The organism is Paraburkholderia sp. BR10141, from assembly GCF_056155635.1.
Genome location: NZ_JBMIQH010000012.1, coordinates 56261 through 171603 on the forward strand (window position 1 = coordinate 56261; position 115343 = coordinate 171603).

Consider the following 115343-nt stretch of genomic DNA (forward strand, 5'->3'; position numbering starts at 1 on the left):
CAGGCGTTCGATCATACGCGCGCCGGGCTTCCTGCAGAAGTCACGCATCGCTCAGTCCACGCTCAGCCCGCGATCAGCTTCAGCCCCGCCGGCAGCGCCTCGCCGAACACCCGGCCTGTGTCGGCCGTATCGAGCGCGACGACTTCGCGCACCATCGTGACCCACGTGGGCGGCGCGTTCGCCGACTCCATCCGACGCACCACGGTCTCGCGCAGCCCGGGGGGCAGGTCGCGCGAACGGTCGCCCGTCATGCGCGCGATTTGCGCGGCGGCGAACATCGCCGGTTCGATCTTCTTCCAGTCGAGCGCGAGAATCGCATCGAGCCAAAGCGCTGCGGTGTGCGGCGGCACCACGCCGTGCGCGCTGCCGTAGAACGGCTGGCGCGCGCCGATGCGGCCCACGGCCCACCACGTCTGATGATTCTCGGTAGGCTTCTGGAGCCGCTGCAACAGCCGCTCGCCGATCTCGATCTTGCGCTCGGCCGCAATCTGCTCGAGCGACGCATAGAGCCGGATCATGTCCGGCACGCCCAGCTTCGCGGCGTCGAAGGGCAGCTTGTGGCGCTTCGCGCCGGCCGCCTCTTCGAGGTACGTCATCGCCGCCAGCACCTCGTCCTGCTGCGCCTCGTTCAGGCCGCCCGCCGCGCGCCGCCAGAGCGTCCACCACTCCGACCACACCTGGCCTTCGCCTACGAACTGGATGCCGTCGTCGAAGAGCGACCAGAGCTGCTCGACGCGCCATTCGTCCAGCGGATAGCCGAAGCCCGGACGCAGACAGAAGCCGGCGAGATTGAGCCACAGGCGTTCGTGATCGGCGGAGCGCCGCCGCTTGCCCGCGCGTTCCCAGAGCGCGCCGAACAGCTCGCGCAGCAGCGGTCCGTCCCAGTTCTGGCGCGGCCCGAGCCGCTCCTCGAGATGCGCGCGCAAGCGCTTCACTTCCTTCGGGTCGACCTTGGCGGAACGCGCGCCGAACACGCGCTCGATCGCCTCGATCGCTTCGTCGAGGCCCGCATGGCGCGACTCGCCGCTTGCCGCGCCTGCACCGCCCTCGTGCTCCGCGCGGCGCAGCGCAAATTCGAGCAGCCAGCGCTGCGAGGCGTCATCGGTGGCGATGCAGTGCATCTCCAGGGTGCCGATTTCGGTGAGCGCGGTCGTGAGCTTGACGGGGCGCTCGCGTGCCGTCTTTGCATTGCCGCCCGCGGGCACCACGGTTGCGAGCGGCGGCAGGCGCACGAAGTCGGCCGCCGCGAGGTCGGCCAGCTCGCCGGGTTGCCACGCGGTGTCGGCCACCGTCGATGCAAGGTGGAACTGCACCGGCTGGCCCAGTTGCAATGCGAACGTGCGGTCGTCCAGATGCAGCTCGTGGCCTTCCTCCGTGCCGCGTGGCAGGACGCACACGCCACGCGGAGCGGCATCGGCTCCCGCGCCTTCGTCGAGCACGAGAAAGTAGCTGCGCGGCGAGCCGCCGCCGATACGCGGCGCGTTGCCTGCCCTCGCAAGCGCATAGGCGACCGCGCCGCGCGCAACGGCCACGTCGGGCTGATCGTTCTGCAGCACGTTGAGCGGCTCGCCGCGCCACGTGCGGAGCGTATCGGCCAGACGCTGCGCGAGCGAGCGAGCGCGGAACACGCCGCCGTTGAGCAGCAGCGCGTCGGGCATGGGCAGCGCGGCTTCCGGTTCACCGGCAGCGCCAGACAAACCCAGCGCCTCGCGCGACTGCGCCGCGAAGCGCTGCAAGAACGCAGCGATATGACGCGTGATGCCGGGATCGGCGGCATAGGGCAAGCCGAACTCGACGATCGCCGCGCGCGAGCGGCGCGGCAGGTCGCCGGCCGTGCCCATGGGGAAGAAGCCGTCCACCACGATCTGCGCGACTTCCTCGCGGCCAAGCTGCGTGGTGCGCGCGCCGCCCACGAGACGCGCGCCGGCACCGAGCAGCGTGATCGGCACGGACTCGGGCGCGCTCGTGTCGAGCAACTGCTCCTTCGCGACGCGGCAGCGTTCCACGAGCTGCGAAAGGCTCGCCGCGCTCAACCGCGTTTGCGCGTTCGCGAGCCGGCTTTCGGCCAGATGCGCGAGCGCGAGATCCATGTTGTCGCCGCCGAGCATCAGATGATTGCCCACGCCAATGCGCGTGAGCTGCGGCTCGCCGCCCTCGAACTGCACCTTGATGAGCGTGAGGTCGGTCGTGCCGCCGCCCACGTCGCACACGAGCACGAGGCGCGACGCGCCCAGCTCCGCATCGAGCGTCGCGCGATGGTGATACAGCCAGTCGTAGAACGCGGCCTGCGGTTCTTCGAGCAGACGCAGCGCGGGCAATTGCGCCATGCGCGCCGCTTCGAGCGTGAGCGCGCGCGCGCCGTCGTCGAACGAGGCGGGCACGGTGAGCACCACGTCCTGATCTTCGAGCGGCGCATGCGGGAAACGATGGTTCCACGCGGCGCGCACGTGCGCGAGATAGCTCGCGCTCGCGGTCACCGGCGAAACCTTGGCGACGTCGTCGGGCGCGCCCCACGGCAGGATCGGCGCGAGGCGGTCCACCGCGGCGTGCGAGAGCCAGCTTTTCGCGCTCGCTACGAGCCGGCCGGGCACCTGCGCGCCGAGTGTGCGCGCGAGGCGGCCGATGACGGCGTCGTCGCCGGGCGTCGGTGCGCGCCACGGCAAACGCAGATCGCCTGCCGCAAGCTCGCCTGCCGCCGGGTGATAGCGCGCGGAAGGCAGCATCTTTTCCGCGCCCACTTCCCCGAGGCCGGTGAGCTGCTCGACGTCGAACACGCGGATGGCGTCGCCGCCCGCCTCCACGTACGCCACGACCGTATTGCTCGTCCCCAGGTCGATGCCGACGACGTATTGCTTCATCGTGCTCAGTCGCCCGCTCCGCCACGCACGTCGAACTCGACCTTCCAGCGCTCGTTCGTGCCGCTCGGCATGGCTTCGAGCTCCAGCGTGCCCGCCTCCGTCACGCGCGCGTGCAGCTTCACGGGCACGACTTCGCCGGGCGTGCGGCCTTCGGTCGGCAGCGTGGCCTGGATTTCCTCCAGCTCCTGCAATTCTTCGGGCGACCAGTAGTCGAGCATCGTACCGACCTGATCCAGGCGCCGCACCGAAGAGCCGAAGAAACGGAAGTGCACCGGCTCGCCCACGACGAGGCCGAACTCCTGCGGCGGCAGCGCCGCCTCGGTGCCCTCTTCCATGCCGAACGGCGCGACGCAGAGCGCCGACACCGGCGGCTCGAGCCCCGGCACCGCCGGCATGGCAGATTCGACGGCGACGTAATACGCGCGCGCCGTGCCGCCGCGAATGCGCACGCCCTTGCCGCGCTTCACGTAGCCGTAATAGGCCGCGCCGCGCGCCACCGCGAGGTCGAGATCGGCACCGCCGAGCAGACGCGCGGGGGCAGCACCCTCGGCCGCGAGCCAGCCGTTGAGGATATCGAGCACGCGTTGCGAGAGCAGCGCCGACTTGAACACGCCGCCGTTGAACAGGACCGCCGTGGGGTGCAGGAAGGTCGCGCCTGTGGGCGGCGCGCCAAAGCCTTCGAGTTCAGCGAGCGCCTGCACCTGGCGGCCGAGGAAGGCCGCGAGATGGCGCGTGACGCCCGCGTCCTGCGCATACGGCAGGCCAAGCTGCGTGAGACCCACGCGCGTGCGCACGGCGGGACGCGCGGCGGCGTCCACCTGCGGGAAGAAGCCTTCGAGAATGATCTGCGTGAGTTCGGCGCGCGTGAGTTCCGTGCGGATCGAACCGCCGATCAGCTTCGAACCGCGGCTCGGCACGACGATTGGCACCGTATCGACAGAGGCGTCGCTCAGCAGCGTTTCCTTGGCCGAGCGGCACGCATAGGTCAGCGCGCGCAGCTGCCACGGATCGGCCTGCGTGCCCTGGGACGCGAGCTTGCGCGCGACGACGTGCGCGAGTGCGAGGTCCATGTTGTCGCCGCCGAGCAGAATGTGCTCGCCCACGGCCACGCGGTGCAGTTCGAGATTGCCTTCGCGCTCGACCACGGCGATCAGCGAAAGGTCGGTCGTGCCGCCGCCCACGTCCACGACGAGGATGATGTCGCCGACCTTCACTTCCTTGCGCCACGCGCCGCCGCTTTTCTGGATCCAGCTATAGAGCGCCGCCTGGGGCTCTTCCAGCAGCGTCATGTTGGCGTAGCCCGCCGCTTGCGCCGCCTCGGCCGTCAGCTCGCGCGCGGCAGGGTCGAACGAGGCGGGAATCGTGACAGTGATCTCCTGCTCGCCGAACGGCGCCTCCGGATGTGCGTGATCCCAGGCCTCGCGCAGGTGCGTGAGATAGCGCACCGAGCTTTCGAGCGGCGACACGCGCGTGACTTCGGGCGGCGCGTCGTTGGGCAGAATGGCCGCGCGGCGATCCACGCCGGGGTGGCACAACCAGCTCTTCGCGCTCGAGACGAGGCGGATCGGCGTGCCCGCGCCACGGCTGCGCGCGAGCTCGCCAACGGCGTACTCGCGCGTAGTGGTCCACGGCAGCGTGAGGTCGCCCGGCGTCAGCTCGCCCGCATGCGGCAAGTAGAGAAACGAAGGCAGCAGATCGGGCGATTCCAGCGTGCCCGGCGCCGTCAGCTGGGTCACGTTCAGCACGCCCTGCTGGGTCTTTTCGCCATCGCTGGCGCTGAGGTCGACGTAGGACAGCGCGCAATGCGTTGTGCCCAGGTCGACGCCAATCGAATAACGCGGATCGCTCACAGCTCCACCTCCGCCGGCGCGATGATGCGCGCGTCATGCGTCTTGACGAGTTGCGGCAGCTTGACCTCCTCGACGCGCCAGCCGCGATGCGTGAGGCTGCCGCTGAACGGCGCCTCCCCCACCACGTTACCGGTGAGCCGCACGGCGGCGGCGTCGAAGCCGGCCGGCAGCGTCACGCGCGAGCCTTCGGACTCGCTGCGCACCGGGCGGATCGAAAAGTGGTCGCGCAGCGTGGCGCGGCAGCCTTCGTGGACGATGCGGGCGGCGGCGCCGATATCCGCATCGGCATAACCGGCAATGTCTTCCTCGACGAAATCGACGAAGCGCGCGTTGCGCTGGAGCAGGCCGAGCAACTGGAGCGCGGCGTCGGGCGTAGCTTCCTTGATGACGGTGGGTGCAGGTGCGGGCGCGGGGGCCGGCTTCGCGACCGGAGCCGCGGCAGGCGCAGGCGCAGCGGCGGCGGCCGCGAACCCGCCTTCGCGCAGACGGCGCACGTTGGCGGCGAGCTCGCCGTCGCCAAGGATCGCGAAGAACGATCCCAGCGCGACCGAAAGGCGGCCGAAGAAAGACAGATTCGATTCGGGCATGTAGACGACTCCAATATCGCTTGAGGGCTCGCAGACAAGGCGAGCCGACCTGCCGGGCTCGCAACGAGGCCCGATCGATGCCTGGAAGGAGGCGGCCGGCAGGGGAAACTCGAGCCCGGCTCGGGCTCAAAACCCGTATTTTGCCTTGTCGCGGGCGTAAGCCGGTCAAAATGCGGATTTGGCGAGGGAATGGCGGGCCCGGCGGCGGGCGCCGGGCGGGCGGCGCGGCTCAACCTGGGCGGTCAGCGGTTCAGCGCTGCGGCCCTAAAAAAGCGAGACAAGGCGGATGAAATGGTGCGCGAACTGGACGACAAGCGGCGGGGCAAGCGCTCAGGCCTACCCCGTTGCCGTGATTCGCACTCGAGCCCCGGCGCTTTCAGGGGAAGATGGGCGTCGTCGCTTCCGCGCCTTCCACATCGGCGCGCGGAACGTGCTGGGCGATGTTCGCCTCGATCTCCGCTTCGCGCGAGCCGGGCACATCGGCCATGACCAGCAGTTGGCCGTCCTCGATCGGCCTATTAAAACGCGCGAGCCGGGTATTCGGTTCGTCCACGCCGATCATGCCGGCCACCCACGCGCCGAATATCATTCCCGCGAGGGTCAGCGCGACGACGACCCCGCCCGTGATATCGAAATTCGCGGGCGGAAACATCAGCGCGACGAGACCGACGACGGCGCCGGTCGCCGCGCCGAACATCACGCCGCGCTCCAGCGCATGCACGACGTCGCTGCGCTGCAGCAGCGAGGCCTCGGGCAAGCGCTCGAGCCCCACACTATGATTGGCGAGCACATGGATATGACGCCACGTGATGCGCGCGCGCAGCAGATCGTCGACGATCGCCTGCGCCGTGGTGGTGTCGGGAGCGAGGAAATAGAGGCGTCTCATGATGGCCCTCCTTCGGTCATGCGGCGAGCCGCTTGCAACCGGCTCGCTGCCACATGACCACGATGCGATTCCGATCATCCTACGCCTGAGTTTCCGTCAGCGCGACAGCCTGCCACGCGTTTGCGCCACAACCCAGGCGCGTCGAGCCGCCTAGATCTCGACGCGTGCACCGACCTCGATCACACGATTGGCTGGAAGCTTGAAGAACGCGGCGATATTCCCGACGTTGTGCAGCATCACCGCGAAAAGGCGCTCACGCCAGAGCGACATGCCATGGCCGCGCTTCGGCACCACCACGGCGCGGCTGAGGAACCACGACGTCTCGTCGAGATCGAACGTCAAATCCGCGGACTTGTAGGCGGCGAGCGTGCATGGCAAGTCCACCTCGTCCTTGAATCCGTAATTGATGACGACGCAGTAGCAGCCCGGACATAGCAGTTCGACCATCACGCGCTCGCTCTCGGCCACCCATGGCACGTCCTTCGTTTTCACGCTCAGGAATACTACGCGTTCGTGCAACACCCGGTTGTGCCGCAAGTTGTTGACGAGCGCGTGCGGTACCGCGTCGGCGTTCGGCGTGAGGAAGATCGCCGTGCCGCCCACGCGCACCGGCGAGTTCTCGAGCAGCGTCGCGAGATAAGGCTTGAGGGGCTTCTTGCCGGCGCGCACGCGCGCCTCGGCCGCCATCATTTCCCAGCCCTTGCCCCAGGTCGCCATGACCGTGAACATCAGTGCGCCGATCACGAGCGGGAACCAGCCGCCGTCCACGATCTTGAGCAGGTTGGCCGAGAAGAACATGGCGTCGATCACGAAGAAGAACGCCGTGGCGAACACGCACAGCAGCCAGTTGTAGTGCCACGCGTAACGCACGACGAAGAACGTGAGGAATGTCGTGATAAGCATGGTGCCTGTCACGGCGATGCCGTAAGCGGAGCCGAGCGCCGTCGACGAACGGAAGCCCACCACCGCCGCGACCACGGCGACGAGCAGGATCCAGTTGATGCCGGGCACGTAGATCTGCCCGATTTCGCGCTCCGAGGTGTGCACGATATTCATGCGCGGCAGGAAGGAGAGTTGCATGGCCTGCATCGCCATGGAATAGGTGCCCGAAATCACGGCCTGCGAAGCGATGACGGTGGCGACAGTCGCAAGCACGATCATCGGCACGATCGACCATTGCGGGAAAAGCCGGTAGAACGGGTTTTGCACGGCGCCTGGGTTGGCCAGCAGCAGCGCGCCCTGCCCGAGGTAATTGAGCGCGAGCGCGGGAAACACCAGGCCGAACCACGTGAGGCGAATAGGCTGCTTGCCGAAGTGGCCCATGTCGGCATAGAGCGCTTCGGCGCCCGTGAGCGAGAGCACGACCGCGCCTAGCGCGACAAAGGCGAGCCAGCGGTGATGCAGGCAAAACGCGATGCCTTCGCGCGGATCGAGCGCGAACAGCACGGCCGGCGCGGAGGCGATGTTGGCCACACCCGCCGCAGCGATCACGATGAACCACAGCACCATCACCGGACCGAACACGGCGCCGATGCCACCCGTGCCGTGCTTTTGCGTGACGAACAGCACGATGATCGCCGTAAGCGTCACCGGAATCACGTAGGTCTTGAGCCCGGGCTCGGCCACTTCGAGGCCTTCTACGGCGCTCAGCACCGAGATGGCCGGCGTGATCACGCTGTCACCGAAGAAGAGCGCCGCGCCCATCACGCCGATCACGAGCAGCGTGGCACGCAGATGCGGCCGTGACGCCACCGAGGAAGCCGCGAGTGCGAGCAGCGCCATGATGCCGCCCTCGCCGTGATTGTTCGCGCGCAGGATGAGCGCGACGTACTTGAGCGAAACGACGATCATGAGCGACCAGAAAATCAGCGAGACGATACCTACGATGTTGAAAGCATTGACGGCAAGGCCGTTGCCGGGATCGAACACGGTGGCGAGCGTGTAGAGCGGGCTCGTGCCGATGTCGCCGTAGACCACGCCGAGCGCGGCCAGCGCGAGCGCGGGAAGCGCCGGACGATGCGGGCCGGAGTCGCCAAGGTGCCCGTGCGCCGCGGATGCGGATTGTCCCATGTCTCCCTCCTGATGCTGCCGCATGCGGGCCCGGGGGCCGCGCGGCCTTGTCGCTTCGTGTTGGCGAGGCTGCCTCGTCGGGCGCGTTAGTCGAAGTATAGGAACTTGGCGCGAAAATGCGCTTTGCGTGGCGCACAAGGGCAACAGCGCCCTGCGAGGCGCCGCGTCTTCGCAAAACTGTCATAGTCGAGCGTATTTTCCTGAACATTCGCCCGATCAATCGTGCCGCCTGTTACGCGTATAAAGAAAAGGAGTTGCGCAATGCGAACCCGCCTCACGTTCCTCTGCGCCGCGCTGGCGCTCGCTGCCTGTGCATCGCAGCCACGTCCAGGGCAACAGAACACCGGAACGCTTTCTGCGCAACCCGCGGCCTTCGCACAAGCGGGCGCCACGGCACACGGACGTCCGGTGAAAGTCATGATTGTGACGATGTTCGCACCCGAAGCGAAGACATGGCTCGAGCGCCTCGGTCCCTGGGAGTCCGTGACAATCGCGGGCCTCTCGCCCGACTATCCCGCTGTGCAATGCAATGCCGACGATGTCTGCGTGATGACGACCGGCATGGGCCATGCGAATGCCGCCGCTTCGATGATGGCCCTCGCCTTCGCGCCGCAGTTCGACCTGCGCAAGACCTACTTTCTCGTCGCGGGCATTGCGGGTGTGAACCCCGGGCACGGCACGATCGGCTCGGCGGCCTGGTCGGACTGGCTCGTCGATTTCGGCCTGCAGTGGGAGATCGACGGCGACGGCCGCCCGCGCGGCTGGCGCACCGGCTATCTCGGCATCAATACGAAAGGCCCTGACGACAAGCCCGCGCTCGATTACCGCACCGAAGTGTTCCACTTGAATCCGAGGCTCACCTCGGCCGCCTGGGCGATGTCGCGCAACGTGACGCTCGCCGATAGCGCGCAGGCCCAGGCCGCGCGCGCGAAATATGCTTACGCTCCCGCGAACCGGCCGCCTACGGTGATCCGCTGCGATTCGGTCGCCGACGATACCTGGTGGTCGGGCAAGGCGCTCGGCGCGAGGGCGAGCGAATTCACGCGCCAGTTGACGGGCGGCCAAGGCGTTTACTGCATGACGCAGCAGGAGGACAACGCCACGTTCGAAGCACTGAGCCGCGCGGCGCGTGCGCAACGCGTGGACCTCGATCGCGTGGCCGTGCTGCGCGCGGGCTCGGACTTCGATCGTCCGTATGCAGGAGAATCGAACGCGGCGAATCTGCTTAACTATGCGAGCCAGGGCGGCTTCGCCATCGCGTTGGAAAATCTCTATCGCGCGGGACATCCTCTCGTTCAGACCATCGTCGCGCACTGGAGCGCATGGCAGGATGGCATTCCTGCAAATACGTCCGCAGCGCCGCCGCGCTAGCCACAACCACGCGCTGCCCCGCTTTGCCTCGTTACGCCGAAGCATCCTTGTGAGGAATACAGACGATCAATGCGTGTCGCTATCCGGCATGCATCGCCAATTCGCAAAGCAATTACAGCGCACGATCGTTCATACGCATTGCGCATCGGAATGCGGGATTTCCGCTACTGAAATCCTCCTTTGACCGGATAGCTTTATCGCGGCATCTATGCCAGATTAGGTTTCACTCCTTTCGAGCGCAGCGCAGGGGTCGCAAAGCGATGCGCCATGATTCCACGGGGGACAGCATGCACGGTTACCTCCCTCACCTTCATGCCGCCACGCACATCATGTTTGCGAGCGTACACGCGTGTGTGCCTTCGCGAGCGCGCGCGTCATGAATGCCGCCAGCATCGTCGTGCTTGGCGCGGGGCCAGCGGGCGCAGCCGTTGCGCGTGCGCTCGCGGGGCTCGATTATCGCGTGGAGGTGGTAAGCGACTGGCGCCGCTTCGACGCGGCCGAAGCCTTGTCGGCACGTGCAATCGAAGCGCTGCGCCGTGCGGGCCTGCATCGCGCAGCCAGTTGCGGCGAAGGACCGTGCGTGCGCACCACGCTCTGGAACGGCGCGTTGCAAACGCTCGACGCAGAATTTCTCGTGGACCGGCGCGTATTCGATGCGGCCCTGCGCGAGGACCTGTGCAGCGCGGGCGTGGACGTGATCGAGGCGAATGTGCGCTCGCTGCATTCCTCATCGGCGGGTCACGATCTCATGATCGAAACCGCCGACGGACCGCTCACGCTACGCGCGGACTTTCTGGTCGAAGCGCGCGGGCGCCTCGCGCCGCTATTGCGCGACGCCACGCGCGGCCCGCAAACCGTGAGCCTGCTGAACGTATGGAAGGGCCGCGGGGGCGCATCAGCCACTGCGGTGGAAAGCCTGCCTGGCGGATGGGCATGGATGGCGCGCCTGGGCGACGGCCGCTGCTACTGGCAATTGACGCTGGACGTCACGAACCCCGAACTGCCGCAGCGCGATGAACTGCTCACGTTTTGCGAGCGCATGCGGCATTCGCCGCTTGCCAGCGACTTCTTCGCGGGCGACGCCGCGACCGACGCGCGCCTCTACGCGCGCAGCAGCACTGCCACGCTGTGCGGCCGTACTGGCGGGCACAACTGGCTGCGCGTGGGCGATGCAGCCATGGCCGTCGATCCGCTCGCGGGCAACGGCGTGTTCCAGTCGCTGACCTCCGCGTTGCAGGCGCCCGCGGTGATCCATACGCTACTCGCACGGCCCGAGCGTGCGCCGCTCGCGCTGCGCTTTCATCAGCAGCGCATCGAGCAGTTGTTCATGCGCTTCGCGCGCACCGGGCGCGATGTCTACGCGCTCGAACAGCGGTGGACTACGCAGCCATTCTGGCAAACGCGTGGGGCATGGCCTGACGACCGTCCCGCGCATGTGAGCGCGGATTTCAACGAGTTGAATGTGGGGCGTGCGCCCGTGATTGATGGCGGCATGATTGCCGAAGCGGATGTGGTCGCTAGTCCGGATCAGCCGCTGGGGATCTGGCATCTTTGCGATGCTGCGCTGGCGCCGGTGGTTGAGGCGTTGCGGCGGGAGCCCGCTGAGCAGGTGCTCAAGTCGCTCGATGCCGACCAGGCCAGGATGATTCGGCATTGGCTTGCCATGCAGGATTATCCTTAGCCTTTTGGTTTTTTCGCCTTTTTCTGTTTTGGCCTTTCCTTGTTTTCACGTCGGCATGCCGCGAAAACAAGAAAAGGCCAAAGCACTCAGAGCACAACAAAAAACTCCATCGCACTCCTGCGCAAGTCACACGCGCGCACGACCCGTTCGGGCTCGATACAGAACGCATCGAGGCGTGGCGCGACGCGTGAAGCCGCTGGGGCACGCCAGGGGCACGTAACGGACAATCAGGGACCGGGCATCGCACTATTAAGTTTCGGCGTAAAATGCGCGTTCGCCGCGATGTCCGGTGTAGAAGCCTCACGCCAGCGATGCACGTCGATCTACTTACCATCTACTTCCTCCTGATCGGGACCCTGCTAGCCAGTTCCCTGATGACGCTCTGGGAGCATCGTACGCATCCCGCGCGCAGCAAGGCATTGCGGGTCCTGGCCGGGGGCTACGCGACCCTCGCAGCCGGCTGCGCCGCGGTGCTCGTGCGCGCCAATTTGCCAGGGGTTTGGGGCGCCGCTCTGAGCAACCTCGTCATGATGGCCGGCTATCTGCTGGTCCTGCATGGCGTCGCGACGCTGAACGGGCGGCACTACCGGGCGGCCTCGTTCGCCCTGCTCGCGTTGATCGCACTGACATGGGCCACATGGGGCGCACGGCATCCGCAGGCCATGTGGTACTACGCGAGCGCGTTTCCTATTGCACTGGTGAGCGCCATGACCTCGCGCGAGCTGCTGCGCGGCGACGGCATGAAAGGGGGCCAATCGCGCCACGTCGCGACGTTCGTCACCGGAGTCCACGCACTCTTTTACCTGTTCAGGACGTTTGTCCTGCCGTTGCTGGGCAACCGCTATGGGGACGGCTTCGTCGCGCTCGTCAGCAAGATCACGATGTATGAAGGCGTGCTCTATTCGATCATTCTGCCCATGGCCCTGATCAAGCTGGTACGCGAAGAAACGCATGGGCAGTTGTTGCGCGAGTCTCAAACGGACTACCTGACCCGCCTTGGCAACCGCCGCTGCTTCTTCGAAGAAGGCGAGCGCGTGATGAACGAGATCGGGACGCGTCAGCCCGGGGCGCGTCAGCCGGTTTCGCTGCTTGCCTTCGATCTCGACCACTTCAAGACCATCAACGATCGCTACGGCCACAAGACCGGCGACGAAGTCCTCAAGACGTTCGCGGACATTGCCCGCAGCGCCGTAGGACCCGAGGCGATCCTCGCGCGCATAGGCGGTGAAGAGTTCGCCGCCCTGCTGCCAGGCCATGACCGCGTGCGCGCCAAAGCGGTGGGCGAAGCGATCGCCAGGCGTTTCGCTCAAACACCCATGAACAAGGTCGATGGCATCGCCATACGCGCCACGGTGAGCATCGGCCTGGCGCAACATGGTCAGGAAGCGTCCACGCTCTCCGAGCTGCTGGCCGCCGCCGACGCCGCGCTCTACAGCGCGAAGGCGCTGGGCGGCAACCGGCTCGAAATGCTGGCTCTGTAACGCCTCACGCGCCTTCCAGTCAGCTATTTGTAGGCTGCGCGCATTGTTTTTGCTAGCCCATTTAGGCCCGCCCTATCCGGTCGCGGGTGCAATCGCGTCAAGCGGTAAGGGGGCACAATGGCAACGATCGATACCCGGATCCGGGTGGCAATTTCCGCCGGACTGATTTACCTGCTCGCGGCTTGCGGCGGCGGTGGCGGAGGAGGCGGTGGCGGCTCGAACCCCGGCACGAGCACGCCGGCTGGCGGCGTCAAGCTGCAAGTCGTCTCGTTCGGCGACAGTCTTTCCGACGTCGGGACCTACGCGCCGCTTGCGAGCGCCGCAGGCGGCGGGCGGTTCACGACCAACCCCGGTCAGGTCTGGTCCCAGGACGTCGCGCAATATTATGGGGACACCCTGAACGCCGCATACACAGTCGGCCTCGATCACAAGCTGAGCGCGCAAGGCGGCTTCGGCTACGCAGAGGGCGGCTCGACGGTCGCCACGCCGGCCAACCAGTACGACTTCCTCTCGGACGTGATCGGCAACATCGAAATGCCGGTCAATCAGCAGGTGTCGAGCTATATCTCCGCTCACGGCACCTTCAACTCCGGTCAGCTCGTGCTGGTCTGGGCAGGCGCGAACGACGTGCTGCGCGCCGGCAACCCGCCGACAGCCAATACCGTCGTGCAGACTGCCGCCACGACGCTCGCACAAGTCGTCGGGCAGATCGTGCAGGCCGGCGCCACACATGTCGTGGTGATCAACGTGCCGAACGTCGGCCTCTCGCCCAAGGGCATCACCTCGACCGACGGCGGCGCGAACCTGACCCAGCTATCGCAGCTCTTCAACTCGACATTGAACAGCGCGTTGCAGACGGATGGCCTGCAAGGCAAGGTCATCGAAATCGATTCCTACACCTGGATCACGCAGCTCGTCGCGAACTTCCAGACGAACGGGTTTACCGTGTCCAACACGGCCCAGGCGTGCGACCCTTCGAAAACGCCGGACAACACCTCGCTGCTCTGCTCGCCCGTCACCTACGTCTCGGCCCATGCGGACCAAACCTATATGTTCGCCGACGACCTTCACCCGACCACGCACACGCATTCGCTGTTCGCGCAGTACGTCGAGCAGCAGATCGCGGCGAGCGGTCTGGGGCATTGAGCGCTGGATTCAAGCGACCGCGCCGGGCATGAGCGCGGCCGCTTGCGTAGTCCCGTAGCAGCACGCCTTCGGGGCGGCGGCTCAATACCGTATCGAGCAGGCGCTCTTCGTTCGACGCGCTATAGTCGCTCAACGCGAGCAGCACTTCATAACCCGCACGCGCCTGGCGGCGCGATCCTGGGGGAAGTGCGGAGGGGACAAGAGCGCCCCGCCCCGATTGTCGCCCTCAGTTGAACGCAGCATCGCGCTCCAGCCACTTTATCCCCACCCGCGCCGACCGCATACTTGGTCGCGTAGCCTCCACCGACCCGTCAACGCCATGCTAAACAGGGACGCCATTCGCTCCGGCGCGTTTCTCGAGAGTTTCAGCCATCTGCCGCCGGAAATTCTCTGGACGCAAGCCCAGATCGCCCAGTCGCTCGCCGAAACGATGGCGAAGCGCCCCGCCGGCGAAGAGGTCTGGGTGTTCGGCTACGGTTCGCTCATGTGGAATCCGCTCTCGCACTTCGACCGGCGCGCGCACGCCACGCTGCACGGCTGGCGCAGGAGCTTTTGCATCCGCCTGTTCGGCGGGCGCGGCACGCCGCAGTGCCCCGGCCGCATGCTCGCGCTGGAGCGCGGCGGCCATACCCAAGGCGTGGTGCTGCGGCTCGATGCGGCCACGCTCGACGAAGAGTTGCACATCCTCTGGACCCGCGAGATGCTGACGGGCGCCTACACGCCCGCCTGGACCTCGGTGACGCTCGCGACGGGCGAGACGCGGCACGCCCTCGCCTTCGTGGCGAACACCTGCCCGCGACAATACGAGGCTGATTCGAGCCCCGCGACTGCCGCGCGTGCGATAGCCCAAGCGCATGGGCCGCTCGGCAGCAACGCGGAATATGTGTTCCAGCTCAGGCGGGCGCTCGCGGACTGCGCAATGACGGACGCCTACATCGAGGAAGTGGCGCAAGCCCTCGAACGTTTCGAAACGACGTCTTAAGCGAGCCGCACGAGACCGGTCACCATCTGAACCACGCCAAACGCGGCAATCGCCACGGCGGAAAAAAGGGAGATGCCCCGCGTGAACGCGAGCGGCAGCTTCGTACGCAACGCGGACGTCAGGCCGCTCAGGAACAGCCACCACACGGCCGAGCCCGCGAACACGCCCGTCACCATAGTCGCCATCAGCGCCATCGAAAACCCTCCCGGCGCCCCCTGCTCGCCTGGCATGGGCGGTAATGGCCCGAGCGAGGCAAACGCGGCAATGAACGAAAAAATGGTCAGTGGGTTCGAGAGCGTCAGTGCAAACGTCGTGAGGAAATCCCGCGCGACAGGGCTGCGCTGCGTCTCCTGTACGGCGGCCGGCGCGGTCGACGACGCGCGTGCGATGGTCCACGCCATCCACACCAGAAATGCCCCGCCCGCCGCCTTCAAGACCACCGTCAGCATCGGCAGCGCCGTGACGATACCGGCCACGCCGAGCGCGCCGAGCAAGCCATAAAACGCATCGGCGCACGCAGCGCCAATGCCGGTTGCGAAGCCGGAGTAAAAACCGCGGCTCAGGCTGCGCTGGATGCACAGCATGCCGATGGCCCCGACCGGTGCGGCGATGCAAAACCCCATCGCCACGGCTTTGACGAACAACATGTCCCCTCTCTCCGCAATGCGTGTTCTATAGGGGACTATCGTAGACCGCGAAGAGTATCCGCAGAAGCCGGGATTTAAGGGAAAATCGGCCTTTCACCTTAAACATTTCGCCATGATGGACGATCTGGACTGGAAAGTACTGGCGCTGCTGCAGGATAACGGCCGCATGACCTACACCGAGCTTGCGCGCCAGGTGCATCTCTCGGTGCCTGCGGTCACGGAGCGCGTGAGACGTCTCGAAGAGGCCGGCGTGATCGAAGGCTACACGGCGCGCGTGAATCCGGCCGCCGCCGGCTATCCGATCTCGGCCCTGATCGGCATCACGGTGCCCCAATCCGCGAAAGCGAAGTTTCTCAAGCTGCTCGGCACGATTGCCGAGGTGCTCGAATGCCATCACGTGACCGGTGCGGACTCCTATGTCATTCGCCTCGTCGCGACGAGCGTGGCCGACCTGGAGCGCCTGATCCAGCGCATCAATCTCTACGGCGAGACGCGCACGTCCATCGTCATGTCCACGCCGCTCGCCGCACGTGCGCTCGCGAAGCCTCAAGTGAGCACGGCCGGGTCGCGCGGCAAGGCCTAGCCGCGACGACCCTGGTCCTCAGAGGGAGCGCTCGATCGCCTGCCCCAGCAACTCCACGCCGAGATCGATCTCCTGCTCGCTCACGGTCAGCGGCGGTGCAATGCGAAACACGCCGCCCATGCCCGGCAACTGCACGATGTTCATGCTGAGCCCGAGCTTCATGCACTCGCGCGTGATTTTCGCGCCAAGGCCGTCGGCGGGCTCCTTCGTGCGGCGGTCCTTGACGATCTCGAGGCCGAGCAGCAGCCCGCGCCCCCGAATGTCGCCGATGCATTCGAAGCGCTCCATCAGATCCAGCAGCCCGCGCCTCAAACGGCCGCCCATGATATTTGCGCGCGCAACGAGTCCGTCGCGCGCCACGACGTCCAGCACCCGCAGGCCGACCGCAGCAGGAAGCGGATCGGACACATGCGTCGTGTAGAACAGGAAGCCCCGTTCGTGCGCGGCTTCCTCGATCTGCGCGGACGTGACCACGGCCGCGAGCGGCAACCCGGCGCCGAGTGTTTTCGATAGCGTGAGAATGTCGGGCGTCACGCCGTCGTGCTCGCACGCGAACATCGTGCCGGTGCGCCCGACGCCCGTTTGCGCCTCGTCCAGAATCAGCAGCATGCCGCGCTCTTCGCATTTGCGCTTGAGTGCGGCCATATAGCCGGGCGGCAGTTCGATGATGCCGCCCGAACTCAGGATCGGCTCCGCGATGAAGGCCGCGAGATTGCCGCTCGACTGGCGGTCGATGAGATCGAACGCGTAGTCGAGTTCCGCGAGGTAATCGTATTGCCCGTTGCGCTCGAAGCGCGGCCGGTACGTGAACGGCGCGGGAATCGCATAGGAGCCCACCGCTGCGGGGCCGACGCCCTTGCGCCCTGCGCTATAGGTGGCCGAAGCCGCGCCGCCCGTCATGCCGTGCCACGACTGCGCAAAGCCCACGATTTCGAATTTGCCCGTGACGAGCTTCGCCATGCGGATGGCGGCCTCGTTCGACTCCGCGCCGGTGCTCAGCAGCAGCGCCCGGTCGAGCCCGTCGGGCGTGACGTCGGCGAGACGCGTGGCCAGTTCGACCACGGGCCGCGAGAGCATGCCGCTGAACAGGTGGTCCAGCCTGCTCGCGTATTCGTTGATGACCGAGACGATTTCCGGGTGGCTGTGACCGAGCACCGCGCTCATCTGTCCCGAAGTGAAGTCGAGAATCGGCCGGTCGTCCGCGTCGTAGACGAAGCTGCCCTGGGCGCGCTCGATGATCATCGGCTCGAACGTGCCGCCATAGCGGATCAGATGCTGTCTCGCGTTGCGCCAAAACTGTTCGTCGTCGTTCCTGGACACGGGCTTCTCCTCGTCGGGTAGCGGGTTTTGCGGGTTTTCCTTGCAGTCTAGGCGGCGCTCTGGTTTTATTGAATCGAATAGTTCTTATGCAAGCTAGAAGAGGGTCTAATATCGTGAGCCGACCGCTGGAAATCGATCTGCTGCGTTCGTTCGCGGTTATCGCCGAGGTGCGCTCGATAAGCCGCGCGGCCGAACGCGTGGGCCGCACCCAGTCGGCGCTGAGTCAGCAGATCAAGCGGCTCGAGGAGATCGTCGATCAGCCGTTGTTTCAGCGCACCGGCCGCGGCGTTGCGCTGACGAGCCCCGGCGAGCGCCTGCTGGTGCACGCCCAGCGCATTCTGCGCCTGCACGACGAGGCCATGGCCGACCTGTGCGGCACGGGCTTGTCGGGCACCCTGCGCTTCGGCTGCCCGGACGACTATGCGGCCGTATTTCTGCCCTCCTTGCTGCGCCGGTTTTCGGGCCAGCATCCGAATGCGCTCGTGGAAGTCGTATGCGTTCCCACGCCGCGCCTTCTCGAACAGCTCGACAAGCGTGCGGTCGATCTCGCCCTGGTATCGCTGCCTTTGACCGCCATCGGGTCCGCCAACGCAAGCGGCCCGCACGACGAGATCATTCGCCGCGAGCAGCTGGTCTGGATCGGCTCGCCCGGACTCGATTCCGCCCATGTCGATCCGCTGCCGCTCGCGCTCTCCGATCCGGACACCCTCGATCACATCGCAGCCTGTGAAGCGTTGGAGAGGATGGGCCGCGCCTACCGCGTCGCGTATGCGAGCAGCAGCCTCGCCGGTCTCACCGCGCTCGTGCGTTCGGGCCAGGCCTTCGCCGTCATGACGCAAACGGCCGTTCCGGCGGATCTGGCGATACTCAATGGCGATCCCGCGCTGCCGCCCTTGCCGGCCGTGGGCATTACGATCAAGTACGGACGCAAGCGGCCGTCGCTCCTCACGGCGGCGTTCGCCGAGCACATTCGGCTCACGCTGCCGCTGTTGTGAGCGCACCGCCGCGAGGCACCGCCGCCCCACGCCGCCCCTTCGTTATGCGAACATCGCAGCTTCGCTCGCGGACGCCAACCCCCATGTCGAAAATCCGGAAAACACTCGCCACGCTGCTGGGCATCGCACTCGCCGCGGGGAGCGCCGCCGCACAACCGGCGCAGAAGCCGCCGGGGCCGGCCATGATGGTCCATTTCGACTACTACCCGAAAGACCGCCCGCAGATTCATGCGCTCGAACAGCGGCTGGCTGGCGCCATCAAGCGCGCCGATGCCGGCGAACTCGGCGAAACCGAAATTCACATCGACGGCAACGACGGCTATCTCTACATGTATGGGCCCGACCCGGACCGGCTGTATCGCGTCACGAGCCCGATTCTGAAGTCATCCAGATTGACCGCGCACTCCGAAGTCACGAAGTGGTACGGGGCTCGCAGGGAAACGTTCGTGATTCGCTGAGGCGCGGGCCTCAAAGCTTGGGATGACATTCGAAGCGGATGACGGAGGCCTGCTGCTGCAGCGCCTCGATGCCTTCGGTGTGCTCCATGCCGAGACTCGTCTGCATGCCGCGGCTCTCGCAGTAGTCGTTCGCTTCGCTCACCGCGCGCTTGTGGGCGCGGGCCCACGCGAGTCGGCCGCCCGTTGCGGACGCCGAAACGACGAACGTGCCCGACTTGTCCGCCGTGGTGACGTCGCTGGCCGACGCGCAACCCGCCAGCACCGTGCACGCGGCGACCAGCGATACGGCGACCCTGGGCCAGGACCGGCTTGCCACGTCCGCAAGTCTGGCCGTCCCCTTGAAAATCTGCTGCATGAATCCCTCTCATGATCGAGCGTCGCAATACGCTCACATATGACAGTGGATTTTAGGGTCGCCCTATCGAAAGTCTATGCTCATAGATTGAATTCACTGTTACCGCGAGAAATACAATCGCGATCCCTTTCCGGCCCGATGAACGCGACGAGCGGCCCGCGTCAAGCCGGCACGCCCTCGATGGCGCGCCCGGAACGTCCCCACGCCACCACGACGCCCAGACCGAGCACGGCGAGGCACACGATCGGCACGATCATCGGCCCGAACGCGGTACCGGTGAGCTTGCCCGCGAGCGGCATGAGGTTCTGGCCGAAGAAGCCGCCGAGATTGCCGATCGAGTTGATCGCCGCCACGCTCGCCGCAGCCCGCGCGCCGGTGAAGTAGCGCGGCGGCATCGACCAGAAGCACGGATACAGCAGCGGAATGCACGCGCCGCCGAACACGAGCGCGATGAAGCGCAGCGGTGTGGAAGGCAGCAGGAGACTCAGCAGGAAACCCAGCGTGCCTAGTGCCGCGACGATCGCCATCGCGCGCAGAATGCTTTTCGCGCGGCGCAGCTTCGACGGCAGCCACAGCAGCAGCAGCACTGCCAGCGCCCACGGCAGCATGCTCAACAGCCCGTTCACGCTGCTCGACACGCCAAACGACTTCACGAGCGTGGGCAGCCAGTAGGTCACGCCGTAGAGCGACGTCGACATCAGCATATAGGTTGCCGCGAACAGCATCACGCGCGGATCGAGCAGCGCCTTCCAGGGCTGCGAGTGTTCGGCGTGCTCGGGCTTCTCCCGCTCGTGCGCGGCCGCCACGATCTGCTTTTCGCGATCGTGCAGAAAGCGCGCTTCCTGGTACGACGCCGGCAGCAGCCTGAACACGGCGATGCCGACCAGCACGGCGGGCAGGCCCGTGGCGATGAACACCCACTGCCAGCCGGCGAGGCCCCATACGCCATTGAGACTCAGCAGCCAGCCGCCCACGAGCGAGCCCAGCATATTGGCGAGCGCGCTGCCCAGCGTGAAGATGCCGAGCACACGCGCACGATAGCTTTGCGGAAACCACAGCGTGAGGTAGTAGATCACGCCGGGATAGAAGCCGGCTTCGGCGACGCCCAGCGCGAGGCGCAGGCCGCAGAACACCTGCATCGAGGTGGTGAAGCCCATCAGCACCGTGATCACGCCCCAGGTGAGCATGATGCGCGCGAGCCACACGCGCGCGCCGAAGCGGTGCAGCGCGAGCGTGCTGGGCACTTCGAACAGCAGGTAACCGATGAAGAACAGCGACGACGCAAGGCCGAACGCCGTTTCGGTCATGTTGAGGCTGTGCACCATCTGCAGCTTCGCGAAGCCGACGTTTTGGCGGTCGATGAACGAAATCAGAAACATCACGACGAGGATCGGCATGAGGCGGCGCGCGATCTTCGACATGACATCCCGCTCTTCGACGGATGGTTGATCGACGGTTGAGTCTGTATTCACTCTGTTCTCCTACGTTTATTTGTGTCTATGCGTATGTCTAGGACGGACGGAAATCCCCGAGCATCGCCACGAACATGTCGTTCCATGTGCGCGGCTTCGCCTTGATCGTGCCCACCATGTACAGAAAATCGACGTACTCCATCAACTGCTCGGGCCAGACCGAAAAGCGCGACTCCGGCGCGCAGAGCGTCTGCACCACGTGTTCGCGCGACGCGCCGAAGCCCGACGAATCGACATAGATCTGCGCCGCGGCCGCCTTGTCCTGCGCAATCATCCGGTTCGCCTCGTCGAGCGCGTGAAGGAACGCCTTTGCTAGCGCAGGCTCGGTATCGACGAGGCGCTTGGGCGCGAACACCACGTCGAGCGTGAGCGGCCCGAGCACGTCGACCGAATTGACCACGCGGTGGATGCCAGGCTGCTGCAATTCGAGCGTCGAAAATGGCGGCGACGCGAAATGCGCGGTGATGCCGCCCTCGCGCCGGATCAGCGACTGCATGGCCTGCGGATGCGGCAGGCCGACGGTGATCGAATCGAGCTGCGCGAAGTGCTGCGGCCCGAGCAGCTTGCTCGCCACCATTTGCAGCACCACGGCCGAAAGCGAGGTGCGAATACCGGGCACCGCAATGCGGTCGGCGGCCGTGAAGTCGCGCAGCGTCGCAATTTGCGGCCGGTTCGTGTTGAGCGAGAGCGCCGTGGCCGAAAGGCCGCTGATGCCGATCACCTCGACGTTCGGTATGCCGCGCGCCCGCGCCCACAGTTCGATGAAGCCGGGCGCGCCCACGGCGGCGAAGTCGAGCGTGCCGGCCATCATGGCGTCGTCGACCGAATTGCCGCCGTCGAGCCTCACCCACTCCACGCTCACGTCCGCGAGCCCGTGGCGGCCCGCATGGCGCTCGAACAGGCGCGCCTTTTCCATCACGAGCAGCGGCAGATACAGCAGGCCATAGCCCTTGGAAATGCGCACCGTGCGCGGTGTGGCCCGGACCCAGGCAGGCGCGAGCCCCGCGGCAACGGCAGCCGCGCCAAGCCCGGCCGCAACGAGCGCGCGCCGACGCGGTGAAGGCCGCGGCGACTTCACGCGCATCTTGCCGTCTCCGTTGGTTCGTGTCGTAATCACGTCGCGCTATCTTCCATGGTTCGCGAGATTACCGGGCGAGTCTGAGAAAATGCTGAGAAACACACAGAGTAGACCTCGGGGAAAACCCGCAATCGCACCCATGAAGATTTCGGCAGGAACGGCATCATGCGCATTCTGGTGGTAGAGGACGACGCGGAAATCGGCGCGGCGGTCCGCAGCCGCCTCACGCGCCTCGGTCACGCGGTGGACCTCGAAGCGAACGGCGCCACGGCGAACAGCCTGCTCGGCGTGGAGCGCTTCGATCTGGTCGTGCTCGACGTAATGCTTCCCGCCATGGACGGCTTCGAGATTCTGCGCCATCTGCGTGCGTCGGGCTCGACCACGCCGGTGCTGCTGCTCACCGCACGCTCGGCCATCGACGACCGCGTGAGCGGCCTCGGCCTCGGCGCCGACGACTACCTCGTCAAACCGTTCGACTACCGCGAACTCGAAGCGCGCGTGCAGGCGCTCCTGCGCCGCAACAGCGGGCACGCGAACGATGTGGTGAAGCTGGGCGGTCTCGCCATCGACCGCAGCAGCCGGCTTGCCGAACTCGACGGCAAACCGCTTTCGCTTTCGCGCCAGGAGTTCGCGCTGCTCGAAATCCTCGCCAGCCGTCCGCAACGCATCTTCCCGAAAGAAGAACTGCTGAATCAGTTGTTCAGCTACGGCAATGAGCCGAGCGCGAACGCCGTCGAACAATACGTCACGCGCGTGCGCAAGAAGCTGCAGGGCAGTTCGGTCGAAATCCGCACGGCGCGCGGCATGGGATATCAAATTGCCGCGCTTTGACTGGTTCCCGAAAACGCTGCTCGGGCGCACGCTGCTCTTCATCGCGCTCGTCGTGGCGTCGGGCGCTGCGGCGCTCGCGGGCATCGCGCGCTATTACGCGGGCGTCGCGTCCGAGCGCGCCTACGATCAACTGCTTGCAGGCGCAACCATCCAGGTCGCCGAAAACCTCTACGTGCAGGGCGGCGTGCTCGCGCTCAATCCGCCGGTGGCCGCGCTCTCCACGCTCTCGCGCTATGACGTCGTCTACTACAAAGTGGTCGACGCGCGCGGCCTCGTCGTCGCGGGCTATGGCGATCTTCCCGGTCCGGCCGATACGAAGAGCGCGATGAACGCGCACCAGGGTCCGACATTCGCGAACGCCCGCTACCAGGGAGAGCGCGTGCGCACGGCGACCATCGGGCGCTACATGCCGGACGCGCGGCCGCCCGGCTGGGCCCTCGTCACGGTCGCGCAGACCACCCATGCCCGCCAGCAACTCACGAACGACATGAGCCTCAAGGTCTGGACGCTCATTTTGCTGATGAGCGTGCTCGCCATCGGCGCGAGCGGCCTTGCGATCCGGCGCGGCTTGCGTCCGCTTGCGCAGATCGAGCAGATCATCGCCGCGCGCGACCCGGCCGACCTGCGGCCCGTGGCGCACGACACGCCGAGCGAAATCAACGCGCTGATCGGCGCCATCAACGGGCTGATCGGCCGGCTCGCCGAACGCATGACGGCCATGCAGCGCTTTATCGCCGACGCCGCGCACCAGATGCGCACGCCGATCGCGCGGCTCGACGCGCAGATCGAATTGCTCAGCACCGAGTCCGATCCCGCGCGCCATGCCGCGCGGCTCGAAGCGTTGCGCGCTACCTGCTCGGACGTGGGCCGGCTCACCGGCCAGTTGCTCAATCACGCGATGGTGATTCATCGCACGGAAGTGGTCCCGTTGCAGCGCCTGGACCTCGCGAAGCTTGCCAGAGAAGTGTTGGGCCGCACCATTCCGCTCGCCGACGAACGCGACGTGAAAGTGGCATTCGAAAGCAGCGCGCCGCAGGTCTGGATCGCGGGCGACCCCGTGAGCCTGCAGGAAGCGCTGTCGAACGTGCTGCACAACGCGCTGCTGCACGGCAAGGCGGACGATATCGTCGTCATCGTGAGCACCTCGCCGGCGGCCGTCACGCTAACCGTGACCGACAACGGTCAAGGCATCGCACGCGAACACTGGGACGCCGCGTTGCGTCCGTTCGAGCGCATCGGCCAGGAAGGCGCGGAGCGCACGACGGGCTCGGGCCTCGGGCTCGCCATCGTGCAGGCGGTGATGAAGGCACACGGCGGGCGCGTGAACTTTGCGTTTCCCGCCGGCGGCGGCTTTGCCGTGGAGCTGACGTTTCCTCCCGTAGAAGGCGAGACGCCGTCCGTGACGCCACTGTGAACGCCTCGCGAAAGCGTTGGCGCGCGAGTTCGTCGACGCACGCGGTGTATCAGTGCGCGGATGGATGCGCCCGCGCATACATGCGCAATGCGAACCAGCATACGCCAGCCCCAAGACCACCCACCACGCCGCCGAAACTGCCGAGCCACGACACGCCGAAGCCATTGGCAATATGGTTGCCGAGCAGCGCGCCCGCGCCGATTCCCACGTTATAGAGGCCGGAATAGATCGAGACCGCGAGGTCCGCGGCCTCGGGCGCGAGCTTGAGCACCCATGCCTGCATGGCAAGGCCGAAGGAAACGATCGCGCCGCCCCACACCAGCGTGTGAACGGACAACGTGATGATGCTCAGCACGGCGGGAAACTGCACGAGCAGGCACGCACACACGGCGATCACAGCCACCTGGAGGAACTGAGCCGGATCGCGCGGATAAAGCCGGTTAAAGAAAATGGCAGCGGGAATACCGGCACTGCCGAACAGAATCAGGATATAGGTGATGCGTTGACTGCTTTCGTGGCCCACGGAGTGAATGAACGGCTCGATATACGTGTACGACGTGAAGTGCGCGGTCACGACGAGTATCGTGAGCAGATAGAGCGAGGCCAGCATCGGCTTTCTGAACAGCACGGGCACGCTGCTGAACGAGCCCGTTTGCTGGCTCGGCAGCAAGGGCAGCATCACGCGCAGCATGAGTAGCGCAAACGCCGCCGCGCCCGCAATGACGAAGAAAGTCTGCCGCCAGCCGAGCGTCTCGCCGATCACGCGCCCAAGCGGAATGCCCGCCACCATGGCGATCGAGGTTCCCATGCCGAGCATGGCGAGCGCCCGGCTCTTGTTGCCGGGCGGCGCGAGCCTCACCACCAGCGAGACGGAAATCGACCAGAAGATGGCGTGTGCAAAGGCAATGCCGATTCGGCCCACCATCAGCACCGTGAAGTTCCACGCCACGCCGGTCACGATGTGGCTGACGACGAAGAGCGCGAATATCCAGGTCAGCAGCTTGCGGCGTTCGACGTTGCGTGTCAGCAGCATCAAGGGCAGCGACGCCACGGCCACCGTCCACGCGTAGATCGTCAGCATGAGGCCGACGTCGGTCGGCTTCATGTGCAGGCTGTCCCCAATGGCGCTCAGCAACGCAACCGGCACGAATTCGGTCGTGTTGAAAATGAAGGCCGAAAGCGCCAGGACGAGCACGCCCCACCAGGATTGGCCGGAAGCGACCGGTTCAGGCGTCGACATACGAGTCAGGCGAGAGTCGATAAAGGGCGATTATCGCGTATCGCCGTTCGACGCAGTTTCAAACGGTGCAGCGCGTCGGTTCGGTGGACGACGGAAGAAGACTAGACCAGACTGGCCAACCCGCCAGGAAGCCCGATTGCCGCGCCAACGACACGCATGTGATCGTTGGCGGCACGAGCGAGGCGCGCGCAACTTCACGTCATCGCGCATAGGTTCTCTCTATACTGGCCCACGTGTCCTCCCTGCCTCGTTGCATGACGCGCAGGCACCGGCACGTTCCACCCGCATTGCCCATCCCTGGACGCCGCCACGAACCGCCGCGCGAAGCGCGACCGCGCGCCAATGCGTCGGCGTCTGCCTGCTTTGTGATGCTGTAAAAGAAACTGGAGAGTTTCCATGAGCACCTTCACCACCCGCGATGGCACGTCGATCTATTACAAGGATTGGGGCAGCGGCAAGCCCGTCGTGTTCTCCCACGGCTGGCCGCTTACCGCCGACGCCTGGGACGCTCAAATGCTCTTTCTGGTGCAAAACGGCTTTCGCACGATCGCGCACGACCGCCGCGGCCACGGCCGCTCCGATCAGCCCGCCAAGGGCAACGACATGGACACCTGGGCCGACGATCTGGCCGACCTGCTCGACAAGCTCGATGTGCAGGACGCCACGCTCGTTGGCCATTCCACGGGCGGCGGCGAAGTCGCGCGCTACATCGGCCGCCACGGCACGAAGCGCGTCTCGGGCGCGGTGCTGATCGGCGCGGTGCCGCCCATCATGATCAAGAGCGAGAAGAATCCGGGCGGTCTGCCCAAGGATGTGTTCGACGGCATCCGCAAGGGCGTGATCGACGACCGCTCACAGTTCTTCAAGGACCTGGCCGTGCCGTTCTACGGCTACAACCGCAGCGGCGCGAACGTCTCGCAGGGCGTGATCGACTCGTTCTGGCAGCAGGGCATGTGGGGCGGCATCCTCGCGCTGCATGACTGCGTGCATGAGTTCTCCGAGGTCGACTACACGGAAGATCTCAAGAAGATCGACGTGCCCACGCTGATCCTGCACGGCGACGACGACCAGATCGTGCCGATAGACGACGCGGGCAAGCTCTCCGCGAAGATCGTCAAGGACGCGACGCTCAAGATTTACCCGGGCGGCCCGCACGGCATGTGTACGACGATGGCCGGGCAGGTCAACGCCGACCTGCTCGCGTTCCTGAACCGCAAGTAACGTCGCGGCGCGCGGCGTGCCCGTTCAACGCGAGCACGCCGTGATTGCCTCGACGTATTGCGCCTGCCACGCCGGGTCTTGCGCGAACGCCGCGAGATCCGCGTGCAGATCGTTGGCGTAGGCCGTTATGCACGCGCGGTTGTTCGCCTGGACGGCGCGCGGCATCACGAGAATAGCCGCCACCACGCCACCCACCGCCAGCGCGGCGATCGTCACGCCGATTGCCCAACGCCAGGCTTCTTCCCCTGTCCCTTTTAGCGCCGCTTCGCTCACTGCCCTTCTCCTTATTGATTAGCAAGACAATCATTCGAGGTTTAAAAAAGGCGCGAACGCTTTATGCAAGTCCCTTGCGTATCTTGCGCATGCCGGCGACCGTGGACTCGAAGAGGTCCGGGCCGACTTGCGCACGCAGGCGCCGCGCCACGTCGGCGCTCGCGCCGTTGATCGGGCCGTCGAGCGCCGTGCCGCCCGCCGTGGGAAAGAGTCCCCATTCGCGGCCATCGGCCTCGCCCTGGCGGCGCTCGAGCAAGTCCTTCTCGCACAGGTTGTCGACGAGGCGCGTCGCAGTGGGCCGCGCGATGCCGAGCGTTTGTGCGACATCGCTCGCGAGGCACCCGGGCTTCGCCAGCACGACGCGCAGCACGAAGCCTTGCGCGGGCGTGAGGCCGAACGGCGCATAAGCGGCACTCCACTCGCGCTCGACCAACCGCGCGAGCGCCGACGAATTGAAGTAAAGGCAGTGATCGAACATGGCAGCAATGAAACCACGAATTGATTAGCAAGGCAACCGTTTTCAGAGACTTCGGCGAGGCCCGCGGGACAAAATTCTTATATAAGACTCCCCGATTCACTTCTCTTTTCACAAGGGTCTTTACCAGCTTGACAGTCAATCAAGGGTACGATCCACAAAACCGGAGAGCCATGTCCGAATCGTCGGTCTCACCTTGCAAAGCCTTATAGAACGGGGCTCCGGCGCGGAACCGTTTTCGGCGCAGGGCCAGCCGATCAAGGCAAACGCGTCGACTTTCTGGTCAATTAACATTGCGCAAGCGCTTTCCACGATATGAAATATAGGCACGCCAGGTCCCCAGCCCGCTGCAAATTGAGGCAAAATCCAGGTGTTTCGCCGACTGCGCGCAGCCGGTGGTGTTATCACCCCGTTTTTGAACCCCGCCAAGAAGCCGATGAGTACCCAGCAACCCACCATCATCTATACCCTGACCGATGAAGCGCCGCTGCTCGCCACCAGCGCGTTTCTGCCGATCATCCGCACCTTCGCTGCGCCGGCCGGCGTGAACGTCGAGACCAGCGATATCTCCGTTGCGGGCCGTATCCTCGGCGAGTTCCCGGAATTCCTCACGGAAGAACAGCGCGTGCCGGACAATCTGGCCGAACTGGGCCGTCTCACGCAGTTGCCGGAAACGAACATCATCAAGCTGCCGAACATCAGCGCATCGGTGCCGCAGCTCGTCGCCGCGATCAAGGAACTCCAGGGCAAGGGCTACAAGGTCCCCGACTTCCCCGAAGATCCGAAGACCGACGAAGAAAAGGCTATCCAGAAGCGCTATTCGAAGTGCCTCGGCTCGGCTGTGAACCCGGTGCTGCGCGAAGGCAACTCGGACCGCCGCGCACCGCTCGCGGTCAAGAACTACGCGAAGAAGCACCCGCACAGCATGGGCGAGTGGAGCATGGCTTCGCGCACCCACGTCGCGCACATGAAGCACGGCGACTTCTACCACGGCGAAAAGTCGATCACGAACGACAAGGACCGCGAAGTCCGCATGGAGCTCGTGACGAAGGCCGGCGAAACCATCGTGCTCAAGCCGAAGGTCAAGCTGCAAGCCGGCGAAATCGTCGACAGCATGTTCATGAGCAAGAAGCACCTGCTGGCCTTCTACGAAGACCAGATGGAAGACGCGCGCAAGACTGGCGTCATGCTCTCGCTGCACGTGAAGGCGACCATGATGAAGGTTTCGCACCCCATCGTGTTCGGCCACGCCGTGCGCGTGTTCTACAAGGACGCGTTCGCCAAGCACGCCAAGCTCTTCGAAGAACTCGGCGTGAACGTGAACAACGGCCTCGTCGATCTCTACACGAAGATCGAAAAGCTGCCGGAATCGCAGCGCGAAGAAGTCATCCGCGACATGCACGCATGCCACGAGCACCGTCCGGCGCTCGCCATGGTCGACTCGGCCAAGGGCATCTCGAACCTGCACGCACCGAACGACGTGATCGTCGACGCTTCGATGCCCGCGATGATCCGCGCAGGCGGCAAGATGTGGGGCGCCGACGGCCGCCCGGCCGACACGAAGTGTCTGATTCCGGAAAGCACGTTCGCGCGCATCTACCAGGAAATCATCAACTTCTGCAAGACCAACGGCGCATTCGACCCGCGCACGATGGGCACGGTGCCGAACGTCGGCCTGATGGCGCAGAAGGCTGAAGAGTACGGTTCGCACGACAAGACGTTCGAAATCCCGCAGGACGGCACGGCGCGCATCGTCGACAACGCCACGGGCGAAGTGCTCGAAGCGCTCACGCAGCCCGTCGAGCAAGGCGACATCTGGCGCATGTGCCTCGTGAAGGACGAGCCGATCCGCGACTGGGTCAAGCTCGCCGTCACGCGCGCGAAGAACTCGAACACGCCGGCCGTGTTCTGGCTCGACCCGTACCGTCCGCACGAAAACGAAGTGATCAAGAAGGTCGAAACGTACCTGAAGGATTACGATCTGACCGGCCTCGACATCCAGATCATGTCGCAAGTCCGCGCGATGCGTTACACGCTCGAGCGCGTGATCCGCGGCCTGGACACGATCTCGGTCACGGGCAACATCCTGCGCGACTACCTCACCGACCTGTTCCCGATCATGGAACTGGGCACCTCGGCGAAGATGCTCTCGATCGTTCCGCTGATGGCGGGCGGCGGCATGTACGAAACGGGCGCCGGCGGCTCGGCTCCGAAGCACGTGCAGCAGCTGGTTCAGGAAGACCACCTGCGCTGGGACTCGCTCGGCGAATTCCTTGCGCTGGCCGTTTCGCTGGAAGACCTCGGCATCAAGACGAACAACGCGCGTGCCAAGCTGCTCGCGAAGACGCTCGACGCCGCCACCGGCAAGCTGCTCGACAACAACAAGGGCCCGTCGCCGAAGACCGGCGAGCTGGACAACCGCGGCAGCCAGTTCTATCTCTCGATGTACTGGGCGCAAGAGCTGGCCGCACAGAAGGATGACGCGGAACTCGCGGCACACTTCGCGCCGCTGGCGAAGGCATTGGCCGAGAACGAGCAGAAGATCGTGGGCGAGCTGGCCGCGGTTCAGGGCAAGCCGGTCGATATCGGCGGCTACTACAAGCCTGACTTCGCGAAGCTCGCTGAAGTCATGCGCCCGAGCGCGACGTTCAACGCCGTACTCGCAGCCGCTGCGAAGTAAGGGATGGACCCCGCCCCCCGTGCATTGCGCGGGGGACGTGCCACCAAACGAATCGAGCCTCCCACACTACTGTGGGAGGCTCGATTTTTTTTGCCCGGTTGATTGTGACGGCCGATATCAGGCGGCGAGTTTTTGCTCGACTGGCCGATCGTCCCGCGTCGGATCGCTCTCTTCGAGAGCAGGGCCCGGCTCCAGGTCGCAACGATCGGTTGCCAGAGCCACAGCAAGATCCAGCAGTTGCTTGTTCGAATCTGGATGACCCAGATGCGGCGACATGACCTCTTCAATCAGGCCAGCATCCATCGCCCGAGGGATCTGCGCGAGTAAATCTGCAATCAGCGTCTGTCGCCTGCGGAATGCAGCACGCCGGTTCGACGGAACCTCGCTGACGTCGCGGTGATGCAGGCGAAGCGGCAGTACATACCGCCCATTGCGTTCGACGCCACCCAATTCCTGCCAGAAGCCATCATAGTCCGCGTGTATCTGAGCCCGCCTGGAGTCGGTAACGTGCGTCTTCTTCGTCACGCCAGTCAGCACGTCCACCCCTGCCATCCTGGACAATTCGCAGACAGCCTCCATGACAGCAGCCTTGGGCCGCAATCCATGGCATTCGCGCGTGGCCTCGCGCACCCGCTCCCTGGCCGCGCCGGAAGGTCCTTGCAGGCCGCCGATAAGCGCCCCGATTTTCCCCGCTTCGGCGTGCCACTCGAAACTGATTGTCGCCCACGCAAGATCGACGCGATCGACCACGTCGCGCCAGGCGACGCTCAGCAACCCTTCGCGCCAACAACGTACCGGCTCGCTCACGACGATGGCGTACCTTCCGCTCGACGCCAAGGTCACGTCTTCCGAATTCAGGTAGAGGCTGCGCACCAGATCGTCGCCGAAGCGTTCCCGTACGACCCGAAAATGTCCGCACAGTAGCTCGGCACGCGCGCACGCACGCATGTCCGCCTGGACGAAGCGGCGAAAGGGGCGTTCAAGATAGCGACGATTACGGACGACAATCTCGGCAAGCAGGGAGTTTGCCGCCAGCGCACTCAACCAGACGCGTGCTGCAAACGGGTGAAGCAGTGCGTACATGAGCACGCGCCCCTTCCGGAACAGGGCATCGGGACGTCTCCCAGGAATAGCCCTGGACAAGAGTTGGAAAAACTCGGGAATCGGTGTCATTGACCGCGATCCGTTTTCGTGAATGGCTCAAACGCGGAGGCAACCGATGCAGCCGTGACGGCGTTGCGATTTGCGCCCGATGATGATCCGAATGCTGGAGGGTGGAATGTGCTGCGCAGATACATCGCAGTCCTTAAAAAAAATTGCCTCACTCACCGATCTTCGATACACGGGACGTCACGGAACAGTAACAGTCATTCGACGACCGGTACGAACGCTCTTGCGAGGATTCGGCCAGCCGTCGAGGTCATGAAACATATCACAGTATTACGAAGCGTTACAGAATTTTTCAAACGAGGGCACGATCGGTAAGTTTTCCGTAAACGTTATGAAAACTTCAGACAAACGTACGGTCCAGTCCCGGGCTTGACCGAACCTCGGCGCCTTGGCCCTTTCCCGCGAATCCGTGATGCGCCAGCCAAAAAAAAAACCGCTCCGGGGAGCGGCTTTACTGATCTGCCGATCGACGGGCGCGAAGCCCGTTGCAATCTCAATCATCCAGCAGCGAAAGATCGCGCACGGCGCCCTTGTCTGCCGACATCACGAGCTTGGCGTAGGCCTTCAGCGCCGCCGACACCTTGCGCGGACGCGCCTTCGCCGGCTTCCAGCCCTTGGCGTTCTGCTCTTCGCGGCGGCGCGCGAGTTCGTCGTCCGAGACCAGCACGTTGATCGTGCGGTTCGGAATGTCGATGCGGATCTTGTCGCCGTCGCGCACGAGGCCGATCGCGCCGCCTGCCGCCGCTTCCGGCGAGCAATGGCCGATCGAGAGGCCCGAAGTGCCGCCCGAGAAGCGGCCGTCGGTCAGCAGTGCGCACGCCTTGCCGAGGCCCTTCGACTTGATGTAGCTCGTCGGGTAGAGCATTTCCTGCATGCCGGGGCCGCCCTTCGGCCCTTCATAGCGCACGATCACCACGTCGCCGGCCTTGACCTTGTCGGCGAGGATGTTTTCCACCGCTTCGTCCTGCGATTCGGTCACGTGAGCCGTGCCTTCGAACACGAGGATGCTGTCGTCCACGCCCGCGGTCTTCACCACGCAGCCGTCGAGCGCGATGTTGCCGGTCAGCACGGCGAGGCCGCCCTCCTTCGAGAACGCATGCTCGAACGAGCGGATGCAGCCTTCGGCGCGGTCCGAGTCGAGGCTCGGCCAGCGCGTGTTCTGGCTGAATGCGACCTGCGACGGAACGCCGGCCGGGCCAGCCATGTAGAACGTCTTGACCGCTTCGTCCTGGGTGCGCGTGATATCCCATTGCGCGAGCGCGTCGCCGAGCGTCGGCGTGTGCACGGTCGGCACGTCGGTGTGCAGCTTGCCGGCGCGCTCGAGTTCGCCCAGGATCGCCATGATGCCGCCGGCGCGGTGCACGTCTTCGATGTGGTACTTATTCGTGTTCGGCGCGACCTTGCAGAGCTGCGGCACGACGCGCGAAAGGCGGTCGATGTCGGTCATGCCGAAATCGATGCCCGCTTCCTGCGCAATGGCCAGCAAGTGGAGGATGGTGTTGGTCGAGCCGCCCATGGCGATGTCGAGCGTCATGGCGTTTTCGAACGCCTTGAAGCCCACCGAGCGCGGCAGCACGCGCTCGTCTTCCTGCTCGTAGTACTGGCGCGCGAGTTCGACGATGCGGCGGCCGGCGCGCTTGAAGAGCTGTTCGCGGTCCGCGTGCGTGGCGACCACGGTGCCGTTGCCCGGCAGCGAGAGGCCCAGCGCCTCGGTCAGGCAGTTCATCGAGTTGGCCGTGAACATGCCCGAGCACGAACCGCAGGTCGGGCAGGCGGAGCGCTCGACTTCGGCCACTTCGGCGTCGGAGTATTTGGTGTCGGCCGCGATCACCATGGCGTCGATCAGGTCGAGCTTCTTGACTTCGATGGCCTTCGTGACCGGGTTCGCGAGGCGCGTCTTGCCCGCTTCCATCGGACCGCCCGAGACGAAGATCACGGGGATGTTCAGGCGCATGGCGGCCATGAGCATGCCCGGGGTGATCTTGTCGCAGTTCGAGATGCAGACCATGGCGTCGGCGCAGTGCGCGTTGACCATGTATTCGACCGAATCCGCGATGATGTCGCGGCTCGGCAGCGAATACAGCATGCCGTCGTGGCCCATGGCGATACCGTCATCGACGGCGATCGTGTTGAATTCCTTGGCCACGCCGCCCGCGGCTTCGATTTCGCGCGCAACGAGCTGGCCGAGGTCTTTCAGGTGCACGTGGCCGGGAACGAACTGGGTGAACGAGTTGACGACCGCGATGATCGGCTTGGCGAAGTCCTCGTCTTTCATGCCGGTGGCGCGCCAGAGGGAGCGCGCACCTGCCATGTTGCGGCCGGCGGTGGAGGTTTTGGAACGGTATGCGGGCATTGTGGCTGTAGAAGAAAAATCGCAGAAAGGAAGCGGGCCACGGGATTGAGGGCCCCACGCACGCCCTTGCGAACAACCTCTTGAGCTGCGCTCTGGGCAGAACTGGTCATTATCCCACAGGGATGGGCGCCCCGCTGGATCGGCCGGCGGCGGTCGCTGGGTGCAGCTGGTACGCCCGAAGGCACCCCCGAGGCGTCGGCCGTTTTCTCAGGGTTGCCGAACCTTGCCGAATCCACCCGCCTGCACCACTATTCTTCGTCAAACCCGCGTGACGGAGAGAGCCCATGTCCCTGCAGAACATCAAGCACGTCGTTGTCGTGATGTTCGAGAACCGATCGTTCGACACAATGCTTGGCGGCTTGTACACGAACGGCAGCAGCCCCACCCATTTCCTGCCCGCGGCCAGCGCGGAACGGCCATTCGATGGGCTCACGATGGGCCTGAGCAACCCGACGAAGGCAGGCGGCACCATCGCCGCCACCATGCCGGCCTCGACGGCCACGCTGCCCGACCCCGATCCGCAGGAGACGTTCGCGAACGTGCGCGTGCAACTGCTCGGCAACGCGGCAGGCGCGACGCCCATGTCGGGCTTCGTGCAAGACTACGAAACGACCGCGACGACGGACGCGAGCCAGGTCATGCAGTGCCACAGCCCGGATCAGCTGAAGGTGCTCTCGACACTCGCGCGCGAATACGCCGTCTGCGACGCCTGGTTCGCTCCCGTGCCGAGCCAGACCTGGCCGAACCGCGCCTTCGCCCACGCGGGCACGTCGAACGGCCACGTCGACAACGGTGCGCCGCCCGACCCGTTCGACTGGCAAGTACGCACCATCTTCAACGTGCTGGGCGACATGGGCACGAGCTGGGCCGTGTATAGCGCCGCCCTCGTCGCGCCCTCGCTCACGCTCACCATGTTCCCGACGTTATGGGATGCGAAATATAAGGCCAACTTCCAGCGCTTCAGCAACTTCGTCTCCGACTGCGAGAACAACACGCTGCCGCAGTATTCGTTCATCGAGCCGCGCTTTCTGCTCGACCCCAACGACCAGCACCCGCCACACGACGTCTATGCGGGCGAGAGCTTTCTCTACGACATCTGGCACGCGTTGAGCACGTCGCCCGCATGGCCCGAAACGCTGCTGGTGATCACCTACGACGAGCACGGGGGCACCTACGACCACGTGCTGCCGCCCGCCAACGCCGTAGCGCCCGATGCCGCGAGCAATCCCGGCGACCAGAACTTCGCCTTCGACAGCTTCGGCGTACGCGTGCCGGCGGTCGTGGTGTCGCCGTATATCGCACCGGGCACCGTGTTCCGCTCACCGGGCGCCACACCCTACGACCACACGTCGATTCTCGCCACACTGCGCGACTGGCTCGGCATCGCGCCCGCCGACATGCTCGCGAGTCAGCGCGTGGCCGCCGCGCCCACCCTCGCTCCGCTGCTCACGCTGGACGCGCCGCGCACCGACCTGCCGGCCATCGCCGCGCCGCCCGCTTCCGGGTTCATCGCCACCAATCTCGCCCGCCCGCTCAACGACCTGCAAAAGAGTCTCGTGAGCGGCACGGCGCGGCGCTCTGGGCTCGACCCGGCAGCCACGCTCGGGACCATGTCGACGCGCCAGCACGCCGTGGACTTCTTCCACAACCTGCTTTCGTCCGACCAACCCTGAGCCGACGAGGAAACCCAAAGCCGCCTCAGGCTTCGCCCAGGCCTTCCTGTGAAATCGACGCGAGCAGCACGTCCGAAAACGCGTTGGCGGCGAGCGTGCTCGATGCCCGCCGCTGCTTGAGCAGCGCGACGGTGCGCTGTGGCAACGCCGGCGTGACCGGCAGCGTGACGAGCCCGCGATGCTCGCGCAGCACCGCCGAAGGCAGCAGCGTGGCGAGCGTGCAGCGCCGGTCCGAAGCCGCGCCGCGCCCCTTCAATAGACGTCGCGCAGGTAACGCTTGTCCCGCCCGAGTGCACTAACGTAGTCGTGCGCGGCCTCGGCGCTCATGCCGCCATGGTCCGCCACTACCTCCCTGAGCGCCGTATCCACGTCCTTCGCCATGCGGCTTGCATCGCCGCACACGTAGAGGTGCGCCCCTTCCTGCAGCCATGCCCATAGCTGCGCGCCCTGCTCGCGCATGCGGTCCTGCACGTAGACCTTCTCGCTCTGGTCGCGCGAAAACGCGAGGTCGAGCCGGTCGAGGTGGCCGTCCTTGCGCATTTGCTCGAGTTCGTCGCGGTAGTAGAAGTCGGTGGCCGCGTGCTGCTCGCCGAAGAAGAGCCAGTTGCGGCCCGTGTCGCCGCGCGCCTGCCGCTCGTGCAGGAAGGCGCGGAAGGGAGCGACGCCCGTGCCGGGGCCGACCATGATCATCGGCGCGTCGCCGTTGCGCGGCGGCCGGAAATGCGTGCTCTTCTGCACGAACACCGGGACGCTGCCCTCCTGCGCGCGGTCCGCGAGGAAGGTCGAGGCCACGCCCTTGCGCTCGCGGCGGCCGTTGTTGTAGCGCACGGCCGAAACGGTCAGATGCACTTCGCCGGCATGGGCTTTCGGGCTCGACGAAATCGAATAGAGCCGCGGCTGCAGGCGCTTGAGCATGCCGAGCAGTTCGGGCGCGCTCATGTCGACGGGATATTCGTGGAGCACGTCGGCGAGCTGCTGGCCCCACAGCCAGTTGCGCAGATCGCCCTTGCGTGAATCGTCGAGCATCTCGGCGAGGCCCCGCGAGCGCGTGCGCGCCGCAATGAACGCGAGCGCATCGGGGCTCGGGCGCGCGATCTCGTAGTACTTGCCGAGCGCCTCGCCGAGGCGCATCTCGCCGTGGCCGCTCACGGCGACCGGCGTGTCGGCGGCGAGGCGCGTGAGGTCCAGCAACTCGTCGACGAGCGCGGGACAGTTGGTGGGCCACACGCCGAGCGCGTCGCCCGCTTCGTAGTCGAGGCCCGCCTCGCCCGTTGCGAGCGAGAAGTAGCGCGTGTCCTTCGTCGCGCCCTTCATGTTCAGGCGCACGTTCTTCAGCAGCTTCGAGGCGGCCGGGCGTGCCTTCGTCGCCGCACAGCCTGGCAGCACCTCGGGAATCGAACCGTCGGCGGGCACCGCGTGCAGCGCCGCGTCCTCCTGCTTGATGCGCACGACAATGCGCTCGAGCCAGGCGTCGGCGGCGCTCTGGTATTCGCTGTCGCAATCCACGCGCTCCATGAGACGCGTGGCACCCAGCGCTTCGAGGCGCGCGTCGAGCTTGCGCCCGTGGCCGCAGAACGCGTCGTAGTTGCGGTCGCCGAAGGCGAGCACGGAAAAGCGCAGCGAGCCGAGGCGCGGCGCGTTGTCCGCCGCGAGCGCACTCCAGAAGGCCGCACCGTTGTCGGGCGCGTCGCCGTCGCCGAACGTGCTCGTCATCAGGAGGACGTATTGCACCTTGGCGAGGCTCCCGAGCGGGTAATCGGCCATGCAGGCCGTGCGAATCTCGAAGCCCGACTCCATCAGTTGCGTCGCGTATTGCTCGACGAGCGATTCGACGTTGCCCGTCTGCGAGGCCCACAGCAGCACGACCTTGGGGCGCGTATGGGCGATGCGCACGCCATGCGGCTTTTCTTCCGGTGCACCCGGCACGGCGAGCGCAGCCGTGCGCGCGACAGGCTCGCCGCGGCTGAAGAGGCCCGCCAGCAGTCCGTCCAGCCACACGCGTGTGTCGGCGGGAAACGGCGCGTGCGCGGGCAGCATGGGCACGCCAACGGGCTCGGCCGCCCGCAACGCGCGCAGGCCGCCGACAAAGCCCGCGAGATACTGGCGTTGCGCGTCGTCCAGCTGCGGCGCAGCGACGTCGTCGAGACCGAGTAGCGTCGAAAAGGCATCGATACGGGACATGTCGAGTTCCTGAGACGGGTGGGCGGCTTTCGGCGCGCGGGCGTCGAACGCGCCCGACGCAACGGCGGCATCGGTGCCATCCGGTACGCGCGCGGTCTCGCGCGGCGCGGATGGCGGGCCGACGCGCGAGAGCGCGACCGCGCAGAATTTCAATTCGGGCTGCTGGGAAATCGGGTCGATCGCGTCGCTCGTGACCGCGTTCACGCAAAGCTCCTCGCCATACACGTCGTTCCAGTGCATCGGCGCGAAGCAGTTGCCGGGACGCACACGCTCGGTCACCACGGCGGGCAACACCACGCGGCCGCGGCGCGAGCGCACTTCCACGCGGTCCTTCGCGGCAATGCCGAGCGCGGCGGCATCCTCGGGATGAATCTCGACGAACGGGCCCGGGTTGAGCTTGTTGAGCATCGGCACCTTGCCGGTCTTCGTCATGGTGTGCCACTGGTGCTGCAGGCGACCCGTGTTGAATACGACCGGGAACGTGCCATCGGGCAGTTCGGCAGGCGCAACATGCGGACGCGCGAAGAACACGCCCTTGCCGTGCGGCGTGGCGAATGCGATATGGGGACGCGTGCCGTCGGCGTTTTCCTTGAGCGTCTGGCTCACGCCGTCGTTCACATAGCGCAGCGGGTTGCGATCGCTCGCGGCATCCGGCGCGATGGGCCATTGCAGCGGCGTTTCGCGCAATTTCGCGTGGCTCGCGCCGCGCAGGTCGTAGCCCGTCTTCGGGTTCGCGAAGCGCGTGATTTCGTCGAACACCTCGGCAGCGCTCGCGTAGCTGAACGCCTGCGCAAAACCCATCGCGCAGGCTACGCGCGCGATGATCTGCCAGTCGGGCAGCGCCTCGCCCGGCGGCTCGACGGCCTGCTGCATGAGCGTCATGTTGCGCTCGGAGTTGATCATCACGCCCTCGGCCTCGGCCCAGAGCGCGCCGGGCAGCAGCACGTCGGCGTACTGATTCGTTTCGGTGTCCAGAAAAGCGTCCTGGGCGATCACCAGTTCGGCGGCCCTCAGGCCCGCTACCACCGTTTGGCGGTTCGCAACGCTCGCCACCGGGTTCGTGCAGATGATCCAGCACGCCTTGATCTCGCCCGCGGCCATGCGCGAGAACATGTCGACGGTGCCGCCGCCCACTTTCACGGGCAGCGTGCCGGGCGCCACGCCCCACGCCGCTTCGACGAACGCGCGGTCTTCTTGCGCGAGCACCGTGCGCTGGCCGGGCAAGCCGGGGCCCATGTAGCCCATCTCGCGCCCGCCCATGGCGTTGGGCTGCCCCGTGAGTGAGAACGGACCGCTGCCGGGGCGGCATATTTTGCCCGTCGCGAGATGCAGGTTGCAGATCGCGTTCGTGCTCCACGTGCCGTGCGTGCTCTGGTTCAGGCCCATGGTCCAGCAGCTCATCCACTCGGGCGCCTCGCCAATCATCTGCGCGGCGCGGCGAATGTCGTCGACGGCCAGACCCGTGATTTCGGCGACCTTTTCCGGCGTGTAGTCGTCAAGGAACGCGGGCATCGCGTCCCATCCTTCGGTGTGCTGTGCAATGAAGTCCGCATCGGTGTGGCCGTTCCCGTGCAGCAGGTGCAGCAGGCCATTGAGCAGCGCGAGATCGGTGCCCGGCGCGATCTGCAGGAACAGTGACGCCTTCTCGGCGGTCGCCGTGCGGCGCGGGTCCACGACGATGAGCTTCGCGCCCGCCTTCACGCGCTCCATCATGCGCAGGAACAGGATCGGATGACAGTCCGCCATGTTCGCGCCGATCACGAAGAAGAGGTCGGCGCGGTCGAAGTCCTGATAGGAACCCGGCGGCCCGTCTGCGCCGAGCGAGAGCTTGTAGCCGCTGCCCGCGCTCGCCATGCACAGGCGCGAGTTCGACTCGATGTTGTTGGTGCGCACGAAGCCTTTGGCGAGCTTGTTCACGAGGTACTGCGCCTCGATCGACATCTGCCCGGAAACGTAGAACGAGAGCGCGTCGGGGCCGTGCGCATCAAGCGTCGAGCGCAGCCGGCGCGCCGTATCGGCGATCGCCTGCGCGAGCGGCAGCGGCACCGGGTCCTCGTCGCGGGCGTGGCGCACGAAGGCACGCTCGAGGCGCCCCGACTTGCGCAGCGCCACGTGCGCCGACGAACCCTTCGTGCAGAGGCGGCCGAAGTTGGTCGGATGCTCGGCGTCGCCGGAAATCTTCGCGACCTGGCCGTCCTCGACGTGCAGGACCATCCCGCAGCCTACGCCGCAGTACGGGCAAACGCTCTTTACGCTCTCGCTGCTCATGCGGTCGATCGATATCAGCTTGAAACAGATTCGGGGCGCACCGCGCATCCTGCGCGCCGCGCGTTTGTCATTTCATTCGGGCAATCAGGCGGCAATCCAAACCTGACCGTTTTCCACGCGGGCGGGGAACGCATTGACCGAATGCTGCGGCGCTTCGATGCACTCGCCAGTGGACAGATCGAAGTGATGCTTGTAGATGGGCGAGGCCACCACGACGCGCTCGCCAAAGCTGCCCACGAGCCCGCGGGAGAGCACGGCCGCGTGCGAGTTCGGATCGTAGTTGCCGATGGCGTACACGCGCGCGTCGCCGTCGTCGACATGAAACACGGCGACCTGCTCGCCTTTAACGAGCGCACACACGCCGGTGTTCGGCACGATGTCGTCGAGCGTGCAGACGGGAACCCAGTTGCCTTGACTATGTTCGTTGCTCATTTCGTACTCCTCGGTTCGATGAAAGGGAATCAGACGGCTTCGACGACGACGGGAATGCCGGACAGCGCCTCATGTCGCTTGTATTGCGGCGCCGCTTGCGGGACCTGCGTGCGCTCCTCGGGCGTAGCCGGACGAATCTGGCCGCGCTCTTCGATGAAGGTGACGTGCTGATCACCCGCATCGCTATTGACGAAGTGGCGGAAGCGGCGACGCGTTTCAGGATCGGTCACGGCCTTCTTCCATTCGCATTCGTAGGTGTCCACCACGAGCTGCATTTCCGCTTCGAGTTCGGCGCCAAGGCCCAGCTTGTCGCGCACGACCACGTCGATCAGATAGTCGAGGCCGCCTTCGAGGTTGTCGCGCCAGACGCTCGTACGCTGCAGGCGGTCGGCCGTGCGCACGTAGAACATGAGGAAACGATCGACGTAGCGCACCAGGGTAGCCTGATCGAGATCGGCAGCGAGCAGTTCCGCGTGGCGCGGCTTCATGCCGCCGTTGCCGCACACGTAGAGGTTCCAGCCCTTCTCGGTGGCGATGATGCCGACGTCCTTGCCTTGCGCCTCCGCGCATTCGCGCGTGCAGCCCGAGACGCCGAACTTGATCTTGTGCGGCGCGCGTAGACCCTTGTAGCGGTTCTCGAGTTCGATCGCGAAGCCCACCGAGTCGCCCACGCCGTAGCGGCACCACGTCGAGCCCACGCACGACTTCACGGTGCGCAGGGCCTTGCCGTATGCGTGCCCCGATTCGAAGCCGGCGGCGATCAGTTCTTCCCAGACGAAAGGCAACTGCTCGACGCGCGCACCAAAGAGGTCCACGCGCTGGCCGCCCGTGATCTTCGTGTACAGGCCGTACTTCTTCGCCACCTGACCCACGGCGATGAGGCCCTCCGGCGTGACCTCGCCGCCCGGCATGCGCGGCACCACCGAATACGTGCCGTCGCGCTGAATGTTGGCGAGGTAATAGTCGTTCGAATCCTGCAGGCTCGCGTGCTCCTTCTTCAGCACGAATTCGTTCCAGCAGGACGCCAGAATCCCGGCCACGGCCGGCTTGCAGATATCGCAGCCCAGCCCTTTGCCATGCTTCGCGAGCAGTTCGCCGAAGGTCTTGATGCCCTCCACGCGCACGAGGTGATACAGCTCCTGGCGCGAATAGTGGAAGTGCTCGCAAAGGTGATTATTGACGGCGAGCCCCTGGCGCTTCATCTCCGACTTCATGATCTGCGTGACGAGCGGCACGCAGCCGCCGCACGACGTGCCGGCGTTGCACGCCCCCTTCACCGCGGCGATGGTCGTCGCGCCTTCCTGCACGGCCGCGCAGATTTGCGCCTTCGACACGTTGTTGCACGAGCAGATCTGTGCGGCGTCGGGCAGCGCTTCCACGCCGATCGCGGGCTTGGCCTTGCCGTCGGCCTGCGGCAGGATCATGAATTCGGGCGACTCGGGCAACTCGATGCCGTTGAGCATCATCTGCAGCAGCGTGCCGTATTCGCTCGCGTCGCCCACCATCACCGCGCCGAGCAGCTTCTTGCCGCAATCGGACACGACGATCTTCTTGTAGACCTGGCGGCGCTCGTCGGCGTAGCGGTAGGAACGGCTGCCGGGCGTCTTGCCGTGCGCGTCGCCGATGCTCGCCACGTCCACGCCCATCAGCTTGAGCTTGGTGCTCATGTCGGCGCCCGCGAAGCTCGATGCCTCGCCCGTCAGCGCCCTGGCGGCGATGCGCGCCATGTCGTAACCGGGGGCGACGAGGCCGAAGATCTGCCCTTGCCAGAGGGCACATTCGCCGATGGCGTAGATGTTCGCGTCGCTCGTACGGCACTGGTCGTCGATCACGATGCCGCCGCGCGCGCCGATTTCGAGGCCGCAGGCGCGGGCGATTTCGTCGCGCGGGCGAATGCCGGCCGAAAACACGATCATGTCGGCATCGAGGTGCGTGCCGTCGGCGAACTGCATGCGGTTGGCGGCCGTTGCGCCGTCCGCCGTTTTACCGTCCACGATCGCCAGCGTGTTCTTCTGCGTGTGCACGCTCACGCCGAGTTCTTCGATCTTGCCGCGCAGCATGCGGCCGCCGTCGTCGTCGACCTGCACCGCCATCAGGCGCGGCGCGAATTCCACCACGTGCGTCTCGAGGCCCAGGTCGCGCAGGGCCTTTGCGCATTCGAGACCGAGCAGACCGCCGCCCACCACTACACCCGACTTCGCGCTCGCGCCGCGCGCCTGCATCGCTTCGAGATCGTCAATGGTTCGGTAGACGAAGCAATCGGCGCGATCGTTGCCCGCAATGGGCGGCAGGAACGCCGAGGAGCCGGTGGCCAGCACGAGCTTGTCATACGAAAGCGTCTCGCCGTTGGACACCTCGATGGTGCGCGCTTCGCGATCGATCGATACAGCTCTGGCGTTCAGCACGAGACGCACATTCGCGCGATCGAAGAAGCCGGGCGCTACGAGCGAGAGATCGCCCGCCGACTTGCCTGCGAAGAATTCGGAGAGGTGCACGCGGTCGTACGCGGGGCGCGGTTCCTCGCAGAGCACGGTCACGCGCGCGTTGGGCGCGCCGTCCGCAAGGATGCACTCGAGAAATTTGTGGCCCACCATGCCGTGGCCGACGACGACGATCTCCATCGCGGCCGAGCTGTTCACTTCGTTCGTTGCTTGCACCATGCTGAGCCCCTGCCAATAAAAAAGGCGTCCCGCGATTCCAGCTTGCGCGAAGCCAGATTCGGGGGACGCCGTTGTCCTGAATACGAAACCCTTGTGCGCCGCGCTACTGCTTGCGGCCGAATCCTCATTGATTCGCGTGGCACTTGCTGCGAAGCAATACGCAAGCACTGTGCCAATCTGCGCGCATTCCGTGCAAACGCCCCGTCCGGCGGAGTTCGCCGGCTGGTGAGCGGGGCGTCCGCCACAACGCCCGCGCGCGCATCGTGATGCAGGCCAGCACAAGATTGGTGCCCTGCAGCACATTGACTGTGCGCCCTGGGCGTGCAGGTTGTGGCGTCGTCGATTGTGGCCGGCGCCCACGGACGGGCGGCGCGAGCGCGCGTAAATTGGTCTGGAACTTGCGTGCGCCCGAGCGCCCGGCAACGTTGCCGGGCATGCAACCTGAGGCCGCGCTTCGCGCCTCGACTCGAACACACCGGACAATGGCGTCCCCTCGTCGCAAGCGGCGAGCGGACGCCATTTGTCTTATGGCGCTGCCCATGCGGTGCGCCAATACAAAGGAAGACGACGATGATGACGGGCAACGAAGGCAAGGTCACGCTGGTGAGCGCAGGTCCGGGCGATCTCGACCTGCTCACCCTGAAGGCGGCGAAGGTGCTCGCGAGCGCCGACGTCGTGCTGCTCGACGATCTCGTGAATCCGGAAATCGTCACGCTCGCGCCGCAGGCCCGCGTGATCCGCGTGGGCAAGCGCGGCGGCTGCCGGTCCACGCCACAGGCCTTCATCGAGCGGCTGATGCAGCGCTACGCGCGCCGCGGCTTGCACGTAGTGCGGGCGAAAGGCGGCGACGCGCTGCTGTTCGGCCGCGCAGGGGAAGAACTCGCGGCGCTGCGCCGGGCGGGCGTGAGGGTGGAAATCGTGAACGGGGTGTCCTCGGCGTTCGCGGCAGCGGCGGGACTCCGCGTGTCGCTCACGCATCGCGATCATTGCCAGGGCGTGATCTTCGTGACTGCGCATCTGCGCGACCACAGCGAACCGGACTGGCACGCGCTCGCCGCGACGGGCATGACGCTCGCCATCTATATGGGCATGAGCCGCATCGAGTCCCTGTGCGCAACGCTCGTGGGCGCGCTGCCCACAACGACGCCCGCCGCCGTCGTGCAGTGGGCGGGCAGCGCGAACGAGCGGCGCGTCACGGGCACGCTCGGCACGATCGCAGCGCATGCTCGTGCAGCAGGCCTCGGCAGCCCCGCCATCATCCTCGTGGGCAACGCGATTGGCGAGGCGGCTTCGTTCGCCATTTCGCCTGCGTCGTTCGGCGTGCATTCGCACGCATCGAGTATCGAAGAGCTGCGTCGACGCGCGTAAACGCGTTGGCGGCCCGACGCTCACGCGCGGGCCGCATCCTGCTAACGACCCAGTTCTCAGTTGCTTGCGCTCGCCTGGGCGCCCTGCACGACGGCCTGGGCCATCGCCGGCTCCTGGGGCAGCGCCCATTCGAGCCAGCGTGCGCGATGCAGCACCACGAGTCCGAATGCGGCCGCCGCGATCAGGCCGAACGTCGCGAAGCCCATCTGGTAGCTGCCGGTGCTCTCCTTGGCGATGCCCATGATGACCGGCAGATAGAAGCCGCCGATTCCCCCCGCCGCGCCGATGATGCCCGACATCAGCCCGGTGCGGCCCTGCCAGCGGCGCGGGACGAGCTGGAACGTCGCGCCGTTGCCGAGACCGAAGCACACGTAGGTGAAGGCGAGCAGCGCAATGCCCGCGGCGAACGGCGGCATCCACAGCGCGAATGCGAAGTCGCACACCGAGATCGCGGCAAGCAGCACCACGAGTGCGCGCACGCCCGAAATGCGATCCGCGATCAGGCCGCCGAGCGGGCGCACCATCGCACCGGTCAGCGCGAGCAGCGACATCATCACGCCGGCTTCGAGCTTGGGCACCTGGTAGAGCGAAATCAGCAGCGTCGAGACATAGGACGACATGCCGACGAAGCCGCCGAACGTGATGCTGTACACGAGCATCACGACCCACGTGTCGCCTTCGGTCAGTACCGCGCGATAGTGGCGCGGCAACACGGCGATGGCGAGCAGCGCGCCGAGCACCGGCAGCAGCAGAACACCGGTCTTGCCCGCGCCGAACAAGCCTGCATGCACGGCAAGCACGAGCGCGATCAACCCGGCGAGCGTGATGCCGAACGAGCGCAACGCCTGCGGCGCGCTGCCGGACTTCTGGCCGAGATCGCGAGCCCAGAAGATCACTGCCGTCGCGGCGAGCGCGAGCAGCGGGAGCGCCGCGCCCGTGGCGCGCGCCCATCCATAGTGGCTCGCGAGGCCCGGGAAGAGGAAGCCGTCGAGCACGGCGCCAATATTGCCGGCCGCGGCGAGGCCGAGCACGAGGCCCTGCACCTTCGGCGGATAGTTGCTGCCCGCCATGGGCAGCGCCACGGCGAAGCTCGCGCCGCCCACGCCGAGCAGCACACCGAGCACGAGCAGCAAGGTATAGGACGGCGTGCCCGGCATCATCAGCAGCACGGCGGCGGGGATGGCGGAAAGCGCGATGCCCATCAGCGCGACACGGCGGCCGTCGTAGGCCTGATAGAGATTGCCGAGCGTCACGCGCAGAATCGCCGCGCCGAGCACCGGCACGGCCACGAGCAGGCCCAGTTCGCCCGGCGTCATCGCAATGTCCTTCTGGATGAACGGCGCGAGCGGGCCGAACATCACCCACACCGTGAAGCCGGTGTCGAAGTACAGGAAGCACGCGACGAGCGCGCGCCAGTTACCGCTCTTGAGCGAACTTACCAGGTCTTTCACGAGGTTCTCCCCAATAGTGGATCTCAACCCGCCAGGCGGGCATGCATCCGTTGATTTCGGAATCCAGAATGTCTTTCGGGCGCACTATTGTGCGTTTCGGGCTTGCCGACCACGCCCTGCACGAGCCTGTCCATTTCGCCTATTACGTGCGCGAGTTCCGCCGTGATCACCGCGAATTCGCGGCCGAACTGGCCGGCGCGAGCGGCAGCCACCCGTGCATTGAGCGCGACGATGTTCGCGCGCAGTGAAATGGCAGCGAGTTCGTCGACAATGCCGGCCTGGCGCTTCGCAGCGGCGGCTTCCACACTACGCAGTTCGTCCTGGTACGCCTGGGTCAGCGCTTGCAACAGTTCGAGCAGCGGCGTGGCGGCAGCGGTGAGTTCCGTCACGGCTGCCTCGCACCCGCTATCGGCCGCTGCGAATTGGACTGAGCGCTCGAGGCACGCGCACGCGTGGGCAGCGAGTTGCATGAACGCGCGTATACGCTCGTCGGCCTTGCGCGCGCCGAAGTAGAGTTCGCGCAACGCCGTCGAGAACACGCCGGGAAAATGATCGTCACCGTCTACTAGCCGCGTGTGCGAAGCCGCGAACGTGTCGAGGCAGTCGCGCGCGACGACGAGCGCGGCCGTGTCGCCGCGCAAGCCGAGCAGCGCATGCAGGACCACGCGCTGCGAGAGCATGCGCTGGCGCCCGGCCAGATTGATGAGTTCGCCGACGATTTCCGCAGAGATGTCAGGTATCGGTTCCCGCATGGTCATCTTTAGTTGTCCAAATCGCATCGCCAGGTGTTTGTCGGAACCACGGCGTTTGTGCGACGCGCATAAAAAAAGCGTCCCGAAGCGCACCCGCCACGCACGCTGTGCCGTGGAGTGCCGCTTCGGGACGCCGTTGCCCCGCACGATCGAATGATCCCGCGCACCGCGGGACGATGATGCAATTCATTGGAGCCGTCATTGGCTCCGGTAGCGACAAAGCAATAGGTATGCCACCCGCTCCACATGCAAACCGCGCGCCCCGCATAACGCCCGGCTGGCGCGGGTTTCACGGCCCACGCAGCGCGCGTAGCTCGCGAAACGGCGACCGACTGCGCGCCACCAATCGTGTGCTTCAGGTGACTGCTGCTGGTGCACTGCAACGAAGCCCCGCACCATCGCCGGGCACTATCTTGCCCTCCGGCGCTACCGCACTACTCTGTAAACATGGATGGGTGGGCCGCGCCAGCGCTCATGCGCAACGCCGGCCTGGGAGGTGCATCATGAAGGCAACCGCAATCGCCCTCACGCTCGCATGGGGCGCCGTCAGCCTTGGAGGGCTCGTTATCCCGTCTGCGGCGAGCGCCGCGAATCAAGCGACGATTGCTATCGTCTCCGGCACTTACGGCAGCAACTGCGGCGCGCCACACGGCAATGTCACGCGCGATCTCGCCGCGCACTGTGACGGTTTGCGAACCTGCAGCTATCCGGTGTCGATGGTCGCCGCGCAGTCAGACGGCTGTCGCAATGACTATCTCGCCGAGTGGCGCTGTGGCGGTCATGAATTCCACAACGCCGCACTGGCTCCCGGTGCGGGCGACGGCGATCGACTCATTCTCAGTTGCGAGCCTTCGAGTGGTCCGGGGCATTGAGGCCTGCAAACAAGAATCAGAATCAGAAACGCAACCCGCGCATGACGCCATTTTCAGCGCACTGCTAACCACTTTTTTCGCCGGTCCAAAGCGGGCCGCGCGTTCATTGTCCCTTTTCAGTGCGTGTAATAGACTCAATTCGACGACGCGCTCCGCACAACTCACAGGCGACTGCAAACATCGTAGAGTCGTGCTCCCTGTCACGGGGTCATGCCAGGAAGGAGCGCAACGTCGGCGGACAGTTTCTCGTACTACCTGGAATTCCGGCGGGCCTCGCCGGAACGCGATAGGAGCCTGGGCGCGTCTGGATTGCACGCCCGGTCAGCGAGGAGACACAAACGATGCTGCTGCCCACTAGATCAACGCCGAAGGCGCAGTCCCGGGATTTGCTCGATGTCCTGATTCGCGCCGCGCTCATTGCCGTCCTGGCGATGTTCTGCTTTCGCATCTTCGCCCCGTTCCTCGACCTCATGGTGTGGTCCGTGATTCTCGCGGTCACGCTATATCCGCTGCAAACGAAGCTGCAGCGCAGCTTCCCTCACAAGGATGGACTCATCGCCACGCTCATCATTCTCCTGGCGTTCGCCGTGATCCTCGCACCCACCTGGCTGCTCGGTGTCGCCGTCGCCGATTCGATCGAACATGCCATGAGCGTCGCGAAGGGGGGCACGTTTCATATCCCGCCTCCCGCCGACTCGATCGCTCACTGGCCAATCGTCGGTCAGCGCGTATACGACTTCTGGATGCAGGCGTCGACCGACATCGCCGGTCTCGTGCAGCGGTTCGCGCCGCAACTGAAGGCGGCTGGCCTTGCGCTGCTCGGCACGATCACCGGGCTTGGCGCCGCGCTGCTGATTTTCTTCGTAGCCCTGATCGTTGCGGGCATTCTCATGGCCCACGGCGAGTCAGGCTATCGCAGTACGGTGCAGATCGCGTCGCGCGTTTCCGGCCCGGAAAACGGCCCGCAAATCGCCGACCTTTGCACTGCCACGATTCGCGCCGTCGCCCAGGGCGTGGTGGGCATCGCGTTCATCCAGATGGTGTTGATCGGCGTCGGCTTTATCGTGATGGGCATTCCCGGCGCAGGCCTGCTCGCGCTGGCCGTGCTGCTGATCGGCATCATGCAGCTGCCCGCCACCCTCATTACCGTGCCCATCATTATCTTCGTGATCATGACGCAGGGCGTGAGCACGGCAACCATCGTCTTCGCCGTTTACGAGTTCGTCGCCGGTCTCGCCGACAACGTACTCAAGCCGCTGCTGCTTGGCCGCGGCGTGGCCGTGCCGATGCCCGTGGTGCTGATCGGCGCCATTGGCGGCATGGTCACGGGCGGCGTAGTCGGCCTTTTCATCGGCCCGGTGATGCTCGCCGTCGGCTATCAACTGTTCTGGCGCTGGGTGAAAGACCAGCCGCAAGCCGAGCACGCACGAGAAGAACAGCAGGCTTGAGCCGCGAGGCCGCCCTGTGATCCTCTGCGAGCGCCCTTACTGGCTCCCGCTCGGCGCCTGCTGCCTGAGCACGCTATTGGGCGCGTGCATGCGCGTGGGCCCCGATTTTCAGCCGCAACGCGAAAGCTGGAGCGAACACTGGAGCAGCGCGTCGATCGAGCAGGTCACGTCGATCGCGGCACAAGCCGACGCGCAACCCGACGCGCGGCAATGGTGGCGTGTATTCGGAGACGAAAATCTCGAACAGCTGATTGCCGCGGCCGACGCGAACAACGGCGACCTGAAGATCGCCGCCTTGCGCGTGATCGAGGCGCGCGCCCAACTCGGCATCGCGCTCGCAGGGCGTTACCCGCAGGTGCAGCAGGCCAACGCCGATGTGCTAGCCTCGGCGCGCAAACGCCACGACGGTTTCGACCCGCGTTCGGGTGCGTACTTTCAGTACGGTCTTGGCTTCAGCATCGGCTGGGAGCTGGACTTCTGGGGGCGCTTCAGCCGCGCGATCGAATCGGCCGACGCCTCGTTCTTCGCCGCCCGGGACAACCGCGAGGACGCGCTCGTGCTCGTTCACGCGCAGGTCGCGGACACCTATTTCACGCTGCGCACGACCGAAGCGCGCCTGCGCATTGCGCGCGAAAACGCGCAACTGCAAAAGCGCAGCTACGAGATCACGCAAAAGCTCTTCAAGAGCGGCGAAACCGACGAGCTCGATCTCGAGCAGGCGAAAACCCAGTATCTCGGCACGCTGAGCAGCGTTCCCGTGTTCGAAAGCCAGATCGCGGTGGCGCGTCACGCGCTCAGCGTGCTACTCGGGCGCCCCCCCGGCCCGCTCCCGGAGCTCGACGTGCAGCCGGCCAAGGCAGGCTTCGTCCCGCTCGTCGACCGTGCGGTGCTGGAGGACGTGCCCGCGAAGCTGTTGCTGCGCCGGCCGGACGTACGCGCCGCGGAGCAGCAGATGGCCGCGCAATCTGCGTTGATCGGCGTGGCGAAGGCCGACCTGTATCCGTCCATTTCGCTCGTTGGCTCACTCGCCTGGAGCGCCAGTTCGCTTGCGGGCGCGCCGAGCACGCTTGGCGTGGCGGGCGGGCCGAGCATCACATGGAACCTGTTCGATCACGGCCTCATCACGAACAACGTGCGCGTGCAGGACGCCCGTCTGCAGCAATTGATCGTCGCGTATCAGGACACCGTGCGCGACGCGGCGCGCGAAGCCGACGACGCCGCAACGGCGCTGAACGCGGCGCTGCAGCGAGACACGATCCTGCACGACGCGCAAGGCGCGGCGCAGCGCTCGCTCACGCTCGCCAATACGATCTATCGCGAAGGGTACTCGGACTTCCAGCGCGTGCTCGACGCGCAGCGCGCACTCTCCGCGCAGCAAGACGCGTTCGTCGTCAATCGCGGCAACGCCGTGAGCAGCCTGATTGCGCTGTACAAGGCCGTGGACGGCGGCTGGGATCTCGATCAGCCGCTCATCGATCCCGCGACCCGCGCCCAGATGCAGCGACGCACGGACTGGGGCGACCTGCTCGACGAACCGGCGTCGCCCGCTGCCGCGCAGGGTGCCGGCAACCGACAGGGCGGTCCGACACGATGAGCAGCGCGTCCGAACCTTCGAACCCGCGCGAGACGCAGCCGGCTTCCGACCCCTCCGGCAAGGCGCTCAAGTGGATTGTCATCCTGATTGTCGTCAGCCTGATCTGGTATCTGCTTGCCGATCGCTTCACGCCTTATACGCAGCAGGCGCGCATCGCAGCCTACGTCGTGCCCGTTGCGGCAGAAGTGTCGGGACGCGTGACGCGCGTGCTCGTGCACAACAACCAGGAGGTCAACGCAGGCGACGTGCTGTTCGAAATCGACAGCGAGCAATACCGTATTGCCGCCGACCGCGCGCGCGCCGACCTCGAATCGACGCGGCGGCAAATCGGCGCGAGCACGGCAGGCGTCGATTCGGCGCAAGCCTCATTGCGCGCGGCGCTCGCCAACGAGGTCAAGGCGCGCCAGGACAGCGACCGGCTCGAACGGCTGTACCGCGAAGACGAGGGCACGGTCTCGCTACGGCGGCTCGAAGTGGCGCGCGCCACGCACGAGCAGGCGCAAAGCCAGGTCGAAGCCGCCCGGGCCGAAGTCGAACGCGCACGCGAACAGCAAGGCGGCAACGAAGCGGAGAACGCCCAGTTGCGCAGCGCGGCGGGCGCGCTCGAAAAGGCCGAACTCGATCTCGCCAACACGCGTATTCGCGCGCGCCCGGCCGGCGTCATCACCGACCTGCGCACGGAAGTCGGCCAGTTCGCGGCCGCGGGCAATCCGGTCATGACGCTGATTGCCATTCACGATGTCTGGGTCAGCGCGGACATGACGGAGAACAATCTGGGCCGGCTCCATGCGGGCACGCCCGTCGCCATCGCGCTGGACGCGCTGCCGGGCGAAGTGTTCGCCGGACGCATCCGCAGCATCGGCTATGGCGTGAGCGTGGGACAGAGCACGCCGCCCGGCACCCTGCCGACCGTGCAGAATAGCCGCGATTGGCTGCGGCCCGCGCAACGCTTTCCCGTGATCGTCGAGTTCGACAGCGACGAGCGTGCACGGCTGCGTAACGTTCGCGTGGGCGGGCAGGCCGAAGTGATGGCGTTTCCGAGCGCCGGCAACCCGCTCAATCCGCTCGGCCGCGTGTTCCTGCGCGCGATGAGCTGGCTCTCCTACGTCTACTGAGGGGCGCCCATGCAAACGAGCCCATCGCTTCCCGGCCGCCGCGCGCTACGCGTGGCCTCCGGCACGGCGCTCACGCTTGCCATCAGCTTCGCGCTCGACTTTCCGATTCCGGTGATCGCGCCGGTGCTCGCCGTCTTTCTGCTGGTGACGCAGAACCGGCCGCTTTCGCTCAAGGCGGCGCTCGTTCTCGCCGTAGTCGTTCCGCTCACGACAGGCAGCGGCCTGCTGCTCGTCCCCGTTCTGCGCTATTACGTGTTCGGGGGCGTGTTGCTCGTCGGCCTCTGTCTCTTCCTGGCGTTCCGCGCCGGCCTGCGTGGCGGCAACAATCTCGTGGCGACATTCCTCGCGGCAGGCCTCACGATGATCAGCGCGGCAGGCGTGGCCGACCAGCAACTCGCGGCCACGGTGGTCGGCGCGCTCGTAAAGGGACTGCTGCTCGCGGTGCTCGTCTCGGTCCTGAGTCACGCGCTTTTTCCCGAGCCCGGCGCCGCGGGTGCGGGCGCTAAACCCGCCGCGCGCGTCATGCCGCCGGACGCAGCGTCGCGCATCGCCTTGCAGGCCGCGCTCGTGGTCATGCCCGCCTGGCTGCTGGCGATGAACGACCCCGCGAGCTACATGCCGATCATCATGAAGTCCGTGAGCCTCGGCAGGCAAACCTGCACCACGTCGGCACGCAGCGCAGCGCGCGAACTGCTCGGCTCCACGGCGCTCGGCGGACTGCTCGCCGTCGCGTTCTGGTTTGCGCTCAGGCTCTTCGTGAATATCTGGATGTTCTATCTCTGGATGCTGCTGTTCGGTCTGCTCGTGGCGCGCAAGCTATATCGCATCCGCCCTACGCGTTACTCGCCCGGCTTCTGGCTGAACAGTCTCGTCACCATGATCATTCTGCTGGGTCAGTCGGTCGAGGACAGCGTGGCGGGCAAGGACGTGTACCGCGCATTTGCCGTGCGCATGGCGCTCTTTCTCGCCGTCACCGCTTACGCGTGTCTGATGCTGCAGATAGTCGAGCGTTTCGCACGGCGCGGCGCAACCGCACTCAAGAGGAATACGCCATGAACGATGCGTCAACGAGCGCGGACCATGCCCCGAACGCACGCGAAATTCTGCTGGAACCGGGGCGGCGCCTGCTTCTGGGCGGCCTGCTTCTGGGCGGCCTGCTACTGCGCGGACTGGTCGGCGTGAAGGCGGCCTCACGCCATGCGCAATCGGGTGTGAGAAGGCTTTAAGCGAATTCGAGCAGGTGTAATCAGACCCAATCGGGCATCGGGACCCGGCAGGATCGAACATGACGAACACCACCGTCCGTTGGCTGCAACTGCGCATCGCGCTAGTGAAGACTGGCGTGGCGATGCTCGCCGCAGTGCTGCCGTGGCATGCGCACGCGCAGAACGTACCGGGCCAGCTGTCGAACCAGACCGTGATAGGCGGCAACATCAAGCAGCATGCGGACGCCGTGCTGTCCATCATGACCTACACCACGGTGCCGGACGTCACCACCAGCTCGCTTTCGATCAACAACGGCACCACCGGCAACCCGGGCTTCGGGCAAACACAGCTAGGCGGTGGTTTCACGCTGAGCCGGTCGTTTCCGTTGTACATGGAAGGCACGATCGCCTATAGCCGCTACGACCCGACGTTCATCGCGACCGACGGAACCGAGACACGCGCTGTGCCCACCAGGTGGAATACCTTCAGCGGCACGGTGGGGCTTGGTTGGGACTTCCGCATCACCAACGAACTCGTGTTTCGCCCGATCATAAACGGCACGATTGGCCGTGTTTCCAGCGATCTGCGAATCGGACAAACGCTGTTCAACCATGTCACGGACAGCAATCTCCAGTTCCTCAATAACGGCTATCTGGACGCGTATGGCTACGGCGGCTCGCTCATGCTCGACTATGAGCACTACCGAGAAAACTACGAAATCGATGCAGAACTACGCGCGACCGATATCTACCTGCGCAGCTTCGGCGGGAGTTCTGAAGCCGTTCAGGGTTCTGCGATGGCACAGCAAGTGAGCCTCTGGACGCGCTGGCGCGCGCCGACGGGTTGGCACGCGCTCGACAAGCCGGTGCGCTACGTGCTGGAGTTCGCCTACTCGCATTACTTCGGTGACAGCGCCGGGGTGCTCGGCTTCAACGAACTCACTTCGCTGGGCGTGGGCCTGGAACTCGACAGCAGCGCGCATCCCGTCATCATTACCCGAACGCGGGCGATGGTCCGCTATGTGTTTGGCCACAACGTGCGCGGCGTGTCGTTCGGGCTGGCGGTCAGCTTTTAGGAATTCGAACGATGGATGCGTGAGGTAAATTACGATGAGTCCGAGAGGTGAGCGTCAACTACATTCAACGGCAGGTTCCGCATCGAGGCGTCTCGCGCTCGCGGGCGTTTGGGCCTGTCTGCCGCCACTGGCGGGATGCCTACTACGCGGCGCCACCGGGCACCGTGGTCATGACGCCCGCCAGCTACGACCAGCGCATGGGGCGCCAGGGGATCGTTTTCCGATTGAACGCGGGGCCCGCGAACGCCGCCCCACCCGCTTACGCAACGTGCGCGGCAAACCCCGTGCGTTCCGGCGCAACGTCTTCACGCAGCGTGAGTGCCGGAATGTCATACGCACCGCCATTTTGCTTGCGGAACGCGATCGGTTCGGTCTGCGCCAGCGCATCCAGGCGAGCGCCGAGCGCGTCGCGTGTTTGCGCATAGCGCTCCTCGTCCATGCGCCCCGTGCGATACACGAGAAACGGCGGCAGCACGTCGTAGCCCGGGTAATAGAGCACGCCATGATGGATCGGAAACAGAATGTCGTCGATCGGGCCGTTCACGCCCCGAGGCCCGTAGTGCGACGCCCAGCCGCCCATCGTCACGACGAGCATCGCGCGCTTGCCGGCCAGCGTTCCTTCGCCGTAGCGGTCGCCCCAGCGCACGTCGGAGTGCTCGCCCACGCCATAGGCGAAGCCGTACGCGAAAACACGCTCCACCCAGCCCTTGAGGATGGCAGGCATGGAGAACCACCAGAGCGGAAATTGCAGGATGAGCGTATCGGCCCACACGAGTTTGGCCTGCTCCTGCGCGATGTCCCCGGTCTGGAGGCCGTTCTCGAAAGCGTGCTTCGAATCGAGCGACGGATCAAACGGCGTGTCGCGCCGGCGTTCGACGCTGTCCTGAGCGTCGAGCGCCGCTTTCCAGTTCATGGCATAGAGGTCGGACACCTGAACGGCGTGCCCCGCCGCCTCGAGACGCCGCACGGTGAAATCTCTGAGCGCGCCGTTGAGCGACTTCGGCTCGGGATGCGCATAGACGAGCAGGATATTCATGGGGAGGGCTCCGTGATGTGGTACGAACCCAGCTTAGTTGCCCGGCTGCTATAGTGAAAATGAATAACGAGAATACCAGCCATTATGTCCGCTAATTTGCGCAGCCTCGACCTCAACCTGCTCGTCACGCTCGACGTGCTGCTCGCCGAGCACAACGTCACGCGCGCGGCGCGGCGCCTGAACTTCTCGCAACCGTCGGTTAGCGTGCATCTCGCGCGGCTGCGCGAGATATTGGGCGATCCACTGCTGCTGCCAGGCCCACGCGGCATGCAGCCTACGGCGCGCGCGCTCGCCTTGCGCGAACCCCTGCGCGAGGCACTCGAGTCGCTCGAGCGCGCCATTGCGCCCGAGAGCCCGTTCGATCCCGCCAGCGCCCACGATACCTGGTGCGTGGCCGCGAGCGACTATGGCGAGTCCACCATCGCGTTGCCGGCGCTGCGCGGCTTGCGCGAGGCCGCGCCGCATACGCGCCTTGCCGTGGTGGAACTCGCGCCGGCGCGCGTCGCGAAGCAGGCGGCGCAGGGCGAAATCGATCTGGCCTTCCATACCACCAGCGACGCACCCGAGAACCTGCGCCGACGCGCGCTCTTCACCGAGCGCTACGTGCTCGCGGGCCGCGCGGACCATCCGCGCCTCAAGCGCCGTCCGGGCGTCAAGCAGTTCTGCGCACTGGAGCACGTCATCGTCTCGCCCGATGGCGGCGGATTTCGCGGCATCACCGACGAAACGCTTTCACAAGCCGGACTCACGCGGCGCGTCGTGCTCTCCGTTCCGCACTTCCTCTTTGTCATTTCCGTACTCGAACGCAGCGACCTGGTAGCGATGCTGCCGTGGCGGCTCGTGCGCGCAAGCACGGCACTGCGCGTGGTCGAACCGCCTGTCGAGGTACCCGGCTACGAAATGTGCATGCTCTGGCACGAGCGCTCGCATCGCGACCCCGCGCATCGCTGGCTGCGCGAGCAAATCGCCCTCGCTGTTTAACTGCGTGAGACGGACAGACGCCGAAGAGAACAACACGATGTCACCCAGTCGCGCACGCCGGCGCCTGAAAAGCCGGTGCGCGATATCGCTAGCAAACCTGTCGCGTAGGCGCTCGCGTCAGCCAGCATGTCAATGGCATCGGCGAGTCATCCGCTGGAGCCAGGGGACATTGTCACGACTGCAAGATAAGGAAGCCCTAAGAATCATTCCCTAAGCTCGCCACAGGGAATTCATAAGTCGAAGCGCATTCTGCGCCGTCCCATAGGGCTACACACTTCCCTGGTCGGGCAAGGGTGAACTCGCAGGAACTGATGAATGAGCCATGTAGATGCGAGCAGACCGGCAACGCTGACGCGCATTGCGCGCGCATCCGCACCGGCTAGTCGTGAAAGGAAATGGAAAGGCAGGATTCACGTATGTCGGTTCAGGTCGTATGGGCACGGGCTGGACGGCGAACCGCACTTTCAATGCGTTGAATGCGGCGTGTTTATGGTGCGTGGCGTCCTGTATGGCCCAGATTGACTCCCCTTGATGTTCCGCAGCCCATGCGGCCAACAGCGGGCAGTCGTGAATTGCTTCAGAATACTGGCTGGCCAATTCACTGAGGCTACAAATGGTTAATTCGTCTGCTATTGCGACAGTCTTTTCCGTCTATGCGGCAGCTGTCGTCATACCTGGGCCGAACTTCGTCGCAATCACTCAGAAGGCGGTAGCCGGCAGACGCTCCGACGCGCTCGCGCTTGTCGCCGGGATCGTGACGGTGAATCTGTTCTGGGCGACTTGCGCCATTCTTGGTATCGGCATGGTGTTCGCTATTTTCCCGTGGCTCGCTGTCGGTATCAGGCTTGCTGGCGCGGCCTATCTGATCTGGTTCGGGGTGCGGCTCATTGTGTCGGCACGGGCAACCCCCTCCGAAACACGTCACCCAACGAAGGTGCCCCTGTTTCGTGCCGCGTTCCTGCAAGGTATCGCGACAAATATCGCGAACCCGAAGTCCATCGCCTTTTATGCGGCGGTGTTTTCCTCAGCGGTGCCCACGCACGTTCCCATGCCGACGTTTTTCGCGATGCTTGCTACCGTCGGTGCAACAGCGACGTGCTGGTACGGAGCAGTCGCGCTCGTCCTATCGCACGCGGCGATTGCGACGGCGTATCGACGCGCGAAGTCATGGATCGACCTCACATGTGGTGGGCTCATGATTGCGTTGGGAATCCGGCAGGCATTTCGGTAAGCGAAGAGATGAAGTCGTTGGTCCGCAAGGGCGGGTGTTTCTTTTCTGAGAGCGAGCAGCAAGCAAGACAGCAGGGCGCCTTCGCAGGCGGCCCCAATACCGTGCAATAGCGGTTACTCAAGAGGTGAAGCGCTACAAAGGTCGCGGCTCCGACTTCCTTCCGTTGCTCCGGTCGTGTCCTTGTGGTTGAAAGGTCTATGATGGGACTGTGAGCTTGCCATGCGTTGTCAGGACCCGAGCATCGAATGAAGCCACCACGTAATACCGACTCCGCCCCAGGGGAGTGGTACATCGACACAGCGTGCATCAATTGCGGTGCATCGCGTCATGTCGCGCCTGGGCTGATCGTCGAGCGAAACGACAAAAGTATCTTCGTTCGCCAGCCAGGCACGCCGGAAGAGCAGCTTGCTGCCTGGCGGGCGGCGTTCGTATGCCCAACGGCATCGGTACGCAGCGAAACGAAGCAGCTTCGTCCGAACGCGGTGATCTTTCCGCAGCAAATCACATCGGGCGTGTGGCGCTGTGGATTCAACTCACGCTCATCGTTTGGTGCGCATTCGTATTTTGCCTCGCGCGCTGACGGCAATCTGCTGATCGACTCACCGCGCTACACGGCCGAGCTCGTCAAATGGTTCGACGACGCCGGTGGCATCGCACACATTCTTTTGTCGCATCGCGACGACGTCGCAGACGCGGACAAATACGCGCGTCGATTCGGCGCGCGCGTCTGGATTCACCGGGAGGACAGTTCGGCTGCCCCCTATGCAACCGATCTACTCGACGACGTGTCGGCGCCGACCATTGCGGCCGGCGTACAGGCAGTCCCCGTGCCCGGTCACACGCGGGGTAGCGTCGTGTATCTCCTCGACGATCGCATTCTCTGCTCCGGTGATTCGCTTGCCTGGAGCCCACGCGAGCAGGACCTCGTCGCATTCAGGGACGCGTGCTGGTACTCATGGGCCGAGCTCGCCGAATCGCTCGGCAAGCTCGCCATGTATCGTTTCGAATGGCTGCTTCCTGGTCACGGCTGGCTCGCACACTTGCCGGCCAAGGAAATGAGTGCTCGCCTGGTCGCATTAGTTGCACGCATGCGAAACGGTTGAAGTCGCCGCCAGTTCCGCACACTCGATCGCCAGGTGGACTTCACCGCGAAGCAGACGTTCGCGAGAGCTCTCTCTACTCGCTAGAAGCGCTCGGCGCACCAGCACACGACGTCTTCCTTATCCGGCACACGGTTTTCCCAGACGGTCCACTGGGCGCCGTCCCAGCGCCAGAAGCGACACAGGACGAACGGCACGGCCGTGGCTATTCCATGCCCTAAGGGAGCAACGCCATTTTGCGCCGCACGATGCGTAACAACGCATCCAACTCTGATGCGTGTTGCGCATTCCTGTAGGCGAGGCCGAATCCGATCCAGAATTCCCCTTCCTTGAGCGGCCTGAAAGTCGCACCGGCGCGCCGCACCTTCGTCATCGACTTCGGTATGAAGCCGATGCCCCGTCCGCTTGCCACTTCGGCCAGCAGGAGGTGGTGATCCGCGGGTTCCGTCAGTCTGCGGCTCGGCGCATGTCCGAGCTTCGCGAACACTTCCTCGTAGTGATCGAAGAATCCGGGATTTGTTCGGCGCTGCGGCCAGAACAGGGGTTGGTCATTCAACTGCGCGATCGACAGAACTTTGTGCCGCGCGAGCGGATGCCGCACGGGGATTACCGCGACCAGCGGCTCTTTGTGCAGCGGTTCAACCACAAGCTCCCCTGTTGCGCTGGGCAGTCCGATCAAGGCGACATCGAGCGCGCCACGCTGCAGGCGCCGGATAAGCTCGACGGAAATGGCGGCAACGAAAGCCAGCGACCCGCCAGGAACCGCTTTCTTGAAGGCAGGCTCGAGGGAAGGAAAGACCTCCGGGTCGAAGACCTTGGTATAACCGACCCTGAACTGCCGGGGCGTTCCCTTCGAATGCCGTCGTGCGGTTTCGATCGCCTCTGCGGCTTGAAGCAGCGTCTTCCTTGCCCCCTTCAGGAATGCGCTGCCCGCCGTCGTAAGTTCCGCGCCCGCCGAATCGCGATTGAGCAACGTCACCCCGAGTTCGCTCTCGAGCTGTTTGATCTGGCGGCTTAGAGGCGGTTGTGACATGTGCAGGCGTTCGGCCGCGGCGCGGAAGGTGCCTTCCTCCGCCACTGCAACGAAGCACTCCAACTGGCGTAGATCGATTCGTATCCTCATGCAGAAAAGGTATCACGAATTTGGTCTTGGCCCATTGCATCTTCCTGCCCGTATGCTTCGTTCCAGCGACTTCGAGAAGGAGCAAATCAGACATGGATACGTACAAGCGCAGGGACTTTCTGCAGAGGATCGCCGCAGCCGGAACGCTGGCAGCGGCCGAAGGCGAAACACCGATGAATGGATCTACGGCTCAGACAGGCATGACGGCCTTGTTGGGTGCTTCCGCTGGCGAAACCAGTGCAGAACGTCATTCCCGGGGTATCGAGGTGCTGAAGAGGATCGGTGGCGCGGGCTATGGTATCCCGGTCCACCGTCTGGCGCAGGTTGCCCCGGATTTGGCACGATTCACGGTTGAATTTGCCTATGGAGACATCCTGTCGCGGCCGGGGCTGGATCTGCGCCTTCGCCAGATCGCCACCGTTGCCGCGCTGATGGCCCATGGCAGCGTGCAGCCGCAGCTGAAATATCACATGACCGGCTTCCTCAATACCGGCGGAGAGCCGGCAGAACTGGTCGAAATGCTGTTCCAGGCGATTGCCATCCTGGGGTTTCCGGTCTCGATCAACGCCGTGGGCATCGTTCGCGAGATCTTTCTGGAGCGCGGTCTGGCTTTCGATCCGATAGCCCCAGTGTCCGACGACGGCACTGCGCGATATCAGCGGGGTCTCGAGGTGCTCGACGACTTGATGGCCAATCCTGATGAGTACATGGAAAAGCTGGAAGGCACTTCACCCGAGCTCTCCCACTGGGCAGTCGAGTTCGTGTTCGGTGAGATCTTCGTTCGCGAGGGACTCGATCCAAAGGCAAGACAGATCGCGATCATCTCGATGCTCGCGGCAGCTGGCAATCGCAGCGATCTGCTCCACCTTCATATCGAAGCCGGGCTCAAGTCGGGCCTGTCCCGCACCGAGATCACCGAAGCCCTGATGCAACTGGCCGTCTATGCCGGGTTCCCGAGCGCTTTAAATGCCTTTGGGGTTGCGAACGCCGTCTTCACGAAGCCGAAGCAGAAAGAGAAAGAACGAGCAGGCGGCCGGGTAAGCGCGAATGCCATCGTCTCCGAAACCCGCAAGGCTCGCAGCGAACGTGGATTGGCGACACTCGCCACGACTTCTGCCCAGGCGGGCGAGGCCGTAGTCAACAGCTTCAACGACCTGGCCCCGGATATCGGCCGCGCGATCGTCGAGCACTCCTACGGCGACATCTTCAGCCGTACCGGGCTCGACGCGAAGACGCGCGAGCTTGCCGCATGCTCGGCGCTCGCCGCGGTGGGAAGCAAAGCGACGGAGACGCCGCTGCGGGTCCATGCGAATGCGGCGCTGACGGCGGGAGCTACGCAGGCGGAAATCGTCGAAACGCTGCTAAACGTCCTTCCCTATCGCGGATATCCCGCAGTCGCGGAAAGCATGCGTATCGTCGGCGAGGAATTCAGAAAACGCAGCGATCACGCCTGAAAAGCGGCGGGAGAACAGCAACGAATGCCACACGCTTTCGGACACGCGGCCGGCCCGAAGGCAGCACGACCGGTATCGGGAACAGAGCTAGCGGGCGTACGAGCCGCCTACTGGTTGTAGAAGACTGAAGTAGACGCTCTAATTGACTGAATATCTTTGCTCCGATTCGATGTCCGGTTCTGGGAGCGGTCTACGTCGGCTCAGGGTCGGTCATCGGGCCGCTGCGCAAGCGACGTCAAGGTACTACCGTAAAATGGCGCCCATGAACATGGAACCAGCGGATCCCCCAATGCTCAGTGAAACCGAACTGCGTGATCAGTATGCGAACCTCCAGCAGCGCGCGCTGAACCTCGGCTCACATGCGCAGTCACGCATTGACCAGCTCACCGCGGCGATGCAGTTGCCACCGACGCAACATACCGATGCGTATTTGCACGCGCTGCAGGGCGCGACAGATGACGCGAGGGTGGCCGTCCTGAGTTATCGCCGTGGGTTGCCCTTCGTCGAAACGGCCAACTCGCTGATCGAAAGCCTCGCGAAGCCTTCCCCGTCTGCCGACGAGGAGGAGGCGTGGCGCGAACAGTTGCTGTTCAGGCTCGCCGAGGTGCTGGAGATGGGCGCCGACTTGATCGCTGAAGGCGAAGCGCACCTCGAGCGCAGCGCGCGCGCTGAAATCGAGTGATCGCCCTACGTAGGCGCCCCGGTGTCTAACTGGATGAGTTCAGTCACAGCAACGGTCAATTGCTGAGGAAACGCGATCGCTGCTGGGCGCGTCCCAAAGCGATCGCGAGCCCCTTCGCTAACGCGTCAGGTAAGGACTCTCATGGCCCGGCTCATACGGCCGCGCCTTGATCTCCATGCGCGCAATGCTCTGGAGATGCACCTCATCCGGGCCATCCGCGAACTTCAATGCACGCCCCCAGGTCCAGCTGTCCGCCAGCGGCGTATCAGGGCTCAGCCCCATCGCGCCGAAGGTCTGCATCGCGCGCTCGCATACGGCGGTGTGCACGCTCGGCACGAGTGCCTTGATCATGGCGATTTCCTTGCGCGCCTCCTTCGCACCCACGTTGTCGATCATCCAGGCCGCCTTCAGCACGAAGAGCCTTGCCTGATCGATTTCGATGCGTGACTTCGCGATCCACTCGCCAACGCAGCCGTGCTGATAGAGCTTCTTGCCGAACGCCGTGCGCGCCTGCGCGCGTTCGATCATCAGTTCAAGCGCAAGTTCGGCGGCGCCGATCGAACGCATGCAGTGGTGAATGCGCCCCGGTCCCAGACGCGCCTGGGCGAGCGCGAAGCCGCTGCCTTCTTCGCCGAGCAGATTCGAACGCGGCACGCGCACGCCCTTGAATTCGATCTCGCAGTGACCTTCGGGCGCCGTATGATTGACCACCGTGATATTGCGGATGATCTTCACGCCCGGCGTGTCGCGCGGCACGAGAATCATGCTTTGCTGACTGTGCGTGGGCGCCTCCGGGTCGGTTTTGCCCATGACGATGAACAACTGGCAGTTTGGGTGCGCCGCGTTCGTGATGAACCATTTGCGGCCGTCGATCACATAGTCGTCGCCGTCGAGTCGAATCGACGTGGTGATATTGGTCGCGTCCGAGGACGCCACTGCGGGCTCCGTCATCGCAAACGCCGAGCGGATCTTGCCTTCGAGCAGCGGCTCGAGCCACTTCTTGCGCTGCGCGGGCGTGGCGAACATATGGAGCAACTCCATGTTGCCCGTGTCCGGCGCATTGCAGTTGAACACTTCGGATGCCCACGACACGCGCCCCATGATCTCGGCCAGCGGCGCGTACTCGAGATTGGTCAACCGCGTGCCCGGCTCGTCGTCGCGCAGATGCGGCAGGAACAGGTTCCAGAGGCCTTCGGCACGCGCCTTCTCCTTCAGGTCTTCCATGAAGGAAACGGGGTACTGCCCCGCGCTCACTTCTTCATGCCATTGGTGGATGCGCGGCACGATATGCGTGTCCATGAACGCGCGCAACTGCGTGCGCAGCGCTTCGACTTTCGGGCTATAGGCAAAGTCCATCTTGCTCTTCCTTGAATCGTGGTGAATGTCGTGCGGCGCGTAGGTCGATGACGCGCGCCGCTCCCATCGTCAAACCGTCAGGCCGCCGTCCACGACGATGCACTCGCCGTTGGTATAGCTCGCCGCGTCGGAGACGAGATAGAGCACGGTGCCGGCCATCTCTCGCGGCTCCGCATGGCGGCGCAGCGGAATCTTCGTCATCCAGCTTTCGTACATGGCCTGGTCTGCGAACAAGGCTCCGGCAAATTTCGTTTTGGTAAGACCCGGTAGCAGCGCATTCACGCGAATGCCGAGCGGGCCGCACTCCTTGGCGAATGCCCGCGTCATGTTGACTACAGCGGCCTTGGTGATCGAGTAGATGCCCTGTTTGTCGCCTGGCTGCAGCGCGTTGACGGAAGCCGTGTTAACGATCGCGCCGCCGCCGTGCTCGCGCATCAGCTTGCCCGCCTCGACCGACATGAAGAAGTAGCCACGCAGATTGACCTCCACCGTCTTTTCGAAGGACGAAAGATCGGTGTCGAGAATGTGGCCGAAGTATGGGTTCGCCGCCGCGTTGTTCACGAGGATGTCCAGCCGGCCATGTTTCGAGCGAATGTGCTGGAAAACGCCTTGAATGTCGTCGAGACGCCCCACGTGGCACGGATACGCCTCGGCGCTGCCGCCCGCTTCCCGGATGCCGCGCGCCACGGCTTCGCAATCGTCGAGCTTGCGGCTCGACACGATCACATGGGCGCCCTGCTCCGCCAGCAGCTTCGCAATCTCTTCGCCAATGCCACGGCTCGCGCCAGTCACCAACGCAATTTTTCCGTTCAGATCGAACAAATTAGTAGTCACAATTGTCTCCTCAATGTATTCGCGTATCCGCGTCAAACGCCAGGCGTCAGGTGACGTCGACGCCCATCTTCGCGAGCGCGCCGGCCATTTCACCGACCTGGCGCGCCTTCTCATGCGATGCGTTGCCGCCCAGCGCGCGCTTCTTCACGCCCTGCGCGATCGCAGCGAGCCGGAAGAAGCTGAACGCGAGATAAAAATTCCAGTTCCCGATCGATCCGATTCCCCGCAAGCCGCAATACCGCTCGACGATCGCGGCCTCGTCCGGCACCCCACGCGCCGCCCGGTCCACGCCAGCAAGACCGCCAATATGGCCTTTCGGCGGCAGCCGCAGGCACATGCAGAAGTACGCGAGGTCGGCGAGCGGATTGCCGAGCGTGGAGAGTTCCCAGTCGAGCACGGCGCGAACCTTCGGCGTGCCGCGGTGGAAGATGAGGTTGTCGATGCGAAAGTCGCCGTGCACGAGCGAAGGCTTGCCCGCTTCGGCCGGACAATGCGCCGGCAGCCAGTCGATCAGCGCTTCCATGCCGTCGAGGTCGTCGGTCTGCGCCGCGCGATATTGCTTCGTCCAGACTTCGATCTGTCGTGAGAAGTAGTTGCCCGCGCGGCCGTAGTCGGCGAGGCCAACAGCCTCGACGTCCACATCGTGCAAAGCCGCCATCGTGCCGATCAGCGCGTCGTACAGGGCGCCGCGCTCTCCAACGGGCAGCGCGGGCAACGCTGCATCCCAATAGATTTCGCCCTCTTCGAAACTCATCACGTAGAACAGGCTGCCGATCACGTCGCGGTCCTCGCAAAGATGCAAGGCCCGCGCAACAGGAACCGATGTATCGCCGAGCGCGCTCAGCACGCGGAATTCGCGGTCCACGGCATGCGCGGACTTGAGCAGTTCGCCGGGCGGCTGACGCCGCAGCACATAGCGGCCGCTTTGCGCCTCGAGAAGAAACGTGGGGTTCGATTGCCCGCCGGCGAACTTCTCGACGACCATCGGCCCCTGAAAGCCGGGTACGTGCGCGGTCAGATAGCGCGCGAGTGCATCGACATCGAACTGAAGACTTGCATTCATCATGGAGCGGGAATCCGGATTCGAATCAGCCATAGGTGACGAGTTCGCGCCTCTCGGCCTGTTCGAGATGCGGCAACGTGTTGAAGGTGACCAGCGACATCGCGCTGTCATTGAAGACGTACTGGCTCACGCTGCTGTTGCGGATCTGCATGTTGAGCGCGATGGCGGCCGCAGCCGGCGCCTGCAGAACCTGCTGGGTAAACACCGCGATCGGTCCGCCCGAACTCACCACCAGAATGCGCTTGCCGCCGCTGCGCTGAATGGCGAGACGCGCACGCTCGCAGCGCGCCTGAAACTGCCCCCAGGTCTCGGGAATGCGTCCGGGCAGCTTGTCTTCGGACCAGAGCTGCAAGACCTGCTTGAGCCCCTTGTAGAAGGGCTTCATCGAGCCTTCGGCCAGGAGGCCGGGCGCCAGACCGCTCTCGCCGAGCGCGGAAAAGAGGGCGTGAAAATCGTACTCGTTCAGATCCGCGTCCTGCACGACCTCCACTGTCGCGCCGCCCATCGCGGTGAGCAAGGCGTCGGCGGTTTGCGCGTGCCGCCGCATCGTACCGGTCACGACGCGATCGAACGTCAGGGCCGCCTGCGCGCAATATTCGCCCAGCCAGCGCGACTGGGTAACGCCGGAAGAGGAAAGCTCGTCATAGTTTTCCGCGCCGAATGACGCCTGCCCGTGCCGTACCAGGTAGAGTTCCGCCATGCCAACCTCGTCTGGACATGACGCAAACGATACCGGGACACTGGCTATTCAGGAAATTTATTCTGGTGATACCGCGCCATAACGATTCGTGACAGCTACGGACGCTGCTTGCGCATGAGACGGCCGATCTGCTCGCGCAGCCAGCGATGGGCCGGATCGGTCGTGACGCTGCGGTGCCAGTAGCCATGCGTCTCGAGATCGGGGAGATCGAACGGCAGCGCCAGGATGCGCGCGTCATAGCGCTTGAGCAACATGAGCGGCGCAGTCAGGACGAGATCGGTGCGCATCGCGATCAGGGGCGCGACGAGATAATGCTGAACGCGGGTCTGGATGGTGCGCCGAAGTCCCAGCTTGTTGAGTTCGGTGTCGACGAGACCAGGTCCCTGCCGGCGGCTGGACACATGGATATGGCCGAAGCGCAGGTAGTCGTCGATCGTGAGCTTCTTCTTCGCGAACGGATGGCCCTGGCGCAGCATGCACGCGTAACGGTCGCGGCCCATCGGTTCCTGCTCCAGGTACGGATCGTCGATGAGCGGCGCGTCGATCGCCAGATGGACCGCGCCGCTCGCCAGCGCTTCCGGCACGTCGCGGCGCGTCGTGAAGTAGCTCTCGATGCGGATGCCCGGCGCAAGACGCTGCAACACCTCTTCCAGCGCAGGAAGCAGCATGGTCTCGGTCAGATCGTTCATGCTGAGCCGGAAGGTTCGCTGCGACGAGGCCGGATCGAAGCGTTCACCGGCATGGGTGCTCGAATCGAGCAACTGCAGTGCCTCGCGCACGCGCCCGATGATGTTTTCGGAAACGGGCGTGGGCATCATGCCCGCCGGCGTGCTCACGAACAGCGGATCGTCGAATGCCTTGCGCATGCGCGCCAGCGCGTTGCTCACGGCGGGCTGCGTGATGAAGAGCAACTCCGCCGCACGCGTAAGGTTGCGCGTTCGATAGACGGCCTCGAACACGACGAAGAGATTCAGATCGACTTTGGATGGGCGCATGGTCCCGAGCCTAACCGGCCCATCGCAATGCCGTCAATCGAGGGCGTGATCGGGCATCGCGTCGCCTCGAACGTCAGTCCGCATACCCCGGATAGGCTCGATCGAGCCGGCGCAGCAGACCGGGCCAGACGAGCGCCCCTGGCATGACGCCCCGCGTCACTGCCACGATCTGCTGCCTGAAGCCGTCGAGAATGGGCTGCGCGATTGGCGTGAGCTTCGCGCCGCCCGACTGCGCGCGCACCTGGATCATGCAGGCCGCCTCGAAGAAGTACATCGCGACAAAGGCGTCCGCCGGCGTGCTTCCGACGGTCAGCAGCCCGTGGTTACGCAACATCAGATACATTTTGTCGCCGAGGTCTCGAACCAGACGCGGCTTTTCGGCTTCGTTCAGCGCAAGGCCTTCATAGTCGTGGTAACCGAGCGACGCCAACACGCCGAGCGACTGCTGCGAGAGCGGCAGCAGTCCCGCCTCCTGGGCCGACACGGCCACGCCGTTGATCGAATGCGTGTGCATCACGCAATGCGCGTCGTCACGCGCCGCATGCACGGCGCTATGGATCGTGAAGCCAGCGGGATTGATGTCGTACGGCGACTCGCTCACCTTGCGGCCATCGAGGTCGATCTTCACCAGCGAGGACGCCGTGATTTCCTCGAACATCATGCCGTACGGGTTGATCAGGAAATGATGCTCCGGGCCGGGCACGCGCGCCGAGATGTGGGTAAACACCAGATCGTCCCAGCCGAACAACGCTGTGAGGCGATAAGCAGCTGCCAGATTGACGCGCGCCTCCCATTCGGCGGGTGACACGTCGTTCTTGACATTGACACAGGGTGAAGCCATGTCGACGCTCCTTGGTTGGTTTGGTGAACACCAGAGAGTCCTCATGATGCGTGCGAACTCCCCGAAAGATTGTCGGCCAGGCGACAACTCCATTCAACCGCGGCCGGCACATGCCATTCGATACTGCTCGCCTAAGGCACCGCCTTGCGATCCCACGGCGGTTCGTCGCCAAACGTCTCGGCGAGGTAATCGACGAACCGGCGCACCTTGAGCGGTATGCGCCGCACGCCCGGATACACCGCCTGAATCGCCAGTTCCGTCGCGCGATAGTCCGGCAGCAGCGCCACCAGTTCGCCGCGCCTGAGGTGCTCGCCGAACACGAAGGTCGGACCATAGGCGATGCCGGCACCCGCCAGCGCCGCGCCGAGCAGCATCTGCGTATTGTTGGCCGCCAGCCGGCACGGCCCGTCGATGACGTGTGCGCGGTGGCGCGCATCGAGCAACGTCCAGTCGCCCACCGACACCGCCTCGCTGAAGGCGAGGCGCTGCGCGCGACGCAACTCGTCGGGAGTGCGCGGCGTGCCATGGCGCTCGAGATACGCGGGCGACGCACACACGACCATCCGGCACGCTGCGAGCCGGCGCGTTACGAGTCCCGGTTCCTGCAGCCGTCCGATCCGGATCGCGACATCGACGCCCGCATCGATGAGATCCACGTAGCGGTCCCCAAGCAGCACCTCCACATTCACGTCCGGATGATCCTCCAGATAGCGCGCGACGACTCCGCCCAGATGCATCGCGCCGAACGTCACCGGCGCGGCGACGCGCAGCACGCCGCGCGCCGTGCCCTGCGAATCGCTTGCCTCCCGATTCGCTTCGTCGAACGCTTCGAGAATCCGCTTGCAGCGCTCGTAGTAGGTGCGGCCGACATCGGTCAGGCTCAGGCGCCGGGTCGTTCGCTGAAGCAGCCGCGCATTCAGTTCGGCCTCGATTGCGCTCACATGCTTGCCGGCCATCGCGGCCGACAGCCCGAAGCGCCGCGCCGCCGCGGCGAGGCTACCCTCCTCTACGGCGGCGACATAGACGCCAAGGCTCGTCAGTCGGTCCATTGGTTCCTCCAATTCGATAGTCCGATTATCGACTGACGACACTGCAACGGCAATTATCGAACCCAAGGATTGAATCTACCCTGCATCCATCACCCAATCGGGAAGGAGCCTGCCAATGGAAATCAAGTCGAACGGCACACGGATTCACGTCAAGGAGCAAGGCAGCGGCGAGCTGGCGCTGGTGTGCCTGCACTACTACGGCGGCTCGTCGCGCACATGGGACGATGTAGCGAGCGAACTGTCCGACCGGTATCGGATCGTAGCCACCGATCACCGCGGCTGGGGCGATTCCGAGGCGCCGGCTGACGGCTACCGCATCGCCGATCTCGCCGCAGATGCCGAGGGTGTCATCGAGGCGCTGGGCCTGCAGCGCTACGTGCTTGTCGGGCATTCAATGGGCGGCAAGGTCGCGCAACTGATCGCATCGCGCCGGCCGGGCGGGCTCGAAGGTCTCGTGCTCGTGGCGCCTTCGCCGCCGTCGCCGATGGTCCTGTCGGACGAGCAGCGCGCGACGTTGACCGGCGCGTATCAATCGCGCGCATCGGTCGAATACGTCATCGACCACGTGCTGACCGCGAAATCGCTCGACGCCACCCGCCGCGAGCAAGTCATCGAGGACAGCCTGAAGGCCGCGCCGCAGGCCAAGGCGGCCTGGCCGAACGTAGCCATGGGCGAAGACATCACCGAGGCGGTGGCATCCGTCAACGTGCCGACCATCGTCATTTCAGGAGAACTCGACCAGGTCGATCGCGTGGCGACGCTGCAGGCGGAACTGCTGCCGCGCATCCCGCACGCGGCGTTGCACATCCTGCCCGGAACGGGACACTTGTCGCCGCTCGAAGCGCCCGCCGATGTGGCGCGGGTCATTGCGCGGTTCGTCGGCGCGAATATTCCCGCGCGACGCATTGACTCGAAAGCAGTGGAGTGAAGGGAATGGCACCCGGCGCAACTCGCCGGATGCTCAGCCCGCGCCGCCATCGGGGTTACTGATCGACGGGAATCCAGTTCGCCGTCGCCGCGTCGCTGGCCCGGAATGCCGGGAATTTCGCCCCCAGTTCCGCAATGGTGTGGATATCGTTCTTGACGAGATCGTCGCGCGTGACGAGCGTGGGCTTCACGAGGATGTGATGGTCGAGCGGCTGCCCGGCCACGTCGAGCGCCGCGGCCCGCACCGATACGGCGCCCACCACGGCCGGGTTGGTCGCCGCGGTGGCGACCCACGCGCTGTTCGGCGCGCGAATCGCCTCGATGTCGGCAGTCGAGATGTCCGCGCTGTAGATCCGCACCTTGCTCGCCACGTTCGATTCATTCGCCGCGAGATTGGCGCCGCGCGCAAATTCGTCATAGGGGGCAATGACCACGCGAATATCCGGATGCGCGCGGTAGGCGGCAGCCGCCTGATTGGCAACCGACTGCGCAATCGGATTGTCCACGGTGCCCCAGCGCGCCTTTTCCTGGATGCCGGGATGCTCGTGCTTGAACGTCTGCCAGACGGCGTCGCGCCGGTCGAGCGGCGCAAAGCCCGCTACGTACACGTAGCCCGCGGAAAACGCGTTGCCATTGTCCTTGACGGCCTGAGCGAGCAGCAGCGAAGCGAGGTCGCTGTCGCTCTGCTCGATTTGCGGGACCCTGGGGTTCGCCAGATTGACGTCGAAAGCGACGACCTTGATGCCCTTGTCGAGCGCCTGCTGCACGACGTCCTTGAGCGACTCGGGCAAGCCGTGATTGACGATGATCGCCGACACGCCCAGATTGATGGCCTGCTGGATCTGGTCGCGCTGCTCGGCCGCGTCCTGGCGCCCTTCGTAAATGCGCAGGTCGATGCCGAGCGCCTTCGCCTGCTTCTGCGCGCCCGCCTCGTAGGCCTGGAAGAAGTCGCCCTCCGAAAGATAATTGACCAGCGCGATCTTGACGCCGCCTTTGTCGAACGGCGCCGGGGCGCCCGCCAGGGTGGCCGCCTGCGCCGTGAGCGTGCCGAACAGGCCCGCCGTGCAGAGCGCCAGCGCGCTGTTGCGAATGAGCCGTTGAATCGATGTCTTCATGACGTTCCCGTTTGTGCGATGGGGTCAGTTCCAGGCGTGACGTGCCGGCTTGACGCCGTTGAGGTAGTAATTGCCAACAAGGTGATACTTCCAGCGCACCGGATCGTGCAGCGTGTGCGTTCGTGCGTTGCGCCAGTGGCGGTCGAGGTTGTGCACGTCCAGCGTCGACTGCGTGCCGGCCAGTTCGAACAGCTTCTCGCCGGCCAGCAGCGCGACTTGTGTCGTGAGCACCTTCGCCTCGCCCACGGCGACCGAGGCGCGCGCCACGTCGTCCTCCGTCGTCTCGCCTTTTGCGGCGAGTTCGTCGAGTACACGCGCCGCACGCTCGAGCAAGGCCTCGGCGGCATGCAGCTGGATATGCAGATTGCCGACCTCGCGGATCGTCAGGGGGTCGTCGCTTGCACGCTCGACGCCGCTATCGACCCACGGCCGCGAGCGAGAGCGCACGAACGCGAGCGTGTCTTCGATCGCCGCGCGGGCAATGCCTGCGTCGATGGCGGCCTGGATGATCTGCGAGAGCGGACCGTTGAGCGTGGGCTGCTCCGACACGCGATGCGCGGGCAACACGAGCCTTGCCGGCACGCGCACGTTCTCTAGCGTCACGGTGCCGCTCGCGGTGGTGCGCTGGCCGAAACCGGACCAATCGTCGACCACGCTGAGCCCTGGCGTGCCGCGCGGAATATAGGCGAGCCAGCCCCTGCGGTCCTCGTCGAGCCCGAGCACGGGAACGTAATGCGCGAACAGGGCGCCCGTCGAATAGAACTTGGTGCCGTCCACGACGTAGTGATCGCCGTCGCGGCGCACGCGTGTCTTCAGGTCGAGCACGTGTTTCGTGCCCTTTTCCGAGAAGCCGTTGCCAAAGCGCTTGCCGGCGATGACTTCGCCGAACAGCTCGCGCTTTTGCTCCTCGGTGCCCGTCAGCGCGATCACGTCGACGAGGCCGAAGTGATTCTGCGGCAGTTGCCCGAGCGACGGGTCCGCAGCCGCAATGATCTTGACGACCTCCGTGAGCGTGACGTTAGACACGCCAGCGCCGCCATACGCTTTGGGCACCGTAATGCCCCACAGCCCCGAGCGCGAAAACCACTCGATCTCCTCATGCGGCAGGCGCCGCTCGCTGTCGCGCTGCGCCGCGCCAACGGCCAGCCGCGCGGCCAGCTCCGTTGCGACAGCGATCGCTTCGTTTTCCGTAGCAATCACATGCGCGGCCTCCGTTACGGGAGCGGCGCCCAGTGTCTCGCTGCCTGCCAGTGTCTCTGCCATGATTTGCTCCGCTCGATCAGATTGTGTAACTCGCTAACCACGAAATTGCCGGACGTCTGCCGGCTTCAGTTGCGCCCTTCCGCCCGGCGCCCGATGCTGAACGTGAACGCCAGCGCCACGACCAGCAATGCGCCCTTGATGAAGTCCTGAAGGTAATACGGGGCGTTGAGCATCGTGAGCCCGTTGAGCAGCACGCCGACGAACACCGCGCCGATCACCGTGCCCGGCACATTGGGCCGCTTCGCGCCCCATACCGCATAGCCAACCAGCGCAGCCGCCACCGCATCGAGCAGCAACGAATGCCCCGCGCTCACGTCGCCTCGCCCCACGCGCGCGGCGATGAGCAGCCCGCCGAGCGAGGCGATCGTCGCGGAAGCGACATAAGCCGCGAGCCGGTAGCGGGCCGTTGGCGCACCGGCCAGCCGGGCCGCCGTCTCGTTGCCGCCGATCGCATAGACCACCCGGCCCCAGCGCGTGGAGCCCATGACGAATGAGACGAGCGCGGTCAGCACGAGCAGCACGATGACAGGCACCGGCACCACATCGAGGAGGCGTGCGCGGCCTAGCGCGAGGAACGCATCGGGGAACGTGCCGCTCGCTTCGGTGCCGTCGGGCAAGATCGTGCCGCTCGCAAGCGAGCGGCCGCCGGTGGGAATCAGTTGCAGGCCTGCAAGCAGGAAGAGCGTGCCGAGTGTCGCGAGCTGGTCCGGGACATGCAGGCGCGTGATCAGCAACCCGTTGAAGAGCCCCGCCGCCACACCCAGCGCGAGACACGCGAGCACGGCTTCCCAGCCGTTGCCGTGCCACACCACGAGCACATAGCTAGCGGCCATCTGCGCCGAGGCGGCGACACTGCCCACGGAAAGATCGAAGCCGCCCGCGGCGAGCGTGACCGTTACACCGATGCCGAGCAACGCCACGATCGAGACGGCCTGCAAGATGCTGAACAGGTTCGCGACGTTCAGAAACGCGGGTTCGCGAACCGTGAAGATGACGCCAAGAGCGACGAGCACGAGCAGCAGCCCGCCGCGCTCGAGCGCGACGAAGAGGCTGTGCCGGCGCTGCCGGGTCGTGTCGCGCGCGGAAGACTCGTCCGATGCTGCCGTGGGTGTGATGGATCTCATGAGTGGGCTGATAAGAGGGATTCCGCTACGGCTACGCGTTCGACTGTGCCGCGGTCGAACAGGACGATGCGGTCGGCGACTTCATGCGCCTCTTCGAGGTCGCTGACGAAAACGAGCGTCGCGCGCGTAGCGGCGCGCTCGCGCAACGCGGCGGCGATATCGGCCCGTGCGCCCGCATCGACGCCCTGGAACGGCTCGTCGAGCAGCAGCAGCCGGGCCGGCTCGGCGTGCCAGCGCGCGAGCAGCACCTTCTGCTGATTGCCGCCCGAAAGCCGCGCGACGCGGTCGTCCGGACCCGAGCAGCGAATGCCGAATGTCTCGATGGCGTCTTGCGCCTGCGCGGCTTCGCGATCGCGAGGCAGGCCCACGCCGCGCTGCCAGCGGGACAGAAACGGAAAACTGATCGTGCCGGCGATCGATGCGAACGCAACGGTGTCGGGAAAGAGTGACGTGCGCCACCGGTCTTCGCCGGCGAGAAATACGCCCGCGCGGATCGCGTCGGTTGGCGAGCGCGGGGCCCAGGCGCTGCCGTAGAGGCGCATCTCGCCCGCGGCCGCGCGCAACGCGCCGAATATCACCTGGGCAAGCCTCGACTTCCCCGCGCCGACCGGGCCGACAACCGCGACGATCTCGCCTTGCTGCACGTCGAGATCGAACGCGTCGCCATGCGCCGTGAGGCGCAAGCCGCGCAGCCGCAATGCGGGTTCCGCGCCCGCCTCGCCCGTGCGTGGCAAGACTCGCGCCTGCGGCAGTGCGCGGCCGATCATCGCCTCCAGCGCCGCGTCGAAATCGATGGGCGCGCTCTGTTCGGCCACGATGCGGCCGTCACGGAGCACGGCCACCCGCGAAGCCAGTCTTCGCAGGTCGCCAAGCCGATGCGAGACGAGCAGCACCGCCACGCCCTCCGCGCGCAAGTCATCCACAAGCGCATGGAGCCGTGCGGCCTCGCTCGTGGAAAGGCTGGCCGTAGGCTCGTCGAGAATCAGCAGCCGCGGGCGCGAAGCCAGCGCCCGCGCGATCACCACGCGCTGCTGGCCGGCGAGAGAAAGCGAACCGAGCGGTGCCGTGAGGTCGGCTTCGAGCCCCACGCGCGCGGCCAGCGCGGCTGCACGGGTGTAGCGGGAAGCGCGCGGCGTCCACCGGCGCGCTCCGCCGCCGCAAAGTTCGTCGAGCAGAAGATTGTCGGCAATGGACAGCGCGGGCACCACGGCGTCGGCAATGCTCTGATGCACGGTCGCCACGCCCAGACGCTTCGCCGCCTGGGGCGAACCCGGCGCATAGGCGTGTTCGCCGAGCGTGAGCCCGCCTTCGTCCTGCGAATTCACGCCGCTCAGGATCTTGACGAACGTCGATTTCCCGGCGCCGTTCGCGCCCATCAGCGCAACGACCTCGCCGGCGTGGATGGAAAAGTTCAGCCGCGACAGCGCGAGCGTCGCGCCAAAACGCTTCGTGATCGAGTGGGCAGTCAGAATCGGAGCGGACATCGCTGGGGTTAGCCGGTTGGAGATCGCTAGCGGACAGTGCTGCCCATCGTAGCGAGGCATGGGAGAGAGCCCAACGAAGCGATGCTCATATTCATGCGTCTGCATTTGATAAGGCACCCTACAGAAAGCGGCCTGACAGCAACAGGGCGTATCCGCTGTCGCAACAGCCAATTCGACGACATTGCAAAGAACGCGCAGAAGCAAATCGGGCAAGCCGATATCGATTCATCAATCAGTTATTGGAGCCGCAGCGCGCGGGTTTCTATACTTTTCTTCTTCGCTGCGTGGTGCGCAGTCTCTCCACCCCCAACCGAGAAAGAACGCATGAATGTCTCCCGATCCCATGACGCGCTCTCGCAAGGCGCCGACTACGAAACCCTCGCCGCCCGCTTCCGCCCGATCTTCACGGAGATCGGCCGCGAAGCCGCCGAACGCGAGCGCTCGCGCACGCTGCCGCATGACGCGATAGCCGCGCTCAGGCAAGCGGGCTTCGGCGCCGTGCGCATTCCGGTGCGTGACGGTGGCGCGGGTGCTTCGATCGCGCAGTTGGCGCAACTGCTCATCGAGCTTGCCGCCGCGGACTCGAACCTGCCGCAGGCGCTGCGCGGGCACTTCGCCTTCGTCGAGGACTGGCTGAACGTGCCTGCCGGGGCGGACCAGCGCGCATGGTTCGATCGCTTCGTGAGCGGCCAGCTCGTCGGCAATGCATGGACCGAGGCTGGCGACGTCGCGCTCGGCCAGATCAACACGAAGGTCGCGCGCCGCGACGGCGGCTTCGTGCTCAACGGTTCGAAGTACTACAGCACCGGGAGCCTCTACGCGGACTGGATCGACGTGTTCGCGCAGCGCGAAGAAGACGGCAGCGACGTGATCGTGGCCGTGGCGACGGACCAGCCCGGCGTGCTTCGCGAAGACGACTGGGACGGCTTCGGCCAGACGACCACCGGCAGCGGCACCACGCTCTTTCGCGACGCCGCGGTCGAGGGCCGCAACATCATCGACTTCAGCCGCCGCTTCAAATATCAGACCGCGTTCTATCAGCTCTTTCACGTCGCCACGCTCGCAGGAATTGCCGAGGCAGCGAGGCGCGACGCCGCCACCCTCGTGCGCAGCCGCAAGCGTATCTACAGCCACGGCAACGCGCCGCGCGTGAGTGACGACGCGCAGATCCAGCAGGTGATCGGCGAGATCGCCTCATGGGCCTATGGTGCAAAGGCCGTCGCGCTGCAGACTGGAGAAGCCGCACAGCGCGCTTACGAGGCGCGCTTCGAAGGTGACGACGAGGCCGAGCGCGCGGCAAACGTGGAAGCCGAAATCGCTTCGGCACAGGCCCAGATCGTCGCCTCCGAATTCGCGCTGCGCGCGGCGACGCATCTATTCGATGCGCTCGGCGCGTCTGCCATCCGCGCCGGCCACGCGCTCGACCGCCATTGGCGCAATGCACGCGCGGTGTCGTCGCACAATCCGCTCGTCTACAAGGCGAAGATCGTGGGTGACTGGACCATCAACGGCACCGAGCCGCCCTTTCTCTGGCAAATCGGCAACGGACAGGAACGCGGGAGCAATTGAACATCATGAGCAAAACCATCCACCTGAACGCGTTCGAGATGAACTGCGTGGGCCACCAGTCGCCAGGCCTCTGGACCCACCCGCGCGATCGCTCGTGGCAGTACAAGGATCTCGATTACTGGACCGACCTCGCGAAGATACTCGAGCGTGGGGTCTTCGACGCGATCTTCATCGCAGATGTAATCGGCTACTACGACGTCTACAAAGGAAGTAACTATCACGCGCTTCATCAGGCCGCGCAGATTCCGGTCAACGACCCCCTGCAACTCGCCGCGCCCATCGCGATGGTGACGTCGCATCTAGGTATTGGCATCACGGCCTCCACGAGCTTCGAGCACCCCTACACGTTCGCGCGGCGTCTGTCCACAGCCGACCATCATACGAAGGGGCGCCTCGCGTGGAACATCGTGACGTCGTATCTCGAGAGCGGCGCGAAGAATATCGGGCAAGGCGGCCTGCGCGACCACAACAACCGCTACGAGGTCGCGACGGAATACGTCGAGGTGCTCTACAAGCTGTTCGAGGGCAGTTGGGAAGACGGCGCCGTGGTGCGCGACCGGGACCGGCGCGTGTTCACGCACCCGGAGAAAGTGCACGAAATCGGCCACAAGGGAAAATACTTCGAAGTACCAGGCTATCATCTTTGCGAGCCCTCTCCGCAGCGCACACCGGTGCTGTTTCAGGCCGGCGCATCGGGCCCCGGCAAGACGTTCGCGGCGCAGCATGCCGAATGTGTGTTCGTCGCGGCACTCACGAAAAACCTGCTGCGCGACTATGTGGCGGACGTGCGCCGCCAGGCGGCGCTCGCCGGGCGCGATGGCAACAAGCTGCTGATCTACAACCTCGTCACCGTGATCGTCGACGAGACCGATGCCAAAGCACAGGCGCGCTTCGAGGAGTATCAGCGCCACGTCTCCTACGACGGCTCGCTCGTGTTCATGTCGGGCTGGACCGGCATCGACTTCGGGCAGTACCTGCCCACCGACACAGTCAAGCGTGTGCAAACGAATGCGATCCATTCGGCTGTCGAACATCTCTCGGGCGGCGACACGACCTGGACCATCGAAGCGCTGGCGAAGTGGGGCGGCGTAGGCGGAATGGGACCGGTATTCGTCGGCTCCCCCACGACGATTGCCGACATCCTCCAGGAGTGGGTCGAAGAAACCGGCGTGGACGGATTCAATCTGGCGTACGCGCTCGCGCATGAGACCTTCGAGCATGTCGTCGAGTACCTCGTGCCCGAGCTGCAGCGCCGCGGCGTGTACCCGCGCGACTACGCGCCGGGCACCTTGCGCGAAAAACTCTTCGGCGGCGGCGCGCGATTGCCCGACGAGCATCCGGCGGCGCGCTATCGCGACATCGAGCGAGTGAAACGCGAATCGGCCGTTGAGACGGGCGAAGTGGTTCCCGCCCCGGCTGCGTAAATAAACATAAGCAACCCAAAACAGGAAGGCGCGTCCGTGGATGCAGCACATCCGTCGTTATATTCCACCAGCGCATATGCATAGCGAATGTGTCTGGTTTGCAGGCCGATGCGCCGACAGTAGAATCCGTCGACTCACTGATGCCGTCAACGAAACTCTCATTACGAACATTTCAATCATGAAAGCCATCCGCTCCGCTCTTTTCGCCGCTCTGCTGTCGGTCGTCGCCGCGGCGCCGGCCCTCGCTGCAGACGAACTCGCGCAGGTCAAGTCGTCCGGTGTGTTCCGTGTCGGCACCGAAGGCACTTACGCGCCGTTCACCTACCATGACGAAACCGGCAAGCTGACCGGCTTCGACGTCGATATCGCCACGGCCATCGCACAACGGCTTGGCGTGAAGCCGCAGTTCGTCGAAGGCAAATGGGATGGCCTGATCGCGGGCCTGGACGTCAATCGCTACGACGCCGTGATCAACGAGGTTTCGATCACCGACGCACGCAAGGCCAAGTACGATTTTTCGAAGCCGTATATCTCGACGCACGCCGTGCTGATCGTGCGCTCGGAGAACACGACCATCCATTCCTTCGACGACCTGAAGGGCAAGAAGTCGGCCAATACGCTGACCAGCAACTTCGGCAAGCTTGCCGCGTCGCATGGTGCCGACGTCGTGCCGGTTCAAGGTTTCAACGAATCGATCGATCTGCTGACGTCGGGCCGCGTGGACGCCACCGTCAACGACGCGCTTTCGTTCCTCGACTTCCAGAAGCACAAGCCGGACGCGAAACTCAAGATCGCCGCCATCGACGCGTCTTCCGCTGACGACCAGTCGGGCGTGCTGCTGCGCAAGGGCAACCCGGACCTGGTCGCGGCCGTCGACAAGGCGCTCGCCGATATCAAGGCCGACGGGACCTACGCGAAGATCTCGCAGAAGTATTTCGGCAAAGACGTTTCGCAATAAGGCGGACTGAACGATGCCGGCATGGCTGCATTTGATGGCGCAATCGTTGTGGCCACTGCTCTACGCGGGACTGGTCTTTACCGTCCCGCTCACGCTGGCTTCGTTCGCGATCGGTATGGCGCTCGCGTTCTGCGCGGCGCTCATCCGCCTCTTCGGGCAACGCTGGGCGGTCGCGGCCGTGCGTTTCTATATCTGGCTCTTTCGCGGCTCGCCACTGCTCGTGCAGCTGTTCGTCATCTTCTACGGGCTGCCCAACGTGGGCATCGTGCTCGATCCGTTGACGGCGGCCATCATCGGCTTTTCACTCAATGTGGGCGCTTATAACGCGGAAGTCATTCGTGGCGTGATCGAATCGATTCCGCGCGGCCAGTGGGAAGCCGCCTACTCGATGAACATGACGCGCGCGCAGGCGCTACGCCGCGCCATCCTGCCGCAAGCGATTCGCGTAGCGTTGCCCGCGCTCTCGAACTCGTTCATCTCGCTCGTGAAGGACACGTCCCTCGCGGCCGTGCTGACCGTGCCGGAAATCTTTCAGGCTGCACAACGCATCGCCGCCGTGACTTACGAACCCCTCATTCTTTATACCGAGGCCGCACTGATCTATCTCCTGTTCAGCTCCGTGCTCTCGCAGGCGCAAGGGCGTCTCGAAGCGCGCTATGGCCGCCATGCCCTGTTCCAGGCAGGGCGCTGATGATCCACATCGAGACACTCCACAAGTCGTTCGGCGACCACGAGGTGCTCGCGGCCATCGACCTCACGCTCAAGGCCGGCAGCGTCACGGCGCTGATCGGGCCGTCCGGCAGCGGCAAGAGCACGCTGCTACGCTGCATCAATCTGCTCGAAATGCCAGACTCCGGCACGTTGAGCGTGGGCGATGCCCGCCTCGAATTCAGCCGCGGCCGGCGGCTCTCCCACGCGGAAATCGCCTCGGTGCGTCGGCATACCGGCATGGTGCTCCAGAACTTCCAGTTGTTCCCGCACCTGAGCGTGATCGAGAATGTGATGGAAGGTCTCGTCACGGTCCTCAAATGGGAGAAGGAGCGAGCCCGCGAGCGCGCTGCCGCGCTGCTTGCGAAAGTGGGGATTGCCCAGAAGGCGGACGCATGGCCCTCCACGCTTTCGGGCGGCCAGCAGCAACGCGTGGCGATCGCGCGCGCACTCGCGCCCTCGCCCCAGGTGCTGCTCTGCGACGAGCCGACTTCGGCGCTCGACCCCGAACTCTCCGCGGAAGTGGTCGACGTGCTGAGGCAGCTCGCGCAGGAGGGCACGACCATGCTGATGGCGACGCATGATTTGCGGCTCGCGGCTTCCGTCGCGCACGACGCAGTCTTTCTCAAGGAGGGTGCGATCGTCGAAGCCGGCCCGTCGCATGAACTCTTCGCGCGGCCGCGCGATGCGCGCACGGCTCGCTTCGTCTCTACGCTTACCCAGGCCCTTCCGCCGCTCTGAGCTCACGCAGGCGGCGTCGCCCGACGCCGCCTGATCGTATCCGCTCAATGCACCCTGGGAAAACCGTGCCGATCGGCAAGCAGCGCGAGAATGCGTTTCGTGTCGGTTACGAAGTGACGGCCGTTCAGCGTCTGTACGCCCTCGGGTACCGGATGCTCGTCGCCTAGCACGAGCACGGGCAACCCCTGATGCGCCTCGTCGAGCACGTCGATCACGGCCGCCCGCGGGCGCGCAAACGGCAGGCGTTTCACATCGAGCCGCGCGACGCGCTCGGGCTCGGACGCGAGCAGTCCTTCTATCGGAGCGCCGTCCGGACAGATGAAACGCTCGCCGGGACGCGCGGGGTCAGTGAAGCCAGGTTCCAGCAACAGCAGCAGGTCTCGAGTCATGGTAGATCGACGCTCCGTGATCGAATTGAGGGCACACGGGGATTGTCGTGCGCGGCGGCCACTGCCGCCACGAATGAATCGATCCAACAATATTCGCGCCGCTGCTAACCGGCATTTTGGCTGACCGCAAAAAACCGGTTCTCCGGTTTCGGCAGGCCGAGATGCTCGCGTAGCGTATTGCCCTCGTACTCGCGACGGAAAATGCCGCGCCGCTGCAACTCGGGCACGACTTTCTCCACGAAGTCGTCGAGGCCCGCGGGCAGATACGGGAACATCACGTTGAAGCCATCGCTGCCCGCCTCCACCAGCCATTGCTCCATCTCGTCCGCGATCGAATCCGGTGTGCCGACCATTTGCAGGCCCGAGTAACCGCCCACGCGCTGCGCGAGCTGGCGAATCGTCAAGCCCTCGTCGCGCGCCCAGTCCACCACGCGTTGCCGCGCGGTACGGCTCGCATTGCTCTCCGGAATCTCGGGCAGCGGGCCGTCCGGCTCGAAACCGGAGACGTCGTGACCGAGCGCGATCGAAAGCGAGGCAATGCCGCTGTCATAGTGCACGAAGCTGTCGAGACGTTCGCGCTTCTCGCGCGCCTCTTCCTGCGAGTCGCCCACTACGACGAACGCGCCAGGCAGGATCTTCAGATGATCGGGATCGCGGCCCAGCTTTTCCATGCGCCCCTTCACGTCGGCATAGAAACGCTTGCCGGCTTCGAGATTCGGCTGCGCGGTGAAGACCGCCTCGGCCGTTTCGGCAGCGAGTTGCCGCCCGGCCTCCGACGATCCGGCCTGCACCACCACCGGCCAGCCCTGCGGCGGCCGCGCAATATTGAGCGGCCCGCGCACGCAATAGTAGTCACCCTTGTGCGCGAGCACATGGAGCTTCTCCGGATCGAAATACTCGCCGCTCTCCACGTCGCGCAGGAATGCATCGTCGGCCCAACTGTCCCAGAGGCCAGTCACGACGTCGAAGAATTCGCGGGCGCGGCGATAGCGTTCGTCGTGCTCCACGTGTTCCTCGAGGCCGAAATTGAGCGCTGCGTCTGGATTGGAAGTCGTCACGAGGTTCCACCCGGCGCGGCCGCCGCTCAGATGATCCAGCGAGGCGAAGCGGCGCGCGACATGATATGGCATGTCGAACGTCGTCGAAGCCGTTGCGACGAGTCCGATCTTCTCCGTCACGGCGGCAAGCGCCGAGAGCAAGGTGAACGGTTCGAACGAGGTGGCGGTGTGGCTTCGCTTGAGCGCGTTGACCGGCATGTTCAAGACGGCGAGGTGGTCGGCCATGAAGAACGCGTCGAAACGCGCACGCTCGAGCGTCTGCGCAAAGCGCTTCAGATGCGCGAAATTGAAATTCGCGTCAGGGTACGCACCGGGGTAACGCCACGCCCCCGTGTGCAGGCTGACGGGGCGCATGAATGCGCCGAGATGCAACTGTCGGTTACGGTTCATCGCTTCGGCCGCCGGAAAACGAAAGTCACAACATACTCCGGATCGGCAAACTCCGCTGAGGGCGTCAGCGCAGATAAGCATCTGACAATATCTTGGTTGTGCCGATGTTGAAACAGATTAAGGTGAGAGATGGATCGCCGCGCACCCGCGGCAGTTTCAACATGCATCTTTAAACAGGCAACGGCACGATGTCGAACGACAACTACGACCATCACGACGACCACACGGCAAACGGCGCACGCCGCAAGCTATTGAAGCTCGCAGCGGGGGCCGCGACGGCCGCCGCGCTGCGTGGCGCAACGGGGCTCACGAGCGCTGCCGCGTTGACGCTTCAAAGCGGCGCGGCACGCGCGGACGAAGGCCGGGTCCTGCGCATCGGTTTCCAGAAGTACGGCAACTTTGTGGTGCTAAAGGCTCAGCACACGCTGGAGAAGCGGCTCGCGCCGCTCGGCTTCACCGTGCAATGGCTCGAGTTTCCCGGTGGCCCGCAGTTGCTGGAAGGGCTTGCCGCCGGCGCAGTGGATGTCGGCACCGTGGGCGAAACGCCGCCCATCTTTGCGCAGGCCGGCGGCGTGGATTTCGTCTACATTGCCAGCGAACCGCCCGCGCCGCAGGGTGAGGCCATTGTCGTGCACGAAGATTCGCCGATCCGCACGCCCGCCGACCTGCGCGGCAGGCGCGTTGCGTTCAACAAAGGCTCGAACGTGCACTATCTGCTCGTCAAGGCGCTGCAGAGAGCCAACCTCAAGTATGAAGATATCCAGCCCGTCTATCTCGCTCCCGCCGATGCGCGCGCCGCATTCACGAGCGGCAGCGTGGACGCCTGGGTGATCTGGGATCCCTACCTCGCGGCAATCGAACGCCAGGCGAAAGTGCGTTCGATCGCGAACGGCGAAAACCTCGTTCGCAATACACAGTACTACATAGCAAGCCGTAACTTTGCGAACGCACATGCGTCTGTCCTGCATGCGGTCGTGGAGGAAATCGGCGCCGTGGACGCCTGGGCACGCGACAACGTTCCGGCCGTTGCGGCTCAACTGTCACCGCTTGTCGGCCTCGACGCGTCGACGCTCGAACTCGCCCTCAGGCGCGCGAGCTACGGCGTGCAGCCAGTCGACGCGCCCACGCTCGCCTACCAGCAGCAAATTGCCGATACGTTCTCCGAACTCAAGCTGATCCCGAAGAAGCTCGTCGTCGCCGATGCGCGCTGGCAATCCGCCTGAGCGCGCTGACGCCCGGTTGTCGAGACATGGCAGCCGCGCCTGGCATCGCGCCAGGGCGGCCTTCCCCCGTTGCCCGGGCAAAACCGGCCTAGAAGCCGAGATCGGCGCCGCCAGGGCCACCCGCCGGCGCTTGCACCGCCTGGGCTTTGGGAGCCTCATGCACCGTGGCATCGGTCGTGAGCAAGAGCCCCGCCACCGAAGCCGCGTTTTGCAGCGCCGTGCGCGTGACCTTGGTCGGATCGAGCACGCCCTTTTCGACCAGATCGCCGTATTCGCCCGTGGCCGCGTCGTAACCGAAGTTGCCCGTGCCTTCCGCGACCTTCGCCGCCACCACGCTCGCTTCTTCGCCCGCATTGCTCACGATCTGACGCAGCGGTTCTTCCAGTGCACGCAGCACGATCTTCACGCCCGCCGTCTGGTCGGCGTTCTTGCCCTTCAGGTCGAGGATCGCCTGACGCACGCGGATCAGCGCCACGCCGCCACCCGGCACGATGCCCTCTTCCACGGCCGCGCGCGTGGCATGCAACGCATCGTCCACGCGGTCCTTCTTTTCCTTCACTTCGATCTCGGTGGCGCCGCCCACCTTGATGACAGCCACGCCGCCCGCCAGCTTCGCCACACGTTCCTGCAGCTTCTCGCGGTCGTAGTCGGAGGTCGCTTCCTCGATCTGCACGCGAATCTGCTTCACACGCGCCTCGATGGCGCCGGCTTCGCCCGCGCCGTCGATCACCGTGGTGTTTTCCTTGCCCACCTCGATGCGCTTGGCCTGGCCCAGCTCCTGGAGCGTGGCCTTCTCCAGCGTGAGGCCCGTTTCCTCGGCGACCACCTGGCCGCCCGTGAGGATCGCGATGTCTTCGAGCAGCGCCTTGCGGCGGTCGCCGAAACCCGGCGCCTTCACGGCCACCGTCTTCAGCACGCCGCGAATGTTGTTGACGACGAGCGTGGCGAGCGCCTCGCCCTCGATATCCTCGGCGATCAGCAGCAGCGGGCGCCCGGCCTTCGCCACCTGTTCGAGCAGAGGCAGCAGGTCGCGAATGTTCGAGATCTTCTTGTCGTGCAGGAGGATGAACGGATTGTCGAGTTCGGCGACCTGCTTGTCCGGGTTGTTGATGAAGTACGGCGAGAGATAGCCGCGATCGAACTGCAAGCCCTCCACGACGTCGAGTTCGTCGGCGAGCGACTTGCCGTCTTCCACCGTGATCACGCCTTCCTTGCCTACGCGATCGATCGCCTCGGCAATGCGCTGGCCAATCGACTCCTCGCCGTTGGCCGAAATCGTCGCGACCTGCGCAATCTCCTTGCTCGTCGTGGTGGGCTTGCTGATCTTCCTGAGTTCTTCAACGGCGGCCACCACCGCCTTGTCGATGCCGCGCTTCAGGTCGAGCGGGTTGAGCCCCGCCGCCACGTACTTCTGCCCTTCGCGCACGATCGCCTGCGCAAGCACGGTGGCGGTCGTGGTGCCGTCGCCCGCTGCGTCGCTCGTTTTCGAGGCGACTTCCTTGACGACCTGCGCGCCGATGTTCTGGAGCTTGTCGGCCAGTTCGATTTCCTTGGCGACCGAAACGCCGTCCTTGGTCACGACGGGCGCGCCGAAGCTGCGTTCGAGCACGACGTTGCGGCCCTTCGGGCCGAGAGTGACCTTGACGGCGTCGGCGAGCAGGTTCACGCCTTCGATGAGTTTGGTGCGGGCGATGTCGCCGAATACGATGTCTTTGGCTGCCATGATGACGTGCTCTCTCAGGTTCTCGCTTATTGATTGACGACTGCGACGATGTCTTCTTCGCGCAGCACGAGGAGTTCGTTGCCGTCGACCTTCACGGTCTGGCCCGCGTATTTGCCGAACAGCACGCGGTCTCCCGCGTTCAGGTCCGGCGCAATGCGGCGGCCGTCGTTGTCGCGGCGGCCCGGTCCCACGGCCAGCACTTCGCCCTGGTCCGGCTTTTCGGCGGCGCTATCGGGAATGACGATGCCCGACGCGGTGCGGGTTTCCTGGTCGAGTCGTTTGACGATCACGCGATCGTGCAGTGGGCGCAGGCTCATGGGTGGCTTCCTTGCGGTTATCTCTCGGTTATTCGCGGTGAAAATGGCACTCGCCTCGTGCGAGTGCTGATGGAAAACCGAGTATAGAAAGCCGGCGCGCGCCGCTCCAATAACGGATTGGCAGATCGATATCTCACGGAGGGGCTTATCGATATCGCGCGGAAGTGGAAAACGGAAAGGAGAGAGGAAAAGAGGAAGCGGAGCGGCGTCAGGCAACGCCGCTCCGGGGTCGTGTTACTGCCGCGGCGCCAGACCGCGAACGACCGACACGAGCGCATCGACCTCTTCGCACGTGTTGTAGAACGCGAGCGAGGGCCGCACGGTGGCTTCCAGACCGAAACGGCGCAGAATGGGCTGGGCGCAATGATGCCCCGCGCGCACTGCAATGCCTTCGCGGCTCAGCGCCTGCCCCACCTCTTCGGTGCTGTAGCCCTTCAGCACGAACGACAGCACGCTGGCCTTGTCGCGAGCCGTGCCCACGAGGCGCACGCCCGGCACCGGCGCGAGCACGCTCGTTGCGTAGGCAAGCAGATCGTGCTCGTAACGCGCGATGTTTTCGATGCCGACGCGGCTCACATAGTCCAGCGCGGCGCCCAGCCCCACCGCATCGGCGATATTGCCGGTGCCCGCTTCGAAGCGCGACGGCGGCGGCTGGAACACCGTCCGCTCGAACGTCACGTCCTGAATCATGTTGCCGCCGCCCTGCCATGGCGGCATGTTTTCCAGCACCTCGCGCTTGCCGTACACCACGCCGATGCCGGTCGGCCCATAGATCTTGTGGCCCGAGAACACGAAGAAGTCCGCATCGAGCGCCTGCACGTCCACCCGCATGTGCGAAATCGACTGCGCGCCGTCGACCAGCGCCTTCGCGCCCGCACGATGCGCAAGCTCCACAATCTCGTCCACGGGCACGACCGTGCCCAGCGCGTTCGACACCTGCGTGACCGAGACGATCTTCGTGCGGTCGTTGAGCAGTTTGCGGTACTCGTCCACCAGCACCTGGCCCGAATCGTCGACCGGAATGACGCGCAGCCTGGCGCCCTTGAGCGCGGCGAGCTGCTGCCACGGGACGATGTTCGCGTGGTGCTCGAGATGCGAGACGATGATCTCGTCGCCCTCGCCCACGTTCTGCACGCCCCAGGTCTTCGCGATCAGGTTGATCGCCTCGGTCGTGCCGCGCACGAACACGATCTCTTCGGGCGACGATGCATTGATGAAGCGCTGCACCGTCTTGCGCGCATGCTCGTACGCGTCGGTCGCTCTCGCCGCGAGCGTGTGCGCCGCGCGGTGAATGTTCGAGTTCTCGTGCGCGTAGAAGTACGCGAGGCGATCGATCACGGCCTGCGGCTTGTGCGTCGTCGCGGCGTTGTCGAACCACACCAACGGCTTACCGTTCACGCGCTCCTGGAGGATCGGGAAGTCGCGGCGCACCGCATTGACATCGAAAGGCGGATGCGCGCCGCGCAACGGCACCCCCTGGCTCACGCCTGGCGCCGCTGCCCGTTCGTCGAGGAAATATCGCGCGGGGCCGCCGCTTGCATCGTAGTCCCGATGATCGAGGGTCAGCAGGCCACGCAGCGCATCGTCGCCCGGCAAGCCGAACGCCTCCGGCGTAGGGAGCCCGTGCACCGGCACCTCGATATCGCGCGCCGTATCGCGCCAGCCGTTGCCCGCCGTTTCCGTGAAGTAGAACGGCGAACGCTCGCTCGTCGTGGCTCGCACTGGCTCGGACGGCTCGGCCACCGCGTAAGCCTGTGGCACGCCAAGCAGCGAGCCGCCCGCGCGCGGCTCCAGCGCCGGTGCGACCGTCACCGCGTTGTCGGGCAGTCCGTTCGCCGCCGCCGCGTGCGGCGCGAGCGCGGGTACGCGATTGCCGAGCGAAAGCACGTGCGTGGGCGCGGAAGGCGCGAGATTCAAGCCCGGTGCCTTGCCTTGCGGCGGCGCGAAGCCCGGCACGCCCGTGCCGGTGCCGCCCGGACCCGCGAGCGGTGAGCCCGCCGGCGCCGGATTGCTGACCGAGGCAAGTATCGGCGCGGCCGCGGGCAAGGCGGACGGCACGCCGCCTACCGCGCCGCTACCTGCCGCGACGCCGGGCGCGCCTGCGCCGCCCGGCAACGTGCTGAAGAACTCGTTGGCGAGCCGCGCGAGCGTGGCGGGATCCGGCAGTCCGCCCGGCAACGGCGGATGCGCGATCTCCGTTGGGTTAGCGGTAGGTGTCAGGGTAGTCATGGTACTTGCCGATTTCCACGTCATCGAGCACAGCCAGCGCATCCGGCGAATGCACCGCCAGCGAGCAGTACAGCGAGATCAGATACGACGCGATCGCCTGGTTGTTGATGCCCATGAAGCGCACCGAGAGCCCCGGTCCCTGCTCGCCCGCCACGCCCGGTTGATACAGGCCCACCACGCCCTGGCGCTTGTCGCCCACGCGCAGCAACAGGATCTTGGTCTTGCCGTCGGCAACCGGCACCTTGTCCGAAGGAATCAGCGGAACGCCGCGCCACGTGAGGAACTGCGAACCGAACAGGCTGACCGTAGGCGGCGGCACGCCTCGCCGCGTGCATTCGCGGCCGAATGCGGCAATCGCGAGCGGATGGGTAAGGAAGAACGCGGGCTCTTTCCAGACCTTCGTGAGCAGTTCGTCGAGGTCGTCGGGCGTGGGCGCGCCGGTCAGCGGGAAAATGCGCTGGTCTTCCTCGACGTTCGCCAGCAGGCCGTAGTCGGGATTGTTGATGAGCTGGCTTTCCTGCAACTCCTTGATCGTTTCGATCGTGAGGCGCAGTTGCTCCTTGATCTGGTCGTGCGGGCTGCTGTAGAGGTCGGAAATCCGCGTGTGTACGTCGAGCACCGTGCTCACCGCGTTGAGGAAGTACTCGCGCGGCTGCTCTTCGTAAGGCACAAATGTCGTGGGCAGCGTGCCTTCGTCCTCGCGCGCCGTGCAGGCGGCACGCACTGCTTCGGGGTCCTTAACGCGGTTCAGACGATAAATACCGGCTTCGACCGGCACCCATTGCAGCAGGTGCGTAAGCCAGCGCGGCGTGATCGTGGAAAGCTGCGGGACGGTTTTGGTGGCATTCGCCAGTTGCCGCGCGGCGTTATCGCCAAGCGCGGTCTGGCCGCTCTGAATCGAGGACATGAACGAGGGCTCCGGTGACTTATAACGAAAACTGCTTTGCTTATGAAGACGGCTGATTATGAGGAGCCAATGGAGCCGGATCAACCGGCTATAGACGGCAGCGTGCGGGAAGCCTCAGGGCGACAACGGGCTGCCGGGAAGCGAGATCGCGGTCGGAGCGCCCGCGGCCCCACCCGCAAGCAGCTCCGCGATACCCAAGCCGAAAGCCAATGCAAGCTTTTCGACGGTGACGATCGAAGCGATGGCCGTGCCGCGCTCGATTTCGCCGACGTAGGTGCGGTTGAGTCCCGCATGTTCGGCGAGCCGCTCCTGCGACCAGGCCTGCGCCTCGCGCAGGCGGCGCACCGTGGCGCCGAAGTCATGGACGATGGCGCTCATCATGCCGCGCCCGTTGCGATGGCATCCGGCGCGGCGGTGCCGGGGCGTTCATGCGCCGGCGCGCGCACTTCGTGCCGGGAAATCGCCTGGGTGATATGCGCCCCCGCCGGCACGCTTTCGGTCAGCCAGACATTGCCGCCAATCACCGCGCCGCGCCCGAGCGTGACACGCCCGAGTATCGTCGCGCCCGCATAAATGACGACCTCGTCCTCGACAATGGGATGACGTGGCAGCCCTTTCTCGAGATTGCCGGCCGCGTCGCGGGGAAAGCGTTTTGCGCCGAGCGTCACGGCCTGGTACACACGCACGCGCTCGCCAATGATCGCGGTTTCGCCGATCACGACGCCCGTGCCGTGATCGATGAAGAACGCACTGCCGATCTGCGCGCCCGGATGAATGTCGATGCCGGTGGCCGCATGCGCCAGTTCTGAAATGATGCGCGCGAGCAGCGGCAAACCGAGCCGGTAGAGTTCGTGCGCGAGCCGGTGGTGAATCATCGCCAGCACGCCCGGATAGCAGAGCAGCACCTCGTCGACGCTGCCCGCGGCCGGATCGCCGTTGAACGCCGCGAGCACATCGCTGTCGAGCAATCCCCGGATGACTGGCAGGCGCTGCGAGAACGCACGCACGGCAGCCAATGCGCGTGCATCGATTTCGCCGTGATCGGTTTCGGCGTGGCGCGCCTTGTAGCGCAGTTCGAGCCTCGCCTGCGCCAGCAGTGCGTGCAGCGCGGCGTCGAGCGCATGGCCGACGTAGAAGTTCTCGCTTTCCTGGCGCAGGTCGGGCGGCCCGAGCCGCATCGGGAACAGCACGCCCTTGAGCGTTTCGACGACCTCGGCCAGCGCTTCGCGCGCGGGCAGGTCGCGCCCGCCCGGCTCCAGGGCGCGGCGCTGCAATTCCCGCCATTGCTGACGCACGCCCTGCAGCGCATCGACGATTTCCGACACATGAAATACGGTCACGCCAGTTCTCTCTTCGTTATTCGTTGGGGGCGTCGGGAACAGGCTCTAATCCTGCACCCACGGTAAGTCATGAAAACGCCAGCCATTACGGCGCCCGCGCCGGCCGGCTTCGTCCAGGTCGCCTTCAAAGCCTTCGGTGACGTTGAACACATGGGTAAAACCCGCCTTGGCCGCCGCTTCGGCGGCCTGTGCCGACCGGTTGCCGCTGCGGCACAACAGGACAATCGCCGCGCTCTTGCCCGTCTTTGCCTCGAGCTCGCGCACGAAGCGCGGATTGCGTGTGAAGCTCGTGCCTGTGGCCCACGCCACATGCAACGTGTCGGGCACGTGGCCAACGAACTTGCGCTCTTCGGCCGTGCGCACGTCCACGAGCACCGCTTCGCCCGCCTGATGGAGCGCCCAGGCTTGCCGCGGCGTCACGCTGCCCGCGTAGGGCAGGCCGGCCGCCTGCGCGGCGCCGCGCGCCGCTTCCAGATCCGCGTGCAGCGGCGTTTCATGCAGTTCCACTGTCATCAGTGTCTCCTTAATGTGGACGGCAGCGCCCCGACCCTCGGAGCGCTGCCGCCTATAGCCATCAGGATTCCACTATGCAAGTGCGCCACCGCCGTTCCAACCAATAAAAACTGATATGCAAATGGGCACACGTATGAGATGCAATCGTGCGAATTCGATCGCGTGCGCCCTCGTCAACATGACGCCGGCCTGCCGCGCTGGTCGATCCACAGTCGCGCCCAGCGCGAGGCGTACGCAATGGCGTGATCGGCCTCGAAGAAGTAATCGAGTGCGTCGAAAGTGAACGACGAACCGGGCGGCGACGACCAGTTTTCGATGGTCAGGTTCGCCGCGTAGAGTCCGCTCGGCAATGCGTGTGCGGACGCTTCGACTTCGTAGCCCTTATATCGCATGAAGGCTCCCGTAATGACAAACGCGGACACAAGCGCCCGCGGCACTTCATCCTGGTGCAAGAAGCGCACGACGGCAAAGAAGGCTTTGGCGTTAGCAAATCAGCACGGGCATCACTTCGTCATCACGATGCACTTTGCCTGCATGGGCGGGAATATTCACGCTGGAACGTCCGATGACAAACGACAGCATATGGTTTGCGCAATTCATTATTTCGCGGCAAACCAGATTCGGCATTACGCTGACATTCGACGTCGCTTTCCAATACTTACGCCATTTAATTAGGTTTACATACGATTCGATTCATGGCGACGCGCGCGCACGTATGCAGACCGCACTCACCTCAAGCGCCTCTTCACTTCGATCCGCACGGAGACCGATTCATGGCCGCATTGCACGGTTCCAGCCTCACCCCGCCCGCCCCGAACGGGCAACGCCGCAAATGGCTGCGCGCCGCCGGCGCGACCGCGCTGAGCGCGCCGGTTCTGACACTCGGCCGCAAGGCATGGTCGGCGCCGGCGCTCAAGCCGTTCACCTTCGCGTGGGCGCCGAACGGCTTTTGCCTCACGCCCGTCGCCGTCGCGCAGGAGCAGGGGTTCTTCGAAAAGAACGGACTGAAGGTCAATCTAGTGAGCTACGCCGGCTCGAACGACCAGTTGCTGCAAACGCTTTCCACCGGCAAGGCCGACGCTGCGGTCGGCATGATCCACCGCTGGCTCAAACCGTTGGAGGCAGGGTTCGATGTGAAGATCATCAGCAGCGTGCACGGCGGATGCGTGCGCCTGATCGGCTCGAGCGCGGCCGGCGTGACGTCGCTCGCCGCGCTCAAAGGCAAGACCGTGGGGGTAAGCGACCTCGCCTCTCCGGGCAAGAACTTCTTCGCCATCCTGCTGCTCAAGCACGGCATCGACCCGGACCGCGACGTGAGCTGGCGCCAGTATCCCGCGGACCTGCTCGATGTCGCCGTGCAAAAGGGCGAGATCCAGGCCATCGCCGACGGCGACCCGAATCTCTATCTGCTGGAACGGCAACGTCCGGGCGCATACACGCATCTCGCCAGCAATCTTTCCGACGAATACGCGCACAAGGTCTGCTGCGTGATCGCCGCACGGGGCTCGCTGCTGCGCAGCGATCGCCCGACCGCTGCGGCGCTTGCGCGTGCGCTGATCCAGGCCACCGACTTCTCGCGCGAGAACCCGCGGGAAGCGGCGAAATCGTTCGCGAAGTACACGCCGAAGTTCGCCGAGGATGACCTTGTAAAGCTCTATTCGTCGCTCACCTACGATCACCATCCGACCAACGTCGATCTCCAGCAGGAGATCGCGTACTTCGCCGAGGACTTCAAGCGCGCCGGCGTGCTCAAGCCCACCACCGACCCGCAGCGCTTCGCCGCGGCCGTCTACACCAACGTACTGGGGTGACGCGATGACGACGCTCGAACAGCCTGCGCTGGCGCGCGCCGGCGCCAGCGACGCACTGGAGGCCAGCGAAGGCGCAGGCCAGCCTTTCGCGAATGTCGACCTCCGGGGCCGGCGTTCTTCCGGGCAGCCAACCGCGTGGTACACCGGGCTCGCGGTCGCGGCGGCATGGGCCGTGTTTGGCGGCGTCACGCGCCTGTGGCCGAACCGCATCACCGGTTTTTCCGACTGGGCCTATACCGCCGAACTGGGCGCGGCCGCCTGGGCGATCGCGGCATGGCTCGCGCTGTTCGCGCTCGTACTGCCCGCTCTCGAACGCAGCAGCGAGCGGTTGCGGCCCGCGCTGCGCGGCTTGAGAAAAGCGGGTCCATGGCTGATCGCGTTGCCCGTTGCGTTCGCGCTCTGGGAGATCCTCACGGCGAAGACCGCGCTCCTGCCTACGCCGTTCTTCGCGCCGCCGCAGGCGCTCGTCGAGGTCTATCGCGACGACTGGGCGCGGCTCGCCGATTGCGTGGCCCATTCGATCGGCCTGCTCGCCGTAGGCTTTCTCTACGGCGGCGCGGCCGGATTCCTCATCGGCGTGTCGATCGGCTGGTCGCGCGCCGTGGGCTACTGGGTGCACCCCGTCATGCGCGTGCTCGGCCCCGTGCCCGCCACGGCGCTGCTGCCGCTCGCGTTCTATATCTTCCCGTCGAGCCGTTCCGCCGCGATCTTCCTGATCGCGCTCGCCACCGCGTTCCCCGTGACCGTGCTCACGTGGTCGGGAGTCGCGAGCGTCAACAAGGCGTACTACGACGTGGCCCGCACGCTCGGGGCAAGCCAGCGGTTCCTCGTGCTGCGCGTCGCCATTCCGGCTGCGCTGCCCCAGGTCTTCGTCGGCCTCTTCATGGGCCTGAGCGCCTCGTTCACGGTGCTCGTGACAGCCGAGATGATGGGCGTGAAATCCGGCCTTGGCTGGTACCTCACATGGGCGCAGGGGTGGGCGTCGTACTCGAACATGTACGCCGCGCTGCTCGTGATGGCTGTCCTGTTCTCGGGCCTCATCACCCTGCTCTTCCTCGTGCGCGATCGCACGCTCGTCTGGCAGAAAGGAACCGTCAAATGGTAAATGCCGCCGTGGCGCACGCCACGCCCTCGATTTCGCCCGAGCCAGCGATCCGGGGCGCACATATCACTGTCGAGCAGGTGAGCCACCGCTTCGAAACGCCCAAGGGCCCGCTCGCGGTGCTCGACGACGTGACGCTCTCGGTCGCGCCGGGCGAATTCGTCGCGCTGCTGGGCCCAAGCGGCTGTGGAAAGTCCACGCTGCTGCGTCTCGTCGCGGGGCTCGAACCGGCGACGCAGGGCAGGGTCCTGCAAGACGGCGCGCCGATCGAGCGGCCCGATCCCTCGCGCGTCGTGGTGTTTCAGGACCCGACGCTCTACCCATGGCGGCGCGTGCGCGCGAACGTCGCGCTCGGGCTGCAGGCGCGCGGCGTGATCAAGCAGGAACGCAAGCGTGTGGATGTCGAGCTCGAACGCGTTGGCCTCACCGAATTCGCGGATGCCTTTCCGCACCAGCTTTCGGGCGGTATGTCGCAGCGTGTGGCGCTGGCCCGCGCGCTCGTCAACGATCCGCGCCTGCTCGTGCTCGACGAGCCGCTCGGCAAGCTCGACTCGCTCACGCGTCTGGCAATGCAGAGCGAACTCGTGGATCTCTGGCAGCGCGACCGTTTCTCTGCGCTGCTCGTCACCCATGATGTGGAAGAAGCGCTCTTTCTTGCCCAGCGCGTGATCGTGTTCAGCCCGCGGCCCGCGCGCGTCGCGGCCGAACTGCATGTCGACCTGCCCTATCCGCGCCATCGCGGCGACCCGGCGTTTGCCGCGCTGCGCCGCGAAGCCTTGCAGCATCTCGGCCTCGACGCGAGCTGGTAAGGAATACGAATAATGCGGTACGCTTCATCCCACGCGCGACGATGAGCGCGCTGCTTTCCGGCAACGCCTGGCTCAACCCGTTTCTCGGCGCGCTGCAGGCGGCGCAGGTCGAACTCGGCAGTGTGGCGCACGCGTTCGGCATCGCCGGCGACAGCCACGGCCAGCCCGCGTGGCCGTGGCCGAAACGCCTCGCCGTAGAGGTTCTGCTGATCGATGCGGGCGTCGCGCGCCAGCTCGCACTGGCGCTCGCCGCCACCGGCGGCGCACTGCTGCTCGCGGTCGCGGGCCTGGTCTGGCGCGGGCGGCGCATCGCGCTGTTCGCCGCGGCCGCACTCGCCGCCTGGTTCGCGCCGTGGCCCGACACTTCGCTGTGGCTGACCGACGCCGTGCCCACGAGCTTCCAGACCACGCCCTTCTCGGTCGAGACGATCGCGCTCGGCGCGGCACACTATGCGCGCGAGTGCGCGGCCTGCCACGGCGACACGGGCCGCGGCGACGGCCCGCGCGCCGGCACGCTCGTGCACTGGCCGCCGACCGTCGTGGGCCCGCTGCTCGGTCATCGTCTGGACGGGGAATTGTTCTGGCGCGTGCTGCATGGCATGCACGCACGCGACGGCGCGCAAACGATGCCCGGATTCGAAGGACGCCTGTCCGATGCGCAGACGTGGGCCATTCTCGATTATCTGAAGGTGCTGGCCGCGGGCGGCGGCGCGCAGGACGGCGAAGGCTGGCCGGTGCCTGTGGCGCTGCCTGCACTAGACGTGCGCTGCGGCGACGCGCCGGCCGTGCCGCTGGCCAGTTGGCGCGCAGGGCAGCGAGTGCGGGCCGTGGCCGTCGACGGGCGCGCGCCGCCGCTCGAAGATCCGCGCTGGCAAACGCTGCTGCTGTTCCGCGACGGCGCGTTGCCCGCGCCGTCCGAAGCCGCGCGTTGGGCAGCGAATGGCGACGCCTCGTGCGTGGCCGTCTCGCCCGGAGCGTGGACTGCGTTCGCGGGCATAGCGGGCGTGAATGCGCAAGCCTTCGCGGGCTCGCAACTGATCGCTGACCGCGACGGCTGGCTGCGCGCCGAGGCGAAACCGGGCGACCCCGCATGGGCCAACGCGGCGCTGCTCTGCACAGCCGCCGGCGCGGGCGGCGAACGCGGCGGGCGCGGCGGGCGCGTGAGCCGCGGGCGGTCCGATCCGCTCACTTCGCTACTGCTGCGCATTGATGCGGAGCCAGTGCGTTACGTGAAGGGTGGCTACGTGCATTGATCGCGGCACGGAAAAACGCACCTTCATCGCACACCTTCATCGCGCACCTTCCGCTGCATCGAACGAATCGGAAAGATAACGCATATGATTCGGCATCCCTATTATCTGCCTTCGATATATAAATCTCGATTTGATATTGGCCACGGTTTGCATCCCAAACCATAATGGGCAACGAGCGGATTGCACCGCCCGCGCGCTCCCGCAGTCTTGAAGCGCGACCTCTCAACCGTATCTGGATCGCTGCGGCCGCGGCCACTTCCGCCACACGGTGACGTGACCCGCGCTCGCGCCCATGCAGGAGGTAACGTCTTGAGTACCGTACTGGAACATCGAGCGCCGCAATCATCACTTACCCCGCAAGCGGGGTCGCCACTGCTCACCGAATCACTGCTGGAGCGCATCGGTGCCCGCGCAGCGCAGTACGACCGCGAGAACGCGTTCTTCGTAGAGGATCTGGCTGACCTCCACGCATCAGGTTTCCTGCGTGCAAGCGTGCCGCGCCAGTTCGGCGGCCTTGGTTTCACGCTGCCGGCGCTATTGCGCGAACAGATCAGGCTCGCCTCCCGGGCGCCCGCCACGGCGCTCGCACTCAATATGCATCTCTACTGGGCAGGCGCCGCCTTGCATCTGTGGCGGCGCGGCGATCCTTCGGCCGACTGGATTCTGCGCGAGATCGGCGCGGGCAAGGTGTTCGCCGCAGGCCATGGCGAGCCTGGCAACGATGCGGGCCTCGCGGACTCGACAGTGCGCGCGACGCCGCTACCCGGCGGCGCCTGGCGCTTCGAGGGCCACAAGATATTCACGTCGCTCGCCCCCGCATGGGACTGGCTCGGCGTGCATGGACGCGACGACAGCGATCCGGCCAATCCGCGCATCGTGCACGCCTTCATTCGCCGGGACGCGGCGGGCCATCGCACCGAGCCCACGTGGGACGCGCTCGGATTGCGTGCGACGAGCAGTCACGACACGTGGCTCGAAGGCGTCGTTGCGCGGCCCGAGCACGTCACCCGCGTGTTGCCCGCGGGGCCGCCCGATGACCCATTCGTCGACGGCATTCTTGGCGCAGTACTGCCCGGGCTGGGCGCGGTGTATTACGGCATCGCGAAGCGCGCTTTCGACCTGGCGCTGGATGCGGCGCGATCGCGGCGCTCTCTCGCGCTGGGCGGCCAGACGTATGCGTTCAAGCCGCTCACGCAGGCCCACGTCGCGCAAGCCGCGATCGAACTGGAGAGCATCGAGGCGCTGCTCGAGCGCACCGCACAGCGCTGGTGGGACGGCTACGCACCTGGCGAACTGTGGCTCGCGCAACTCCTTGCGGCCAAACAGCACGCCGTCGATGGCGCGCTGCGTGTGGTCAATCTCGCCTTGCAGGTGAGCGGCGCGGGTTCGCTCTCGCGCCGTCAGGAACTCGAAAGGCTTTTTCGCGACGTGCGCGCCGGCGCGTTCCATCCGCCCAACGCCGATGCAACGCACGAGTTGATCGGCCAGCTATGGCTGGGCGTCCTCGGCCAGACCGTATAGCGCACGCATCTCAACGATTCTTCGAAGATTTCCGGTTCGCACGCAAAACATAAGGAGTCCTTTTATGTCTTCTGCCGCATCCACTATCGATATCGCGTCGCGTCGGGCGGATTTCGTTGCCGGTCACGACATCGCACACGAGCCCGTCTCCCGGCTTGGCCTGCCCGAAGAATCGGGGCTGCCGCCGCATGCTGCCGAGCTCTTCGAGCGATTTCGGCGCCAATACGGCTTCGTGCCAAACTGGCTGGCCGCACTGGCCGTCAACCCCGACACGGCGTCGCGGCTCGTGGCGTTCTACGAACATCTGTTCGACCCGCATCGCAGCCGCCTGACGGCCGCCGAGCGAGAACTGATCGCAGTCGTCACTTCCGCGGCGAACACCTGCAGCTATTGCGTGTTCAACCACACCCAGTCGCTCGCGACTGCGCTCGGCGACACCGTGCGCGCACAGCGCATCGCGCAGGGATGGCATCACGTGCGGCTGGATCCGAAGGAGGCGGCGCTCGCCGGGATTGCGGAGCAACTCACGCGCGAACCCGGCCTTGTCGACGACAGCGCTTTGCAGCGGCTCCACGACCTCGGCTTCACGCGTGAGGCGGTCGTCGAGATCCTCGAAATATCCGCTTTCTTCAATTACGCGAACCGTCTGACGATCGCGCTCAATGTCGTGCCCGACGATCAGTTTTTCTCGGGAAGAGACCGCGAGACCTCATAAGATTCGCGCCGTCGACGGGACGTATAGCCGCTGCCGCCCGCCGCAGGCGCTACCGCCGCTCACGCCGCACGTGCAAGCTTCGCCGACTTGAAGCTTTGCGCAACGCTTTGCGCCAGCACCGCGATAGCGGATTCCATCTTGCCAATGGCGCGTGAGCGGACGATACGCACCGCGATTTCGGGCTTGAAGTCGCTCACCTGCACGATGTCCAGCAAATCGGCGTGCGCGCTCGCCACGACGAGCGGATACGGCACGACACCGAGGCCCACGCCGTCCGCGACGAGCCCGAGTTGCAACTCGGTGCCGAGCGTTTCGAAATTCAGTTTGAGTGCGTGGCCTTGCGCAGCGAGCGCATGCTGCAGGCCGGCGCGAAAGCCGCAACCGTCCGGATTGAGCACCCAGCCGTGCGACTGGCATTCGGCGAGCGTCCAGGCGCGGCGCTTCAGCAGCCCCTTTTGCGCGACCACGGCGAGCTTGAGCGAGCTGAGCGATTCCGCCACCAGCGTTTCGGACAACGCGCGGTTAGCGGGCAACAGCACGACGGCCGCGTCGAGTTCGCCGTCCTCCACTTTTTGCAGCAGCGGTGCGCCCCACCCCGTGGATACGCGCGCCTGCAACCCGGGATGCGCGTGACGCAGCGATTGCAGCGCGTCGAGCATCGCGATGTCGGCAACGGTTTGCGCTACTCCCACACGCAGCACGCCCGCAAGCGGCGCCCCGTCGTTCACGAGTTGCCGCAGCGCGTCGATCTCTCGAACGATGGCGCGGCACTGGTCGTACACGGCGCGGCCCATCGGCGTCGTGCGCATGGGCTTGGTGTTGCGATCGAGCAGCGCCACGCCCAATGCTTCCTCGAAATTCTGGATGCGGCGAGTCACGGCGGGCTGCGTCAGTTCGAGCCGTTCGGCCGCGTGGCTCAGCGACTCGCTGCGCACCACGGCGACGAAGGCTTCGATCTCGTCGAGTGTCATGATGGTCCCGGTGTATTGATCGCGTAGCTTAACGTCGTTGCAACGCTTCGTTCAAGCGCCGGCGCATTTGCGATCTGCATATTTCCTTATAAGAACAATGCGTTTGCCTTATACGGGAGCGCTCCGTATCGTGCTCTCTTCGCTATCCGCATTACCCAGGGAATCTTCATGCGCCGCGCTTATGTCCGCTTTCTTGTCGCGATTGCTGCAACGTTGCCGCTGGCTGTATCCGCCGCCACGCTCAAGGTCGGCGACCAGCAGCTCCAGACGCGCGGCATACTCGAAGCGTCGGGCCAGCTAAAGGACGTGCCCTACCAGATCGAATGGTTCAATTTTCCCGCCGCGCAGCCGCTGGGCGAAGCGCTCAACGCGGGCGCGATCGACGTGGGCGGCCTGGGCGACGCCCCGCTCATCTTCGCGTACTCGGCAGGTGCGAAAATCCGCGCCGTTTCGGCCACGCGCTCGACGCCTGTCGATCTCGCGATCGTCGTGCCCGACGCTTCGCCCATCCGCAACGCTGCCGACCTCAAGGGCAAGCGCATCGCCACCACGCGCGGCTCGATTGGCCACTATCTCGCCGTGGCCACGCTCGAACATGCGAACCTCAAGCTCACCGACGTGACCTTGTCGTACATGCAGCCCGTCGACGCCCAGGCCGCACTCGCCACCGGCAGCGTGGACGCCTGGTCCACATGGGACCCTTACGTGGCACTCACCGAAGCGCGCCAGCATACGCGCAGCATCGCGAACGGCGTGGGCGTTTCATCGGGCTTGAGCTTCGAGGCCGCCACCGACACGGCGATCCGCGACAAGCACGCCGAACTCGCCGACTTCCTGCGTCGCGTGGCGGCCGGCCAGCGTTGGGCGCTCTCGCATCCTGACGAAGTCGCGGCGATCCAGTCGCGCGTGACGGGTCTGCCCGCCGACGTGCTCAAAACCGTCTATCAGCGCGCGCAACTGCATCCCGTGCCGATCGACAACGGCGTGATCGCCGAGCAGCAGCGCACCGCCGATCTCTACCTGCGTGCGGACGTCATCAAAACACGCCTCGACGTTGCGCCGAGCTTCGACAAACAGTTCTCGTCGACCGCTCCCTGAACGGACGTCCATCGCCCGGACTTCACCGCAATTACGGAACCGCCATGGCAGACGTCACCTCCTCTTCAAACCGCTATGGACCGCCTTCGCGCGCCGGCGGCTCGCGGCTTTCGACGGGTCGCTTTTATTTCTGGCTCTCGTGGGCGATCCCCGCGCTGATCGTCGTGGTCTGGGAACTCGCGGCGCGCGTGGGCTGGATCGCGCCGCAAGTGCTGCCGGCGCCGAGCAGCGTCGCCGCGACGGCGTGGGATCTTGCCCGCAACGGCGACCTGTTCGTGCACCTCGGCGTCTCGCTGCTGCGTGCCGTAACAGGACTTCTGATCGGCGGCACGATCGGCCTCGTGCTTGGCGTACTGGTGGGTTTTTCCCGGCTCGCGCAGGCGCTCATCGACCGGTCGATCCAGATGGTCCGCGCGATTCCCTTTCTCGCGATGCTGCCACTCGTCATCGTGTGGTTCGGCGTGGGCGAAGTCGCGAAGATTTTTCTGGTCGCGCTCGCCGTGCTGTTTCCCGTCTACATCAACACGATGCTCGGCATTCGTCAGATCGAACCCAAGCTGATGGAACTGGCCAAGGTGATCGGGTTGAACTGGCCGGCCGTGGTGCGCCGGATCATCCTGCCTGGCGCCATGCCTTCGATCCTCACCGGCGTGCGTTACGCGCTGGCGCATGCGTGGCTCGCCCTCGTGATCGCCGAAACGCTCGCGACGACCAAGGGCATCGGCTTTCTCGCCATGGACGCCCGCGAATTCCTGCAAACCAACGTCATCCTGTTGACCATGATTATTTACGCGATCATCGGCGTTGCCGCGGACGCGCTGGTTCGCTCGCTCGAAGCGCGCTTCCTCTCCTGGCACGCTAACTACGCGAAGGGGGCGAAATAATGGGCTCCACCGTCGCGTTGTCCCTTCCTGCGAATGGCGCGCCTCGCGCCGCAAACGAAGCCGCCGCGGCACCGTCCGCTGTATCGGTGCGCGGCCTGCAACGCCGTTATGGCGAGCGCGTCGTCATCGACGCACTCAACCTCGATATCCGCACAGGCGAATTCGTCGCGCTGCTCGGCGAAAGCGGCTGCGGCAAGACCACACTGCTGCGTGCGCTCGCGGGCCTCGACAAACCGGATGCCGGGCAGATTCGTGCACCAGAGCGGCCCTCCGTGGTGTTTCAGGAGCATCGTCTGCTGCCGTGGGCCACCTTGTGGGAGAACGTCGCGCTCGGCCACGAGTCGAGCGTCGGGCGCACCGGTGCCACCCGGGCACTGGCCGAAGTCGGTTTGTCAGGCCGCGAGGACGACTGGCCGCGCAATCTGTCCGGCGGTCAGGCGCAGCGCGTGGCGCTCGCACGGGCGCTCGTGCGCGACCCCGCGCTGCTGTTGCTCGATGAACCGTTCGCCGCGCTCGACGCGCTCACGCGCATCAAAATGCATGGACTCGTGAAGCAGCTGGTCGCGCGCCACGCGCCGGGCGTGCTGCTCGTGACCCACGACGTCGACGAGGCGCTCGCTCTCGCGGACCGGATACTCGTCATGCGCGCCGGGCGCATCGCGGCTTCGTTTCACACCGAAGACCACACGCCGCAGGCATTGCGGCTCACGCTGCTCGAGGGACTGGGCGTTCGGTCGCACTGATGCGCTCCGCTCTCTACAGAAGGAACCACCACGAATGAACGATGTTTCACTGACTCGCCGCCAGCTTCTGCTCGCGGCGGGAGGTTTGCTTGCCGGCGCCGCAGCCGCGCCTCTTCTTTCCGCGCAGGCGGCCGAGCCGCCGCGCAAGCTCACGCGCAACACCGACACGGTCCGCATTGGCTGGGGTTACGGCGCCCTGCCCGACATCGCCAGGCAGCGCGGCGTGTTCGAGAAGACGCTCGCCGCGAAGAACATCAAGGTCGAATGGATCGGTCCGTTCCCGAACCATGCGCCCTCGATCCAGGCCGTGGTCGGCGGTAGCGCGGACTTCGGCTTCTGGGGCTCCACCACACCCGCGCTCGCCGCCATGCTGGCCGGCTCGCCCATCGTCTTCACCGGATTCGACGTGTATTCGCCGCGGTCCACGGCCATCATCGTGAAGAAGTCGAGCGGCATCAACTCGGTTGCCGACCTCGCCGGGCGCAAGGTCGCGGTGAACCGCTCGGGGCTCGGCGAGTTCCTGCTCATCGCGGCGCTGGAGAAGCACCATATCGACCGCGACAAGGTCGAGTTCGTCTATCTGAATCCGCCCGATGCGGCGCCTGCATTTGCGCAAGGCAGAGTCGATGCATGGTCGATGTGGTCGCCCGCCGTGGATATCGCGCGCTATTCGCATGACGCGAAGGACATTTTCAACGAGGGGCGCGATCTCGACTTCCTCATCGACTACAGCTCGCTCGTGACACGTCGCAAGTTCACCGAAGAAAATTCGGAGCTGGTGCGCGCCGTGCTCGACGCGTATTACGTGGAAGGCGCCTGGCAGTCGGCGCATGCCGCCGATTCGGAACAGCTCGTGCAGAAGGAAGCGAAGTATCCGGACCAGGTGCGCGACTATCTGACGAGCCTGAAGCGCGTGAACCAGTTTCACGAGCCGGACGACGCGGCCTTCATGGCGCAGTTCCAGCGCGCGGCGGATTGGCTCGCGCAACGCAGAATCATCAACGGGCCCATCAAGGTCGCCGATTACAGCGTCAAGGTGTGACGCGTCATGAACGGGAATGCGCATGACTGAAACCTCCGCCCTCCAGCCCGGCGGCATCGCGCTCGTCTCGCCGTTGTCCGCCGCGCTCGGGTTCTCCGAAGCGATAATCGGGATCGCCGCGACGGCGGCGCAGCGCGAGCGGGAGCAGCGCCTGCCGCACGAAGAGATCGCCACGCTGAAGGCGCTCGGTTTCGGCGCGTTGCGCCTGCCCGCCGACGACGGCGGCCGCGGTCTGTCATTGAGCGAACTCTTCGCCGTGGCGCGTGACGTCGCCGCGGCCGATTCGAACATCGCCCACGCCTTGCGCAATCACTTCTGGCAAGTGGAAGCCGCGCTCAAGCAACGTGCCCTGCCGTTCCATGCGCACGTGCTCGACCTCGTGCGCCAGCGCAAGACGATCGGGCTTAGTTTCGTCGAAAGCGACGCGACGGCGGCCGGCGCGCGGCCGAGCCGCGTATTGAGCCGCCTGGAATGGGACGAGCGCAAACAGGTGTATCTGGGTTCGGGCGACAAGGTCTACGCGACAGGTAATCTGTACAACGATGCATTCATCGGTGTCGCTGTGGAAAGCCGTGCGAACACAACTGTGCAATACGTGCTCGAACGCGCCGAAGGCGTGAGCGACGAGGACGACTGGCTGGGTTTCGGGCAGCGCCTGACCGGCTCCGGCACCGCGCGCTTCCGCGACGTCGTGGTAAAGGTCGAGCATGTCTATGCGCCCGACCCGCCGAAAGCGCCCGAAGCCGCGCCGTGGGGCTTCACCTTCCACCAGATCTACCTGACCAATTGCATTGCCGGCATCGTTCGGCGCGTGGTGCTCGATGCGGTCGAGGTGCTGCGAGGACGCAAGCGCAACTTCTACCACGGCGGGGCGGCGCATCCCGCCGACGAACCGGCGCTACAGGCCCTGCTGGGCCGGATTCGCGCCTACGCGGCGAGCATCGAGGCGAGCGCCGACCGCGCCGTGCGGGCGCTGCAACGCGCGTTGGATAGCGAAGGCACGAACGAGGAATACGCCGCCACGCTCGCCGCGACGCTTGCGGCTTCGGAGGCGAAAGTCGTGATCGACGATCTCGCGCCGCAAGTCGCGAGCTGGCTCATCGACCTCGGCTCCGGCTCTGTGGTGTCGAGCGTGGGCGCGCTGGACAGGCACTGGCGCAACATCAAGGTCATCGCCTCGCACAATCCGCGCCTCTACAAGGAGCGCCTGCTCGGCCAGAACCTGCTGACTGGCCAGCTTCCGCCAACGGGCGCGTTCTTCTGATCGCGCCCGCCGCTACCCGCTTCACGCTGCGAGTTCGCGGCGCACGCGCGGGACGATCTCCTGCGCGAAGCGCCGCATATCGTCTTCGAACGGCTGGAACTGGAGCATGAATAACTCGACGCCCGCCCGGTGAAAGGCCGCGATGCGCCGCGCGACCGTATCGTAATCGCCTACGAGTCCGGCGGCCGTGCCGCCATTGGAACCGACGCGCGCCGAGCGGGCGAAGGTCTTGAACATTTCGGCGTTCGGGTCGATGTTGGCTTTCTGGCGCTCGCGTAACGACTTGTCGAGTTCGGCCAGTGCGAAGAGATGCTCGAGATGGGCTTCGGCCTGCGCTTGCGTTTCACGCGCGATCACAAACGCGGACAGGCCAAAACGCAACGCTTCGTGGCCAGCCGGACGCGTGCGTGAAGACACGTCGGCGATCAGAGCCGCCACGTCGTCGAGCGGCTGGCCATTGATGAACCACGTATCGCCGTGCGCGGCAACAAGTGAGCGCGCCGGTTCAGACTCACCGCCCACGTAGATGCGCGGACGCGCACGGTACGGATCGGCCGGAAGAAGCCGGTAATCGTCGATGTGGAAATGGCAGCCGTGATGGGTCACGCGCTCGCCGCGCAGCAGCGCGTCGACCACCGAGATCCATTCGCGGCCATAGCGGTAGCGATCGTCGTGTTCCGGAAACGGGATGCCGGCGCGTTCGAGTTCAGGCCGGTTCCATGCGTTCACGAGGTTGATTGCAAAGCGGCCGCCGCTGATGTGCTCGATCTGCTGCGCCATTTTCGCGAGCACGACCGGATGGTAGAGAAACGGCTTGATCGCGGCGATGATCTCGATGCGCGAGGTAAGCGCCGCAAGCGCGGCTGATGCGGTCCACGCCTCGAGCTGGTCGAGTGCGGGATCGTGCGGATTGACCGTATGCTGCGCCACGAGCACCGAGTCGTAGCCAAGCCGCTCGGCTTCGAGCACGAGCGCCTTGTTGCGGGCCCACGAGGCATCGTAGGGTTCAGCGGGGTCTTGCAGCGCCGCGCGGCTTCCGTGCACGAGCGCCCAGATGCCAAAACGTGGGAAAGAAGGGGACATCGCGTGAGAACATCAAAGGACGGCAATGATCGGGCATCCATACTAACGCCACGTGCGTCACGGCCAATCCAATATCTGCTGATATCAAAGCCGTGAAAACGCATTAAGGCGAATCACGCCGCCGATATGGCACGCTCACCCGGCCAAAGCGCTCCCGCGCGAATCCTTAGCAGAATCGCTTCGTTGCCTTGTGCGCGAAGGTCATCCAGCATTTTCGATTCGTCAACTGAATCCGCTGGGTCCGCCATGTTCTCTCCCTCCCGCCGCCGCCTGCTCATTCATGGATCGATTCTCGGCGTCGCGGCGACCACGGGTCTCGCTTTTGCCGCATCGGCTTCCACGCTGCGAATCGGCTATCAGAAGTCGTCTACGCTGATCACCGTGCTCAAGGCGCAAGGCAAGCTCGAATCCGCGCTCGCGCCGCTCGGCGTGAGCGTGAGCTGGAGCGAGTTCGCGAGCGGGCTGCCGCTCACCGAAGCGCTCAATGCGCAAGCCGTGGATTTCAGCGCCGATGTTGCCGACACCGTGCCGATCTTCGCGCAGGCTGCACATGCGCGCTTCGTCTACGTCGCCCAGGAAGCGCCCTCGCCCGGTGCGCAGGCCATCATCGTCAAGCGCGCGGGTGCGCTGCGCACGCTCGCCGACCTGCGCGACAAGGACATCGCCGTGACGAAGGCGGCCGGCAGCCACTATCTGCTACTGGCTGCACTCGCGCAGGCGAACGTGCCCGCCGAAGCGGTGCGCATCCACTACCTCACGCCTGCAGACGGGCGCGCCGCTTTCGAGAACGGCAGCGTCGACGCGTGGGTGACGTGGGACCCCTATGTGGCCTCGGTCGACCAGCAGCCCGACGTGCGCGTGCTCGCCGACGGCAAGGGGCTCGCCACCTACCAGCGCTACTATCTCGCCTCCACGCGTTTCGCGCAGGCGCGGCCCGACGTGATCGCCGTGGTCTATGCGCAGTTGCGCGACGCCGGCCAATGGGTGCGCAGCGCGCCGCAGGACGCCGCGCGGCTGCTTGCGCCGGTCTGGGGGCTCGATGCGCCCACCATCGAGCGCGCCAACGCACGCCGAAGCTATCTCGTGCGCGAGGTGAGCGCCCCGGTTTTCGGCGAGCAGCAGAAAATCGCCGATACGTTCTTCAACGCGCATCTGCTGCCGGCCCCGGTGGAGACGGCGCACGCCGAGCGCTGGGACTTCGCGCAAAAGCGTGCGATTGCGATCGGCGTGTAAGCCGCTCCGTTATCGCGACGGCGCCGGCTCGACGCGCTCTTCACTGTACACGCTGTCCACATACAGCGACGGCTCGAAATCGGCGGCCACCACGGCGCTCATCCGCGCCTCATGCGCCTCGATATCGTCGAGAAACAGATCCTCGCTGATGCGCCGGATCACGGCGGGGATATCGCGCTTCATGCTCGGCACGTCGCCAACGGGCAGCCCGCGGCTCACGAACGCGGCCGGATTGAAGACGTGAACATTGCGCAGGAACGGCGCCGTGCCCGGCGTCTTCTCCAGGTATTCGAGCGCCGCGCCGAGGTAAGGATGCGCGCCAAGCGCCTCGTCCTGCTCGTGCGGCGCGGGCGTGTAATGATCGCGCCAGAGCAGCACGTGATCGGCCAGGTCGGCAAGCTCGGGCCGCGCGTGCAGGTCGACGGCGTAACCGGTTCCGGCAATCGCGAAATCGAATGCGAACGTCGCGTCGTTCACCCGCGCCGCTACGCGCGTGCCCTCCACCGTCGCGCGCTGCCACACGGCGTCCAGATGCAGATGGAAGTTCGGGAAGCGCGTGGCGCGTGAGACGGCGTCGGCGGGCGGCGTCGATCCCGCGCGACGAAAGCGCAGTGCCAGGCGCCAGCGCAGCGCGTCGGGCAGCGCGGGATAGTTGTCGTAAGCGCCAGGATACGCACGGGCGCGCGTCACAGGAAGGCTTGGCAACAGCGCGCGACGCACGAAGAGGTGCACATCGGCAGCGCCCGCTTCGAGCGCCGTCGCGGCCGCGTCGAACGCCGAGGCCGCGCCCCCGACCACCGCGACGGACTTGCCGCGCAATGCGGCGAAATCGATCGCATCGGACGTATGCGCGAGGTGCGTGCGCGGCAGCACGGCCAGCGCCGCGGCGAGGTTGGGCTTGCCATTGCCCGCCACGCCGTTTGCGAGTATCACCTTGCGCGCCGTTTCCACACGCCGCACGACATCGTCACCGTGACGAACGTCCAGATGTAGCCTGAAGTGCGTTCCAACGGGTTCGATGCGCGTGAGCGTCGTGCCGTAACGAACCGCGATGCCGAGGAATTCCCGATACCACGCAAGATACTCGGCCCAATCCTCGCGGCCAATGCGTTCGAATTCGGCGTACGCGGCCTCGCCGTGACGCGCTTCGTACCACGCCTGGAAACTCAGCGCGGGCAACCCTGCTTCCGGCCCCGCCAGTGTCTTGGGCGTGCGCAAGCGCTGCATGCGAGCGCGTGTGGTCCAGACACCCGCGTGCGGCGCGCCAGGCGCGCCGTCGATCACGCTGACCTTGCCGATCCCCGCGCGCCGCAAGCCGAACGCGAAGGCCGTGCCGCTCTGGCCGCCCCCCACGACGACCACGTTGTGATCGATGCCGTCACGGTTGACGACCCAATCTTCCGGATCGGGGCCGATGAGGCGCAGTGTGCTGTGCGCTAGACGGTCGTGCAGTGTGGGATCGCTCATGGGAATGTCCTGCGAAGGGGCACGTGGGGCGCAACCGCGCGCCGGAAATCCGAGTATCGGTGAGCGCTCGCGCGCCGGCAAAGAACGATTCGGACTTTCCTTTTTCGGCGCGCGGCATGCCGCTGCATGTCATGTGCAAATGGAATGTTTATCAGCATTCAATATTTAAACCTCGCATGCCCGGGTGGTAGCCTCTTTGGATCGTTCGTCCACCCAGGGAGCCCGCATGAGCATCGAATTCATCGGCATGATCCAGCAGCGCAAGGTGTCGGAGACGCATCTCGCCGAAGGTCCGGCCATCGACGTCGACTACGTTCGCGACTTTGCGCAGGCGCACGAGCACGCAGGCTTCGACCGCATTCTCGTGCCGCACAGCTCGGTCAGCCCCGACGCCACGCTGACGATCGCCTATGCGGCAAGCGTGACGTCGCGCGTGCATTTCATGCTGGCGCACCGCCCCGGCTTTGTCTCGCCGACGCTCGCCGCACGCCAGCTCGCAACGCTCGATCACTTTTCCGGCGGCCGGCTCGCCGTGCACTTCATCTCGGGCGGCAGCGACGCCGACCAGCGGCGCGACGGCGACTACCTGAGCCACGACGAGCGCTACGCGCGCACCGATGAGTACCTGCAGGTGCTCAAACGTGTATGGACCGAAAGCAAACCGTTCGACCACGAAGGCCGCTTCTATCGCTTCGAACAGGCGTGGTCGGAGGTCAAGCCGCGTCAGCAGCCGCACGTGCCGATCTACTTCGGCGGCGCTTCCGAAGCCGCGCTCGCGGTGGCCGGCAAGCACGCGGATGTGTACGCGCTGTGGGGCGAATCGAAGCAAGGCGTGGCCGACCTCATTGCTCGCGTGCGTGCCGAAGCCGCGAAACACGGACGCCAGGTGCGCTTCTCCGTGTCGTTCCGGCCGATCCTCGCCGACACCGAGAAGGCGGCGTGGGAGCGCGCCGAACATATCCTCAACGAGACGCGTCGCCTGCGCGCCGAACAGGGTCTCGACACGGGCGGCCCGCTTCAGAGCGAAGGCGCGCGTCGCCTGCTCGGCGCAGCGGGCGACGGCGTGCGCGCCGACGACCGCCTGTGGACCGCCGTCGCGAAGGAAATTGGCGGGCGCTCGAACTCGACGGCGCTCGTGGGCACGCCTGGCCAGGTGGCGCAGACGCTCGCCGAATATCACGCGCTGGGCGTGACAACGTTCCTGATTCGCGGCTTCGACCCGCTCGAGGACGCCATCGATTACGGCCGCGCGCTGATTCCGGCCACGCGCGAACTGGCCTCGCGCGTACGCGCCGCCGCCTGATATGGCTGGAGAGACCGCCATGAGCCATCCCGACGCCGCAGATATCGGCACCGCTGCACCGCGCGCCGTCCTCCGGCATGCGCCCATCCGCAAGCTCTGATGGGCATTCACAAGCTTCGCCGCTTCGTCGGCACGATTGCGGAACTCGTGGACCACGCGCCGCGCGAGTCCAGATTGATCGATCGCGGCCTCGATGCGCTGCGCGAACTCGTGCGCGACGACGACTGGTTGCCCGACGCCTACGCCGCGCCCTCGCCTGAGCGCTATCAGCAATACCTGCTCTACGCCGACGCGCGCCAGCGCTTTTCGGTGGTCAGCTTTGTCTGGGGACCGGGCCAGCAAACGCCCGTTCACGACCACACGGTGTGGGGCCTGATAGGCGTGCTGCGCGGCGCCGAATATGCGCAGCCCTACGCGCACGACGCGGCGGGTGCGTTGCATCCGCTGGGCCGCGAGGTGTTGCTTCAGCGCGGCGAGGTGGAGGCCGTCTCGCCGACGCTCGGCGACATCCACCGCGTGCGCAATGCCTACGACGATCGCGTTTCGGTCAGCATTCACGTGTATGGGGCGAACATCGGCGCGGTGCGCCGGTTTACCTATCCGGCCGACGCGTCGCCCAAGCCCTTCATCTCCGGTTACTCGAACGACGTCCTCCCGAACTTCTGGGATCTCAGCAAGGAACCCAACGCCTCATGAAGCCATTTCCCGTACGCACGCATCAGGACGTGCGCGACGCCCTGCTCGCCCGCCGCGAGATCGCGCTGCTCGACGTGCGCGAGGAAGATCCGCATGCGCAACGCCATCCGCTTTTTGCCGCCAACCTGCCGCTCTCGAAGCTCGAACTCGACGCCTGGACGAAGCTGCCGCGCCGCAGCGTGCCGATCGTGCTGCTCGATAACGGCGAAGGCTTCGCACAGCGCGCGGCCACGAAGCTCGACGCGCTTGGCTACACCGATATCGCGCTGCTGGAAGGCGGACTCGCGGGCTGGATCGATGCGGGCGGCGAGGTGTTCCGCGACGTGAACGTGCCGAGCAAGGCGTTCGGTGAATTCGTCGAAGCGGAGCGCCATACGCCTTCGCTGACGGCCGAGGCCGTGAATGCGCTGCTCTCGGGCGGCGAAGACGTGGTCGTGCTCGACGCGCGCCGCTTCGACGAGTACCAGACGATGAGCATTCCCGGTAGCATCAGCGTGCCAGGTGCGGAACTCGCGCTGCGCGCCCGCGCGCTGGCGCCCAATCCCGCTACGCGCGTCATCGTGAACTGCGCGGGGCGCACGCGCAGCATCATCGGCACGCAAACGCTCGTGAATGCGGGGCTGCCGAACCCGGTGGCGGCGCTGCGCAACGGCACGATCGGCTGGACGCTGGCCGGGCAGACGCTCGAGCATGGCAGCGCACGCCAGTTCGAACCGCAGGCGGGACGCGACGCGGCCACGCTCGCGCAATCGCGCGCAGCGGCCGCCGCGCTCGCCAGCCGCGCGGGCGTGCAGCGCACGACGCTCGCGCAAGCCGAACGGTGGGCCGCCGACACGTCGCGTACGACGTATCGCTTCGACGTGCGCACGCCTGCCGAGTATGAACACGCGCATGCGCCAGGGTTCCAGGGTGCGCCGGGCGGGCAGCTCGTTCAGGAAACCGAAATGTTCGCGCCGGTGCGTGGCGCGCGCGTGGTCCTGTTCGACGACGACGGCGTGCGTGCCAACATGACCGCTTCCTGGCTCGCACAGATGAACGTCGACGTGCATGTGATCGACGAAGCCCGCAGCGGGCACCTCACCGAAGCGGGCGCATGGCGCGCGCCGAAGCCCGCCGCCGCCAGCGTCTCGACGATCACGCCCGAAGCGCTCGCCACGCGTCTTGCCGCGAGCGATCATGGCACTGTCGTGCTCGATTTCACGTCGAGCGCCAATCATGTGAAGGCACATATCCCCGGCGCGTGGTGGGCGCTGCGGTCGCATCTCGCGCCAGGCTTCGACGATCTGCGCGCGCTGCCCGATGCGCGCCGCTATGTGGCCGTGTGCATGACCAACGCGCTCGCACCGTTCGCCGCGTCCGAGATTGCCTCGCTCACGGGCAAGCCCGTCGAAGTGCTGGAAGGCGGCACGGCGGCATGGATAGGCGCCGGCCTGCCGGTGCAAAGCGGCGATGCGCATCTGGCGTCGCCGCGTATCGACCGCTACCGGCGCCCTTACGAAGGTACCGACAACGCCCGCGAGGCGATGAACGCGTACCTCGAATGGGAGTACGGGCTCGTGGCGCAGCTAGAGCGCGACGGCACACATGGATTCTTCGTGATCTGAAGGCGACGCCGAGAGCTTGGGTCGCGTAAAACAGGATGCGTTCAGCCCGGCAATCTGCAGACAGTTGAACGTAACGTGATGCAGCGCGATGACGATTGCCGCGGCCTGATAGCCTAACCGGGCTACGCCGGAATCGCCTGACGAAATCGATGTGAGCGCGAGGAACTCGACAAGCCTCTCGAGCAACAGTTCGGTTATTACGTGAAAGCGACTCGGCTAGCTTCCCGCCAGAAGCCTTGCGGCCAATGCGCAAATCAGGGCCGGCGGCATCACGACGGCGCCCACGCTCAGAAAGCGGCCAAAGGTAATGGACTCACCTTCGCGGCGAAGCGCGGCGAGCCACAGGATCGTCGCGAGCGATCCAGTCACCGAGAGGTTAGGCCCGAGATCGACGCCGATCAATAACGCGTCGATTACTGGCTGGGGACTCTGCGCCTTGATCGTTGCTGCGCTAGCAACCAGTCCCGCAGGCAGGTTGTTGACGACGTTGCTGACGAACGCCGCCGCCGCGCCCGCGCCCAATCCTGTCAGTGTCTCGTTCGCCGAAGTCGCGTGCTTCAGCAGACCGGCCAGCGCGTCGATCACGCCGGTATGATCGAGCGACGCAACCATCACGAACAGCCCGGCGACAAGTGGCAGCACGCTCCAGGAGATGCGCTTGAGCAACGGCCACGGCGACGCGCGCTCGCGCCATAGCACGACGCCGGTAGTGAGCGAACCCAACACTGCGGTCGGCGCACCGAGCTGCAGGCCACGCAACGACGCGGCCAGAAGCGCAACTGACGTCAGCGCGAGGCCGCAAAGCGTCAGGCGACCACCGGCGCCAAGACCGGACTCAGGCTCATCGTTGGCCAAGGTGCCTTGCAACGCGCGACGCTGCGTCCACCATAGGAGCGCAAAGGTCGCGAACAATGACAGCACCGACGCCAGCGCGAATCTCGAGAGCCAGGCTCCGAGCGGCGGCGTGTGATTTCCATATAGAACCAGGTTGGCCGGGTTCGAGATCGGCAGCACGAAACTGGCCGCATTGGCGACGAACGCACACGAGAGCAGGAGGGGCAACGGCTCAGCCTTGGCCTCTTTGGCGGCGGCGTAGACGGCCGGCGTCATGACGACCGCGGTCGCATCGTTCGAGAGAAAAGTGGTCGTGACGACTCCTGCCACGTAGACGAGCACCAGCAGCCGCAGTGGAGAACCACGCGCATGCTGCACGGCGAGAGCGGCGATCCAGTCGAATAGTCCTTCCTGTCTGGCGACTTCCGAAAGCAGCATCATGCCGCCGAGAAAGAGATAGACGTCCGTCCCCTTGCCGATAGCCTGCAATGCCGCGCTCAACGGCAGCAATCCGGACAGCATTAGCAACAGCGCCCCTCCGACCGCCCAGATGGCTTCCGGCCATCCAAGCGGCCGCATGATGACACCCGCAGTCGCGACCGCTGCGATGGTCCAGGAAAAGACCGCTGGATTCAAGGGTGCTTGCACTGTACCAAGCCTGACAGATCGGGACAGCAGCCCCTCGAGCACCCGTCGTACCCGCCTGACCGGTCGGCGCTCGCGCAGCCGACGGCAATTTGATCAACGATCCCGGGGACGAAGACCGTCCGGCGCTCGAATCCGACGTGGCGAGCAGGCTTTCGGCTGCCTCCTGTGGTCAACCAGTCACTACCGGCCGCGATGCCGGCTCTCCATTGCCTGTATCGAGGCGCTCGTACTCGGCAATGAGTTGCGCACCGAACAGCATCAGGGTCGCAAGGGTTTCGAGGCTGAATAGCACGACGATCGCCGTCGTCAGCGTCCCGTAGACGACGCTCACCTCGGAGAGCGTCGCGAAATACCACACCAGCACGCGTCGCGTGATCTCCCACAACACGCCGGCGGTGACCGCGCCGACGAACGCATGGCGCAGCGTCGTGCGCCCCGCCGGTATCACCAGATAAATCGCCGTCAATACCAGAATCTCACCCGCGAAACCGCACAGATACAGCACGACCCGGGTCGCGCCTGTTAGCGGCACCGCATGACCGAACAGCACAATGCTGTCGCTCGCTACGGCATGCAGGCCGCTGGAGACGAGCGTCACCACCAGCACGCCGATACCCAAAGACAGGCTGAATAGATACGGCACGATTGCCGACAGCAGGAAGTGTCTGCGCCGGATCGCGACCCGGTGCACGAAAATGATTGAAAGCGCGTTCTCGAGCACGGTGAAGGCAAGCGAGCTGAAAAAGATCATCGTGACAACGAGAAACCAGCCAATCACGGAGCGATGGGCGAGAAAGCTGGCAAGCTCCGCCACAATCGCTTTCGACTGCCCCGGTACGAGCCATTCGAGCAAATGCGCGAGCGTATCGAGCAGAAGTTGCTCCCCAACGAAATGACTAAACGCGATCGCGACGAGTATCAGGAGCGGCACGATAGACAGCAATGCGTAGTAAGCGATCGCACCTGCGAGCAGCAACCCCTGGTTCCTGCGGAACGCCGTGCACACCTGGAAGACGAACCGGAGGGGATGCCGGGTAACGAAGCGCAGAGCCTGTCCGTGTGGATGATCGGCGTTGCTCACGTGAAGCTGTCCTGTTTCGTCCGCTCCGGGCAGCGTTCGCCTGCACCCGGCGCGAGGCGTTGCGCCCAAGGCCGCACCGCCTGGGCTCATTGTGCAGGTGACGTCCTGAAGCACAGCGAAGTGCGACGTCACCGGTCAGCGAACATTGGCGCGGGGAAATCGCTACATGGCGGTGCGCAGTCTGACGCCTTCCTGGCAGCAAGCAGCGGACCTGCTTGCGCAATACCTGGCACGTCGCCCATGTTCCCCCCCTCTTCCGCGGTCCGCTGCGTTCGCGCGCGCGGCACGTTTCGTGCTGTTGCGCTCTTGACCCGCCTGCCGCTGCGTGGCTTCGCATGCAGGCTCACGACCGAAAAGAGGGTTAGCCATGGATGAGATCGATCGACTCGGGAATGACGTCGCAGCAGCGCGGGTCGCGGAGTCCCGCAATGGACGCCCACGCTCCGCCGTTTCCTGGAGCGCTGTCGTGGCGGGAGCCGTGGGCATGGCGGCCTTCGCCCTCATTCTTCTCATGCTCGGCACGGGCCTCGGGCTTTCGTCGCTTTCGCCCTGGTCCGGAAGCGGCGCGCACGCAGAGACTTTCGGCGTGGCGGCCGTCATCTGGATCTGCGTGACGCAGGTGATGTCTGCCGGTCTCGGCGGCTATCTCGCGGGGCGGTTGCGTCGGCACTGGCCCGGTATCGGTACAGACGAGACCCACTTCCGCGACACCGCACATGGCTTTCTCGCCTGGGCGCTCGCCACGCTCCTTTCCGCCGTCCTGTTCACCGCGGCCATGTCCGGGCTGGCCCGAGAGGGCGTGAGCGCAGGCGCACGGAGCGCAGCGCACGTCGCAAGCGGCGTTGCCGCCCTCAATCGCGGCAACGCCCAGGCCGCATACAGCACCTGGCCCATGGGCTATCTGATCGACGGCATGCTGCGTCCGGTTGCGGGCGCCGCCGCATCCGGTGCGTTGTCTACCTCGGTTGCTTCGAGTTCACCGAGTACCTTGCATGCCGAACAGGTCTTCGAGACCGCGCAGCAGAAGCAGGAGATCGCGCGAATTTTCCTCAACAGTCTGCCCGCGGGCGGGGCGCTTTCGGCCGAGGACACCGCGTACGTAGCGCGCATCGTAGCCGAGAAAACCGGGCTCGCACCGGCAGATGCCCGTGCGCGCGTCACGACCACCTGGTCGCGCTTGCAGGAAAACGTCGATGCCGAGGAACGCGCTGCGCGCGCAGCCGCAGAAGCGGTCCGCAGGGCCACCGTTCGCGTCACGTTGTGGCTCTTCATTTCGCTGCTCATAGGGGCCTTCTCCGCCAGTCTCATGGCGACGATCGGCGGCAGGATGCGTGAATGGTGACGGCTCGGCAAATCCCACTACTTTCGATCTGAGAGGAGGCAAACATGCGCTCAATTCTTCTTTTTCTGCTTGGCGTTCCGATTCCGATCATCATTCTTATCGCGCTCCTTTGGCATTGACCCGAACTATCACGCCTGCACCCGGACATGGCGGCTGCCGGTGCCTCCCGGCCCATAGCGCGGTCGCGCTCAGATGCACGAGACGAATGGCTTCGCGCGCCGGGAAGTCGCACGCGTCCGCCGCGTGGCTGGCCGCGGCTTTGCCAGCAGGATGGCAAGCATCCCGAGCCAGGCACCGATCTTCTGACGGTGGCAGTCAAGCATGGCGAATCGACGAGACGTAAAAAATTTGCAGAGGAACGGCTGAACCGACGCTGCTCGTAAGCGGTAACTAGTCATCGCGCGGCCAGTTTGCAGAAGGCAGCGCGATGACCAGGTGGCCGACCGTACCAAAGCTCTCGCCTGGCGGGAGATTCCCCATCGTATAGCGGCAATTTTGCGCTACCGGTCAGTTGAGGTATGGCGAGACGCCGCTCGCCGCACCTCAACAAGTGCGGCGTCTCATGCACCGTCACGATCAAGTCACTTCCGCGTGTTTCCATCTATTTCGGTTTCCTACCGGTCGCCTCAAAAACGATGGCGCCCCGACTTTTCTGCCCGCGTACCTGCTTCAGGAGATGAACATGCGAAGCATTCAAACTCTTCACGCAGCAAGCCGCATTTTTAGCCGCACCGCGCTCGCGTTCACCGTACTCTGCTTCGCGGCCGGTGCCGCCGACGCCCAGACCGCGGCAAAACCGATAGTCACTCCGGGATTCAGCCTGTCCGTCTTCGCGACGGGTTCAGGCGGGCTGATGAGCGCACCGGACTCACTTGCCGTGCTTGATGATCACGTTTGGGTCGGCTATGCAAACACCGGCGCACCGGATGGCACGAATGGCGCGATGAGCGTGATTGTCGAATACACGCTGGACGGCAGCATCGTGAAGTCGTATCAAGTCGCGGGACACAACGATGGCCTGAAGGTCAATCCGTACACGCGCGAGATCTGGGCGATGCAGAACGAGGATGCGAATCCGAACCTCGTCATCATCAATCCCGCGACCGGCCAGGCGTCCAAGCCGTATTCCTTCGCCAAAACGCTGCACGGTGGCGGCTATGACGACATCGTGTTCAAGGACGGCCAGGCCTACTTCAGTGCGTCCAATCCCACCCTTAACGCTAGCGGCAAGAATACGGGGCCCGCGATCGTCCGCGTCGTGCACCTTGATGCAAACAGCTACAGGATCGACGTTACGCCGGTGATGAGCGGCTCGCTCGACGCCAGCAACATTCCGTTTGGCACGGTGGCAACCCTCAACCTGACCGATCCGGATTCAATGACGCTCACGCCGTCGGGAGATGTACTGCTCGATGATCAG

Annotated in this window: 99 protein-coding genes (1 of these 99 cut by a window edge); 50 read left to right on the plus strand and 49 right to left on the minus strand. The window is 65.4% G+C overall.

Features of this window, described 5'->3' with window-relative positions; all coding sequences use genetic code 11:
- Positions 1-62: 62 nt before the first annotated feature.
- From ACOJB8_RS18320 to ACOJB8_RS18340, 5 genes are all read right to left on the minus strand, one after another.
- Positions 63-2858 carry an Hsp70 family protein gene (locus ACOJB8_RS18320; protein ID WP_475013530.1) on the minus strand — a complete coding sequence of 932 codons (2796 nt, stop codon included), beginning with the start codon at positions 2856-2858 and terminating at the stop codon, positions 63-65.
- 5 nt (positions 2859-2863) lie between these two features.
- Positions 2864-4708, minus strand: a complete 1845-nt coding sequence (locus ACOJB8_RS18325; protein ID WP_475013532.1) for an Hsp70 family protein — start codon at positions 4706-4708, stop codon at positions 2864-2866.
- Positions 4705-5295: a DUF2760 domain-containing protein gene (locus tag ACOJB8_RS18330; RefSeq protein WP_368602124.1), complete on the minus strand. Its 591-nt coding sequence runs from the start codon at positions 5293-5295 to the stop codon at positions 4705-4707. Before ACOJB8_RS18330 ends, ACOJB8_RS18325 begins: the two co-directional genes overlap by 4 nt.
- Positions 5296-5671: 376 nt before the next feature.
- Positions 5672-6181 carry a DUF1269 domain-containing protein gene (locus ACOJB8_RS18335; protein ID WP_368617065.1) on the minus strand — a complete coding sequence of 170 codons (510 nt, stop codon included), beginning with the start codon at positions 6179-6181 and terminating at the stop codon, positions 5672-5674.
- Between the two features lie 150 nt (positions 6182-6331).
- The gene (locus tag ACOJB8_RS18340; protein WP_475013535.1) at positions 6332-8251 is read right to left on the minus strand and encodes a potassium transporter Kup; all 1920 of its coding nucleotides are present in this window, start codon (positions 8249-8251) and stop codon (positions 6332-6334) included.
- Between the two features lie 261 nt (positions 8252-8512).
- Between ACOJB8_RS18340 and ACOJB8_RS18345 the strand changes: the two genes are divergently transcribed.
- The 5 genes from ACOJB8_RS18345 to ACOJB8_RS18365 all read left to right on the plus strand — a co-directional run bounded on the left by ACOJB8_RS18345 (position 8513) and on the right by ACOJB8_RS18365 (position 14912).
- The gene (locus ACOJB8_RS18345) at positions 8513-9622 is read left to right on the plus strand and encodes a purine-nucleoside phosphorylase (RefSeq protein WP_475013537.1); all 1110 of its coding nucleotides are present in this window, start codon (positions 8513-8515) and stop codon (positions 9620-9622) included.
- A 376-nt stretch (positions 9623-9998) separates the two neighbouring features.
- On the plus strand, positions 9999-11303 hold the full coding sequence (qhpG, locus tag ACOJB8_RS18350) for a flavin-dependent monooxygenase QhpG (protein WP_069266885.1): 1305 nt from the start codon (positions 9999-10001) through the stop codon (positions 11301-11303).
- A gap of 311 nt (positions 11304-11614) precedes the next feature.
- Entirely contained in the window at positions 11615-12784 is a 1170-nt protein-coding gene (locus ACOJB8_RS18355; RefSeq protein ID WP_475013538.1) for a GGDEF domain-containing protein, read from the plus strand.
- A 117-nt stretch (positions 12785-12901) separates the two neighbouring features.
- Positions 12902-13930, plus strand: a complete 1029-nt coding sequence (locus ACOJB8_RS18360) for an SGNH/GDSL hydrolase family protein (RefSeq protein ID WP_475013540.1) — start codon at positions 12902-12904, stop codon at positions 13928-13930.
- Positions 13931-14249: 319 nt separating this feature from the next.
- Entirely contained in the window at positions 14250-14912 is a 663-nt protein-coding gene (locus tag ACOJB8_RS18365; RefSeq protein WP_475013542.1) for a gamma-glutamylcyclotransferase, read from the plus strand.
- Here the strand turns inward: ACOJB8_RS18365 and ACOJB8_RS18370 are convergent.
- Positions 14909-15559 (minus strand): LysE family translocator, encoded by a 651-nt coding sequence (locus ACOJB8_RS18370; protein ID WP_475013544.1) that lies wholly within the window; start codon positions 15557-15559, stop codon positions 14909-14911. The two genes, ACOJB8_RS18365 and ACOJB8_RS18370, sit on opposite strands and share 4 nt — an antisense overlap.
- Positions 15560-15674: 115 nt before the next feature.
- Between ACOJB8_RS18370 and ACOJB8_RS18375 the strand changes: the two genes are divergently transcribed.
- Entirely contained in the window at positions 15675-16142 is a 468-nt protein-coding gene (locus ACOJB8_RS18375; protein ID WP_475013676.1) for an Lrp/AsnC family transcriptional regulator, read from the plus strand.
- Positions 16143-16160: 18 nt separating this feature from the next.
- Here ACOJB8_RS18375 and ACOJB8_RS18380 read toward each other — a convergent pair whose 3' ends face one another.
- Entirely contained in the window at positions 16161-17462 is a 1302-nt protein-coding gene (locus tag ACOJB8_RS18380) for an aspartate aminotransferase family protein (RefSeq protein WP_368617060.1), read from the minus strand.
- An 86-nt stretch (positions 17463-17548) separates the two neighbouring features.
- On the opposite strand from ACOJB8_RS18380, the gene ACOJB8_RS18385 reads away from it, so the two are divergent.
- The gene (locus ACOJB8_RS18385) at positions 17549-18457 is read left to right on the plus strand and encodes a LysR family transcriptional regulator (protein ID WP_475013547.1); all 909 of its coding nucleotides are present in this window, start codon (positions 17549-17551) and stop codon (positions 18455-18457) included.
- 83 nt (positions 18458-18540) lie between these two features.
- A complete protein-coding gene (locus ACOJB8_RS18390; RefSeq protein WP_256094896.1) occupies positions 18541-18915 on the plus strand; it encodes a hypothetical protein in 375 nt (124 codons plus the stop codon).
- A gap of 10 nt (positions 18916-18925) precedes the next feature.
- Here the strand turns inward: ACOJB8_RS18390 and ACOJB8_RS18395 are convergent, their stop codons facing one another.
- From ACOJB8_RS18395 to ACOJB8_RS18405, 3 genes are all read right to left on the minus strand, one after another.
- Positions 18926-19270 carry a hypothetical protein gene (locus tag ACOJB8_RS18395; protein WP_069266775.1) on the minus strand — a complete coding sequence of 115 codons (345 nt, stop codon included), beginning with the start codon at positions 19268-19270 and terminating at the stop codon, positions 18926-18928.
- 161 nt (positions 19271-19431) lie between these two features.
- Positions 19432-20691, minus strand: coding sequence for an MFS transporter (locus ACOJB8_RS18400; RefSeq protein ID WP_368729387.1), 1260 nt, complete (start codon positions 20689-20691; stop codon positions 19432-19434).
- Positions 20692-20779: 88 nt separating this feature from the next.
- Entirely contained in the window at positions 20780-21826 is a 1047-nt protein-coding gene (locus ACOJB8_RS18405) for an ABC transporter substrate-binding protein (protein WP_475013678.1), read from the minus strand.
- A 159-nt stretch (positions 21827-21985) separates the two neighbouring features.
- Here ACOJB8_RS18405 and ACOJB8_RS18410 point away from each other — a divergent pair, with 159 nt between their 5' ends.
- Together ACOJB8_RS18410 and ACOJB8_RS18415 are read left to right on the plus strand one after the other, a co-directional pair.
- Positions 21986-22651: a response regulator transcription factor gene (locus tag ACOJB8_RS18410; RefSeq protein ID WP_069266778.1), complete on the plus strand. Its 666-nt coding sequence runs from the start codon at positions 21986-21988 to the stop codon at positions 22649-22651.
- Positions 22638-24065 carry a sensor histidine kinase gene (locus tag ACOJB8_RS18415; protein ID WP_475013550.1) on the plus strand — a complete coding sequence of 476 codons (1428 nt, stop codon included), beginning with the start codon at positions 22638-22640 and terminating at the stop codon, positions 24063-24065. Before ACOJB8_RS18410 ends, ACOJB8_RS18415 begins: the two co-directional genes overlap by 14 nt.
- A gap of 49 nt (positions 24066-24114) precedes the next feature.
- Here the strand turns inward: ACOJB8_RS18415 and ACOJB8_RS18420 are convergent, their stop codons facing one another.
- Entirely contained in the window at positions 24115-25305 is a 1191-nt protein-coding gene (locus tag ACOJB8_RS18420) for a sugar transporter (protein WP_069266780.1), read from the minus strand.
- 396 nt (positions 25306-25701) lie between these two features.
- On the opposite strand from ACOJB8_RS18420, the gene ACOJB8_RS18425 reads away from it, so the two are divergent.
- Positions 25702-26526, plus strand: a complete 825-nt coding sequence (locus ACOJB8_RS18425) for an alpha/beta fold hydrolase (RefSeq protein ID WP_475013552.1) — start codon at positions 25702-25704, stop codon at positions 26524-26526.
- 24 nt (positions 26527-26550) lie between these two features.
- On the opposite strand, the gene ACOJB8_RS18430 is transcribed toward ACOJB8_RS18425, so the two are convergent.
- Complete coding sequence (locus tag ACOJB8_RS18430) at positions 26551-26799, minus strand: hypothetical protein (protein ID WP_368684459.1); 249 nt, start codon at positions 26797-26799, stop codon at positions 26551-26553.
- Positions 26800-26860: 61 nt separating this feature from the next.
- Entirely contained in the window at positions 26861-27277 is a 417-nt protein-coding gene (locus ACOJB8_RS18435) for a MarR family winged helix-turn-helix transcriptional regulator (protein WP_069266783.1), read from the minus strand.
- 433 nt (positions 27278-27710) lie between these two features.
- On the opposite strand from ACOJB8_RS18435, the gene ACOJB8_RS18440 reads away from it, so the two are divergent.
- Positions 27711-29954 (plus strand): NADP-dependent isocitrate dehydrogenase, encoded by a 2244-nt coding sequence (locus tag ACOJB8_RS18440; protein WP_069266784.1) that lies wholly within the window; start codon positions 27711-27713, stop codon positions 29952-29954.
- Between the two features lie 117 nt (positions 29955-30071).
- Here ACOJB8_RS18440 and ACOJB8_RS18445 read toward each other — a convergent pair whose 3' ends face one another.
- On the minus strand, positions 30072-31127 hold the full coding sequence (locus ACOJB8_RS18445) for a VirK/YbjX family protein (protein ID WP_475013555.1): 1056 nt from the start codon (positions 31125-31127) through the stop codon (positions 30072-30074).
- A gap of 490 nt (positions 31128-31617) precedes the next feature.
- Positions 31618-33477 (minus strand): dihydroxy-acid dehydratase, encoded by a 1860-nt coding sequence (ilvD, locus tag ACOJB8_RS18450; protein WP_475013557.1) that lies wholly within the window; start codon positions 33475-33477, stop codon positions 31618-31620.
- A gap of 284 nt (positions 33478-33761) precedes the next feature.
- Here ilvD and ACOJB8_RS18455 point away from each other — a divergent pair, with 284 nt between their 5' ends.
- The gene (locus ACOJB8_RS18455; RefSeq protein WP_069266787.1) at positions 33762-35150 is read left to right on the plus strand and encodes an alkaline phosphatase family protein; all 1389 of its coding nucleotides are present in this window, start codon (positions 33762-33764) and stop codon (positions 35148-35150) included.
- Positions 35151-35175: 25 nt separating this feature from the next.
- Here ACOJB8_RS18455 and ACOJB8_RS18460 read toward each other — a convergent pair whose 3' ends face one another.
- From ACOJB8_RS18460 to nirB, 4 genes are all read right to left on the minus strand, one after another.
- The gene (locus ACOJB8_RS18460) at positions 35176-35406 is read right to left on the minus strand and encodes a hypothetical protein (protein ID WP_475013559.1); all 231 of its coding nucleotides are present in this window, start codon (positions 35404-35406) and stop codon (positions 35176-35178) included.
- A complete protein-coding gene (locus ACOJB8_RS18465; RefSeq protein WP_475013561.1) occupies positions 35403-39599 on the minus strand; it encodes a molybdopterin-dependent oxidoreductase in 4197 nt (1398 codons plus the stop codon). Before ACOJB8_RS18465 ends, ACOJB8_RS18460 begins: the two co-directional genes overlap by 4 nt.
- Positions 39600-39683: 84 nt before the next feature.
- A complete protein-coding gene (nirD, locus tag ACOJB8_RS18470; RefSeq protein ID WP_069266789.1) occupies positions 39684-40031 on the minus strand; it encodes a nitrite reductase small subunit NirD in 348 nt (115 codons plus the stop codon).
- A 29-nt stretch (positions 40032-40060) separates the two neighbouring features.
- A complete protein-coding gene (nirB, locus tag ACOJB8_RS18475; RefSeq protein ID WP_475013680.1) occupies positions 40061-42652 on the minus strand; it encodes a nitrite reductase large subunit NirB in 2592 nt (863 codons plus the stop codon).
- 612 nt (positions 42653-43264) lie between these two features.
- Between nirB and cobA the strand changes: the two genes are divergently transcribed.
- Complete coding sequence (cobA, locus tag ACOJB8_RS18480) at positions 43265-44059, plus strand: uroporphyrinogen-III C-methyltransferase (protein ID WP_475013681.1); 795 nt, start codon at positions 43265-43267, stop codon at positions 44057-44059.
- Positions 44060-44115: 56 nt separating this feature from the next.
- On the opposite strand, the gene ACOJB8_RS18485 is transcribed toward cobA, so the two are convergent.
- Complete coding sequence (locus ACOJB8_RS18485; RefSeq protein ID WP_069266790.1) at positions 44116-45510, minus strand: MFS transporter; 1395 nt, start codon at positions 45508-45510, stop codon at positions 44116-44118.
- Positions 45511-45533: 23 nt separating this feature from the next.
- Positions 45534-46268, minus strand: a complete 735-nt coding sequence (locus ACOJB8_RS18490) for a type IV pili methyl-accepting chemotaxis transducer N-terminal domain-containing protein (RefSeq protein ID WP_406953758.1) — start codon at positions 46266-46268, stop codon at positions 45534-45536.
- 497 nt (positions 46269-46765) lie between these two features.
- Here ACOJB8_RS18490 and ACOJB8_RS18495 point away from each other — a divergent pair, with 497 nt between their 5' ends.
- The 7 genes from ACOJB8_RS18495 to ACOJB8_RS18525 all read left to right on the plus strand — a co-directional run bounded on the left by ACOJB8_RS18495 (position 46766) and on the right by ACOJB8_RS18525 (position 53572).
- Positions 46766-47134 carry a hypothetical protein gene (locus ACOJB8_RS18495; RefSeq protein WP_256094897.1) on the plus strand — a complete coding sequence of 123 codons (369 nt, stop codon included), beginning with the start codon at positions 46766-46768 and terminating at the stop codon, positions 47132-47134.
- Between the two features lie 341 nt (positions 47135-47475).
- The gene (locus ACOJB8_RS18500; RefSeq protein ID WP_475013565.1) at positions 47476-48582 is read left to right on the plus strand and encodes an AI-2E family transporter; all 1107 of its coding nucleotides are present in this window, start codon (positions 47476-47478) and stop codon (positions 48580-48582) included.
- 16 nt (positions 48583-48598) lie between these two features.
- Complete coding sequence (locus ACOJB8_RS18505) at positions 48599-50176, plus strand: TolC family protein (RefSeq protein WP_475013567.1); 1578 nt, start codon at positions 48599-48601, stop codon at positions 50174-50176.
- Complete coding sequence (locus ACOJB8_RS18510) at positions 50173-51291, plus strand: HlyD family secretion protein (RefSeq protein ID WP_475013569.1); 1119 nt, start codon at positions 50173-50175, stop codon at positions 51289-51291. The genes ACOJB8_RS18505 and ACOJB8_RS18510 overlap by 4 nt, the downstream gene beginning before the upstream one ends.
- A gap of 9 nt (positions 51292-51300) precedes the next feature.
- Complete coding sequence (locus ACOJB8_RS18515; RefSeq protein WP_475013571.1) at positions 51301-52347, plus strand: DUF2955 domain-containing protein; 1047 nt, start codon at positions 51301-51303, stop codon at positions 52345-52347.
- On the plus strand, positions 52344-52517 hold the full coding sequence (locus tag ACOJB8_RS18520; protein WP_475013573.1) for a hypothetical protein: 174 nt from the start codon (positions 52344-52346) through the stop codon (positions 52515-52517). The genes ACOJB8_RS18515 and ACOJB8_RS18520 overlap by 4 nt, the downstream gene beginning before the upstream one ends.
- Positions 52518-52639: 122 nt before the next feature.
- The gene (locus ACOJB8_RS18525; RefSeq protein ID WP_368602330.1) at positions 52640-53572 is read left to right on the plus strand and encodes a hypothetical protein; all 933 of its coding nucleotides are present in this window, start codon (positions 52640-52642) and stop codon (positions 53570-53572) included.
- 259 nt (positions 53573-53831) lie between these two features.
- Here the strand turns inward: ACOJB8_RS18525 and ACOJB8_RS18530 are convergent, their stop codons facing one another.
- On the minus strand, positions 53832-54608 hold the full coding sequence (locus tag ACOJB8_RS18530) for an NAD(P)H-dependent oxidoreductase (RefSeq protein ID WP_475013575.1): 777 nt from the start codon (positions 54606-54608) through the stop codon (positions 53832-53834).
- Between the two features lie 84 nt (positions 54609-54692).
- Here ACOJB8_RS18530 and ACOJB8_RS18535 point away from each other — a divergent pair, with 84 nt between their 5' ends.
- The 3 genes from ACOJB8_RS18535 to ACOJB8_RS18545 all read left to right on the plus strand — a co-directional run bounded on the left by ACOJB8_RS18535 (position 54693) and on the right by ACOJB8_RS18545 (position 57923).
- Positions 54693-55589, plus strand: coding sequence for a LysR family transcriptional regulator (locus ACOJB8_RS18535; protein ID WP_368602100.1), 897 nt, complete (start codon positions 54693-54695; stop codon positions 55587-55589).
- 613 nt (positions 55590-56202) lie between these two features.
- Positions 56203-56820, plus strand: a complete 618-nt coding sequence (locus ACOJB8_RS18540) for a LysE family translocator (RefSeq protein ID WP_368619468.1) — start codon at positions 56203-56205, stop codon at positions 56818-56820.
- Between the two features lie 245 nt (positions 56821-57065).
- Positions 57066-57923, plus strand: coding sequence for an MBL fold metallo-hydrolase (locus ACOJB8_RS18545; RefSeq protein ID WP_475013578.1), 858 nt, complete (start codon positions 57066-57068; stop codon positions 57921-57923).
- Positions 57924-58137: 214 nt separating this feature from the next.
- On the opposite strand, the gene ACOJB8_RS18550 is transcribed toward ACOJB8_RS18545, so the two are convergent.
- Complete coding sequence (locus tag ACOJB8_RS18550; protein ID WP_256094898.1) at positions 58138-59016, minus strand: LysR family transcriptional regulator; 879 nt, start codon at positions 59014-59016, stop codon at positions 58138-58140.
- 119 nt (positions 59017-59135) lie between these two features.
- On the opposite strand from ACOJB8_RS18550, the gene ACOJB8_RS18555 reads away from it, so the two are divergent.
- Both ACOJB8_RS18555 and ACOJB8_RS18560 read left to right on the plus strand, forming a co-directional pair.
- Entirely contained in the window at positions 59136-60497 is a 1362-nt protein-coding gene (locus tag ACOJB8_RS18555; protein ID WP_475013580.1) for a carboxymuconolactone decarboxylase family protein, read from the plus strand.
- A gap of 142 nt (positions 60498-60639) precedes the next feature.
- Complete coding sequence (locus ACOJB8_RS18560) at positions 60640-61179, plus strand: hypothetical protein (RefSeq protein ID WP_475013582.1); 540 nt, start codon at positions 60640-60642, stop codon at positions 61177-61179.
- A gap of 117 nt (positions 61180-61296) precedes the next feature.
- On the opposite strand, the gene ACOJB8_RS18565 is transcribed toward ACOJB8_RS18560, so the two are convergent.
- The 7 genes from ACOJB8_RS18565 to ACOJB8_RS18595 form a co-directional block, all read right to left on the minus strand.
- Positions 61297-62535, minus strand: coding sequence for an acyl-CoA dehydrogenase family protein (locus ACOJB8_RS18565; RefSeq protein ID WP_475013585.1), 1239 nt, complete (start codon positions 62533-62535; stop codon positions 61297-61299).
- A gap of 69 nt (positions 62536-62604) precedes the next feature.
- A complete protein-coding gene (locus ACOJB8_RS18570) occupies positions 62605-63369 on the minus strand; it encodes an SDR family oxidoreductase (RefSeq protein ID WP_368619473.1) in 765 nt (254 codons plus the stop codon).
- Between the two features lie 46 nt (positions 63370-63415).
- Positions 63416-64435, minus strand: coding sequence for a phosphotransferase (locus ACOJB8_RS18575; protein WP_475013587.1), 1020 nt, complete (start codon positions 64433-64435; stop codon positions 63416-63418).
- Between the two features lie 22 nt (positions 64436-64457).
- On the minus strand, positions 64458-65132 hold the full coding sequence (locus tag ACOJB8_RS18580) for a histidine phosphatase family protein (RefSeq protein WP_342950064.1): 675 nt from the start codon (positions 65130-65132) through the stop codon (positions 64458-64460).
- Between the two features lie 95 nt (positions 65133-65227).
- Positions 65228-66127, minus strand: a complete 900-nt coding sequence (locus ACOJB8_RS18585; RefSeq protein WP_368602089.1) for a LysR family transcriptional regulator — start codon at positions 66125-66127, stop codon at positions 65228-65230.
- A gap of 73 nt (positions 66128-66200) precedes the next feature.
- Positions 66201-66968, minus strand: coding sequence for a class II aldolase/adducin family protein (locus ACOJB8_RS18590; protein WP_069266807.1), 768 nt, complete (start codon positions 66966-66968; stop codon positions 66201-66203).
- 131 nt (positions 66969-67099) lie between these two features.
- Complete coding sequence (locus ACOJB8_RS18595) at positions 67100-68017, minus strand: LysR family transcriptional regulator (protein WP_475013590.1); 918 nt, start codon at positions 68015-68017, stop codon at positions 67100-67102.
- Positions 68018-68132: 115 nt separating this feature from the next.
- On the opposite strand from ACOJB8_RS18595, the gene ACOJB8_RS18600 reads away from it, so the two are divergent.
- Entirely contained in the window at positions 68133-68945 is an 813-nt protein-coding gene (locus ACOJB8_RS18600) for an alpha/beta fold hydrolase (RefSeq protein WP_475013592.1), read from the plus strand.
- 55 nt (positions 68946-69000) lie between these two features.
- On the opposite strand, the gene ACOJB8_RS18605 is transcribed toward ACOJB8_RS18600, so the two are convergent.
- The 4 genes from ACOJB8_RS18605 to ACOJB8_RS18620 form a co-directional block, all read right to left on the minus strand.
- The gene (locus ACOJB8_RS18605; RefSeq protein ID WP_368602086.1) at positions 69001-70059 is read right to left on the minus strand and encodes a substrate-binding domain-containing protein; all 1059 of its coding nucleotides are present in this window, start codon (positions 70057-70059) and stop codon (positions 69001-69003) included.
- Between the two features lie 24 nt (positions 70060-70083).
- Positions 70084-71322: an SfnB family sulfur acquisition oxidoreductase gene (locus ACOJB8_RS18610; RefSeq protein WP_368602085.1), complete on the minus strand. Its 1239-nt coding sequence runs from the start codon at positions 71320-71322 to the stop codon at positions 70084-70086.
- A gap of 65 nt (positions 71323-71387) precedes the next feature.
- Entirely contained in the window at positions 71388-72446 is a 1059-nt protein-coding gene (locus tag ACOJB8_RS18615; RefSeq protein ID WP_069266812.1) for an ABC transporter permease, read from the minus strand.
- The gene (locus ACOJB8_RS18620; RefSeq protein ID WP_475013594.1) at positions 72443-73930 is read right to left on the minus strand and encodes a sugar ABC transporter ATP-binding protein; all 1488 of its coding nucleotides are present in this window, start codon (positions 73928-73930) and stop codon (positions 72443-72445) included. The genes ACOJB8_RS18615 and ACOJB8_RS18620 overlap by 4 nt, the downstream gene beginning before the upstream one ends.
- Positions 73931-74254: 324 nt before the next feature.
- On the opposite strand from ACOJB8_RS18620, the gene ACOJB8_RS18625 reads away from it, so the two are divergent.
- The 5 genes from ACOJB8_RS18625 (at position 74255) to ACOJB8_RS18645 (ending at position 79330) form a co-directional block, all read left to right on the plus strand.
- Entirely contained in the window at positions 74255-75499 is a 1245-nt protein-coding gene (locus ACOJB8_RS18625; protein ID WP_406953742.1) for an acyl-CoA dehydrogenase family protein, read from the plus strand.
- A gap of 5 nt (positions 75500-75504) precedes the next feature.
- Positions 75505-76923 carry an LLM class flavin-dependent oxidoreductase gene (locus ACOJB8_RS18630; RefSeq protein ID WP_069266893.1) on the plus strand — a complete coding sequence of 473 codons (1419 nt, stop codon included), beginning with the start codon at positions 75505-75507 and terminating at the stop codon, positions 76921-76923.
- A 178-nt stretch (positions 76924-77101) separates the two neighbouring features.
- A complete protein-coding gene (locus ACOJB8_RS18635) occupies positions 77102-77881 on the plus strand; it encodes an amino acid ABC transporter substrate-binding protein (protein ID WP_342950073.1) in 780 nt (259 codons plus the stop codon).
- Positions 77882-77894: 13 nt separating this feature from the next.
- On the plus strand, positions 77895-78572 hold the full coding sequence (locus ACOJB8_RS18640; protein WP_069266816.1) for an amino acid ABC transporter permease: 678 nt from the start codon (positions 77895-77897) through the stop codon (positions 78570-78572).
- On the plus strand, positions 78572-79330 hold the full coding sequence (locus tag ACOJB8_RS18645) for an amino acid ABC transporter ATP-binding protein (protein WP_475013599.1): 759 nt from the start codon (positions 78572-78574) through the stop codon (positions 79328-79330). The genes ACOJB8_RS18640 and ACOJB8_RS18645 overlap by 1 nt, the downstream gene beginning before the upstream one ends.
- 44 nt (positions 79331-79374) lie before the next feature.
- Here the strand turns inward: ACOJB8_RS18645 and ACOJB8_RS18650 are convergent, their stop codons facing one another.
- Both ACOJB8_RS18650 and ACOJB8_RS18655 read right to left on the minus strand, forming a co-directional pair.
- Positions 79375-79719 carry a DUF3088 domain-containing protein gene (locus tag ACOJB8_RS18650; protein WP_368602079.1) on the minus strand — a complete coding sequence of 115 codons (345 nt, stop codon included), beginning with the start codon at positions 79717-79719 and terminating at the stop codon, positions 79375-79377.
- Between the two features lie 104 nt (positions 79720-79823).
- The gene (locus ACOJB8_RS18655; RefSeq protein ID WP_475013601.1) at positions 79824-81167 is read right to left on the minus strand and encodes an LLM class flavin-dependent oxidoreductase; all 1344 of its coding nucleotides are present in this window, start codon (positions 81165-81167) and stop codon (positions 79824-79826) included.
- A 188-nt stretch (positions 81168-81355) separates the two neighbouring features.
- Between ACOJB8_RS18655 and ACOJB8_RS18660 the strand changes: the two genes are divergently transcribed.
- Positions 81356-82390 (plus strand): sulfonate ABC transporter substrate-binding protein, encoded by a 1035-nt coding sequence (locus tag ACOJB8_RS18660; protein ID WP_342950077.1) that lies wholly within the window; start codon positions 81356-81358, stop codon positions 82388-82390.
- Between the two features lie 88 nt (positions 82391-82478).
- Here ACOJB8_RS18660 and groL read toward each other — a convergent pair whose 3' ends face one another.
- From groL to ACOJB8_RS18700, 8 genes are all read right to left on the minus strand, one after another.
- Positions 82479-84113, minus strand: a complete 1635-nt coding sequence (groL, locus tag ACOJB8_RS18665) for a chaperonin GroEL (protein WP_475013604.1) — start codon at positions 84111-84113, stop codon at positions 82479-82481.
- A 26-nt stretch (positions 84114-84139) separates the two neighbouring features.
- A complete protein-coding gene (locus ACOJB8_RS18670; protein WP_069266822.1) occupies positions 84140-84430 on the minus strand; it encodes a co-chaperone GroES in 291 nt (96 codons plus the stop codon).
- A gap of 234 nt (positions 84431-84664) precedes the next feature.
- Positions 84665-86659: a family 2A encapsulin nanocompartment cargo protein cysteine desulfurase gene (locus ACOJB8_RS18675; protein WP_475013606.1), complete on the minus strand. Its 1995-nt coding sequence runs from the start codon at positions 86657-86659 to the stop codon at positions 84665-84667.
- The gene (locus ACOJB8_RS18680; RefSeq protein WP_368602074.1) at positions 86634-87566 is read right to left on the minus strand and encodes a family 2A encapsulin nanocompartment shell protein; all 933 of its coding nucleotides are present in this window, start codon (positions 87564-87566) and stop codon (positions 86634-86636) included. The genes ACOJB8_RS18675 and ACOJB8_RS18680 overlap by 26 nt, the downstream gene beginning before the upstream one ends.
- A 114-nt stretch (positions 87567-87680) precedes the next feature.
- A complete protein-coding gene (locus ACOJB8_RS18685) occupies positions 87681-87944 on the minus strand; it encodes a helix-turn-helix domain-containing protein (protein WP_069266894.1) in 264 nt (87 codons plus the stop codon).
- Entirely contained in the window at positions 87944-88906 is a 963-nt protein-coding gene (gene epsC / locus ACOJB8_RS18690; RefSeq protein WP_342950081.1) for a serine O-acetyltransferase EpsC, read from the minus strand. The genes ACOJB8_RS18685 and epsC overlap by 1 nt, the downstream gene beginning before the upstream one ends.
- Positions 88907-88951: 45 nt before the next feature.
- Positions 88952-89419: a rhodanese-like domain-containing protein gene (locus tag ACOJB8_RS18695; protein ID WP_368602073.1), complete on the minus strand. Its 468-nt coding sequence runs from the start codon at positions 89417-89419 to the stop codon at positions 88952-88954.
- Between the two features lie 173 nt (positions 89420-89592).
- Positions 89593-89811 carry a hypothetical protein gene (locus tag ACOJB8_RS18700; protein ID WP_069266827.1) on the minus strand — a complete coding sequence of 73 codons (219 nt, stop codon included), beginning with the start codon at positions 89809-89811 and terminating at the stop codon, positions 89593-89595.
- Positions 89812-90192: 381 nt separating this feature from the next.
- On the opposite strand from ACOJB8_RS18700, the gene ACOJB8_RS18705 reads away from it, so the two are divergent.
- From ACOJB8_RS18705 to ACOJB8_RS18730, 6 genes are all read left to right on the plus strand, one after another.
- The gene (locus tag ACOJB8_RS18705; protein WP_069266828.1) at positions 90193-91230 is read left to right on the plus strand and encodes an ABC transporter substrate-binding protein; all 1038 of its coding nucleotides are present in this window, start codon (positions 90193-90195) and stop codon (positions 91228-91230) included.
- A 4-nt stretch (positions 91231-91234) separates the two neighbouring features.
- Positions 91235-92335, plus strand: coding sequence for an ABC transporter permease (locus ACOJB8_RS18710; RefSeq protein WP_406953735.1), 1101 nt, complete (start codon positions 91235-91237; stop codon positions 92333-92335).
- Positions 92329-93141, plus strand: a complete 813-nt coding sequence (locus tag ACOJB8_RS18715; RefSeq protein WP_475013610.1) for an ABC transporter ATP-binding protein — start codon at positions 92329-92331, stop codon at positions 93139-93141. Before ACOJB8_RS18710 ends, ACOJB8_RS18715 begins: the two co-directional genes overlap by 7 nt.
- A 41-nt stretch (positions 93142-93182) precedes the next feature.
- Positions 93183-94394 (plus strand): c-type cytochrome, encoded by a 1212-nt coding sequence (locus ACOJB8_RS18720; RefSeq protein ID WP_368619486.1) that lies wholly within the window; start codon positions 93183-93185, stop codon positions 94392-94394.
- 309 nt (positions 94395-94703) lie between these two features.
- A complete protein-coding gene (locus tag ACOJB8_RS18725) occupies positions 94704-95915 on the plus strand; it encodes an acyl-CoA dehydrogenase family protein (protein ID WP_475013612.1) in 1212 nt (403 codons plus the stop codon).
- A 64-nt stretch (positions 95916-95979) separates the two neighbouring features.
- A complete protein-coding gene (locus ACOJB8_RS18730; protein WP_083245434.1) occupies positions 95980-96630 on the plus strand; it encodes a peroxidase-related enzyme in 651 nt (216 codons plus the stop codon).
- 59 nt (positions 96631-96689) lie between these two features.
- Here ACOJB8_RS18730 and ACOJB8_RS18735 read toward each other — a convergent pair whose 3' ends face one another.
- Positions 96690-97601: a LysR family transcriptional regulator gene (locus ACOJB8_RS18735; RefSeq protein ID WP_069266832.1), complete on the minus strand. Its 912-nt coding sequence runs from the start codon at positions 97599-97601 to the stop codon at positions 96690-96692.
- A gap of 168 nt (positions 97602-97769) precedes the next feature.
- Here ACOJB8_RS18735 and ACOJB8_RS18740 point away from each other — a divergent pair, with 168 nt between their 5' ends.
- The 5 genes from ACOJB8_RS18740 to ACOJB8_RS18760 are packed head-to-tail and all read left to right on the plus strand — an operon-like array spanning position 97770 to position 102632.
- Positions 97770-98699 (plus strand): ABC transporter substrate-binding protein, encoded by a 930-nt coding sequence (locus ACOJB8_RS18740; RefSeq protein ID WP_069266833.1) that lies wholly within the window; start codon positions 97770-97772, stop codon positions 98697-98699.
- A 44-nt stretch (positions 98700-98743) separates the two neighbouring features.
- The gene (locus ACOJB8_RS18745; RefSeq protein WP_475013615.1) at positions 98744-99583 is read left to right on the plus strand and encodes an ABC transporter permease subunit; all 840 of its coding nucleotides are present in this window, start codon (positions 98744-98746) and stop codon (positions 99581-99583) included.
- Positions 99583-100326 carry an ABC transporter ATP-binding protein gene (locus ACOJB8_RS18750; protein WP_475013617.1) on the plus strand — a complete coding sequence of 248 codons (744 nt, stop codon included), beginning with the start codon at positions 99583-99585 and terminating at the stop codon, positions 100324-100326. Before ACOJB8_RS18745 ends, ACOJB8_RS18750 begins: the two co-directional genes overlap by 1 nt.
- Before the next feature lie 34 nt (positions 100327-100360).
- Positions 100361-101368 (plus strand): NrtA/SsuA/CpmA family ABC transporter substrate-binding protein, encoded by a 1008-nt coding sequence (locus ACOJB8_RS18755; RefSeq protein ID WP_475013619.1) that lies wholly within the window; start codon positions 100361-100363, stop codon positions 101366-101368.
- A 22-nt stretch (positions 101369-101390) separates the two neighbouring features.
- Entirely contained in the window at positions 101391-102632 is a 1242-nt protein-coding gene (locus ACOJB8_RS18760; RefSeq protein WP_368619493.1) for an acyl-CoA dehydrogenase family protein, read from the plus strand.
- Positions 102633-102653: 21 nt separating this feature from the next.
- Here ACOJB8_RS18760 and ACOJB8_RS18765 read toward each other — a convergent pair whose 3' ends face one another.
- Positions 102654-103715, minus strand: coding sequence for an LLM class flavin-dependent oxidoreductase (locus ACOJB8_RS18765; protein ID WP_368602064.1), 1062 nt, complete (start codon positions 103713-103715; stop codon positions 102654-102656).
- 246 nt (positions 103716-103961) lie between these two features.
- Between ACOJB8_RS18765 and ACOJB8_RS18770 the strand changes: the two genes are divergently transcribed.
- Positions 103962-104948 (plus strand): aliphatic sulfonate ABC transporter substrate-binding protein, encoded by a 987-nt coding sequence (locus tag ACOJB8_RS18770; protein WP_475013622.1) that lies wholly within the window; start codon positions 103962-103964, stop codon positions 104946-104948.
- 9 nt (positions 104949-104957) lie between these two features.
- Here ACOJB8_RS18770 and ACOJB8_RS18775 read toward each other — a convergent pair whose 3' ends face one another.
- Positions 104958-106415, minus strand: a complete 1458-nt coding sequence (locus ACOJB8_RS18775) for an NAD(P)-binding domain-containing protein (protein ID WP_069266839.1) — start codon at positions 106413-106415, stop codon at positions 104958-104960.
- 226 nt (positions 106416-106641) lie between these two features.
- Here ACOJB8_RS18775 and ACOJB8_RS18780 point away from each other — a divergent pair, with 226 nt between their 5' ends.
- The 3 genes from ACOJB8_RS18780 to ACOJB8_RS18790 all read left to right on the plus strand — a co-directional run bounded on the left by ACOJB8_RS18780 (position 106642) and on the right by ACOJB8_RS18790 (position 110018).
- Positions 106642-107718 carry an LLM class flavin-dependent oxidoreductase gene (locus ACOJB8_RS18780; RefSeq protein WP_368602061.1) on the plus strand — a complete coding sequence of 359 codons (1077 nt, stop codon included), beginning with the start codon at positions 106642-106644 and terminating at the stop codon, positions 107716-107718.
- A gap of 99 nt (positions 107719-107817) precedes the next feature.
- On the plus strand, positions 107818-108414 hold the full coding sequence (locus ACOJB8_RS18785; RefSeq protein ID WP_069266841.1) for a cysteine dioxygenase family protein: 597 nt from the start codon (positions 107818-107820) through the stop codon (positions 108412-108414).
- Positions 108411-110018 carry a rhodanese-related sulfurtransferase gene (locus tag ACOJB8_RS18790; RefSeq protein ID WP_475013625.1) on the plus strand — a complete coding sequence of 536 codons (1608 nt, stop codon included), beginning with the start codon at positions 108411-108413 and terminating at the stop codon, positions 110016-110018. The genes ACOJB8_RS18785 and ACOJB8_RS18790 overlap by 4 nt, the downstream gene beginning before the upstream one ends.
- Before the next feature lie 216 nt (positions 110019-110234).
- Here the strand turns inward: ACOJB8_RS18790 and ACOJB8_RS18795 are convergent, their stop codons facing one another.
- Together ACOJB8_RS18795 and ACOJB8_RS18800 are read right to left on the minus strand one after the other, a co-directional pair.
- Positions 110235-111488 carry an arsenic transporter gene (locus tag ACOJB8_RS18795; protein ID WP_475013683.1) on the minus strand — a complete coding sequence of 418 codons (1254 nt, stop codon included), beginning with the start codon at positions 111486-111488 and terminating at the stop codon, positions 110235-110237.
- Positions 111489-111669: 181 nt separating this feature from the next.
- Positions 111670-112581 carry a YihY/virulence factor BrkB family protein gene (locus ACOJB8_RS18800; protein ID WP_069266844.1) on the minus strand — a complete coding sequence of 304 codons (912 nt, stop codon included), beginning with the start codon at positions 112579-112581 and terminating at the stop codon, positions 111670-111672.
- Positions 112582-113047: 466 nt separating this feature from the next.
- On the opposite strand from ACOJB8_RS18800, the gene ACOJB8_RS18805 reads away from it, so the two are divergent.
- Both ACOJB8_RS18805 and ACOJB8_RS18810 read left to right on the plus strand, forming a co-directional pair.
- Complete coding sequence (locus ACOJB8_RS18805; protein WP_368619498.1) at positions 113048-113923, plus strand: hypothetical protein; 876 nt, start codon at positions 113048-113050, stop codon at positions 113921-113923.
- A 682-nt stretch (positions 113924-114605) separates the two neighbouring features.
- Positions 114606-115343, plus strand: the 5' portion of a protein-coding gene (locus tag ACOJB8_RS18810; RefSeq protein WP_368619499.1) for a hypothetical protein. Its footprint extends 351 nt past the window's final position; 738 of the gene's 1089 nt are visible here — the first part of the coding sequence; it begins with the start codon at positions 114606-114608; its stop codon lies beyond the right edge, outside the window.

What these genes read in the sequence shown, in the direction of transcription:
- ACOJB8_RS18660 (WP_342950077.1), top strand. Translation starts at nt 81,356, where the DNA reads ATGTCGAACGACAACTACGACCATCACGACGACCACACGGCAAACGGC.
- ACOJB8_RS18345 (WP_475013537.1), top strand. Translation starts at nt 8,513, where the DNA reads ATGCGAACCCGCCTCACGTTCCTCTGCGCCGCGCTGGCGCTCGCTGCC.
- ACOJB8_RS18545 (WP_475013578.1), top strand. Translation starts at nt 57,066, where the DNA reads ATGAAGCCACCACGTAATACCGACTCCGCCCCAGGGGAGTGGTACATC.
- ACOJB8_RS18530 (WP_475013575.1), bottom strand. Translation starts at nt 54,608, where the DNA reads ATGAATATCCTGCTCGTCTATGCGCATCCCGAGCCGAAGTCGCTCAAC.
- ACOJB8_RS18675 (WP_475013606.1), bottom strand. Translation starts at nt 86,659, where the DNA reads ATGACTACCCTGACACCTACCGCTAACCCAACGGAGATCGCGCATCCG.
- ACOJB8_RS18600 (WP_475013592.1), top strand. Translation starts at nt 68,133, where the DNA reads ATGGAAATCAAGTCGAACGGCACACGGATTCACGTCAAGGAGCAAGGC.
- ACOJB8_RS18790 (WP_475013625.1), top strand. Translation starts at nt 108,411, where the DNA reads ATGAAGCCATTTCCCGTACGCACGCATCAGGACGTGCGCGACGCCCTG.
- ACOJB8_RS18465 (WP_475013561.1), bottom strand. Translation starts at nt 39,599, where the DNA reads ATGAGCAGCGAGAGCGTAAAGAGCGTTTGCCCGTACTGCGGCGTAGGC.
- ACOJB8_RS18700 (WP_069266827.1), bottom strand. Translation starts at nt 89,811, where the DNA reads ATGCGATATAAGGGCTACGAAGTCGAAGCGTCCGCACACGCATTGCCG.
- ACOJB8_RS18370 (WP_475013544.1), bottom strand. Translation starts at nt 15,559, where the DNA reads ATGTTGTTCGTCAAAGCCGTGGCGATGGGGTTTTGCATCGCCGCACCG.
- ACOJB8_RS18745 (WP_475013615.1), top strand. Translation starts at nt 98,744, where the DNA reads ATGGCAGACGTCACCTCCTCTTCAAACCGCTATGGACCGCCTTCGCGC.
- ACOJB8_RS18770 (WP_475013622.1), top strand. Translation starts at nt 103,962, where the DNA reads ATGTTCTCTCCCTCCCGCCGCCGCCTGCTCATTCATGGATCGATTCTC.
- ACOJB8_RS18735 (WP_069266832.1), bottom strand. Translation starts at nt 97,601, where the DNA reads ATGACACTCGACGAGATCGAAGCCTTCGTCGCCGTGGTGCGCAGCGAG.
- ACOJB8_RS18715 (WP_475013610.1), top strand. Translation starts at nt 92,329, where the DNA reads ATGGTAAATGCCGCCGTGGCGCACGCCACGCCCTCGATTTCGCCCGAG.
- ACOJB8_RS18585 (WP_368602089.1), bottom strand. Translation starts at nt 66,127, where the DNA reads ATGCGCCCATCCAAAGTCGATCTGAATCTCTTCGTCGTGTTCGAGGCC.
- ACOJB8_RS18525 (WP_368602330.1), top strand. Translation starts at nt 52,640, where the DNA reads ATGCTCGCCGCAGTGCTGCCGTGGCATGCGCACGCGCAGAACGTACCG.
- ACOJB8_RS18765 (WP_368602064.1), bottom strand. Translation starts at nt 103,715, where the DNA reads ATGTCCCCTTCTTTCCCACGTTTTGGCATCTGGGCGCTCGTGCACGGA.
- ACOJB8_RS18635 (WP_342950073.1), top strand. Translation starts at nt 77,102, where the DNA reads ATGAAAGCCATCCGCTCCGCTCTTTTCGCCGCTCTGCTGTCGGTCGTC.
- ACOJB8_RS18685 (WP_069266894.1), bottom strand. Translation starts at nt 87,944, where the DNA reads ATGAGCGCCATCGTCCATGACTTCGGCGCCACGGTGCGCCGCCTGCGC.
- ACOJB8_RS18355 (WP_475013538.1), top strand. Translation starts at nt 11,615, where the DNA reads ATGCACGTCGATCTACTTACCATCTACTTCCTCCTGATCGGGACCCTG.
- ilvD (WP_475013557.1), bottom strand. Translation starts at nt 33,477, where the DNA reads ATGCCCGCATACCGTTCCAAAACCTCCACCGCCGGCCGCAACATGGCA.
- ACOJB8_RS18595 (WP_475013590.1), bottom strand. Translation starts at nt 68,017, where the DNA reads ATGGACCGACTGACGAGCCTTGGCGTCTATGTCGCCGCCGTAGAGGAG.
- nirD (WP_069266789.1), bottom strand. Translation starts at nt 40,031, where the DNA reads ATGAGCAACGAACATAGTCAAGGCAACTGGGTTCCCGTCTGCACGCTC.
- ACOJB8_RS18575 (WP_475013587.1), bottom strand. Translation starts at nt 64,435, where the DNA reads ATGATGAATGCAAGTCTTCAGTTCGATGTCGATGCACTCGCGCGCTAT.
- ACOJB8_RS18400 (WP_368729387.1), bottom strand. Translation starts at nt 20,691, where the DNA reads ATGTCGAAGATCGCGCGCCGCCTCATGCCGATCCTCGTCGTGATGTTT.
- ACOJB8_RS18655 (WP_475013601.1), bottom strand. Translation starts at nt 81,167, where the DNA reads ATGAACCGTAACCGACAGTTGCATCTCGGCGCATTCATGCGCCCCGTC.
- ACOJB8_RS18785 (WP_069266841.1), top strand. Translation starts at nt 107,818, where the DNA reads ATGGGCATTCACAAGCTTCGCCGCTTCGTCGGCACGATTGCGGAACTC.
- qhpG (WP_069266885.1), top strand. Translation starts at nt 9,999, where the DNA reads ATGAATGCCGCCAGCATCGTCGTGCTTGGCGCGGGGCCAGCGGGCGCA.
- ACOJB8_RS18535 (WP_368602100.1), top strand. Translation starts at nt 54,693, where the DNA reads ATGTCCGCTAATTTGCGCAGCCTCGACCTCAACCTGCTCGTCACGCTC.
- ACOJB8_RS18780 (WP_368602061.1), top strand. Translation starts at nt 106,642, where the DNA reads ATGAGCATCGAATTCATCGGCATGATCCAGCAGCGCAAGGTGTCGGAG.
- ACOJB8_RS18455 (WP_069266787.1), top strand. Translation starts at nt 33,762, where the DNA reads ATGTCCCTGCAGAACATCAAGCACGTCGTTGTCGTGATGTTCGAGAAC.
- ACOJB8_RS18605 (WP_368602086.1), bottom strand. Translation starts at nt 70,059, where the DNA reads ATGAAGACATCGATTCAACGGCTCATTCGCAACAGCGCGCTGGCGCTC.
- ACOJB8_RS18630 (WP_069266893.1), top strand. Translation starts at nt 75,505, where the DNA reads ATGAGCAAAACCATCCACCTGAACGCGTTCGAGATGAACTGCGTGGGC.
- ACOJB8_RS18540 (WP_368619468.1), top strand. Translation starts at nt 56,203, where the DNA reads ATGGTTAATTCGTCTGCTATTGCGACAGTCTTTTCCGTCTATGCGGCA.
- ACOJB8_RS18330 (WP_368602124.1), bottom strand. Translation starts at nt 5,295, where the DNA reads ATGCCCGAATCGAATCTGTCTTTCTTCGGCCGCCTTTCGGTCGCGCTG.
- cobA (WP_475013681.1), top strand. Translation starts at nt 43,265, where the DNA reads ATGACGGGCAACGAAGGCAAGGTCACGCTGGTGAGCGCAGGTCCGGGC.
- ACOJB8_RS18580 (WP_342950064.1), bottom strand. Translation starts at nt 65,132, where the DNA reads ATGGCGGAACTCTACCTGGTACGGCACGGGCAGGCGTCATTCGGCGCG.
- ACOJB8_RS18755 (WP_475013619.1), top strand. Translation starts at nt 100,361, where the DNA reads ATGAACGATGTTTCACTGACTCGCCGCCAGCTTCTGCTCGCGGCGGGA.
- ACOJB8_RS18340 (WP_475013535.1), bottom strand. Translation starts at nt 8,251, where the DNA reads ATGGGACAATCCGCATCCGCGGCGCACGGGCACCTTGGCGACTCCGGC.
- ACOJB8_RS18740 (WP_069266833.1), top strand. Translation starts at nt 97,770, where the DNA reads ATGCGCCGCGCTTATGTCCGCTTTCTTGTCGCGATTGCTGCAACGTTG.
- ACOJB8_RS18670 (WP_069266822.1), bottom strand. Translation starts at nt 84,430, where the DNA reads ATGAGCCTGCGCCCACTGCACGATCGCGTGATCGTCAAACGACTCGAC.
- ACOJB8_RS18710 (WP_406953735.1), top strand. Translation starts at nt 91,235, where the DNA reads ATGACGACGCTCGAACAGCCTGCGCTGGCGCGCGCCGGCGCCAGCGAC.
- ACOJB8_RS18750 (WP_475013617.1), top strand. Translation starts at nt 99,583, where the DNA reads ATGGGCTCCACCGTCGCGTTGTCCCTTCCTGCGAATGGCGCGCCTCGC.
- ACOJB8_RS18620 (WP_475013594.1), bottom strand. Translation starts at nt 73,930, where the DNA reads ATGTCCGCTCCGATTCTGACTGCCCACTCGATCACGAAGCGTTTTGGC.
- groL (WP_475013604.1), bottom strand. Translation starts at nt 84,113, where the DNA reads ATGGCAGCCAAAGACATCGTATTCGGCGACATCGCCCGCACCAAACTC.
- ACOJB8_RS18395 (WP_069266775.1), bottom strand. Translation starts at nt 19,270, where the DNA reads ATGCAGCAGATTTTCAAGGGGACGGCCAGACTTGCGGACGTGGCAAGC.
- ACOJB8_RS18720 (WP_368619486.1), top strand. Translation starts at nt 93,183, where the DNA reads ATGAGCGCGCTGCTTTCCGGCAACGCCTGGCTCAACCCGTTTCTCGGC.
- ACOJB8_RS18495 (WP_256094897.1), top strand. Translation starts at nt 46,766, where the DNA reads ATGAAGGCAACCGCAATCGCCCTCACGCTCGCATGGGGCGCCGTCAGC.
- ACOJB8_RS18405 (WP_475013678.1), bottom strand. Translation starts at nt 21,826, where the DNA reads ATGCGCGTGAAGTCGCCGCGGCCTTCACCGCGTCGGCGCGCGCTCGTT.
- ACOJB8_RS18420 (WP_069266780.1), bottom strand. Translation starts at nt 25,305, where the DNA reads ATGTCGACGCCTGAACCGGTCGCTTCCGGCCAATCCTGGTGGGGCGTG.
- ACOJB8_RS18390 (WP_256094896.1), top strand. Translation starts at nt 18,541, where the DNA reads ATGTCGAAAATCCGGAAAACACTCGCCACGCTGCTGGGCATCGCACTC.
- ACOJB8_RS18410 (WP_069266778.1), top strand. Translation starts at nt 21,986, where the DNA reads ATGCGCATTCTGGTGGTAGAGGACGACGCGGAAATCGGCGCGGCGGTC.
- ACOJB8_RS18500 (WP_475013565.1), top strand. Translation starts at nt 47,476, where the DNA reads ATGCTGCTGCCCACTAGATCAACGCCGAAGGCGCAGTCCCGGGATTTG.
- ACOJB8_RS18435 (WP_069266783.1), bottom strand. Translation starts at nt 27,277, where the DNA reads ATGTTCGATCACTGCCTTTACTTCAATTCGTCGGCGCTCGCGCGGTTG.
- ACOJB8_RS18650 (WP_368602079.1), bottom strand. Translation starts at nt 79,719, where the DNA reads ATGACTCGAGACCTGCTGCTGTTGCTGGAACCTGGCTTCACTGACCCC.
- ACOJB8_RS18490 (WP_406953758.1), bottom strand. Translation starts at nt 46,268, where the DNA reads ATGACCATGCGGGAACCGATACCTGACATCTCTGCGGAAATCGTCGGC.
- ACOJB8_RS18385 (WP_475013547.1), top strand. Translation starts at nt 17,549, where the DNA reads ATGCAAGCTAGAAGAGGGTCTAATATCGTGAGCCGACCGCTGGAAATC.
- ACOJB8_RS18695 (WP_368602073.1), bottom strand. Translation starts at nt 89,419, where the DNA reads ATGACAGTGGAACTGCATGAAACGCCGCTGCACGCGGATCTGGAAGCG.
- ACOJB8_RS18615 (WP_069266812.1), bottom strand. Translation starts at nt 72,446, where the DNA reads ATGAGATCCATCACACCCACGGCAGCATCGGACGAGTCTTCCGCGCGC.
- ACOJB8_RS18645 (WP_475013599.1), top strand. Translation starts at nt 78,572, where the DNA reads ATGATCCACATCGAGACACTCCACAAGTCGTTCGGCGACCACGAGGTG.
- ACOJB8_RS18445 (WP_475013555.1), bottom strand. Translation starts at nt 31,127, where the DNA reads ATGACACCGATTCCCGAGTTTTTCCAACTCTTGTCCAGGGCTATTCCT.
- ACOJB8_RS18705 (WP_069266828.1), top strand. Translation starts at nt 90,193, where the DNA reads ATGGCCGCATTGCACGGTTCCAGCCTCACCCCGCCCGCCCCGAACGGG.
- ACOJB8_RS18360 (WP_475013540.1), top strand. Translation starts at nt 12,902, where the DNA reads ATGGCAACGATCGATACCCGGATCCGGGTGGCAATTTCCGCCGGACTG.
- ACOJB8_RS18590 (WP_069266807.1), bottom strand. Translation starts at nt 66,968, where the DNA reads ATGGCTTCACCCTGTGTCAATGTCAAGAACGACGTGTCACCCGCCGAA.
- ACOJB8_RS18775 (WP_069266839.1), bottom strand. Translation starts at nt 106,415, where the DNA reads ATGAGCGATCCCACACTGCACGACCGTCTAGCGCACAGCACACTGCGC.
- ACOJB8_RS18440 (WP_069266784.1), top strand. Translation starts at nt 27,711, where the DNA reads ATGAGTACCCAGCAACCCACCATCATCTATACCCTGACCGATGAAGCG.
- ACOJB8_RS18320 (WP_475013530.1), bottom strand. Translation starts at nt 2,858, where the DNA reads ATGAAGCAATACGTCGTCGGCATCGACCTGGGGACGAGCAATACGGTC.
- ACOJB8_RS18730 (WP_083245434.1), top strand. Translation starts at nt 95,980, where the DNA reads ATGTCTTCTGCCGCATCCACTATCGATATCGCGTCGCGTCGGGCGGAT.
- ACOJB8_RS18610 (WP_368602085.1), bottom strand. Translation starts at nt 71,322, where the DNA reads ATGGCAGAGACACTGGCAGGCAGCGAGACACTGGGCGCCGCTCCCGTA.
- ACOJB8_RS18680 (WP_368602074.1), bottom strand. Translation starts at nt 87,566, where the DNA reads ATGTCCTCGATTCAGAGCGGCCAGACCGCGCTTGGCGATAACGCCGCG.
- ACOJB8_RS18425 (WP_475013552.1), top strand. Translation starts at nt 25,702, where the DNA reads ATGAGCACCTTCACCACCCGCGATGGCACGTCGATCTATTACAAGGAT.
- ACOJB8_RS18365 (WP_475013542.1), top strand. Translation starts at nt 14,250, where the DNA reads ATGCTAAACAGGGACGCCATTCGCTCCGGCGCGTTTCTCGAGAGTTTC.
- ACOJB8_RS18510 (WP_475013569.1), top strand. Translation starts at nt 50,173, where the DNA reads ATGAGCAGCGCGTCCGAACCTTCGAACCCGCGCGAGACGCAGCCGGCT.
- ACOJB8_RS18625 (WP_406953742.1), top strand. Translation starts at nt 74,255, where the DNA reads ATGAATGTCTCCCGATCCCATGACGCGCTCTCGCAAGGCGCCGACTAC.
- ACOJB8_RS18520 (WP_475013573.1), top strand. Translation starts at nt 52,344, where the DNA reads ATGAACGATGCGTCAACGAGCGCGGACCATGCCCCGAACGCACGCGAA.
- ACOJB8_RS18640 (WP_069266816.1), top strand. Translation starts at nt 77,895, where the DNA reads ATGCCGGCATGGCTGCATTTGATGGCGCAATCGTTGTGGCCACTGCTC.
- nirB (WP_475013680.1), bottom strand. Translation starts at nt 42,652, where the DNA reads ATGGAGATCGTCGTCGTCGGCCACGGCATGGTGGGCCACAAATTTCTC.
- ACOJB8_RS18555 (WP_475013580.1), top strand. Translation starts at nt 59,136, where the DNA reads ATGGATACGTACAAGCGCAGGGACTTTCTGCAGAGGATCGCCGCAGCC.
- ACOJB8_RS18565 (WP_475013585.1), bottom strand. Translation starts at nt 62,535, where the DNA reads ATGGACTTTGCCTATAGCCCGAAAGTCGAAGCGCTGCGCACGCAGTTG.
- ACOJB8_RS18760 (WP_368619493.1), top strand. Translation starts at nt 101,391, where the DNA reads ATGACTGAAACCTCCGCCCTCCAGCCCGGCGGCATCGCGCTCGTCTCG.
- ACOJB8_RS18375 (WP_475013676.1), top strand. Translation starts at nt 15,675, where the DNA reads ATGGACGATCTGGACTGGAAAGTACTGGCGCTGCTGCAGGATAACGGC.
- ACOJB8_RS18515 (WP_475013571.1), top strand. Translation starts at nt 51,301, where the DNA reads ATGCAAACGAGCCCATCGCTTCCCGGCCGCCGCGCGCTACGCGTGGCC.
- ACOJB8_RS18335 (WP_368617065.1), bottom strand. Translation starts at nt 6,181, where the DNA reads ATGAGACGCCTCTATTTCCTCGCTCCCGACACCACCACGGCGCAGGCG.